Genomic DNA, 115,343 nt, shown 5'->3' with positions numbered 1-115,343 from the left:
AAAAGGCAGGTTACGCGCTCGTGCAACAAGCTCAAATCAGGCGGCGTGCCGTGGCGTAGCAAAAGAAAGAGGTGGCGGAATCACTCTCCGGGAACGACTGGCGAAGCCTTGGCTGGCTCAATGTCGAGCGATATTTCCTGCGCAAGGGTCTGGCCCCTGGCCAGCCGTCGCCCGAGCGCCTCGACAAAGCCCTCATACCGCTCCCGCCCCTTGGTCTGTGCCGCGGGCTGCGCCGTGTCGGGCAGCGGCGGCGTTGCCGTCAGCCAGAACCGCACGAACAAGGCCAATGCTTCATTTGAGATGGTGATATGACGCTCCAGCCGCTCGACGTGCCGGGTCAGCCGGTCAAGGCGACGGCCGAGCGCCGCCTCCATCCGCTCCGAATTATCCGGCGACAGGAATGAGGCCAGCGCAGTTTCGACGATGAGCGCCTGCGGCACCCGCTTGCGGCAGGCGTGGTCAGCGAGCTTGCCCGCCAGGTCAGGAGGCAGGCGAAACGTATGTTTAGTCCGCATTATCTCACCCTAGAGCTCGAGGCCATCGTCTGGATCCATTGCGGCCTGGCGTGCGAGGCTGGAGACGTTCATGCGCAGCACACGCGCTCGTATGGCGTCACCGTCGCCCTCATCTTCCGTGAAGTCGAACTCCGGTGGAGGCTTCAAGGCCTCTGGCGCGATATTCTCATGCTCGGGAAGCTCCGGCTCGCGGCGAATGCCGGAATTTGCGGTAGATTGCCGAGCACCCGACAAGCTTACCGGCTCGGCAACATCTGAATTCGGCGGAGCTGGCAGCCGGCTCCAATCGTCTGTCGCTGCCCTACCGTCGCGGTCGAGGGAGCTTGAGTTTGGCGGTGGTAGCACGCGCTCGGTCAAACGTGGATCCTCAAAATATCTCGCCTTCTTGGCGCGGATCGGTGGCACGCCGGAAACCAGCACCAGTTCGTCCTCGGGCGGAAGCTGCATCACCTCGCCGGGCGTGAGCAATGGCCGCGCGGTCTCCTGTCGCGAAACCATGAGATGGCCGAGCCACGGGCTAAGCCTGTGACCGGCATAGTTCTTCATCGCCCTTAATTCCGTGGCAGTCCCAAGCGCATCCGAAACCCGCCTGGCCGTACGCTCGTCATTGGTCGCAAAGGAAACGCGCACATGACAATTATCGAGGATCGCGTTATTCGGCCCGTATGCTCTTTCGATCTGATTGAGCGACTGCGCAATAAGGAAGCTCTTGAGCCCATAGCCCGCCATGAAGGCGAGCGCCGACTCGAAGAAATCAAGCCTTCCCAGCGCCGGAAACTCGTCGAGCATGAGCAGCAATCGATGCCGGCGGCCCTTGGCCTGGAGTTCCTCGGTGAGACGACGACCGATCTGGTTGAGGATCAACCGCACCAGCGGCTTGGTGCGGCTGATGTCGGACGGAGGTACAACGAGATAGAGTGTCGTCGGCCGATCGTCTTCAACGAGCTCGCGGATGCACCAATCACAGCGGCGCGTCACCTCGGCAACAACAGGGTCGCGGTAAAGGCCGAGGAAAGACATCGCGGTCGAAAGCACGCCGGACCGTTCGTTCTCGCTCTTGTTCAATAGCTCTCTCGCTGCGGACGCGATCACTGGATGGGTCCCGGCTTCACCGAGATGCCGCGTGGTCATCATCGTGCGGAGCGTCGTTTCGATTGGCCGTTTCGGATCGGACAGCAAACTCGCAACACCGGCGAGCGTCTTGTCCTGCTCCGCATAGAGGACGTGAAGGATGGCTCCGACCAGTAGCGCGTGGCTGGTCTTCTCCCAGTGGTTACGTCGCTCCAATGATCCTTCGGGATCGACCAACACGTCGGCCACGTTTTGCACGTCACGAACTTCCCACTCCCCTCGCCTCACTTCCAAGAGAGGGTTGTAAGCTGCACTCTTTGAGTTGGTTGGATCAAACAACAGCACCCGGCCGTGCCGGGCCCGAAAGCTGGACGTCAGGGACCAGTTTTCACCCTTGATGTCATGGACGATGCAACTTCCCGGCCAGGTTAGAAGCGTCGGGACAACAAGTCCAACGCCCTTTCCGGATCTGGTGGGGGCGAAGCACAGCACATGCTCAGGTCCGTCGTGCCGCAAATAAAGTCCCTCGAACCGCCCGAGGATTACGCCATCTGCCCCGGCAAGGCCGGCACTTCGAATCTCAAGCTGGTTGGCCCAACGTGCAGACCCGTACGTGGCCGCCGTCTCCGCCTCCCGAGCCCGCCACACCGACATCGCGAAAGCGACTATAATCGAGATGATCCCGCCGGACGCAGCGACGCATGCCCCTTCAACGAACACTTCAGGTGCGTAGGCATCGTAGGCATACCACCACCAGAAGAAGGCGGGAGGCAGATAGATGGGAACGCCCGGTGCGAGCTCAAACCAGGGGTGTCCGAGTTGCGGCTGATAGCCGAGACGCCAGGCCGTCCATTGCGTCGCGGCCCACATCGTGATGAGCACGACGGTCAAGACGCAGGCGATCTGGCCCCAAAGTATTCTGGTTGCGGACATGGCATAGAATATCGAGCGCCTCCGCAATCCGCAGACAAGCCCTCTTGCAGGCTGCGAGTATTTTCGGATATCCGATCGAACAGATTGGTGCGGCAAACCAGAAGCCAGCCACGATCTGAAGCCCAACGTTGAAGGCAAACGCTGTTTGGTAAGCGACCTCTGGGTAGTGCCCATCTATGGGAGCCCAGAGCTGAACCACTAACCCCGTGATATACTGCACGACAAACGCGCTACCGATGTGGAAGACGTTCAGCGCTGCATTCGCTCTACCCGCCAGCTCCTTAGGGAAATACTCAGCCAGGATCGCGTAACTGAGGACAGTTCCGGCACCGACGGCCGCTACGACGATCCACGGGACATATGACGGGAGCGGCCATCGCAGGATCAATGCTAACTGAGCCGCGATGAACATCGTGGCGACAAGGCCCAACAGTGTCCGCAGTCCGGTCCCACGTCGGCGCGCCCGATCGACCGCAATGCCCCACAGAAGCCCGCCCAAACTCAATGCGACTGCCATGATGAGCAAATGCCAGAGTAGTCCCGAGCGGTCGAGACGCTCGACATCGCTGAGCCATGGCGCCGCCCACAATCCTTGCAACGCCCAGGCCGTCCCGATGCAGGCGGCTGAAAGCGGAGCCAGGCGCCAGAAGCGTGGGTCGGCATAAACCATCCTTAGACTATTTTGTCCGCCTGCCACCGATATAGGTGCTGGCACCTCTGGGACAGCAAGATAAATGATAAGAGCGCATCCGGCCGAGACAATCGCGAGCAGCGCAAACAATGCTCGCCAACCCGCGGAAACCAGCAAGAACTCCACAGGCAGAGTTGCCGTCAGCGCGCCCAAGCCCCCCAACATGATCATCATGCCGTTGAGCAGTGGGATACGTTCGCTGGGAAACCAGAGCGCGAGGGCTTTCAAGCCGGCCGTCAATGACGCGGCGACACCAAGACCGATCAGCGCTCGACCGCCGAGGAGCAGCCAAAAATTATCCGAGACGGCAAATAGCGCCGCTCCCAGAACTGCGGCAATCATCACGGCACTTTGGATCCGCCCCGGACCATATCGGTCCAACAAGATGCCGATCGGAATCTGGGCAGCCGCGAAAGTCAGGTAGTAGACCGACGTCAGCAGACCAAGATCGCCAGCGCTGAGGTCAAATTCGGAGGTCAAAGAGCCGGCGACCGTTGCATTGATAGTCCGGAACAGAAAGGAGAGATAGTAAGCGGCAACGAACGGCAGGAACACCCGCAGAATCAGGCGCCAGTTTTCTGTCAAGTCGCCGGCACGTCGGCGTCGAGTCGCATGGCTGGGCGGTCGAGACCGTAGTTGCTGTTCGACCGATCCTTGGTGAGCAACTGCCTGCCTTGCAACCGGTCTAGTGCAGAGGCAGTCCTGCCTTCCCTGGAAAGTTGAACAAGCTGCCGCCCTCCCGGACGGCAGTGGAGTGCTCTAATTCGATGCCAACCGTGCTTGATGTGCGGAAATCTGGCTCATGGGCTGAGGAGCACTTTTTCGACGTTCCCTCGCACGGCCCACGCGAATGAGCCTCGCGTTTCGGTGTGCTGAGCCGATCCATCGTCTCCTGCATGAGCGACGTTCCTAGCTGAACGCGTCGCCCGACCTGCGCGGCAAATTCGTCGAAACGCTCGGACCCAAGTAGGCAGGCAGCGTGTTGGTCCGCTGCGGGAAGCACTGGTGTTACGGCGAGATGGAAGCGCGCCTGAAGAGCTACCGTCTCATTAACGATTCTAAGACCGCGATCGAGCTCTTCAAGTTGGCGGCTCATAAGGGAAAGGCGACGGTCTACCGAGATGTTGTCGGTTTCATCATCCGAACCGAGGAACTGAGCAAGGGCAGCCTCAACGAGCGCTGACTTAGTGGCGCCGGGACGCTTGGCAGCTGCCGATAGCCGCGCGGCCATCTGCTCGGAGAGGTAGACGCCAATTCTGGGCTTCATCGTTGGACCTTCGAACGTTGCTTCGTGCAGTGCGGCTCTGAAGCAGACCCGACGCGCTGAACGTTCGCCATCAAAGGGGCTGCTCGCGTCCCAGAGCAATCGCTCAGTCGCAATCGTCGTGTGTTCGGATAGATTAGCGTACAAAAGCCGATCGAGATTGCATGGTATCTGACCGGCAGCGCGAAGTGCGATTGCGTTCAACCGATTTCACATCAAGCGCCTCGTCCGCTGGCGCGGAAGTGCCGGGCGGCGCGCCAATCAGATTCCGAGGCCAATTTTCCTTCCAAAGCTCCAGGTCACCCCGCCTCCGCGTGCCGCGACGCCGGATACTTGTCGATCGAGATGCTGCTCCAATGCTGGCCGCCAGGGCACGAGTTGGAATCCGAGCCCGTCGTCAACCATGGCAAACCGGCCTGACGCCAGCGTTACGCGCTGACGATAGACGCCCGCAATGCGTTCGCCTTCCGACGAGGGTTGGTGGAGCAACCCCGTCTCGGCCGCGAGCCTCGCCACCGTCGCATCGAGCTCCCGCTGCCGTAGCGTATTGAGAAGATCGCGGGCAAAGATGGCCCTTGACCCCTGACGCCGCGCAAGGCCTTCGCCCGCGAGATAGTCAACCCGACGCTCCATGGCTTCGCGGACTTCGGCTCCGTAACCACTGCTCGCCACGATCGAATCACGCGCGAGTAATTGCCGGTCAATCCAGGTCGCTCCCGGTGCCGTAACCTGGGCTTCGACGTCTAGATCCGACCTCGTGGCGAGCGAAAGCCGCTTGCGCCCTTGCGCATCGTCGTAAGACCGCGCCTCCACGATCGCGCCGGGCGCGCCATCGCCGGTCATTTCAATATCGGTGAACCTGATGTGATGCGTTCGTCCATCGATCCCCTCGACGATCGCATAGGCCGAGCCTTTCAGTTCGTCATGCAGTCCGCGCTCGACCAGGCGGCCGAGCACGGGATCTGTCGGTTCCTCCCCGTGCAAAGCAAAATTGGAGATATTCGGTTCGCGGCCACGAGCGGTCATCGCCCGATGCATGGTCTTGATGACATCGCCGCGAATCGAGAGATCGCGCAGCCTGTCCTCGATACCAGGCTTCAGCGTCCAGCAGCCGGGTGCAATCTGCTCGGCAAGACCGAGAAGTTCGAGCCTAGCGGCCCGCCCGACCATCAGGCGGCGAAGCCTCAAGTCTTCGCCTGACGCATTTGGCCGAAGGTCCGCCACGCCGGCGCCCTCGTCGGCGGCGACACGCAGTGCCTGATCGAGGCTGGTCCAGCGTTCGGCCTCAACCTCCCTTTCCAGGGCGGACTGGATGTCCCGCTCGCTGCGCGGCCCAAGCTCAAGCGTGACACGCTCGGCCGCGCGATCCCGAAACCCGCGGGAGATGTAATTCCGGCTGATGACCAGATCCTGGCCGTCCTCCGCACGGCCGCGGATCAGGACATGAATATGCGGATTATCGGTGTTCCAGTGGTCGACCGCAATCCAGTCCAGTTTGGTTCCGAGATCTCGCGCGACGTCAGTCATCAGCTCGCGGGTGAAGGTGCGGAGGTCGCCGAGCTCGGCGGCATCCTCCGGAGAAATAATAAATCGAAAATGATGCCGGTCGTCCTCGCAGCGTTCGGCAAAGCCGCGTTCATCCGCCGCATCCGACCTCGCGTCGAACATCCGGGCGTCCGCGCCGTCCTGCGTCACGCCCTCCCGCTTCAGATAGGCGATATGTTTTGGCATAGTTGCCGAGCGAAAGCGGGTACCGTGGTGACGGACCACGCGCGCCTTCATTACTACACGCCGCGAGGTCGAGCGGAGCGACAGTGAGAGCGCGGCACGCCGGCCTCGTCCAAAGTGCGACCGGCTCGCTCCGCCTTTACCGCGCCCAAAACCGTCGCCGACATGCCCGGCTCTCTTGGCCGCCCGCATCACCTGGCCGACAAAGCTCTTCGGACGCGAGGAGCTACGTCCGCGGTCGCGAATGCGACCAGGGCGAACACGAAGGTCGTTGTCGCGCTGGCTCACGATGGCTTCACCGTAAACTTGCGCTGGCCGACGGCCCTAGCTGCGTTGATTTCCTTGACGATTTGGAATGGAGCGACGGCTTGATCATTCTCACTGCCTCTTAAAACCTCAACTCCACCAACCACATGCGCCCGACCGAAGGCGGCGCTTTTCCCTTGCCGTCCCTGGCTCGTATGATCGTGCTCCCTTCTCCTCACACTCCCCCGTGCGAAAAGTCCCGACAGCACGCGACTGAATACGACTCCACCAATTTGCCGACAGCCGACTCTTGCCGACTTGCTTGCGACTTGGTCAAGTGGTCGACTTCGACGGCCACGCGATGCCGCGGCCCTGCCAGCTCTGGCCGGGAAGGAGGAATGCGGCTGTACCCGATGGGTTAGAGGCGCGGCTATTTGAGAGCGTGAGCAACACACGGTTAATTCTCTCCATCCGTCCAGATCCGCAGCGCGCGGGCGATGATTGCAGAGGACGGGATGGGTCCGAAGTAGCGGCCGTCCAGCGAATCCGACGATTGCCAATTCATGAGGAAGACGTCATCTCGCGCGACCACGCGGCAGCCCTGCCAGATCGGGAGCGGACGGCCACGCCTGTCGCGATCGCGCGCCTCGCCAAGTCCAATTCCATCGACGGTAATGGTGAGGCCATTCCTGCAAACCGTTTGCCCGGGGAGTGCGAGGATGCGCTTCAGCATTGGCACGCCGCGCGGCAGATAGCTGCCCTCAGCAAGGAACGTAGCAAGCGGCTCCGGCGGCAAGACTGCAACCAGTTCGGTGACAAACAGCGTGTCGACGGGCTGCAGGCGATAGAGCCCAAGCGGGGCACTCTCTGAGGCATTCCAGACGTACAGGGCAACAGGCTTCGCGCAGATCACCGAGGTCAGCAAGGCGACCGATCCGCACATCGCCAGGAGCGTCGTCATCCAGTACTTCATGGCGCGATCTTCCGGCGTTGAAGCCAGATCTGATGCCGCGACCGTGTGTAGGACCTCGGCGCCTCTCCGACGGACAGGCGGTTGTGTGCGTGGTGCCAGTAGTCAGGCGCTGCGTCGGCGGCATTGATGCCGAGCGCCTCGACGGCGTCAATCAATTGCAGCACCCGCTCGACTTTCGGCCAACCGGAGAGCCGCAGCAAAATATCGCCGCCTGGGCGTACATAGGGCACGGTCGCGCAGCGCTGGCCCGGCGTAACGGCACGCAAGATATCGATCTTTGAAACGACGGTTCCGTAGTCGCTGGACGTCCAGCGCACGAAGGCAAAGATGCTGCCCGGTGCAAATGAGACGACACGACGTCGTCGGTCCAGTATCTGTTCGGCCGCCACCCGGCCGAACCGAATCCAGTTCTCGATCCGCTTCTCAAGCCACAGCAGTTCAACATGCGTGAGGTCGCTCATGCAGTTCCTCCGTCGTCATGAAGGATTTCGATCGTGATCAAGTCGCCATGCCCGATGGCAATGCATATTCCGCGTCGAAAGGGTGCGATCTTGGAATTGTCGCGCTGGCCGGACGCAATCGATGATGCATTTGCTCTGCCGAATCGAAGCACAGACAGGGTGCGTCTTGCGCCCAACTCCGCCGACTGCAGCAATTCCCTTGGAGCGCTAAACCACTGCGAAGCACGATCTTCGCCTAACTCAGCAGCGGTCCAATTCCGGGGTCGCGAACCGTCTTTGCTGCAGCGATGGCCGGTCCGTGGCCCTTGGTGTGAGTTCACGAACGCCCGCTGTCGTTTTTCCTTGAATCCGATTCTGGGCGGCGCTGGATTTTCGAGTCTTTGCACGACTTTCTGCATGGTGTGATTTCCCTTGAATCATTGACTGGCTCCTTAAATCGTGGACTGGCTGCAGCGGCTGGGCGTAGACTCACCTCGCACGATGGTGAGTCGGAGGGATCGATGAGACGCATCCCGCTCAGTCGGCGTTCGCACATCACAGGCTTTCGGCCGATCGATGGAGAGGCGGTCGAGCACGAGAGTGCGCTCGAACGGGATTTCGTGCTGCTGGCGAACTTTCTCGACGCCGGCGCCGTGATTGCCTCGCAGCCGATCACAATCGAGTTCCAGGATGGCGCGCGGCTGCGCCGATACACACCGGATTTCCTCGTGATCTGGAGCGACGGACGCACAGAACTGGTCGAGGTAAAATACCGCGTCGATCTACGTGCCCAATGGGTGCGGCTGCGGCCGGGCTTTGTTGCAGCGCGGGCGAGAGCGAGGGAGAACGGCGGGCGTTTCCGCATCGCGACCGAACGCGGCATCCGGGGACCGTTGCTCGACAATGCCAGACGGCTGCTACCGCTACGCAAAGCACCGCTCGATCCGGCAATATCCGAACGCGCTTTGGGAGCAGCGCGAACACTTTGCGAACCGACTTTCGAGCGCATCGTCGATGCGATGTCCTGCGACCGCGCGATGGCGCTGGGTGTGGTTTGGCGGCTCATCGCGCGGGGCGCTTTCAAAGTCGACCTCGCCGCGCCGATACACCCCAATTCTCCGGTGGGATTGGCATGAGCCCCGCGGCTGACACACCCGATCTTGCGGACGTACCCGTTGCTGATTGGCATAAGGCGCGTCGTCGCTTTGAGGTGATCAGTGTTCTGGCGAAGGCGCCGGAGCGGACGCGAGGCGATGCCGAGGCGGCTGCCGAGGCGCTTGGCTGCAGTGCCACGGTCGTTTATCGGCTGCTGTCGCGCTATCTTGCCGATCCGCGCGTGACGAGCCTCCTGCCCGGGCGCCGCGGACGGCGGCAAGGCCAGCTTTTGCTGGCTGCAGAGGTCGATGAGGTGGTGCAGGCCACGATCGACGAGTTCTATCTGACCCGGCAACGACCGCGCGTCAGCGATCTGGTGACCGAGGTGCAACGGCGCTGCCGGACGCTGGGACTGCCGAAGCCAAGTCGCAAGGCAATCAACTTGCGGATTGGACAACGTGCGTCGGTCGAGGCGTTGGCAAAGCGATCCGGCCGCAAGGCCGCACGTGATCGCTTCGGACCAGCGACGGGTTCTCTGACGGCGCCTTGGCCACTCGCACTTGTTCAGATCGACCACACGCTGGTGGACGTGATCGCGGTCGACAGTGTCACACGACAGCCGATCCAGCGGCCGTGGTTGACCATTGCAATCGATGTCCATTCGCGCTGTGTCGCGGGATTCCATTTGGCGCTCGAACCGCCATCCGCCACGTCGGTCGCGCTGTGTATCGCCCATGCCGTTCTGCCGAAGGCCGGCTGGCTGATGGCGCGTGGTGTCGCCGGTGATTGGCCGGTCCAGGGATTGATCGAGCGGTTGCACCTCGACAACGCCAAGGAGTTCCATTCCGAGGCGCTGAAGCGCGGCTGCGAGCAGTACGGGATCGCCGTCGACTATCGTCCGGTGAGGACGCCGCACTATGGCGGCCATATCGAGCGGCTGATCGGGACGATGATGGGCAAGGTTCATCTCTTGCCCGGCACCACTTTCTCGGATGTTCGTGCCAAGGGGGATTGGAAGCCCGAAGACACGGCGGCATTGACGCTTGATGAGATCGAACGCTGGCTCGCCCACGCGATCGTCGGCGTTTATCACCACGATCTGCATCGCGGGATCGGCACGACGCCGGTCGCGGCTTGGGAGCGCGGAATCCTGGGCGATGGACAGGTCTCGGGGCGGGGCATGCCAACCGCAATCGACGATCCGCGCCGCTTCCTGATCGACTTTCTGCCGATGGAGCGGCGGCTTGTCCGCCGCGAAGGCGTGTTCCTGCATTCGATCGGCTATTGGGCCGATGTGCTGCGCACCTGGATCGGCGAGCGAGAGTGGATGATCGTTCGGTACGATCCACGCGATCTTAGCCGGGTCCATCTGCTCGCACCCGACGGACGCTACTATGATCTCAGCTATCGAGATCTGCGTCGGCCGGCGATCAGCCTGTGGGAGCATCGACTGGCGCTGATGCGGTTGCGGGACGAAGGCCGTGCCGAGATCAACGAGGACGCTATCTTCACAGCAATTGACGCAATGCGCGGTATTGCGGAGCGCGCTAGCGCGGAGACCAAGACTGCGCGTCGTCAACGAGAGCGGCGGCTTCGCCTTGATGGCGTGGTGACAGAACGGCGTCCAGCCGCCAGTGCGGTTGAATCCGCTCCAACGATCGAACCCCTGCCGGCCGATCAGCGGTTGTTCAAGAACGTGGAGGAATGGACATGAGCAATCCCTCCTACCCGCATCTGCTGCCGCAGATTCGCGCGCTCGCCGATGCGCCTGGCGAGATTCGCATCCAGCGCATCCGCGCAGATCGGTGGATCGGCTATGCACGGGCGGAAGCCGCCCTGGCGGCGATGGACGATCTTCTGACGTTCCCGAAGCGCACCCGTATGCCGAACTTGCTGCTGGTCGGCCCTAGCAACAACGGCAAGACCATGATCGTCGAGAAGTTCAAGCGCGCGCATTTGCGCGATACCGTCGATGCCTCGGAGGGTGCTATCTCGGTGCCCGTCTTAAAGGTCCAGATGCCGCCGGCGCCGGACGAGCGGCTGTTCTTTGCTGCCGTGCTGGAAGCGCTAGGCGCACCCGATCGCAACCATGATCGGCTGGCGGTCAAGCAGGATATGGCGATGCGTATACTGCGCGCGACGGATGTGCGGCTGCTCGTCATCGACGAGGTCCACAACATCCTGTCGGGCTCGCGGGCGCAACAACGTCGCTTCCTCAACCTGCTGCGCTGGCTCGGCAACGAGCTGCAAATTCCGCTGGTAGCCGTCGGAACCGCGGAGGCGTTGCGCGCAATCCAGAGCGATGACCAGCTTGCCAACCGGTTCACGCCGTTCGGCTTGCCGCCATGGCGGTACGACGCGGAGTATCTGCGGCTCCTCAACACGCTGGAGGCGATGCTGCCGCTGCGCGAACGGTCGGGCATGGAAGAACCAGCCTTCGCGCAAAAGCTGCTAAGCGCTGCGGAGGGCATCCTCGGAGAGGTGGTCAGCCTGGTCACGACTGCCGCGGTGGCGGCCGTTGCCGCCGGCGAAGAGCGCATCCTCATCGAAAGAATTGACGACATCGGTTTCATTCCTCCCACGGAGCGCCGACGTGTCGCCGGCTGAGATTTACGAAGTCGAGTTTCTCGATGCGGAGATAGTCAGCGCACCGCGGTCGCTGCCGGCACGGGTTGCACCGATACCGGACGAAGCGCTGGCGTCCTGGTTGCTTCGGTTCACCGAACCGTTCGGTGTCTCGCCGGAAGCCTTGTTGCTTGGTGATGGTGAGATCGGCTTGACGAGGCACCCGGATTGGTGGCGCAAGCCCGATCCCCTCGTCGTCGCGGCGCTTGTGCACGGCACGGGGGTGTCGGGAGAGCTGATCCGTTCGCTCAGTTTCAACGATTGGACTGATGACGGGCACGACGACGCCGTGCCGGAACGGTTTAGCCGTCAGCGCTTCACGGCTGAACGGCCGTTGCACCAAACGGGCCGCATCGGGGTCTGTCCCGATTGCTTTGCCGAAGACGAGGCTCCCTATGTCCGGCGTACATGGACACTCGGATGGCTGGCCGCATGTCCAAGACACGGCACGCTGTTGGTGCGAGCCTGTCCCCAATGTGGAGCAAAGCTGCGCCTGCCGGCATTGTCGTGTGGTGAGCACTTTGCACCGGATCGCTGTCGGCGCTGCGCACATCGGTTGACCCACACGGCGACCTTGCTCGCACCGGAGCCGGTCTTGCGGTTTCAGCGGCGTATGATCGAAAGCCGACCAGCCGGTGTCGTGGATTTGCCGGAGATCGGCAAAATCGGCTGGCCTGTGGCCACGGCTCTGTTCGACGCATTGCTGGGCGCCGTGTGGATCGACACCAAGCAGGCTGCCCGCGACGTGCTCTTTGCACGGATCGCTCGCGATCTGGGCACAGCGCCGTTGGGAGAACCGGCCGACAGCTATCAGAGTCTGGCGATCTTGGCATGGATGTTCGAGGCGTGGCCGGCACGAACGCAAGCCGCACTTGCAATGTTGCACGCCGTGCGCCCGCGCCGGCAGATGCTGCGCTGGCCCAATCTTGATCCAGCGACACGCTATAAGGTCGGGGCGTTGTTCCTGACGGCTTGGCCGGATGAGCGGAAGGACGGCGAACGCGGTTGGTGGCGTGCCTGGATCGATAACTTGCCCCAGACAGGCGAAGAGCTGCGCGCGCAAGCGATCCGTGAGCGGCTGCCACATCGTCGCGCCCGACTCATGGCGATCGCAGATGTACGCGAGGGTCTGTCCGTCGAGGCCGCCGCCGAAGTCGCCGACGTTCGCCCGCGAACTCTGTATCGATGGATCAAACGCGGCGCGCGGGGCGGACTCGAAGCTGCGCTCGAACGACCGAGTGGACAGCTTTCCGGGTTGCAGGCCGCTCAGTTGGCCGAGTGGATCGCTGCCGCCTCGCCCGATGAACCGCGCTGGCGGGTAAACCGTGTGCAGAACGAAGCACTGCGGCGCTTCAGGGCCGAGATCACGATCTATGTCGCGGATCGGCTGTTGCGCATGCACGGTCCATGGAGACGTCGCAGGATTCTTTTGAGAAGGAGGCTCACCGTTGCGCCGGTCTACGATTAAAGGGACACCAGTCCACGATTTAAGGAGCCGGTCACTCATTTTCGGCCCCCAGTCCACACATTTGGGGAAACCGATACCCGCTTACCAACAGGCCGGAAAACGCTCGACCTCGTTAGAAGGAATCCGAAGGATTCCAGGTTAGTAAAGTTACGGCCGCGGCAAGTCGTTGAGTGCCAAGACGTTTCATCCAATTTTGGTCCCCGATAACACGAGGATCGGGTCCCCGTTGGCACGTCGGTTGTCGTCCCCAATAGCACGAACTGATTCACAGGTTTTCCCCCGGGCTAGCATTCAGACCGCGCTTGCGCAGACGCGCCGCAATGGGATCGGCGGCAATCGGCGTAAAGGCCAGACGCTCGCCGCCGCGCAAGCCGCGCTCAATGACGAGTTGGTAGCCCGGCAATGTCTGACGGCGGACGATCTCGCGCAGGTCATAGGCAAAATGTTTGAGCGGCGAGAGGCTGCCGGATTTGGCGTGGAGATGAACAAAGTCGAAGCTCCAGCCACCCTTCTGGCTACCGCCGTGCTTTCGAACAACGCGATAAAGCCAGCGTTCGAGGCCACCCGTCAGGTCGAAATACGCCCGGTCGATGGTGAGCACGAGCGCGTCATCGAGCACACCAGTATAGAACCAGTCCGGCAGGATCAGCTCCAATCCGCGGGGCCGGCCGTGCACGTCGGCTGTCTCTTTCCATTCATTGATCCAGGAGAATCGGTGCCGCCGCCGATCGGTCGATTGACGGATCGACGTCATGACAGTGGTAGATTGCAGCCGGTCGAGTGCGGCCTTCAGACGATCGTAGTCCCGAACGCTGGTGCCGCGACCAACGAAGGTCAGAATCTCATACGGCGTTGCCGCCATCAGGCGGGAGGTCTTCAATCCGCCGTCGCGGGCCTCGACAATCTGCGACGCCGCCCAGATCAAGACGTCGGCGTCCCAGATCGTAGCCATGCCATGCTCGGGCACGGCTTCAACGCGAATGGCAATCTTTCCGGCGCGGAAGTCGATGGGAACGACTCGCCTGGATTTGGCGAGGGAGAAGAACGGATAGGCCATCAAATCCTGCGCATCGCGTGGCGCTAGAGCGCCAGACAGCGCACGGAAGAGACTTAACCGTTCCCGTTCAGAGATGGGTCTGCGGCGCATCGAGATAGTCCCCCAGCGACGCTCAACGACGCGGCCGCCCGGCATACGGTATGGGCGTGTGCCGTTTAGCCGGCAGCACGGTGCCTGCGCCGGGGTCAGAGGTCGAAGTCTTGGCGCCGCGATCGGCCCAGGCTTTCAGGTCTTCCAGCGCATAGACGACGCGTCCCCCGAGCTTCCGATAGGCGGGACCCGTGCCGTAGGTTCGGTGCTTTTCCAGGGTCCGCCCGGACAGACTGAGAAATCGAGCAGCTTCTGGCGTCCGCAGATATCGCTGCGGCAAACCGGCGTTCGGATCGGGCATTTGTGTGGCTCCGTGATCGTTTCGAGCGCGACCGCGTTGGGTCGTGCGTTGACGGTCACGATGGCGGAGTGGAAAGGCTTGGGGGGATGCCGAAGATGCTGGGGCGATTTTCGGCACCCCTTGCCCTATTCCTTGCGAGATGGTGGACGAAGCAAGGCGCGATAGCCGCCACGCATCAAGGCTAAGCCGGCCTGCACCAGGCGGATAGTGCGGCTGCGCAACTCGTGGGTCTTCCAGGCGCTTTCTGGGATGCGTTTTCGGCCGAACAGCACCTCGGCGATAACGCGATACGAGGCGCCATCGATGTGACCGTCGAGCGCTCGCAGCGCCAAGGCCAACCGTTCGCGCCGCTGTGCCGAAAGCTGATGGAGGGGAAGTCCTGACGGACGACCGTTGATGGCGCGCCACAGCCGATGTGAGGCATGCGCGCGGATCTCAAAATCCGCATCGAGCGGCAATTCGGCTGCATAAGAGATACCCAGCTGCGGAGCCTCTTTCAGCCAGAGGCGATGTTGCGCTCCCTGAATGCGCAACACGGCGTGCCAGCCGTCCGGTGCCTGTCGAATGCTGCCCGATGCAAGGTCCGCGCGCGGTAGGGTCGCGCCGATGGCTTGCGAGGCGGACGCGCTGCGCACGACCCGGACCACCGTCGGCAAGGCGTCGGGCGCCCAGAAGATCGTCTGTTCATAGAAGGACCCCTGCGGGTCATGGGCGAAAGCAGACGCCCCATCTCCTCCGGAATTCGGACGTCACCTGCCCGCCTTTCGGTCGAGCGTTCCGGTAAGCCATTCGATAATTCGTACTCCGCCGAAGTGACTCCCAAGCGAAATCGGCCATCTCCCCTGATTTAATGGCGTTCTGATATGTCTTCGGTGAGCGCCAGTCGATGTCAGACACTGCTCTGATCCCCTGCCGTACAACGATGGCCTATCTCTATGGATCCTGGAGTTGTTGGGAAGTCGGCAATTGTGCATTACGTGATGCCTACAGGCGATCACGCCGTCGGCGGCAGAATTCTGTTCTAATTAAGAATCGCGAACGATAGTTTTCTTCGCTATTTCGTCGTACCGCCGCGAAGTAAGTGGCGGTAGCCGTGGTCTGCCATCCATCTTGCTCGTGCCAAGTGACTGTCAAATGCGTTGCGGGCGCGCGCCGGCTCGCGATCGGGATCGATGTGCAGCACGATTCGAGTCACTTCTTTCCAGTCGGCACCAGCGGCTTCGGCATCAAGAAGCCGCCAATAGGTCACCAAACGCTGTTCGTCATAGTTCGTCAGCACCGCCTCATTCGGCGCCACGTCCGCAACATCTGGATCTAACGCCGGCTGTTTCATGTAAGCCTACGCGCGGACTTCGTCGACTGCATTCCACACGAACTTACCGCAATAGTAAGGCTATAGCCAGTGGTTTGATGGCCTACTAAATGGCTGCTTTGGCGCATGAAAGCTCGTGCGCTTGTGGCTTGGAATGTGCGCCGGATCCGCGTGGATCGCGGCATTCCGCAAGAGCAATTGGCGTACGATGCCGGGATTGACCGCTCATATATGAGTGGTCTTGAGCGGCAATCGGAGAACCCGACAATTGATCTTCTCGATCGAATCGCCGGTACGCTGGATGTTCATTTATCCGAGTTGTTCGTTCAGCCCCCCAAGGGAGCAACGACGCCCAAGCCTTTGCCTAAAGGTCGCAAGCCGGCGCGCCCACGTCGCAAGAAGAAATAGCACTGCTCACACGAGGGGTCGGTCACGTCGGTAACATTTTTTGCGTGATGAAGAATTCTTTGAGAATCGCGCAAGGCCCCAAAACGGAATGATGAGCCTCGGTCAGCGCGGATCTAATTGACGCCTTTGGCGAGCCATCTTGCTCGGTCGAAGAAAAGCCCCGCCCGAGCAACTCGGGCGGGGCTTGGCGGATGTGAGGCTCACTCGCCGTTCTTCCGCGGCCGCGACCAAAGCAGAGTGTAGCCTTCCCCGCTCTCGTCATCGAACAAGTTCGCGTAGATCGGTGCGTTGAACGAGGGATCGTCGAGCTTGAGCGATAGGTAGTCGCGGCCTTCTTCGGAGCGCTTGGACCAGGCGGCCCCGATCTCGGCCCGGCCCACAAAGACGCGGTGGCTGGGGGCGTTCTCGTTAGAGGAGCGGTTCTGCTCAGCGACGATGCGGACACCCTTTGCTTGCAGACTGAGGGTGATGATTTCGCCGTTGAAATCGTTGCCGACCTTCTTGAAAGAACCGATGTTAGCCATGTCACTTCTCCTATTTGTGTTTCGAGCCCGCGACCACCGCGGCCTCGATGGCGATCGACAGGCCGAGGACGATCGGCGACGCACCCGCTTGCGGGCCGGAGCGAAGCGGAGGACGCCGTCGTAAAGACTTTCTTGCCTCGCGAGGAATGGGCGTAGCCCAGGGGAAGAAAGTCTTGAGCGACGGCGTTGCGGCTCAGACGATCGAGGCGCAGCCGGTCTTCGGCCAGATCAAGCCATCAAAGAGGCCACGTGCGTCCGCGGGCTGAACCACGAATTCGGGAGAAAACTTGGCCAATCTCGGTTTGATTGCGCAAGAAGTCGGAATGTTTCGGCGTAGAGAAAGAAACGTCGTGCAGGAAACGGCGGGATAGTCAGCCGACGAACAGCCGCGACTACCGAAGGCGAATCACCATTGCATCTATGTGGGCCGGTAAGAGGTGGCGCAGCCTGCTGTAAGCTCCGTACAGGCGCCACGACCATTTTTCGCTCGAGCTCGACGACCTTTCCTTCAAACGCGCCGATTTGAGCCAACCTGATCGAGGAGCAGGTGGTGAGGACTATCCGTCGCGCGTAGCGGCCGAAAGAACGGCCCGAGGCGCGCTCCGCGCGACCCTGCCCCACTCGAATGGACGGGGCTCCGCGAGGACAGCCAACCGTGTCCACGCCGTACCGCCGATAAAAACCGCGCCGAGGCAAGCGAAGACCTCACGCCAGGCCAGCGATGGCATCCCGAGTTGCGACATCGCGAAGACCACGTGATAGCCGGCAATCGCGGCCGGAACAGCGAAGGCGGCCGCTATTGCTGCACGCAAGATCGTAAACCGCGTCATCGCGAACGCGGTTCGACCGGCTGCGAGTGCCATCACGGCGGCAGCAATTCCAACGAGCGGCGCACCGAGGATACCGGCGCCACTGTGGTGAGCCATCAGGCCTGCGCTCACGGCGACAAAAAGCGGCAGTGCGTATACCGCCAGCGTGAAGATCAGCCAGCAGAACAAGCCGATGCCGACGGTGTTGAGGACAAGTCCAAGGGCGAGCATGGTGGTGGCTCCGTGCATAGATGTGACGGTCGCGCCTTCCACCACCACCGCGGCGCGGTTTTGGGCATAGAGTCGAAACTTGGCGGAGTTGCGGCTCTGCAACTCCACCTTGGTGGTTCGGAAGGCGGCAAGACGGCGCTCACGTGCCGCCGCCAAATTTCCAAACAGGAATGCCGAGGCGTCTCGCCTTGTCGGCAAGGTTGTCTTGGATACCCGTACCCGGGAAATGCATGACGCCGATCGGCAGCAATTCGAGCATGGCGTCGTTGCGCTTGAACGGCGCCGCCTTGGCGTGCTTGGTCCAGTCCGGCTTGAAGGCGATTTGTGGCACCTTCCTTGTGGTCGCCCATTTGGAGGCGATCAGTTCGGCACCCTTTGGCGAGCCGCCATGGATCAAGACCATGTCGGGATGCTTGGCATGAGCCTTATCGAGACGATCCCAGATCAGGTTGTGATCGTTGAAGTCGAGGCCGCCAGTGAGTGCGATCTTGGGCCCAGGTGGCAACAAGACCTCGGTCTCGGCTCGGCGCTTGGCTGCGATGAAATCCCGGGAGTCGATCATTGCCGCCGTGAGCGTGCGATGGTTGACAAGCGAACCCGAGCGGGGGCGCCAGGGCGAACCGGTGTGGAGCTCAAAGTGCTCGATGGCCTGATCGCGGAACAGCTCCAGGCAGTTACGACGCTCGATCAGTGTGATGCCTTCGGCTGTCAGGCGCTCAAGTCCGACCGATCGTACTTCGGAACCATTCTGCTCGCGCTGGCTCTTGCGTTGGGCCTGCTCGTTGTCATCGAGATGGCGATCAATTCGGTCTGCGGCACGATGGAAGAGGCTAACGGTTGACCAGAGCAGATCCTCGAGGTCGGGTTCAAGCCGCGTGTCGCTCAAGGTGGCAACTAGAGCGTCGAAGATGTCGGCGACTGCGCCGGCGATCATCTTGCCCTCGGGTAGCGGTCTCGGATCTGGCTCATCGTGGAATGGGCGGTAGCCGAAGAGCTGCAATTCGCTGAGGACGTGGTCGGTTGGAGAGGCGGCTTGCGGCGGTTCGATGTCGTCATGGTCGGTCATGGAAGAGGTCCTTTGCCGGATCGGCCGCGCCCATCGCGGCCTTCGTGGCGATCACTCAGGCGGCGGGAGGAGCGGGCCAGAACCCGAAAGCGAAGCGGAGGGCCGAAGCGCCAGCGGAGGATGGCGAAGGCCGGCTATTTTGCTTCGCGATGCAAAGGCCCGAAGGGCCGGCGGAAAATAGCCGGACGCAGCCATTGGCGGCCCGGGCCGCTTGCCGTCCGATCGCCCTCTAGAAGGCCGAGGTCGCGCCTCTCCGGGCATTGGACCGCCACGACCGAGCTGTCGGCGGTGAGGCAAGCCAAACGCGCCTATGCGACAGCGGTCGACAAGAGCAGGAAGCGGAAGACATCCTCTGGTACGAGCTGCATCCGCAACGCCGCGCGGAGGGCATCGAGGCCGAAGATGTGCAAATCTTCGTTAAAGTCACCAAGGCGGGGTGACAACGTGATCGCTTCGATGCCGGCGGCTTCTGCGCGCTGCGTCAGGATTGCCCGGACTGCATCTCCAGCAGCATCGGCGTCGCAGGCGATATAGAGCCGGCGCAAACTCGACGACAGCAGCATGGCCGATAGGTGATTGGCTGAAAGCGCTGATGCCATCGGCAAGGTGGGAAGCACACAGCGTAGCGATAGCATGGTCTCGATGCCCTCGCCCGCGACAAGCACGTCGTCGTCAGCCACGCCGAAGCGAACCGCATTGCCGAGCAGGTCGCCCATGGCGCGTCGCGGCGTATCGATCGGAGCCTTGCCGAGCCGAACCCGATCAAAGCCGTCCGGATCGAGCCAGGTGCGTTGCACGCCGGTGATCCCGCCATCGAGGTCGGTAACGGCAGCGATCATTGCCGGCCAGGTCTCGGTCGGCAAATGCTCGTCAGGCCGGTAGTAGCAGCGCGGATGGAAGCGCAAGCTGCCACCATGATACACGTGGGCTATTCCTCGCCGCTGCAAATAAGTCTCAACAACGGTGCCCTCAATCGGACCTGAGATCGCAAACAGCCGTCTTGCCGCCTGTTGTGAACCGGCCGCTACCGAACGGCGAGCCGGTGAGACGCGTTCCGGTTCAGCGCGGGGCAGCTTGAGAAAGCGTCTTGCCTCCTCGGCGACGGCGCGGAAGTCAGGAAGACCAAGGCTTTCCCTGACGATATCGAGGAGATCGCCATGCTCGCCGGTCGCGGCGTCGGTCCACTTGCCGGCGAGCCCCTTCGGCGAATCCTGGAGCCGCACGAACATGGAGCGGCCCGGCGTATTGTGCACGTCGCCAACTAGCCAGTACCGCCCCTGGCGCTTGCCATTCGAGAGGTAGTGACGGCACACCGCTTCGGCCTCGCGCGCGAGGCGGTGCGCCAGCTCGGAGGCGTCGCGGGCCATCACGCCGCCTCCCGTTCGACGATGCGTCCGATTGGATAGTGGTCGAGCACCTTCGCCAGGATTTCGATGCCATCAGCGTCAGTCGGCACAAACATACGTAGCTTCCAGGAGATGATCTCCCCGAACAGGCCGTAAGCGCGCAGCCGGTCGCGCATTGAGTCGTTGAATCCGGACAGTTCGATGCGGTATGCGCCCATGACCCGGACGCGGCGAAGCTGGAGGCCTTCGGCGAGGTCGAGGACGGTTCGGCCCTCCATCAGCGCGGCAAAGGCGGTGTCGGTCGCGAGCTTGGGCGCGTCGGCGGCAAGGACATTCGCGACCCAGGCGGCCGAGACCTTGCGGCCGATGACGCGCTCGCCAGCTTCCGTCTGCAGCCGATAGACCCGCGTCGACTCGTTCGGCAGCCGCTTCCAGATCGGCAGCAACAAGCCCGCCACGATGTGGATCGTGCTTTCGGTGAACTCGGGGACCTCGGCAAGCTCGGCCAGCCAAGCCGCGGTGAAACGATCACAGTCGGCGTCAACCCAGTGGCTTTCCGCCATCATGTCCAAGGAGACGCTGTGCTGCTCCATCGGTCGGATCAGGCGGACGCGCCGCTCGATCTCGCCGTCATCCAGCATGAAGCTCGGGGCTGGGACCTGCACGGCGGCTCGTCCCGAGCGCTCATTGATCAACAGGACGGCCCGACGACCGGAAAGACGACCGAGAGCATCATCCAGCCCCACGGGATGGTTGCGCTCTCGCTGGGTAATAGTGAGAAGCCGTGTCTCGGCGTCGGTGCCTGGGTGAACATAGATAGTCCGCCGGTCGGTGACGACAAAACTCTCGGCGCGGAGGGTTTCCAATCCGACGTCATAGGTGCCTGACGCGACGGCACCCTCGATGCGAGCGGACAATAACTGCTCGAAGACGGTGAACAGGATATTCTGCAGGTCGATGGTGAGGGCGAGCAGCCTGTTCAGGAAGGTCGTAATCGGTGGAAGCTCGTCCTTTAGCCCGTTGGCATCCTTGAGCTTCAAACCGGTTGCATCCTCAAACCTTTCGATGGAGCAGCCCTCGACCTTGCCTCGGGCCAACAGGATATAGAGCTGGCGCAACGCATCGCGGCCGTACTGGCTTTCCAGATTGTCCTCGGGCCGGAACAGACCCTGCCCTCCGGTCTGGCGCTGACCTCGCGTGATGGCGCCTAACGTGTCCAGCCGGCGCGCGATCGTGGAGAGGAAGCGCTTCTCTGCCTTGACGTCCGTCGCTATCGGCCGGAACAGCGGCGGTTGGGCCTGGTTGGTCCGGTTCGTGCGGCCGAGGCCCTGAATCGCGGCGTCGGCCTTCCAGCCGGGTTCCAGCAGATAATGGACCCGCAAGCGGCGATTCCGCGCCGATAACTCGGCATGGTAGCTCCTGCCCGTGCCCCCCGCGTCGGAGAACACGAGGATACGCTTGGCATCATCCATGAACGCCGCGGTCTCGGCGAGATTCGCAGATGCAGCACGGTTCTCAACGATGAGGCGCTGGCGCTTGCGGATCACGCGGCGCGAGCGGCCCGTGACCTCGGCAACCATGTCAGTGCCAAATCGCTGCACGATCTGGTCGAGGGCGCCTGGCACCGGCGACAATGACGCAAGCTTGTCGATGAGGCGGTCGCGGCGTGCGACGGCCTCCCGGCTTTCGACCGCCTGGCCGTCTCGATAGACGGGCCGGGAGCAGAGATTGCCTTCCGAGCCAGTGAAGGGCTCGTAGAGCTGAACCGGAAAGGAATGGGCGAGGTAGTCGAGGACATATTCGCGAGGGGTGATGTCGACCTGGACGTCACCCCACTCCTCGGTCGGGATCTCGGCAAGCCGGCGCTCCATCAGCGCTTCACCGGTCGAGACGATCTGGATGACGGCGGCGTGTCCAGCGTCAAGATCGCGCTCGACCGAGCGGATCAGCGATGGCGTCTTCATCGAGGTCAGGAGGTGGCCGAAGAAGCGCTGCTTGGCGCTTTCGAAGGTAGATCGGGCCGCGGACTTTGCCTGTCCATTCAGCGTGCCCGTCTCGCCCGTGATGTTGGCGGCCCGCATCGCCGCCTCGAGGTTATTATGGATGATGCTGAACGCGCCGGCATAGGCATCGTAGATGCGGATCTGCTCGGGCGTGAGCCGGTGCTCGACGAGCTCGTATTCGACACCCTCATAGGACAGCGAGCGCGCGGCATAGAGACCGAGCGCCTTGAGGTCGCGCGCCAGCACTTCCATCGCTGCGACCCCGCCCTCCTCGATCGCCTCGACGAACTCGGCCCGGGTCGCAAAGGGAAAATCATCACCGCCCCAGAATCCCAGCCGCTGGGCATAGGCGAGATTCTGGACCGTGGTGGCGCCGGTCGCGGAGACATAGACCACGCGGGCGTTCGGCAAGGCGTGCTGGAGTCTGAGGCCCGCGCGCCCCTGCTGAGAGGCCGCCTGGTCACCGCGCTCGCCCTTGCCGCCAACCGCGTTTTGCATGGCGTGGCTCTCGTCGAAGACGATCACTCCGTCGAAATCGGAGCCCAACCATTCGACGATCTGCCGCACGCGCGAAAGCTTCTCGCCGCGCTCATCGGTGCGCAGCGTGGCGTAGGTGGTAAATAGGATGCCTTCCGTGAGCCGGATTGGCGTGCCCTGCCGGAAACGGGAAAGCGGCGTGACGAGGAGTCGCTCCATGCCAAGCGAAGACCAATCGCGTTGTGCATCCTCAATCAGCTTGTCGGACTTGCTGACCCAGACCGCGCGACGACGGCCCTTGAGCCAGTTGTCGAGCAGGATGCCGGCGACCTGGCGGCCCTTCCCCGCGCCAGTGCCATCGCCCAAGAACCAGCCCCGGCGAAAGCGAACGGCGTTTTTCGCGTCGTCGCGCGCGGCCGCTACGACGTCAAAAGTCGCATCGACCGTCCAGGTGCCTGCGAGAAACGCGGAATGCGCCTCGCCGGCGTAGATGATGCTCTCGAGTTGGGCATCCGATAGGACGCCATCCGACACGACGTTGGCCGGCAGGAGCGGCCGATAGGACGGCTTCGGCGGTACGACGGAAGCCATCGCGGCGGACTGCACGAGCTTGGTGGGATGCGGTTGTGCACCCGGAATGCGGATCGATTGAAGTGTGTAGGTCTCATAAAGAGTATCGGTAATGCTGCTGCCATCCGTAGGCGTCCAATCCACCGGCTCGTAGGCGACTTCGGTCGCCACGGGATCGGTTGGCAGCACTGCACCAGCCGGCTGGCGCTGAGCGACGCAGGCACGGACTGTTCGAGGCGTTGCAGGGCTGGCAATTGCCGGCACCACGCCAGCCGCTGTGCCAGCCATTGGACGACGCGGCGGCACGTGCTGTTGGACCCAGCCGAGCAAAGTCGGGAGGTCGGGCGCAATGCCCGGGGATTCCGGGAACGAGGCGATGTCGCCAACCGGGACTCGATCGATAACGGTCAGACGGGTGTCAACGTTGGTGCCGTGCTTGGCATAGACAGCGCCGTCAATTGCCGCCGAGAATGCGACACGGCCATATTCTTGCAGCCGCTTGAACGAGTCGGTCCATGCGGGATTCTCAGGCGCGAGATTCGCGCCTGTTATGGTGACCAGCCGTCCCCCTTCGGGAAGTCGAGCCAGGGCGGATCCGATGTGCCGTAGTGCCGCCTCTCGGATCTGACGATCGACATAGACCGCGGCCGAGAACGGCGGGTTCATCAGTACGACGCTCGGCACGATGCCGGTATCGAGGTGGTCGTTGATGTGAGCGGCGTCAAACTGCGTCCTGGGAACGGCAGGAAAGAGCTGCGCAAGAATGCCGGCGCGGCTCTCGGCGAACTCGTTAAGGACAAGAGAGGCGCCATCAAGCTCGGCCAGGATGGCGAGAAGGCCGGTGCCAGCGGAAGGTTCAAGAACGACGTCTGCAGGCGTGATCGCGGCCGCTCGGCTGGCGACAAATGCCAGCCCGACCGGTGTCGAGAATTGCTGGAGGGTGGCACTTTCCTCGGATCGCCGTGTCTGTGTTGGAAGGAGGGCCGTGATCCTCCTCAGCATCGGCAGCATGGCGGCTGGCGACGCCGCCTTGGCGCGCATGGCGGCGCCATACCGTCTTAGAAACAGGACGGTCGCTGCCTCGCAGGCGTCGTAGGCTGTCTTCCAATTCCAGGCGCCGGTTGCATCGGAGGCGCCGAAGGCAGCCTCCATGGCGCCGCGCAGGACAGCGGCATCGATCCGACGGCTGCGCTCGAGATCGGTCAAAAGCTGCCGCGCAGCCCTAACGACAGCAGAAGCGACAACAGCGGTGGCACGCATCGAGAGCGGCGCGGCCGCGGCGCCGCCGGCGAGAGATTCGGTCATGGCAGGATTTCTCGGGAGAGCAGGAATGGGCTGAACCGCCCGGCGCTCTCCTTTAAGACCGCGGCGATTCAAACCCTTCCCGGCCCGCCTCTACCTCTCAGCCGTCGCCAATAAAAAGGGGACCGGCGCTCTGCACCGATCCCCAAAACTGCTGGACAGCCGCAGCCATCCAGCTCTGTGATGTCACTCGGCCGCGTCGAGCTGTTGCGGATCATCGTCGCCGGCCTTGTCCCCTTCCTCCTCGTCGGCAAGGAAATCGGGCAATGTGCCCGCTTCGCCCGCCGCTTCCGCTGGCGATGCGGTGGAGTCGAGCAGACGTATCGGCTCCGGCAACCAGCCCGAACCATCGAGAAGGCGCTCGGCTTCCTTGGCCATGTCGGCCTTCTTCAGGTGGTCGATCAGTTGCGCGGAAGACTCGCCTCTTGCCTCCCGAACTGCCTCCAGAATGCGGGGCTTGGTGACCCGGCCGAGATAGTTGTCGACGGTCGGTCTCCAGCCAGCCTGGACCATGTCGAGACCGACCGCGCGGGCCAGCACATCGGCCTGGTCGAGCCGCGTGCGGACGCCATGGGCGGAGACGCGGCCCTGATTGTAGCGGTTAGCCGGCTCATAGAGGGCGTTGACCGCAAATGACGCACAGTGAGCGAACAGGGAGGCCTGTGCGGCGCCGTCGAGAGCTGTGAGTGCATCCCACAGATTTTTCTCGCTCTTCGGCAGGCGTGCTTTCCAGGATTCATGCCGCGCCTCAACCGCCTTCGCGGACGCGCTTTCCCTCAGCCCAGGAGCTTGAGCGGGAAAGGTCGGCGTGTGCAGTCCGATCTCAAGACAGCTTCCGGACGACGCGAACCGGTAAAAGGCCGTCAGCACGAAGTTGTGCAACACCGCCTGGAACGCGATCGCAGGATTTTCTGCCAGCGCATCCCGCAACGCCAGCGTACGATGCGCCGTCAGCTCTGTGATAAGCCGATCCGGCAGAGGTTTGGCCGCGTCTTCATCATCTTCGTCGGAATCAGTATCGCCACTTGCAACGGCGATTACAGTGCGCTGGACGCAAGCACCTGCCTCCTGCCCTTCGATCGACGACGGATCGGCACCTTGCCCGACATCAGGATCGGTTGCCGGCACGTCATCCTCTGCCCGGACGTAACCCCGGTCCACGGAAAGGCGTCCCTCGGAATCGATGCTGATGAAGGCGCCAGCTCGAGCAATCTCGACCGGATCGTAAAGCACCGGCCGGCCCTCGAACGCAGTCAGTGCCGACTCGATTTCGCCGAGACGCTGATCGACCTCATCGGGCAATTCGTCGGCATCCTGGTAATCGGCTTCAAGCTTGGCCTGCTCGGCGTTGAGGGCGTCGATGGTGGCTTGCTCTTCGGTGGTGAGGTCGGCAGGCTTGCCGTCCAGTTTATGCAAGCCAGTCGCGTGACCGTAGGGAAAATCTACTGCGACCGAAATCCATTTCCAGCCCTCCTTGGCGATCGTTTCGGCCTCGACTTTGAGCTTTTCCGTGACGAGACGATCAAGCAGCGGCACATCCTGCAACCATCCGCCATCGCCGTGCGCGAATAGATCTCGCATCACGGCGCCGCCGGCCTGTTCGTAGACATCCAGTCCGATGAACTGGGCGCGACGGTCGGAAGCGCGCACGGTGTTCTCCGTCAGCATCCTCCGGATCTGGTATGGCTCGTCGTTGCCGGATCTATTGGCGTTGTCCCAGACCTGCTCTTGGCGCGCCTGGTCGGCCGTGACCGAGAAGGCCATCAACTGTTCGAGTGTCATACCATCGTCGGCATAGACGTCGTGCAACTTCGGCGACACTGACGCCAGACGAAGACGCTGCTTGACGATCGCCGGCAAGATGAAGTGCCGCGCGGCGATATCCTCTTCGCTCATGCCGCCGTCATGTAGCAGCTTGAACGCGCGGAACTGATCGAGCGGATGCAGTCCGACCCGCTCGTCATTTTCGGCGAGGGAATCGTCCTCAGCGATGCCGCCATCCCGGATAACGCAGGGGACAGGTTGCGTCTTCGCCATACGCTTCTGCTTGACCAGCAGTTCGAGCGCGCGGTAGCGGCGTCCGCCGGCGGGCACCTCGAACATACCGGTCTCCTGGCCGTCGGCATCGACCACCGCACGAACGCTCAGGCTTTGTAGCAGCGTGCGCTGAGCGATGCTTTCTGCCATTTGCTCGATCGAGACGCCGGCCTTCACGCGGCGGACGTTGGACTGGCTCAGCACCAGCCTATTGAAGGGAATATCCCGGGAGGGACTGAGTTTGATTTTCTGAACGCTTGCCATGTCGGATTCTCCACCATGGGCGGCCGAAAGACTCTCTCCCGACCTCCTACCCGTCACAGACAAGCCGGCGCACCTCTCACTCTCTGACGCGCAGCACCGACTGAGGACCGATATGGGCACAGCGTGCGGATCCGTCATGCAGCTTCCTCGCTGCCCCCAACGACGGAATCGATCGCGGGCGGCAGAAAGCCGAGCAGGAAATCGGCGGCCTTCGATGCCGCGCTCGCCGCACGGACGACGGCGCGATTATCCTCGCGCAGCACCTCCAGCCAGGAACCGATGTAGTCAGCGTGGCGCACGGTCGGCACGATACCGAGCGAGGCGCAAACGAAGGCACCTGCCATTTCGGCGACCAGCTCTTCGCGCGCGTATGATTTTGAGCCGAACGAACCGGAGTGGTCGCGGTTGAGGCGGGATGCCTGGCCGGTCCAATGACCGAGCTCATGGAAAGCGGTTCGGTGCCAGTTGATCGGCTCGAAATAGGCAGCCGGCGGCGGCACCTGTACGAAATCGCCCGTCGTGCTGTAGTAGGCGCGCGCACCGCCGATCCGGAAATCCGCGCCGGTCGCCGCGATCAACGCCTCGGCTCGCGGCTCAATCTGGCCTGGTGGCGGCGGCACCACCAAAGCAGAGACATCCCCCGGCAAGCCATCGCATTGATCCGTGTTAAAGACGGTAAAGCGCTTGAGAAACGGGATGGCACCCGGCTCCTCGCCGGCCTCCGCGGCGCGCCGACGTTCGTCATCCGGGGTGAAGCGATCGGCAAAGACGACGGTCGTTCCCCGCTCGCCCTTTCTGACATGGCCGCCGAGCCCGAGTGCCTGACGGAAAGTAAGCCAGCTCTGTCCGGAAAAGCCGTGCTCGATAACGGCACCCCATAGGATCAGAACGTTAATTCCAGAATATCCGCGCTGCGTCGACGCGTTGCGCGGCATCGCGAGCGGCGCCTTGATCGCCGCCGTCCCCCAGGGCTGAACCCACGGAATACGGCCGGCCTCCAACTCGGCTATGATCTTGTCGGTGATTTCGGTGTAAAGGCTCGCGCGGTCGTTGCCGGCACGAACTCGGGCGGTATGTCCAGACATCGCGGTTCTCCGCGACGGGCGCCGGAGGCCTCTCCCCCGATCTTCAACCCGTCGCGTCGAACCCGGCCCGCGCTCTCACTCTCCATGGCGGTGACGGGGACACGGACTGCGCATTCGCCGTAAATGGAGGCCTCCCCTGGCTTGAGATCAGGTGCGCGCGCTGCAAGATGCCGAGCGATGTCAACCTCGCGGCGATGAAGCATCCGCCGACCTTCGTGCACGATCTCGCCAGCCGGCTGCGCAGCCGCAAATGCGCCAAGGCGGGCCGACGCCCCGCGACGACCCCAATACAATTGGCTTGGCAGCCCGCGAACCGAAGACGGAGCACACCGTTAGCACGCGCGGAGTACGACTGGTCAACGACGTCCCCTCGACGCCGAAGTGCAGCGGAGGCAAGAGAGAAGGCAGCCGACGAAGGGGCAGTGATAGCGACGCGGGCATGAAATGCCCGCGGGCACCGAGGCGACTGCAGTCGCGAGACCGGTTAAGAAGGCACCCGCGTTCGGGGCAGTGATAGCGGCGCCGGCATGCAATGCCGGCGGCCCCTAACGCGAGAGCCTCCGGCGAGCGACACCGTATCGCGCAAGGGATCGACGCCGGACGGCCGAGACGCGTCAGCGGCTCGGTTCACGAGAGCCCGGTCCGCGGCTAGCGGATGCGCACAAGCAGAAACCGCTTAGACTTAAGTCAGAAGGTAGATTTCCTCGCGTGCATTCGTCTGCGCGTCATAGATCCTGATCTGAAGCATGGGAAAACGTTTCTTCAGTTCTTCTCCACCTGCCCTGGCCCCATCTTTAGTAGCAAATTCGGCTTTGAGTCGTCCGTCCACTTCAAGCGCGTAACCAGAGGCCGGCAGTTCACGGGTGGCTGCAACCATTTTGTTCCTTTTGTGCCGTGAGGTGGTTGAGATTGATGGGTTAGCGTGAGTCGCCCAAACCACGCCAGAGCCACCTGCGCGACTGTGGGGATAGGCGACTGTGGGAATAGGCCATCGTTTCGTTGTGGATTGATCCCCGCACTGGAGTTCATCAAGGATGGGCATTTGTCGTCCGAACAGTCGGAGGGCTTTCCGCTTGCGCGGATGCAGGCTTGATAGAGCCACGGCTCGACGTAGCTGCCCTCCCAGATTCCGCTGCCGGCGTGCTCGGCGTCGCGCTGAGCGCCATCATATCCGCCCTTTGGAGTATTGGGGCCAATCCACCGCCAGGCCCTTGCGCACAAGCCATTCGCCGAGATTGGTGCCGCCAACCGAACAGATCGCAACTGACCGTGCATATGGGTCGGAGCTAACGGGCGAGCAGTTAACCGGACGCCGGGCAATGAATGCGTCGAGGTCGTTTGCCGCCTGCGCCCCACATCGATATTGCGAACTGTCTTCGCCGCGGCATAGCTGGCTGCTCTCCGGCGCATCGACACCCCAGAGCCGAATGCGCCTTCCATGAATCTCCAGTGTGTCGCCATCAACGACACTGGCTTGACCAGCAAAATCATCGGCCCGCGCGCCGCCTGACAGCAGAAGAAGCATCAATACCAATATCTAGCCGATCGGCAGCGGGCTTCCGCAACTTCTGAAAATCCGAAATCCCAATTGACCGGTCAGGCAAATCAGTGTTCTATGGGGCACCTGGGATCTTTCCAGGGAGAATGTAATGTCCGACCAGTGTTCCGAGCTCGTCCAGATTTCGAAGCTCAATGGCGATTTTAAGAGAAACTACGGCAAGGTATTGGGCGCAATTCTCTATCTGCGCTCCGTCAGTGCCGCCCGCGGACGTTCATGGTTTTGGGCCCGCTTGATTTCCTTCGCTTGTTCGGTCGCGTTGGCTTGGCTGGCGCGGCATGGCTGGACGATGTGAATCTCGCTTTGATGTTCCGAATAAGTTCGTTCACCGTGTCTACGCGAACGGCCTTGTAGCGGGCCAAAGCCCCATCTGAAAGCGTTAGATAAGGCTTCGCAGTGTCTGCTGCGGGCAACAGGACATAGTCTTGAACCACCTTGTTGGACTCCTTCAGCCGCAAGAAAACACACAGCTTGGTTCGTTCCTTTCTCAGGTGGGCTCTCCACAGAGCAACATGATTTGGGGTTCTCTGCGCCATTCGCCGGACCACCTGAAACGAGATGATCTTGCTGCTTCCGTGCCGCGCAAGCCCTGCACCATCGTCGGTGAGATTCAACCGAATTCCGAGATCGGTCCTCAGCGCCTCTGCAACCTGCCCTGCGAGATTTGACAGAACCTCGGACCAATGGTCTCGCACGTCAAACCATTCGCAATTACGGGATCCTTGATAACCGATGAGCGCGTAGGCTTGTCGTAGTGAGCCAAAATGCTTGATGTAGCATGCGACAGAAGGGAGGCCGGGCGCGTTTTTGATGATTCGGGTCGTGAGTTTCCCCTTGCGACCGAGCGTCAGACGAAGCCTGCGCAGCATCTGGTCTTCCGGGATCGAGATGTACCGCTCAGCCATGATCTTCTGAGCGCGCTCAAAGAGGTCATGGTCGATCGCCGGCGACACCACTCCTGGGCTCCGAATCCACAAATGATCAGGATTGTTTACCTGCGTTTGTCCGAGACGGCGGGACGTTCGGTTGTAAACGAGATTGCCGATATAGTTCTCGTTTCTGAGAATAGAATGAACCATGATATAGGTCCAAGGTCGCCCATGGTGATTGGCGATGTTCCCGCGATTGAGTTGCCGTGCGATTTCGACGTCGGTCTTACGCTTGATAACGAACTGCTGGAATATCCATCTGACGACCGCAATCTCTTCGTCAGACCCGAGCCGAAGCCGCACGCGGTCCGTTTTCAGGGCCTTGTACTCGCCCTTCCTAAGCCTACCTTTCGAGCGTTGCTCCTCATCGATCATCTCCCTGCCGAGCCCGAACGTGAGCGAGCCACCAACGCGATAGCCAAGACCCGCGATGCGGCAGTGGCCGGCGTGCACCTTGACGCCAAGCTCGCGGCTGAACTCGGCCGCCATGACACGCTTGATGTTCTTTAAAATGCTCGACAGAAGGCTTCCGTCGTTTTCGAATTGTTCAGCGCAATAGGCGACCTTGACGCCGCTTCGCCTGCAGACAAACTCATAATGCGCGCTTTCATCGACATCCTGGAAGCGTCCCCATCGGCTGACGTCATAGACCAGAATGTGCTCAAAGTCCGTGTTTCCTGATTGAACATCCTTGATGAGTTCGGCAAGGGCCGGCCGCCGGTTGATTCTCACTCCGCTGCGCCCTTCGTCGACATAAGTCCGAACGATGGTAAGGTTTCGTTGCTGCGCGTATGCCGCGATAGCGGCCGCCTGGTTCTGGGTCGAATAGCGCTGAAGATCGGTGGACATTCGAACATATTGCGCCGCGCGAAGAGCCTTCTGGGCTTTTGCCAGTTGCGTATTGCGGCGGACGACGAGCGCATTGACCATGGACTTACCTCGATCACACGGCTCGCGGGTAATCCAATCCTCGAACCGGCTTCAGTGCAAGGGCCGCCGGTTCACGCTGGCAGGGCCGTAGGCATTGTAAATCCCGCCAAGTTGGCCGCTTCTGCCGCGCGGCAAGGGCGAACGAGCCCGAACGATAAACACTTGAAGTGGACCGCTGACCTTCGCTCGTGCGTGCCGCTACAGAAACTAACCCCGCGCGCGCCGCAGCGCGGCTTCCAATCGCTCCTTCTCCTTATCCCAGCGGGCTTTTTCGGCTTGCGATCTCTTCGCGATAGCCTCGGCCTCGGCCTGGATGGCGGCGGCCCGCTTCGCGTGCTCCTGCTCGGCCTTGTCCAACGCAGCCTGCGCCTTGTTGATGGCCTGCTGCCGGCGTTCACGGTCCTTCTGCCTGGCGGCCTCTTCGCTCGCCCGTTCAAGCTCGCGGCTCCTCCGTTCCCGTTCGTAGTCGAAAGCGGCCTTTCGTTGCGCAAGCTTGTCGACAGGCCGAGAGGAGGGCTTCTTCGCCTTTGGGCCTTTCGACTTGCGGGCGGCTTTCGTTGGTCCGCCGCCGCCAAGATTGCTGGGCAGTTCAGCATGCTCGCTGAAAGGTCGGTCGGATCCGACCGGGCGCCTGAGAACGACGCCGGGCTTTGCCATGGTAGCGGCGATGACGTCCGGATCGTGGCTCTCCTTCGCCGCGCCCTGGTGGAAGAGATTGCTGTCTGCGCCCCACGCCTCCAGAGCCGCCTTCATAGATGGCGCGGCGATTGCCTGATCGAAGAAGCCCAGCGAGGTCTGATAGGTCTTGAGTTTTCTGGCCATCGGTCTGATGCGCCCTCCGCGAATCGATCGTGCTCGCGCCACGGCGCCTACGGAACACGACGCGGGCTCGAAGCGTTCCCTAATCCTTGAAGGACGTCCTTGCATTTCGCAACGCGCTCTTAAGGATTGGCCTCGAATGAGCCGGACGTCGACCCTGCCCAAGCGCCTGCAGCCGATGCTCGCTACGCTCACCGATGCGCCGTTCGACGACCCCGGCTGGGTTTTCGAGGATAAGTACGACGGCTTCCGGATGATCGCGGAAATCCGACGGGGCAAGGTTGCCCTCTACAGCCGCAACGGCAAGATCATCAGCCGCAGCTATATCGGGGTCGCCAAAGCGCTGGAGGGCGTGAGGGGCGACGCCGTGATCGACGGCGAGCTCGTCGCGATCGGAAAGGACGGCGTCTCACATTTCCAGCTGCTTCAAAACGCGCTGCGCCATGAAGCGAAGCTGCTGTATTGCGCCTTCGATCTCATGTTCGAGAACACAGTGGACTTGCGCAAGCAGCCTCTCCTCAAGCGCAAGAAGCGGCTCAAGGCAATTCTGCCGCGCGACAAGCTGATTGCCTTCAGTCCTCACCGCAAAGGGGATGGTATAAAATTCTTCGCCGAGGCCGAGCGGAAGGGTCTGGAAGGCCTCATAGCGAAGCGCGCCGACAGCGCGTATACGTCCGGAAGCCGGACCCCGGATTGGCTGAAGATCAAGACGGCAAAGCGACAGGAAGTGGTGATCGCGGGCTTCACGGCACCCAGGCGCAGCAGGCCGTTCTTCGGTGCCCTGGTCCTCGCCGTGCGGGAAGACGATGCATGGCGTTACATCGGACATGTAGGCACTGGCTTCAGCCACAAGGTCCTGGAAGACCTGCATGCCAAGCTGGTGAAGCTGACGGTCTCTAAATCGCCCTTTTGTGCCAAAGTGAAGGACGAGGCCGCCACGACCTGGGTCAGGCCGTCGTTGGTGGCAGAGGTCAAATTCGCGGAGTGGACGAGCAAGGGCGAACTGCGCCAGCCCGTCTACCTCGGGCTCCGGTCCGACAAGCGGGCGAAGGATGTCGTGCGCGAGCGAGGACGTCCGCGCAAATAGAGCTTCCCTTCGGCGCATTGCCTCATCCGCTGTGAATTCCCTGCGCGGTAGTGCGCTCAGTCGCCTCCAAGGTCGTGGATTTCCGGTCGCATGCCTTCAGACGTGACTTCGAGCGTCGCAAAGGTGATCGGAAGCTTGAAGCGTCGCGGTCCCGCGCTTCCGGGATTCAGGTAGAGAACGCCACCGACCGTGTCGATCTTCGGCACGTGGGAATGCCCGGAGACGATGACGTCGATGCCGGCGCCGGGATCGACCTGCAGCGCCTTCAGGTCGTGCAGAACGTAGATCGACTTTCCCGCCAGGCGCACGAGTTTCGTGCCGGGATATTGGTGGGCCCACTCGCCGGTGTCCACGTTTCCACGGATGGCCGTGACGGGCGCGATCTGGCGAAGCGCGTCGACGATCTCGGGGCGCCCGATGTCGCCGGCATGGATGATGTGATTGACACCTGCCAGGCCTCGTTTCGCCTCGGGCCTCAACAGGCCATGCGTGTCCGAAATGATTCCAATCCTGAACGTCATTTCCCGACGCTCTCAACCGCGGTCGCCAACAGACGATCGAGAAGCTCTACCTGAGCGGACAGCATCTTGGTCCGCGCGAACTCGATATCGAACCATTCCGCGCGGTCGACTTCGGGAAAGCTCTGCCGTCGACCGCTTCGTGGCGGCCATTCGATCTCGAAGGTATTGCTGGTCAGCGCCGCCGGGTCAAAATTGCCTTCTCCGGAGAATGCGATGACGCGCTTCCCTCCTCGCTGTCGGACCTCCCCCAGCGGCTGGAGTGGACCAATCGAAGCGCTCGGGCCGAGTTCCTCGGCAAACTCACGCCGCGCGACCTGCTCCGGAGCATCCGCGGCATCGATTTCGCCCTTGGGAATGGACCAGGCGCCATTATCCTTCTTGCGCCAGAACGGACCGCCGGGATGAACGAGCAGAACCTCGAGCCCGCGAGCGCCGTTGCGGTAGGCGAGAATGCCCGCGCTCAACATCGATCTCCTGGAAGCCTTTTTCAGCGCAGCCATATCGCTCCCTGCCGCGGACACGAAGTAATGGCCGTCTGGCGTTACTGGATGCCGAACGACACGCTAGGCTGACTTCCGCTGCGGTCTGGCCGCTGGTTTCTTCGCGGCTTCCTTGGCCGGTTTCTTGCCAGCGATCGGCATCAGCATTTCCTTCTGCCCGGCCGCCGCCTTGCGCGCCTTCTTGGCTGGCTTCTTCGGCGCCTCTGTCGCTGCCGCCGCGTCTCGTCCGATGCTCTTGCGCAGCGCGTCCATCAGGTCGACCACGTTCTCACCGCGGGGACGCGCTTTCGCGGTAATGGATTTGCCGGCGCGCTTCTGGTTGATGAGATCGATGAGGGCGGTTTCGTACTGGTCTTCGAACTTGTCCGGCTCGAAATGGCCCGCCTTCTGAGTGACAATGTGCCTGGCGAGATCAAGCATGTCCTTGGTGACTTTGACATCCTGGATGTCGTCGAAATATTCGTCCGCAGAACGCACCTCGTAAGGATAACGCAGCAGCGTCCCCATCAGGCCCTTGTCCATGGGCTCGAGGGCGATGATGTGCTCACGGTTGGTCAGCACCACCCGTCCGATGGCGACCTTGTTCATCTCACGGATGGTTTCGCGGACGACCGCGAAAGCGTCGTGGCCGACCTTTCCGTCCGGCACCAGGTAGTAGGGACGGATCAGATACCTCGGGTCGATCTCGCTACGGTCGACGAACTCGTCGATCTCGATGGTTCGCGTCGATTCCAGCGCAACGTTCTCGAGCTCTTCCTTCGTCACCTCGATGAAGGTGTCGGTGTCGACCTTGTAGCCCTTGACGATGTCCTCGTTGGCGACCTCCTCGCCGGTGTCAGCATCCACCTTGGCATATTTGATGCGGTGGCCGGTCTTCCGGTTGAGCTGGTTGAAGGAGACCTTTTCGGATTCCGACGTGGCCGGATAGAGCGCTACCGGACAGGTGACGAGGGAAAGACGCAGGAAGCCTTTCCAGTTAGCGCGGGGGGCCATGACGGGGGAACTCCGATACTGATGCTGGATTCAAGACGAATGGCCCGGCTTGGTTCCGACATCGCGACCTTTCCAATAGGAGGATTTTTTCACGGAGCGGGCTCGATCGGACTCGACTTATGTTCTCTTTATGTTCTAATTCGGAATGACTGACCGACCCGCGAGCTGGCGCATGCCGACCCCGAAGCAGATGGAAAAACTCGCCGCTGAAGCCGTCCGCAGGCGGGGCCCCTCCGGTGCGGCTCCAGATGCGCCCCTTCCGGCCGAATACTGGGAATCGGTCCTCAAAGACCCTCGCGCCGGCGCGACCGGGGCCGAGAAGCGGCAGCGACGTCTTTCGGAAATCCAGCGTCACGTGCTGCGGGTCTCATGCCGTCGCTGCGAGCGAACCGTGGAAATCCAGACCGCCGATGCAGTCCGATTGTATGGCGGCAACGCGGTCTGGAAGGACGTCGCGCAGCGACTGCTCGACAACACCTGCCAGCAGCGCACCGGAAGACACGAAGAAGACGGGTGCTGGCCGGGATTTGACATGACCTAGCCTGCCCCCCGTGTTTGGTCTGCGCTTGGATGTCCGGATGGCGCCAAAACACCACCCCACGCCGCTGTCAGGCGGTGACCGAAAGGCACTGACGAAGGAATTGGGGAAAGCACGCGCGATGTCCAGCATATTGGCTGCGCAATCAGCAGAGATGCGAGCCAAGGGCGCTGCGCTGATCCAGCAGGCCGACAGGCTGCTCTGTGAAAGCTGGAACGAGCGGATGTGGAGCGACGGCGAGCCGATCGATCCTTCGCCAACAATTGACCAGGCTATCAACGGCGGCTTTCCCTGGCTGGAAATCCAGTGTTCACGGTGCAAGACCCCGAACGATGTCGATTTGGCAGCCCTCAAGCATCCGCCGACCACTTTCGTGCACGATCTTGCAAGCCGTCTGCGCTGCCGCAAGTGCGCCAAGGCCGGGCGGCGCCCGTCCGCGACCTTGCTCCAACTTGGTTGGCAGCCGCGTCACCCTCGAGGGGAGGTCTAGGTTGCGATCACAGCAGGAATCATTGACCGTCGTTTATTCCAACCATGAACGGACGCCCCAGGTGCAGACGGCAACCGCCTACCTCGAAACCCTCAATCCCGAGCAACGGCGGGCCGTGGAGCACGGCGCCGCGGGAGGATTGGCGGCACCGCCGCTGCTGGTCATCGCCGGCGCGGGCTCCGGAAAGACCAACACCCTCGCCCATCGGGTCGCCCATCTGATCGTTCAGGGCGCCGATCCGCGCCGGATCCTGCTGATGACGTTTTCCCGTCGCGCCGCCTCCGAGATGACCAAGCGGGTCGAAAGGATCGCGCGCAAGGTGTTGGGCGACAACGCCGGTGTCATGACCGACGCGCTGAGCTGGGCCGGAACCTACCACGGCATCGGCGCCCGGCTGCTGCGCGACTATGCCGAACAGATCGGCCTCGACCCCGCCTTCACGATTCACGATCGCGAAGACTCTGCCGACCTCATGAACCTGGTCCGGCATGAAAAGGGATTCTCCAGGACGGAAAGCCGCTTCCCGACCAAAGGCACCTGCCTTTCGATCTATTCGCGCTGCGTCAATGCCGAGATGCCGATCGAGCAGGTAATCGGAATGTCGTATCCATGGTGCGCCGGATGGGCGGCGGAGCTGAAGGAACTGTTCGCGGCCTACGTCGAAGCCAAACAGAAGCAGAACGTTCTCGATTACGACGACCTCCTGCTCTATTGGGCACAGATGGCCGGCGACGCCACCCTCGCCGACGACATCGGCTGCCGCTTCGATCACGTCCTTGTCGACGAGTATCAGGATACGAACCGTCTGCAGTCCTCGATCCTCCTGGCGCTCAAGCCCGGAGGCCGAGGCCTGACGGTCGTCGGTGACGACGCCCAATCGATCTACTCGTTCCGCGCCGCAACCGTGCGCAACATCCTCGACTTTCCTGACCAGTTCTCGCCGCCTGCGAACATCATCACGCTCGACCGCAATTATCGCTCGACGCAAACGATTCTTGCCGCCGCCAACGGCGTCATCGGTCTTGCCAAGGAACGCTTCACCAAGAATCTCTGGACTGAACGTACGTCCGGAGCCAAGCCGCAACTGGTCACCGTCCGCGACGAGGCCGACCAGGCGCGCTTCATCGTCGAACGCATCCTGGAGAACCGCGAATCCGGCACGCGCCTCAAAGAGCAGGCGGTTCTGTTCCGGACATCCAGCCACAGCGGCCCGCTTGAAATCGAGCTCACGCGCCGGAACATCCCGTTCGTAAAATTCGGCGGACTGAAGTTTCTCGACGCCGCCCACATCAAGGACATGCTGGCATTGCTGCGGTTCGTCGAGAATCCGCGCGACCGCGTCGCCGGCTTCCGTCTGCTGCATCTGTTGCCCGGCATCGGTTCCGCGACCGCGCAACGCGTGCTCGACCGCATGGCGGAGGCCGCCGACCCCATCGCGGCGCTCGCGGGCATACCGACGCCTCCGCGTGCCGGTGAGGACTGGAGCGGCTTCGTCGAGACCTTAAGCAATCTCCGGTATTCGGAATGGCCCGTCGATCTGGAGCGCGCACGCCTCTGGTACGAACCGCATCTCGACCGCATCCATGAAGACGCTGACACGCGGCGGGCTGACTTGCTCCAGCTCGAGCAGATCGCTTCCGGATATCCTTCCCGCGAGCGCTTCCTGACCGAGCTCACGCTGGATCCGCCCGACGCGACCAGCGACCAGGCCGGCGTGCCGCTCCTCGACGAGGACTATCTGATCCTGTCGACGATCCACTCCGCCAAAGGCCAGGAGTGGAAGTCGGTCTATCTGCTCAACGTCGTCGACGGCTGCATGCCGTCCGATCTCGGTGCCGGTACCTCGGCCGAGATCGAGGAGGAACGTCGCCTGCTCTATGTCGCCATGACCCGCGCAAAGGACAACCTCCATCTGGTGGTGCCGCAGCGGTTCTTCGTCCACGGCCAGCACGCGCAGGGCGATCGCCACCTCTATGCCTCCAGGACGCGCTTCATTCCCGAAAAGCTGCTGGGTCTGTTCGAGCGGACTTCCTGGCCGATTGTGCCTGCCGGTACCGCGGCGCGCCCCGCCGGCCAAGGACCCAAAGTCGATATAGGCGCCCGCATGCGGGGAATGTGGCGGTAGCCGGGAGATACCGAAATGAGATTACTCGCCGCAATGATCGCCGCATTTGTTTGTTCGCCAGCGATAGCGGCGGACTACCTGGGAAGGGTTCTAGCCGTGTCGGACGGCGACTCCTTCACCATGGAAGCCGATGGCGCCAAGGTACGCGTGAGGATCCGCGGAATCGACGCACCCGAACGCGGGCAAGCCGGGTACGGACAGGCCGCCGGCGCGTTGTCGAACATGATCGATGGCAAGACGGTCCATTGCCTGCAAGTGGGTGAAGGCACTGTCTGCGACGGGCAGTCCCGACCTACCAGTCGGGACCGCATCGTGGCGCAGTGCTTCCTCGAAAAAGTCGACATCGCCGGACAGATGATCCGGTCCGGCACCGCGTGCGACTGGGCCAAATTCTCCGGCGGCAGGTACAAGATCAGCGACACCACCTGCTCGCGCAAATAGGATTCGATGCCGTTGAAGGGCCATTCGTGCGGCCGTCAAAACAGACGAGACCCCCGTGTGTAATCTCTACTATGCCGACCTCTGGATTATGCCGACCATTAGCTCAGAGCGGGCTCGGGCGGCGGCGATCGCTGCGATGGAGTCGGCATAATCCGATTGATGGCTACCGCGTATAGCCTCCCTCTTGCCAATCGAAGGGAGGCTTTGATGTTGATTGATCTGTCACGAGTTAGGATTTCGGGTCCGCTTTCGGCATTCGCGACCGGGTTTGCCGACCACCTGACACGACAAGGCTATAGCCCACAGCAGGCCCGCTTTCATTTGTTGCTGCTAAATCAGCTGAGCAATTGGCTTGTGAGCGAGGGGCTCGGTGTAGGGGAACTATGCGCAAAGGAAGTAGAGCGGTTTCAGCGCAGCCGTCATGAAGCTGGTTACAGTTTTCTTCGCTCTATCAGAGCGATGCAGCCGATCCTCGGTTACCTGCGCGGTCTTGGGACCGCACCTGCGGCTTTGTTGCCGCCGGCCAGCGGAGTGCTTGAAGCGGCCCTGGCGCGATACCGAGGTTACTTGATACTTGAACGTGGCATCAAGGATGCGTCAGCGTCCAGGTATGTTGAACTGATGCGTCCCTTCCTTCAAACCAGGGTCTTGCCGGACGGCCTTGCTCTGGACCTTCGAAGCCTGACAGCGGCTGATGTCATTTCTTTTGTAGTGACAAAGTGCTCCCGCCTCAGCCCTGGGACGGCCGGGCTGACGGTGACGGCCCTTCGATCACTACTCGGTTTTCTTTACGTCGACGGCGCTATCGATCGGTCGCTGGTGTCTGCGGTGCCGACCGTTCCCGGTCGGCGATTAACCGGATTGCCGAAGGGATTGGCCTCTGACCAGGTGCAGCGCCTTCTGGCGTCCTGCGACGCCAGCACCCGAAGTGGCTGTCGTGACTTCGCGGTCCTGACCATGCTTGTTCGCCTGGGCCTGCGGGCAGGCGAAGTCGCCAAACTGCAACTTGAGCACATCGATTGGCGAGCCGGCGAGATCGTGATTGCTCACAGCAAGGGCAATCGCACCGAACGATTGCCTTTGCCCGCGGATGTCGGCGAAGCAATTGCGGCTTACTTGCGTCACGGCCGTCCCGCAAGCACGCAAGGCCGCACAGTGTTTGCACGGATCACAGCTCCGCACCATGCTCTCACCACTGGCGCGGTAACGCAGATTGTTCGCCACGCTAGCGAACGGTGCGGCATTGAACCGATCCATGCTCACCGGCTGCGTCACACCGCGGCGACTCTGATGCTACGCGGCGGTGCATCGCTGCCCGAGATCGGACAACTCCTGCGCCACCGCAACGCTATTACGACATCGATTTACGCCAAGGTCGATCGCGATGCTCTGCGGTCGATCGCCCGCCCTTGGCCGGGAGACATCGCATGAACGCTCTCCGCAAAGCTCTCGCTGACTATTTTGCGGTTCGCCGCGCCCTCGGCTTTAAGCTCTATCGAGCCGAGAAACTACTCGGTCAGTTTCTCACCTTCGTCGAGGATCGTGGCGAAGACCATCTGACAACCGAGGCGGCGCTCGCTTGGGCGACACTCCCTAAGCGCGGTCGAACCTGGGCGTTTGCCCGGCTTTCCGTTGTTCGCCGCTTCGCTAAACACCTGCGCGGGATCGACCCCGCGACCGAGGTGCCCCCGACACACTTGCTGGTGCAGCAAAAAGGCCGGGCCACCCCCTACCTATATTCGGAGTCGGATATCGCGGCCCTCATCGCCGCAGCCGGGACGCTGCGGGCACCGCACCGAGTGGCGACATTTCGGACATTGATCGCTTTGCTTGCAGTGACCGGCATGCGGGTTGGGGAAGCGATCGGCCTCGACCGCGACGATTTTGACTCCGTCATTGGACTACTCACCATTCGGAACGCAAAGTTCGGCAAGTCTCGCCAATTGCCGCTGCATCCGAGCACCGTGGCTGCACTGGTTGATTATCTGCGTCGAGACGACCGTCCGAAAAACTCGTCGAATACGCCGGCACTGCTGGTCACTACGGTTGGCACCAGGTTCCGCTACATGGGCGTCCAGCCCGTCTTTCGTCAAATTGTGGATGTCGCCGGCCTCAAGCCGCGCTCTGCCTCATGCCGTCCGAGGCTGCATGACCTGCGGCACGGATTTGCCGTCAATACCATCCTTGACGGATATCGAGATGGCAGGGAGCCGGGGAACCGGATCGCGTTGCTGTCGACCTACCTCGGCCACGTCGATCCCGTCAGCACATACTGGTATATCTCAGCTGCGCCGGAGTTGCTGACGCTGGTTGGTGATCGTTTGGAGCGGCACCTCGGAGGTGCCGCATGACCGCACTTGCCCCAACCCTGCAAGCGTTCTTCACGGAACGCCTCATCTGCCAGCGCCAAGCTAGTCCCCATACACTTGCGGCCTACCGGGACACGCTGCGGCTGCTGCTGGTCTTCGCGTCCGCGAGGAAAGACGTCGAACCATCGAAGCTAGACATCGACGATCTTGATGCGCCGCTCATCGGCGCCTTCCTCGACCATCTTGAGAAGCAGCGGGAGAATAGTGCGCGCACTCGCAACGCTCGACTTGCCGCCGTCCGTTCGCTGTTCCGGTACGCAGCGTTTCGACATCCCGAGCATGCCGCCATAATCGAACGCGTGCTTGCCATTCCACGCAAGCGTTTCGACCGGAGGCTCGTCACTTTCCTGATCGAACCAGAACTCGATGCGCTGTTCCGCGCACCCAACCGCTCGACCTGGACCGGGCGGCGCGACCATACCCTGCTTACGCTCGCGGCCCAAACGGGCCTGCGTGCGTCAGAATTGATCGGCCTTCGCATCAGCGATGTTCATCTCGGCACTGGCGCGCATGTCAGTTGCATGGGGAAAGGACGGAAGTTGCGGATCACACCGATTACGTCGGGCATGGTCGCCCTCCTGCGTGTTTGGCTCGCTGAGCGCGCTGGTCAACCGGCGGAGCCACTTTTCGTCACCCAGTCGGGGACGTCACTCAGCCGTGACGCCGTCGAACATCGGCTCGCCAAATACGTTCAGATCGCCACCCGCGCCTGTCCGTCGTTGGGACAGAAAACCATCAGCATGCATGTGTTGCGTCACAGCGCCGCGATGCGACTGCTGCGGGCGGGAGTTGAGACTTCGGTGATAGCACTTTGGCTCGGCCATGAGCAGGTCGAAACCACCCACATCTACCTACACGCTGATATGGGAATCAAGGAACGCGCACTGGCCGCTACAGCTCCAGCGGTAGCTACTGCCGGTCGTTTTCGACCGAATGATAAGCTTCTCGCATTTCTGGAGGCACTGTGATTATGCCGACTCCAAAGCAGCGATCGCCGCCGCCTGAGGCCGTCCTGAGCCAACGGTCGGCATAATCGGCCCCCTCCCTGCCCCCTGCCGAAAATGAATTGGCTTCAAGCTTAGCAGTCGCCGGGCAGGCTCACTTCGCCGAGCGGCGAACAGACCTTGTTTGTCCATTTGCCTGTTCCAAATCGCAGCGATGCACCACCCCGTCGGAGACAGCGTGCTGGTGCTCGAATCACTGTGATGCGATTTCCTCTTGACTTAGAGCGCGCTCGAACCCCTAGCTTCCGTTGCGTCGTTGATCGAGAAGGGTGCTCATGAAGATTGGTGAACTGGCGAAACGCTCGGGACTGACAGCACATACGATTCGTTACTATGAGCGGATCGGGCTGCTGCCCTATGCTGACCGCAACCAATCGCGCCATCGGGATTACGACGCATCGATCCTGACCTGGATCGAGTTTCTCGGCCGTCTGAAGACGACCGGGATGCCGATCCGGGACATGCTGCGCTACGCAGCACTGCGGGAGCGCGGCGTCGGCACTGAGGCTGAGCGTCGCGAGCTTCTGGAGCGCCACCGTGCGGCCGTCCGTGCCCACGCTGCCGAACTGCAAGCGTGCCTTCTCGTTCTCGACACCAAGATTGCTGGCTACGCCGGCACGAGAACAAGGAGCAAAAATCATGACGCAGTCCACGAAAGCACAGGCTCAACCCGCATGCGCACCCCCCGCACCGGTCTTCTCGCCGCAAGAAAGCCGGCTCGAGCGCGGGCGGCGAGCACTAGATGAGATTGACGGCAAGGCTGGGCATAACGTCATCACGGCGCTGGCGGACATCGCGCCCGATTTCGCGCGCTATGTGATCGAGTTCCCCTTCGGCGATATCTATTCCCGCCCCGGCCTCGATCTGCGGGCCCGTGAGATCGCGACCATTGCCGCGTTAACCGCGCTCGGCAATGCCAGCCCTCAGCTCAAGGTTCACATCGAGGCTGGCCTGAACGTCGGCCTGAGCCGTGAAGAGATCACCGAGGTCATCATGCAGATGGCCGTCTATGCCGGCTTCCCGGCCGCGCTCAACGGCCTGTTCGCAGCCAAGGAAATATTCGCCCTCCGCGCCACGCCCAGCGGGGAGACAACCGGCTCTTGATCGCCAACCGGCGCACAAACAGATTCTTGCTGTGACGGGCGATGGCAAAGCCCGGCCACTCTCGCCCCGGCGACAAGCTGCTCGCATTCCTCGAGGCGCTCTGATTATGCCGACATGCCGCGCCGAGATTGCGCCCCTGTCCTCGGGAATGCGCATCGGCGCGGCATAATACGGAGATCGGCATAATAGAGATTATGCCGACGTCGGCATAATCTCTATTCGATCACCACCAACCAGGCCGCCATCATCGCGCTGTTTCGGGTGAACAACCGGTATGTCGGCAATCTGGCGTCGATGCCCGGCGTGTTTCCCGATTACAAGGCACCGATCGTGCGTAATGGAACCGGGGGCCGCGAACTCGCCACGGCGCGGTGGGGCATGCCATCGTCATCAATGGCGTTGATGGACGCCACCAAAAAACGAGCCGAAAAGCTGCAAGCCAAGGGCAAGCCGGTCGACTTCAAGGAATTGCTTAGAATGGAGCCGGACGGCGGCGCGACCAACATCCGCAATGTAAAGAGCAAACACTGGACCCGCTGGCTCGGCGTCGAGAACCGTTGCGTGGTGCCGTTCAACTCATTCAGCGAGTTCAACAAGGTCGAAGGCGGCGATATCTGGTTCGCACTCGATGAGACCCGCCCCCTTGCCTGCTTCGCCGGCATCTGGACCAACTGCACGTCCGTCCGGAAGGTCAAGGAAGGCGAGACCAACAACGACCTCTTCGCATTCCTCACGACAGAGCCGAATGCCGAGGTCGGCGCCATCCACCCCAAGGCGATGCCTGTGATCCTGACGACTCAGAGCGAGGTCGAGACCTGGATGACAGCCCCTCCGGACGAGGTCTTGAAGCTGCAACGGCCGCTTTCGGACGGGTTGCTCAAAATCGTCGCCCGCGGCGTAAAGGAAGATCCGGCCGGGCAGACAACATGACCGTCGAGGACGATGACGACCAGGCAGTTCCCCCGGGCCGCCAACGCAAGATCATCCACGTCGACATGGACGCCTTCTACGCATCCGTCGAGCAACGGGACAATCCGGATCTCCGCGGCAAGCCGGTCGCAGTCGGTGGATCGCAGGAGCGGGGCGTCGTAGCGGCCGCGAGTTACGAAGCCCGAAAGTTCGGCGTGCGGTCGGCCATGCCCTCGGTAACCGCCAAGCGGCAGTGTCCAGATCTGATCTTTGTGAAGCCGCGCTTCGAAGTCTACAAGGCGGTCTCCCAGCAGATCCGCGATATCTTCGCTGAGCACACGCCGATCATCGAGCCGCTGTCGCTGGACGAGGCCTATCTGGACGTCACGGAAAATCTGCAAAGCATTCCATTGGCGCGAGACGTGGCGTTGGCGATCCGTGCGAAGATCAAGGAAGTAACCGGCCTCAACGCTTCGGCCGGCATCTCCTACAACAAGTTTCTGGCCAAGCTCGCCTCCGATCACCGCAAGCCGAACGGCCAGTACGTCATCACGCCGGAGATAGGGCCGGCATTTGTCGAGACGCTTCCGGTCAGCAAGTTTCACGGCATCGGGCCGGCGACCAGCGCCAAGATGAATTCCCTCGGTCTCCACACCGGTCTCGACATGCGCAACCAGTCGCTCGACTTCATGCAGGCCAACTTCGGCAAAGCCGGCGAGTACTACTATTGGATATCGAGAGGCGTCGACAACCGCGAGGTTCGCGCCAACCGTGTCCGGAAATCCATGGGCGCAGAAAACACATTTCCCACCGATCTCACTGAGTTTCACGCCATGGTCGCCGAGATGCAGCCGCTGATCGACAAGGTTTGGCGGCACTGCGAAGACAAGGGCACGCGGGGCCGCACAGTCACTTTGAAGGTCAAGTTCAACGACCTCGAGATCATCACGCGCAGCAAATCCGTACCCATCGCGGTCTCGAGCCGCAGCGAATTGGAACGTTTGTCTGTCGGTCTTCTGCAGAGCGAGGTGCCGGTCCCGAAGTCAGTTCGGCTTCTGGGGATCTCGCTGTCCGCGTTGAACGGCGAATTCCAGACCGAGCCGCAACTCGGTCTGCCGATCTGACGGTACGACGGGCAGACCACGTCTTCTACACGTCGGTTGAACAGCGGGCCAATCACCGGGGCAAACTGGTCACAGTTGACGAAGCCGCCCCGAGTTCTGCAGGTCCCGGTATTGGCGCTCAGTATGTCGACGACGCGGAAAAACAAGCGCTGCCGATGTAATCGCGCTACGTCACTTGATTTTCAAGTCGATTGATGAGCTCGATCTGTCTCGACAGTATCTTCGATCGGGCGGCTTGCAGGTCGAACCACTCAGCGCGATCGATTTCCGGAAAGGGCCGTAGACGGCCACTCCTAGGCGGCCACTCTAACTCAAAGGTATTACTGGAACGGTGACGACGTGTCGAAATCGGTTTCTCCGCAGAAGGCGATCACGCGCTTTCCGCCACGTTGACGAATCTCTCCCTAGGCTTGCAAGTGACCAATCGAGGCTGTCGGCCCGAGCTCTTCGGTAAACTCGCGACGGGCGGTCTGCTCGGCATCCTCAGATGTGCTGATCTCGCCTTTCGGAATCGACCAGGCGCCATCGTCCTTGTTGCGCCAATAGGGTCCGCCGGGATGAACAAGCAACACCTCGAGGCCTTGTCCGATTCGACGATAGGACAGTATGCCGGCGGTTGAGGCTCCTGCGGCGGCTCGCTTGAGGGAACTCACGCTAATTCCTTCAGCCTTCGATCTTGGACGCGGAGGATTTACGCCGGCACGTCGCGCAACATGCTCATCTTCAATCCGTTCGTTGTCGACTGAACGTCGAGTTGCGGACTGCTCACCTACGATTGATCGTGCACGAGCGCCGAGAACATTGGTGTCTTAGGGTCGAGCTCTTCTTGCTCCAACATCTTTGCTCCTCCGCTACGAAGCCAGCATGCCAATTGTCCGATTTGCCCCGGGCGATTTGCCAGTTTTTCCAGCCCCTTACTTGACTGCAGCGGCGATCCAAAGGTCAGGGCGAGCTCGAGCTCCATTTGGTGCAATCGGATGGCCGTTTCGAAGGTGTCTTCGAGGTGCGCGGCAATCCGCAAACCTCCAGCGTCGATATCACCCCAGTGATACACGGGTGTATTCGGCGCCGTAAGACGCGCGGCTCGAACGAGGTGAGCCATACTCGAGAGAACATCGCGCGCCGGGAAGCCGTCGGTCAGAAGAGCGAGATAGTTTCCATCGATTTCCGTGCTGTATCGCCAAAAGCTGGTCGGATTCTCGATGGTGATGACGTAATCGACGGCGTGAGACAATGTCGCCTGTTGGACGGCTACCCAAGGCAGCCCGATAAAGACGTTCCCTGTGCCATCAATCTGTAGCGCACCGGAGAACAAACGAAGCGGACCCTTGACCTGCAAGAGGTGGGCTCGGCGTACGATTCCGCTTGCCTGCAAGACCTCGCGCGGCTCCTCGCCTGCCAAAGCGGGATCGCGACGCGTGAGTAGTTGTGCGACCCGTCCCTCCACTCGTTCTAGGGCTTTGCTGTCCTTCACGATTCGCCGAGAAAATGTCCGATGATCGATGTCCGCACCCGACAGATGTACGATGCCGTGCGTAAGGCGCAAGATCGTAATGACCGTGTCAACGTCCGTTGCCGAGAGGCCAAGGAAGCTCTTGTTGCTTTTCCAAGCAGTGATCGCTTCCTGCTCGATCTCTTGGAAGTACGGATCTGCAAGAATATCGGGGATAGCAGCCTGGATGACTTGATGCGCGCTGTCAGCAGTGGTTGTCGCGGGTGCTCTGACCAGAAATTTGTAAAGACTATCGGGGTCGACAAGACGAACGCGAGCAAACTCGCCGGTGAATCGCCCTATCCGCGCCTGCTCCAATGCGACACCGCCTGCTCGTTCCGCATCTTGTAGGATGCGGTGAAACTCGTCCTGCGCGGCGGGACCCCTGACCATCGTGTAATCGATCGGTTGGGTAATGTCGCGGGTACGTGGTCGCGGCCCTTCAAACCGGTCGAGCAGGAGGTTGAGCAACGCCTCGGCGGCGGACTGGCTATTCCGCTGCATGTCTCCGTTCCTCACGGACACGCTCTTCAAAGAAACTGCGCGGCTGATGCATCGGGTTCTCCTTGCGCAAAAGCATATGCGCGTCGTGATGGAAATGCTGAGGCGTTGCCTGAATGGCGCGACCAACCCGGATGATCGAAATCAATGTGTCAAAGGTTTCCTGATAGAGCGCCTGATGCGTTTTCGGCGCAGCCATAATGAGCTGCAGTCCCAAGCTGTGGTAGAACTGAATGATCTTGTAGATGTTGTCGGGATCGAGCTTTTCGAACGCCTCGTCCATCAGCAGAAGGGCTGATTGTGGAGGTGGGTCCCGACTGCCTCCGAGATGATTGAAGTACGCAGATTGAGCTGCGACGCCGAGGCAAATATAGAAAGGAACGAATTTCTGCCCGCCACTGGCTTTGCCACGGCGCTGCTCAAGATCGGATATCCTTCGGTAACTTTGTTCCGGATCGCAGATATCGATGCTGAAACGGAAATAGTTGCGGTAATCCGCCAATTCGTGCAAGCGGCGACGATGGTGCGCATCGTCATTGCTCTCGAGTGTCAACATGTCGATCAGCTCTTTGATCTTGACCTGATCGGGATCATTCGGATTCAACGTTGATTGCATCAGCTCGGTGGCTTTTGGCGCCACGATGTCGAGGCGATCAATCAAGTATCGGATCGTCTCCTTGTCCTGGTCACGCTCCTGACGGATTTGATAGACCTCTCCCATAAATACGCTGCCGCGAAGGGCCTTATTGAGATCGTCCTTGGTCCGATCGACCGCGTCGATATTGGCACGCAGACGGCTGAGGAAGTCGTGGACCATGGTCTCGACCAACGCGATCACTGCCTTGTCGACCTGAATCTTGAAATTGCGTAAGATCGTCTGGGTCAGCTCACGATGTCGCATGTCGATCCAATCATAAAGGATCGCCGTCTGCTCGGTTGCAACGAACTGAGTCCACTCAAAGCGTGGGTGCTGGTCGGGGTTGGCCAGCACATAGTCCTGAACCGTCGTTGTGAGCCTCGTCACCGCGGCTCGCTGGCTCGGCGCCTTGTCTTTACGAAGTGTCTCAAAACGATTACGTATGTGGGCGGGGTGTTCGCCTGTGGCCCGCTCTTTTAAATAGATTGCCCGTGCGCGCCGCACGAACCCTTCGAGGCCGACGGGCGGATTATGGTGGCGCCGGCGACGTTCGTATGGCGGGAACGCCTCCCGAGCCTTTGTAGCAGCTTTTTTCCGCTCCTCAGCATTGGCCTCCATCGCGCCTTTTCGCTGACCGATCTTGCCAATGAGTTCCTTTTCCTTCGTTTCTTCGTCGATTTGCTCTTGCTTGCAGGCGGCCAGCGCGGCCTCGATTTCGCGTTTTTCCTCCATCACGCCCTTGGGCAGTTTAGCTTCGAGATCGGTGATGAGGTCGGCTTGTCGCTTGTGTTCGAGATCGGCCGCTTCAATCGTCTTGAGCACGCGGATCGTGTTACCCTTGTTTGTGATCAGGGCGGCTTCGGCGCGCTTGATAGCCTCCAGTGCGGCGAACAGCCGAAGCTCGTTCTCTTTGGCAGCCTGCAAACGCGGCTCGAAGTCTCGATGCTGTTGGGTTAGCTGAGCGATTTGCTGGTCGCGCACTGACTGTCCAAGCCGCGGAATTTGCGGCAGTCTGCGATACTCGATACCCCGGCCATGGGCATATTTGCCATCGACCGAGGCCGCGAGATCGCCTTTGCGAATATCATTCGCCGAACGAGCGCGAATGATCCGGCCAAGCCGCACGTTGAGAAACGCCCGCGCATATGGATTTTCGGTGACCACGGCCTCAGCCAACGTGCCCTGCCGAACAGTTTGGTCCTGCGGCATTACGTTCTCGGATTGGATAAGTTTGGCTTTGGTTGCCTTATAGTTGCGGTCGAAATGCGGGTAGGCCTGATCCATGAAGTGAGGCTCGATGATGACGGCATCGACCCAGTCTCCCAGAATCGCTTCGATAATGCCGCGCCACTCCGTAAAGCCTGGAGCAATGTCGGCGACTTCCGTCAGGCTTTGCGCGGGCACGCGCATCTTCCTCATGTCGGCCAGGAAGTCCTGCGTGTCGGGATGCATGTCGGTGCCACCCGATCGCAGGTTGCTCAGCCGGCGATTGATGTCTTCGAATTCCTTCGCCAGGCTTGCTCTCGCCGCGCTCACATCCTGATACTGCTCGGCCAATGTGATTCGCGCTTCGGCGAGCGGTGGCACAGTTTCGACGATCGCTGTAATTCGGCGGGGCGCTTTTGGCCAAGTAGCGTCGAAGGTGTCGCCGATATCGGCGCTCGATCGTGATACAAAATCTGCTATGCTCGCATGGTTCTTGGGAAAAGCTCGACTCGTCGCTGCTTCGCGCAATGCGCTGAGGGCGTCAAAGATCGACTTTGCTTCGATGTTGGCCGCCCTCCGAATGGCGGCCTGACTATTCTGTTCAGCTTGGGCAGACTCAATCTGCTTATAGGCTGGCGTTCCATCGATCTGACCCTTTAGGGCCTCGAGCCGACGCCGTGTCTGCTCGATCACCTCAGCGAGCCTCGTCTGATAAGATTGCGTGCTCTCGAGTTGCTCCTCCATCTCGTCGATGTCTTTGCACTGCTTGGCTATCACGTCTCCATAGCGGTCGTACTCGGCACGCTCAGCCCCGTAGCTCCACATTCGGACGTTAAACTGATCGTCCATGACACGCTCGCATGCCGAGCGAATTGTTTCCACGGTTTTGATCTCGGCCTCGACACGCTCGATGGTCTTCTGCATGTCGCGCCAAGTGGTGTAGCGATCCTGGAAAGTCTGGATTTCGATCGGGATATCGTCGAGCAGGAACCGCTTGACGAAATCGGTGACACTGGTGATTTGGCCGATGTCAAAGGACAATGCTTGACGCATGGCCGCGCGTGCGCGGTCGGGGTCGAGCTGGGTGCCGCGGGCGTTCGCATTAATGATCGCGTAGAGATGGCGCAGGTAGGCGCGGTTGTTTTGCCGCTGAAAGGTCTGAACCGTGCGGGATTTGCGACGTTGTTCATCCAGAAAGCTCTGCCACCCCTTCTCCTCGAAGCCTTTGGGGCGGTCGTGAACGAAATCGGAAAATCGAAGAATTTCTCCGTCGACAATAAATAGGCCGAGAACATTCTCTTCGCTGAGAGAGGCCTTAGCCTCAAGGCAGACGCCCGCGGTGCAACGGCGGCTGCCGTCAGCGGCCTCGAACCCAAGCGCGATGTAAGTGAGGCAGGTATCGCGCTGATAGCCCTCTCCATCGTCAAGGAGGCCGAGACATGCCTCACGTACCGTTCGTGTGCTGCGCCCTCCCTCCGACACGCGGCTGTTGAGATCGAGGTACCGCTTGTTCATGCCCGTCATGACGATCTGGATCGCATCGAGCAGCACCGATTTGCCCGAACCGTTTCCTCCCAGGAAAACAGCGTTGCCCCGCTGGGCAATCGGGAAATCCTGCGCATACAGATAAAAGTTGACCGCAGCGATGTTGCGCAACACGAAGGCCGGAATCATGATGACGATGTCTCCGGCTCGGGTTCGGAGCCTTCATCTGCCCCGCCACTGTCACTCTCGACGGTTGCCGCTTCCGAGCGTGCTGGCTGCCCGGCCCACACCTCGATACGCGCCAAGAAGGAGCCGTCGACCACCTCGGTGATGGTGGGACGGATGATGACGTCAGCCGACACCTGTATAGAGTGTGTTTGATCGAACGTGACGAGGCCCTTTCGCTTGAACGTCGTGAGAATTGTCCGCAACTCGCCTGGCTTGAGAGCGCGAGATCCCATCGATGAGAAAACGGTCTGGATCTCATCTTCCTCGACAAGAATCTGCGCACTGGAATCGACAAAGTACCCCTTTTCGGCTCCCTCGTTGTAGAGCAGGCGCAGGCAGAGGAGAACGATTGTCTCCTGCGTCGGCACGCGCGCGTTATTGTAGGCGACGGGACTTACGTAGCCGGCGTAGCCCCAAGTGTCGTTGAAGATAAACTGGAACCCGAAGCCGGCGAAGACATCCTTGAAATAATCGAGGTTGGCGGCGATGCGGTCGAAGTGAGCAGCTCCGCCGAAATCGGCTCGAGCGACGAACTGCCGATGCAGGAGCCTGTTAGCGGTCTCAGTCAGTTGTTCGGCCGTGACGTTAGGATCCTGGGCAGCTTGCCGCGTCGCCCATCGCGAGTAGTAGGTCATGTTTTCCCCTCTCTGCGGCGCACCAATAGGCCGGGACCCGAGACAAAACGGTTCGGGTTTCGAGAGGAACTCTTGCGGATTTCAAATTCAGGATTGGCCGCGAGCGCACCCGCGCGCGCTTCGTAGAGTATTGCGATATCGCGAGCTGATTCGGGCTCAAAATGGTCGAGATCGAAGAACCCGCCATCGTCCGGTACTACTGTCCGCATGCGTTCAGCAACAGCATGACGGGTAACGTCCATGGCGGCGGCATAGGCGTCAACCATCTGTTCGCGCATGACATCGGCGGGATCGACCGCCTTCGGCTGGCGCGTCTGCGGTTCGACCGGCTCGCGCGCCTTCTTAGGTAGTGCCAGCGTAGCCGTCGAATATGGGACCGGAATTTCAACGAGCGGACTCACGCACTCAACGTTGCCGGCGCTCCACTGGGCAAATGCGAGACGAATAGCATCGCGAAGCCGTTCCTCACGAATGTTTCGTCCCGTCTCTTGATATCGAACGGTCGTCGCAATGCGGCGCTCAAGTTTGTGAGAGAAGCGGTCGATGACATCGAGTTTTTCTCCCAGATTCGCGAACACATCTCGGATACGCGTAAGATCCTGCGCGATCTGGACTTGAGCGGTCGCGACATCCGGGACCAACCGCTGATCGGCCAACGCCATGGCAGCGCGGGCGATCTGGCCCTCATCGTTTAGGAAACGCTCGGTATTGGTCTGGATGCTGCGTTGGAAGCGCATCGGATTGTAGGCCGATGCTTTTAGTGCGCGGTAATTCTCCAGCAGAAGCTTTTCAACGAAGCGCTCCATGAACTTGGTCAGCAGGTCTGCCAGGCCGTCGGATCGCATGAGGTCTTCCTCGATGCGGTGTAGCGACGTCAGGACGCCATCGATCGAGCGCCGCAGTTGCACCGTTTGGCGGCGTGCGCTGGCGATATTCATGACCTTTCCAGCGGGGTCCTGGTAGGCTGCGAGAATGCCGCTGTCGATCAGGCTGGCTTCAGCCGAGATATCGATCGTCAGCTCTTCCTTGAGAGTGATGAGGGCGGAGAGCAGCGCGTGAGCTTCGCGAGGCATGTAGACCTCGGTGGCCTTTCGGTTCGCCACCTCCATGATCCAGCCGTCATCGCGCAATCGGCCATAGACAATATGCTCGGCGGTCTCAGGAGAGGGATTGACCTCGTCGTCGTCCGCGATGGTTCGGAAGTCTGGATTGTCCAGGACTTGCCTGATGACCTGCAACACCTCGGCTCTCTTGGGCGCGAAAGCGAAGTCGTCGAAGAATTGCTCAAAGATGGATTCCAGGACCGCAACGTTGCGAACATGCGCCGACGACGACAGCATGCGAAACAAGGCATGAGGAATGACGTCAAGAAAGCTCATGTCGCCCTTTCGGCGGTCGGCGGGTTGATATAGGATAAGTTAGCACAAACAAAACAAACAGCCCCTAATGCCTCGCCCACAGAAATATACCGATTCCGAAATTATGGCTGCCGCGCAAGCGTTGATTGTAGAAGGCGGAGAAATCAATCCGATGCGTGTGCGCATGCGGTTGGGAGGAGGAAATGTCAGCCGGATCAAGGCCGTCGTCGCGAAGATGCCACGGCAGGAACCGCTCTCAGCTTCCCCTTCCGGGTTGCCGCAGACGCTGGTGCGTGAACTGCAACAAATGAGCTCCGAGGCTTCCCAACAGTTCCTTTCAGTGATCACCAGGTATTGGACGAGCACGCACGCGGAATCAGCCGGCCCGGCGCGGGAAGAGAATGCCGCCTTGCGCACGCAGATCGACGGTCTCGAAAGGGAGGCGCTTGCCTCATCCGAGAGGCTTGCCCGAGCCGAGAGGCAGCGCGACGAGATGGCCCGAGCTGTGAAGCAGCTCGGCAAAGAACGGGACGAACTCGCCCAGAACTTCGGGGGCCTGCAATCGGCGTTGCGCAATGCAGAAAGCGATTTCCGCGCCGCACAACGCCTGATCGACTCTTTTGAACGCAATCGACGCGAAGACCGGGACCAAATCCGAGACCTTCAGAAGCGGATCGAGGATTTGGTCGGCGAGATAGCGCTGCTGAGGGTGAAAGCGTCGGGCCAACTGCAAAAGGTCCGCCCGCGGAGCGCAAGCACTTCCAAATCTCGCGTCGGTCGAGCGACTTAGGCTGATCAGCAAATGGCGGACGATGAAAACATCACGAGTAAACCCCCGTGATGGCAGTCATGCCTGTCGCGCAGATCGAACAGGATTATTTTAAGCTCCTCAAGTTCACACCTGTGGCGATTCCGTCTCTCTCATTTGATGAAGCCGTCGCGGAAAAGATTCGCGCCGCCAGCCAGCGCTCGAAAATCCGCGAACTGCACGATCTTTCGGAAATCGCCCGTCCGCCCGCTTAACCGCAACCTCATAAGATCCTTGGCGGTGTTAAAGCTCTGGAACAGCGGCGGTCCCGGTCTCGACTACGCGCGCTTTTGCGAACGGGTGAAGGGAGGTGGCAACTACGACGTCGCGGATCTCACCAACCTCCTGCGCAAAGACCAGAAGCCCGATCTTGGGGGCATGATCCGGCGTGTCGTCGACGACTACCGCTTCCTGGCCGACCTATCCGCTGCCGAGAAACTACTCACTGCCGATGGCGCGCAGAAGAACCGGAACGAGGCCATAGCCCTCATTGCTGCACTCACGACGCTCTAAAAGAGAGTTAACGCCGCGGCCTGTCTGCAGGTTTCAGCGAAGCGATTCTAGAATCGGTGGTCACCGCTCACCCCTCAAATCGAATACAACAAGCCCAGCAGATCGCTGGAATTCACCAGTTGATTCGCCCTGGACTGTCCCGTTTTCACGAATTCTGTGAGAAGCTCCACACATTGTCCCGCCGCACTAGCGCTATCGTTGCTTAGCGACTAACGTACAATCAACAGTGGGGGGCATTAGCTTGGGGGCAGTCGAAGACATTCTAGAATGGTCAGCCACGAAGTTGTCTCCATGGCGCCAGGACGCGCTTCGTAGACTTGCGAGCGGCGGATCAATCGGCTCGCAGGATCACGATGACCTCCTCAATCTAATCAAGGACAGCGTCGGTTTTTCTCTTTCGCCCAAACCGGGCGCGGCCATCCCGCTCGGGAAAGCGCATCTGTCAACGGCCACTGCAGGCTCGCCTCTGCAGATCAAAACTATTCGTAACGTCGAGAACGTCAATCGACTTGTGCCATCGGCCGCACTTACGTTCGCAGCGAGCGGTTTGACTGTTATTTATGGGCGCAATGGAAGTGGAAAAAGCGGTTTCGTTCGGATATTTCGAACGGCCTGTCGCACGCGCTTCGATAACCCGGCCAAACTGAAGGTCTTGAGTGACGTATATGGCTCAAGCAGTGGACCACAGGCGGCCGAAATCGTCATCGAGACTGGCGGTAGCGAAGTCATAGTGCCCTGGAAGGCAGGCGGGCTTGCCTCGGAAGCGCTTCTACAGGTGGCGGTATTCGATAGCAGCGCCGCCCAGCTCTACGTGGATGGTGGCAACCAAATTCAGTTCCTGCCATTCGGCCTGGCGTTGCCGCACAAGCTGAACGAACTCTGCATCGCACTCAAGGGAAGACTAGACGGTGAGCGCAAGCCGATCACTGGACAGATCGGCCTCACCACAATCGCTTTCGAAATGGTGACGACGACGAAGGCGCAAGCCTTTTATTCGGGGTTGTCGGCTAAATCCACAGACACGCAGATCGACGAGGCAGCCAAATTCTCAGAAGGAGATCAAACTCGGCTTGACGAGTTGATACGCCTACTCTCGGCGACGACAGCATCGGCTGCCGACATGACTGCCCTCTCGACCTGGGTTCAAGGTTTGGCGCAAGACTGCGGCAGCCTGGTTGAAGCTTTAAGCGACGTGAAACTAGAGGAGCATCGCACGCTCAAGGAGCACGCCATCGAGGCGCGCAATGCGGCGGGCCTCGATGCAACCGCGCTTTTCTCAACCGAGCCACTTCCAGGCGTCGGCGGAGAGACATGGCGGCGTCTTTGGCTCGCTGCCCGTGACTACTCGATTATAGATGCGTATGCCGGCCGTGACTTTCCAGTCGTCAATACCACTGACAACGTTGAAAGCTGCGTTCTCTGTCACCAGCCCCTCAGCCCCGCTGCATCGGAGCGATTGGGACGTTTTCAGACTTTCGTTGGTGGCGCACTTGCGACGGCGGCGGATCAAGCCGAGGAGACGGTTTCCGCGACGCTCACTGTGGTTCCGAAGCTTGAAGCGTTTGCGTCCAAAGATTGGCCGGCCCGTTTGGAACAGATTCGAAAACGAAATGGCGAGCTTGCTGACGCGCTGTCTCTCTTCAAGCAGGGCGCGGAAGCAAGGCGTACGGCGACAATTGCCGCCCTACAGGGCACAGAGGCCGCGCCCTCAACCCTTTTACCTTTGGTTTCGCCTGCAACGACACTTGCGGAACTGGCGCAACTTCTATCTCAGGAAGCCGCGGCGCTTGCCAGCGCGGATGAGAATGCGCAGCGTGCAAAGTTAGCGGCAGAACGGGCAGAGCTTGCCGATCGAAAGATTCTCGCAGCTGGCCGCGACCGACTCATCAAGCGGCGTGATCTCCTCAAACAGGATGCGCTTTATGTCGCCGCACTCGCAGAGGTGCAAACGACAGGCATCACCAAGAAGGCGAACGATCTTGTCGACGTTCATCTTACAAAGATTGTAATCGATCGGTATGAAACCGAACGCAAGGCCCTAGACATTACGCATCTCAAAATCCGACTGGCTCGCAAGAGTGACCAAACCAAAGCCGCCTTCCAAACCACGCCTGGCACCACGCTGACGAAGTTGACTTCGGATATTCTGAGTGAAGGCGAGCAACGTGCGCTTGCTCTCGCGGCTTTCCTGACCGAGGTCGCCGTCACGGAGGGTACAGGACCTATCGTCATCGACGACCCTGTTTCATCCCTCGACCGTGACCGTGGACTGAAAGTCGCCGAGCGCATCGCGACTGAAGCTCAGACACGACAAGTTATTGTTTTCACACACGATTTGATCTTCTTCAACGATCTGTGCCGGGAAGCCGATGCTCTCGGAATCTTGCCGGAAACGATTGCCTTGTTTGCCGACGCCGCGAACGCCGGGAAGATCGACCCGGCGGGAGTCGTATGGAAGGGATTGAACGTCAATAAAAGACTTGCCCGTATCCGTAACGACTACGCTCCAGTCAAAAAACTTCATGCGACCAGCCCAACCGACTATGAAGTCGCAATCAAGAACCTCTATGGTCGCCTGCGGGATACTTACGAGCGTCTCGTAGAAGAGTGCATTTTTTGTGATGTTGTACGGCGGGGCGTAGACCGGATAGAGACACAAAAACTACGAATGGTCCACCTCTCGGATGTTCTTGCGATCCGATTCCATGAAGGCATGACCAAGGCAAACACGCACAGTCATGACAACCCGGCAGCCGATACCGTCACTGTGCCCGATCCAGCGGATTTTGAAAAAGACATTGCTTCGATCGAGAAGCTCGTTGCTGATCTTAAGGCGGAAAGTGCCATGGCCGAGGCTAAACGGCCCAGTATGAAGCCAAAATAGCTAGAGCTTTAACGTTGTCTTGCTGCGCGGTTTCCCCGATTCGAGCAAAGAGCGAACGCCGAAAGGGATTGCGTCCTTTTACTATCCCACGGCGCGTTCATTGCTGCTGGACCAAGTTGATGGCAGCGCGGTGGCAATACGGACCTCCGAGCGGCCCCCTCCGCGCTTTTCGACGCGGACCTGCACGGCGATTCGATCGATCATGGCAGCAACATGCGTGATAACACCGACCTTCTGACCTCGTCCTTGTAACGTTTCAAGGGCGTCTACAGCAATGTCTAACGTTTCAGCGTCGAGAGATCCAAAACCCTCGTCGATGAACAGCGTATCTACAAAGGACGTTCTCCCCTCAAGGCCGGACAATGCCAGGGCTAAAGACAATGAGACCAGGAATCGTTCACCTCCAGACAAGCTCCGGGTAGCGCGAATCTCATCACCCATGTCGCGGTCGACAACATGTAGCGCCAGATCGGAGGTCACCCCCCGCGCGAGCCGATATCGCGGACTGAATACCGCCAGTTGATCGTTTGCAAGTTGAACCAAGTGATCGAGCGTGATGCCCTGCACGAATCGCCTAAAGCGATCACCTCGCGCGGAGCCGATAGCTTCGTTGACCGCCTGCCAGATTGCCAAGTCGGTCGTCGCAGACTCGGTCTCCGCCGCCAGCGTCTCCGCAATCCGGCGCGCATCGTCGTCGCGGGACAACGTAGCGATCAACCCGCCGGTTGTCCGATTTTTCTCCGCAATCTCCTCAACCAATGCACTCACGTTGGCAGAGATGGCATTGACATCAATTGCTTCATCAAATCCCTCCAGAGCGTCAGTCAAATCTTGTTGCCGCGTGACAATAGCGACGTCCGCGTCAAGGATGGCGCGGTTGATTGCCTCAATTCGCTTCTTGAGCGCGGCCTTCTCTACCGGGTCCCCGGCAAGGAGTTGTTCGACATCGTCGATCGAGCGGCCGGCCTGAATGCAGGCTGCTCGGAAAGCAGTCTGACACGCGAGCATCTGTTGCTGAGCCAATTCGGAGGCGGCATCGGCTTCTTCATGGCGGGTGCGAGCGGCACCGTAATTCTTTGCTGCGTCGGCCTTCGCGGCGCTGGCAGTCGCCAACTCATCACGAGCGGTCTGTCGCGATGCCTGAAACCGGTTCCTATGGGTCGCAGTATCTTCTCCGTCAAGCAGCGCGGCTCGGGCGGTTTTCTTCTCAGAGGCTATGATCCGACGCTGGTCGGCCCTTGCACCGGCCTCCGCTAATGCTATCTTTGCATGGCCGACCGAAACGCCTGCCGCTGCAAGATCCGGATCGAGCTTTCGTAGCTGGTGATCGAGTTCTTGAAGCGTCCTTCGTAACACACTATAGGCTGCGGCCGCCGCCGCAAGTCGCACTGCAGTGCCGTGTGGATCACGGTCAATATCGTCCAACGCCAGATTCGCGGCGACGAGGAAAGGCGTAATTTCCCGGTCGATTGAACTGAGACGCTCGTCGAGTTCGCGACGACGGACGGATTGCCCCTTGAGCGTTAGTTCGGTGGTATGAAGCTGTCTGCGCCGCTGATCAAGCCCTTGCCCGATGGATTCGAGCTTCACCCCTATAGCGTCATATTCGCGCTGCAGAGCGTTCGTGGTTGCGCGCAAACTTCGCGCTTCTGTAAGCACAGCGGTGACGGCCACGCGCTGCCTTCTCGTTAAAAGAGCCAACGCAGAAAGCGTCGACGCGCCTGAATTATCTGGAGCAGCCGGGAGTACGGCGCTAATACATGCCACTTTGGCGAGAGCGCGCAAACGGGCAATCTGGGTCGCAAACAGCTCCTCAATTGCAGCAAGCTCATCGTGCGCCTGGCCGACAACACGAACAGCCTCTGATTGCCGGCCTTGAGCTGCCGCCAAGGCCCGAGTCGCATGGCGAAGACGCAATCCAATCAGTTCCAGCGCTGTGTCGAGCTCCTTGCGACGGCGACGGACTGCCTCGACCAACTCATTAACTGCACTAGGGTGACCAAGATGGGGATGTTCCGTGCTTCCGCAGACCGGACAAGCCGAGCCGGGAATCAATACGCTGCGAAGATGCACGGCCTCCTTGGAGACCGTTTCGTCGGCTAGATCGGCAAGAGGTGCAACTTCGACACGGGCCGCGCTGTCCCGGACGCGGTCGATCTCTGCAGCCTGGATTTGCTCCTGCGCAGCGGCAATTTGCTGCGCTGCCGCAACATGGTCAGCTTCACCACGGGCAACACCGCTGACAGCATCAGCATAACGTTCGCAGAGGGACGTCGCCTCACTCAGGGCCTCGAGAAGCTGGCCAAAATACCCATCACGGTCGCTCAGAGCATCCTCGTCGATGAGCGCAAGGCGGGCTTGCTGATCTCCCAGTCGCTCGGCAAGCGAATCCCGCTCTTTGCGACCGGCCGCTAACTGCTCAGACAAAGCAGTTATTTCCTCGGCCAAGGGGGCGATGGTTGTTTGAGCTTCAGCGGCCAGCGTGGCAGCAGTGATGCGATCCTGCGCTAATAGCGCCCGCTTTTCCAAGAGAGACGTTGCGTCGTCAAGGCGATCAGCGAGGAGCTGTCCTCGCGCATGAGACGCGAGTTGTTCCGTGGCGTCATGGTGGGCAACCGTCGCGCTTGCAAAACTATTTTCAAGCTCCGCAAGACCGCACTCTTGCCCACGGAGCACGGCTTCCGCTTGCACCTGAATACGTCCAGCATCGGCGAGTTCGGTCTGCGCTGCAGCAACTTCAGCGTCTAGTTTCTCCGCTTCGCTCCAGACGCCACCAAAGCGGGCTACTGCGCTTTCAGCCGCTTCATCGTTTGCGGCTGCCTCGACAAACCGAACATCAGCAGCGTCATCTATAATCTTCGCAGCCCCAGAGAGGTCGAGCAATTGAGCGGCGCGCGCCCTGCTCTCTTCCGCTAGCCGTTTCGCTCTGGCGTACTCAATGGATGGAGCACGCAGCGGTTCGATGGCATCGAGCTCGGTGACGCGTCGGAAGTCGGCATCCGCGCTCTCGCGGTCACCGGCGGCCTTAACGGCCGCCGCTCGGGCATTGCCGAGATTGGCGCGAGTGATATCCACCCTCTTGGCGTGTTCCAATTGCTTGGTGTATCGATCGCGCTCGCTAGTTTTTTCGGCGATGAGATCAGTGAGTCGGCTCAGCTCGGCAAGGAGTTGAGCTCGGTTCTCATCTGCAAGCACGCCGACATCAGCGCGCCGACGGTCGAGATCGGCAACCTGCCTTGCCCGAAACTCGGTACCCTCATGTACTCGCATGGATATGACCGCGTAGATTTCGGTGCCAGTGATCTTCTCGAGCAATTCTGCGCGATCACTCTCGGCAGCCAACAGGAAGGCATCAAACTCGCCTTGAGCGAGAAGTACCGTCCGCCGAAACTGGTCGAAGGTCAGATCTGTCTTTAACTGGACTGCGTCGCGCACCTGGGTCTTGCCCGTGGCGACGGCGCTCCCATCGTCAAGGCGGTGCAGCGTACGTTCCTCGGCCTGCAGCCGGCCGATTGCACGTCCGCGAGCACGCTTAGCCTCCCATCTAATTCGATAGGCTTGACGATCCTGGCCGACGAAGTCCACCTCCGCATAGCCGCTGCTGGCGCCGCGGCGGAGAATTGCACGACTATCACTGACTGAGATTTCTTCGCCGCTCGCATCGGGAACATTTTCTCGCCGGACGACAGAAACGCGAGGATATTCACCGTAAAGGGCGAGGCATAGAGCGTCGAGAATCGTAGATTTTCCAGCGCCGGTGTCTCCCGTGATCGCGAAGAGGCCAGACCCAGCCAATGGTTCTGCAGCAAGATCGATCTCGAAAGGTGTTGCAAGGCTGGCGAGATTTGCGCCCCGAATAGCCAGAATACGCATGGCTCAGGCCTCTGCCCGCACGCGGTGAAACACATCTAGATGGGCTGCATCGGGTGCAGCCCCAAATTGACGTTCAAAAGCGAGCTTAAAGAGCTCCTCTGGATCACGCTCCGATAGCCGGACGAATGGATCGCTTATAGCGATGCTGGGTATATTATTTGGCAGAGCAGCGACGCGCACATCGACAATGCGAACGGGAAAGCCCTCGGCGATGCGGTCGATCTCTTCTCGAAATCCGGGGGGCAACCCTTCGCGCATCAGATGCAGTTGAATAAAGGGCTGATTGTCGATTAGCGCATCCGGCGGAAGATCGAGCGCCGTCAGGTGATCACCAAGTTCCGACAATTGCAATTGGCCGGCTTTCGGTAGACGAAGATACGGCACCGGATGGATAATGGAAATGTGCTCGGTCGTGACTGAGGCGCCGTCCACGGTCGCCAATGTCACCCCGTGATTGTACGATTGCTCCGTGGCAGACAGCGGAATAAGCGAACCCGAATAGCGGACCACATGTCGACCGACCGTCTGGGGCCGGTGGAGATGACCCAGCGCAACATAAGACGCCTCCGAGGGGAAAACGTCATGGGGAACCGCATGTTGTCCGCCAATCAAAATCCGTCGCTCGGCACCTTCAGATTCGATGCCGCCTGCGACATGCAGATGGCCGGTTAGGACGAAAGGCAGTCCATTGATCTGATAGCCTAGCGTCTCATGGAGTTCAGCATAGAGAGAGCGCACACCCGCTATCACCGGTGATCCCCCATCACTGTCGAGCCGTGTCAGGTTAGGCAAACAGGCAGCGGTGGGATAGGAGACCGCAATGACGTGGAGCGCGATAGACCCTGTTGCGTCTGTAATGGGCACCAGATGACGTAAGCTGTCGATACGCCCGTCACGACGGTGTACGTTACCGACGACACGGATATTGAACGCCTCAAGGAGAGGACGAGGAGCCTCAAGTCGCCCTGCGGCATCATGATTTCCGGCAACTATGATCGTTGTCATTTGCGGTCGAGCGCGACTAAAGCGAACTAGCGTGTCGTAAAATAGCTGCTGAGATTCGCCGGATGGGTTCTGACTGTCGAATACATCCCCAGCCACAATCAAGGCATCCACCTCGCGCTCGATCAATATCTCGCGGATACGCTCAAACACCCTCCGATGTTCGTATTCGCGCGAGAATCCGCGCATGGTTTGCCCGATGTGCCAATCGCCCGTATGTAAGATGCGAACCATCTGTCATTTATCCCCAACCAACCGAAAGATCGGCCCCAATTGCCTAAGCCATCAAGTCATCCTTGATACGGTCAGCAGCCTCGATGTTGGCCCGCAGTCGGCTGAGGAAACCATCGAACCCGCAGAACCGATCAAAGCTGATCTTCGTCAATTTATTGAACACGCAGCGAAAGATGACACGATCGACCCAACATCATTCGACGTTCCATTCTCGCGGGACGACGGGATAAAGATACTCCGCACGGCCTGCGGACTTACTTGAGCGGGTAAACTGCCGGAGCACCGGCGCTGTTGGCACATTCGATCGCGATTCGCCAAGCTGAGCCTTTTGCCAATCATGCGCGCAGGCTCCGGCTTGGACGCGGAATTCTGATAATCTCGCCTACCAGGCCCCCCGCGTGCTCGACTTAAGATCGAATATTATTCGATTTTCCTAGGGATTAGCCTGTGAATATGCTCGAATTGGGCGAGCAATCCACTTATAGTCGCGTCAAAAGAGTATGTGGGGCATTTGTTGTGGGGCGGTCCGGCCGGAAGAGCCAGCTCGCTCTACGACATAGTACAATCGGAATTCTTCTCCGTATCCATTTGATCCTTCGTGTAGATATCCGACGCCTCCCATAGACGAAGTAGCTCTCGATCGGACCCGCGGTGCTCTCGAGCACGTCAGATGTCGGGCGAGCGTGAGTTGCCGGGGATTTCTAAGGGCGAACCATGCTGGAGCGGATCCAATCAGAGAACGCGGTGAGCGGAACCGTAAGAATTGCCTGTACCACGGCCGATAACGTCAACGTCGCCTTCTACCAAAATGCGGTGCCGATCATCCGGGACCTCGCGGTCGAAAACGCGCTAGGCAGCGACCTAACTGGAATCTCGGTCCATCTCACCTCAGAACCGCCGTTTCTCACGCCCGGGGTCTGGCGGATCGAACGCATCGCGGACCAAGCCGTCCACCATATCCGCAGTCTCGATCTGAAGCTTGATCCTGCCTTTCTCGCCGGCATCAACGCCTCACGGCGCGGCGAACTCCGCATCCGGGTCGAAGCGGCGGGGACCGTGCTCGCCGAGGAAGCCGTCGAAATCAATCTGCTCCCGCCCTCGCACTGGGGTGGCGTCAGCTCGGCGCCGGAACTGCTGGCGGCCTTCGTCAGGCCGACCGATCCCAGCGTCGACGTCGTCCTGCGCGAAGCCTCCGACAAGCTGGCCGCCGTCGGTCGCGACGAGGCCATGGACGGCTACCGCAAGGGCACCAAGGCCCGCGCCTGGGAGATCGCCGACGCAATCTGGGCGGCGCTGGTGTCGCATTCGATCGCCTACGTATTGCCGCCCAAGAGCTTCGAGCGTTCGGGCCAGATGGTCCGCGGCCCCAGCGATATCCTTTCACGCAAGGTCGGCACCTGCCTCGATCTCACGCTGCTGTACGCGTCCTGCCTCGAACAAGCGGGCCTCAACCCGGTTGTTGCGCTCACCGACGGCCATGCGTTTGTCGGCATCTGGCTGGTGGATGAGGATTTCTCCGGGCTCGTCGTCGACGACCCCCAGATATTGCGCAAGCGCGTGCAGCTGGAAGAAATGGTTGTGGTCGAGACGACCCTGCTGACGGGTGCACACCCGGCGCGCTTCAAGCAGGCGGTCGAAGCGGCCAAGAAACTGATTGCCGAAGACGCCGCCTCGCCGTTCGAACTCGCCATCGACGTGCGCCGTGCGCGAAGTGCTAAAATCCGTCCTCTGGACCTGTCGAGCTCGGCCGAACCGGCAATCCGGCCCGTCACCGACACTGCGACCATCGCGCAGGAAGCCGGTGAAGTCCCACATTTCGAAGAGGATCTCGACAAGCGTCGCGAGCCGACAACCGAGAAGAATCTCGACAGGCTCGAGATCTGGAAGCGCAACCTTCTCGACCTCTCGCTGAAGAACCGATTGCTCAATTTCAAGGATTCGAAATCGACCATCGCAATCGAGTGCCCCGATTGCGCGATGCTCGAGGACAGACTCTCCGATGGCGACCGCTTCAAGCTGCTCGGCAAGACCACCGTGCTCGACGGCAGCGACGGACGCGACACGACACTGCTCGCCGACCGGCAGAACGAGGACGCGCGCAAGGATTTCATTCTCGACGCGATGAAACGGGGCGACCTGCACACGCACATCGCCGACACCGAATTGGAGGGCCGTCTCACCGATCTCTATCGGGCTTCGCGGCTCGCTTTCGAAGAAGGCGGCGCAAACATCCTCTATCTATGTCTCGGCTTTCTGAAATGGACGCCTCAGGACGGTGCCGGACCCTACCGGGCGCCGCTGATCCTCGTACCCGTACAGCTCGAACGCAAGAGCGTCCGCTCCGGCTTCCGTCTTGCACTTCACGAGGATGAAGCACGTTTCAATCCCACGCTTTTGCAGATGCTGAAGCAGGATTTCGATCTGTCGATGCCGGAATTCGACGGCGAACTTCCGCAGGACGCCTCCGACATCCACGTCGCCGGGATCTGGAAGACCGTCCGCCGCCACATCAAGAGCATTAAGGGCTGGGAAGTCACTGAGCAGGTCACGCTCGCGACGCTGTCCTTCACCAAGTACCTGATGTGGAAGGATCTCGTCGACCGCACAGATTTGCTCAAGCGCAATCCCGTCGTGCGCCACCTGATCGATACCCCGACCCACAGCTACGATGGGTCCGGGGCGGGCTTCATCGATGCGCGAACTATCGACGAGATCGTCGACCCGGTCGAACTGTTCGCGCCGCTCTCGGCCGACTCCTCGCAGATCGCTGCCGTCGTCGCCGCCCAGCGCGGCGCGGACTATGTACTGTTCGGACCGCCCGGCACCGGCAAGAGTCAGACTATCGCCAACGCCATCACCAACTGCCTTGCACACCAGAAGACGGTGCTGTTCGTCTCGCAGAAGACCGCGGCGCTCGAAGTCGTCAGGCAGCGGATGCAGGCCATCGGGCTCGGCAACTACTGTCTCGAGGTACACTCGACCAAGGCTCAGAAGTCGAGTGTGCTGGAGCAACTCGCGACCGCCTGGCGTGAGCGCAATCTCGTCACTGAAGAGCATTGGTCGACGGCCGCCGATGACCTGAAGAAGAAGCGCGACCAGTTGAACAGGCTGGTCTCGGCGCTGCACCGAAGGCGCGCGAACGGCATGACGGCCTACGAAGCTTTCGGACGTGTGGTCGCGGATCGTGACCGCCTCGCCGACATCGAACTTACATGGCCGGCCGGAACGGTGCATTCGCCGGAGCAGCTCGCCAGGATGCGCGAGAGCTGCATGGACATACGCACCGCGCTGGAAGCGGTCGGCGACCCGTCCGTCCATCCCTTGCAGGGTATAGAGCAAACCCACTGGACTCCAGCATGGGCGCAATCTTTGCAGCTGGCGGTCGATCGCCTGCAGGCGTCGCTGCAGCAAATGAAAGAGGCGGCGGACGCTCTCGTCACCTCCCTCGGACTGAACGAGGTCGCAGATGACAGCGTGTTGCCGCAGCTCATCAAGCTCGTCGCGCTGATGCTGAACCCGAACGCTGCAGATGGCGTGCTGCTACTCACCGAGGAGGCTCCGCAGCATATTCGCGTGCTGACCGCCTTGGCTGGCGCGATCGGGCGCATCCGCGACAAGGCCTCCGAACTGGCAGCCGATTATGATCTCAAAGCGGCGCGGCTCGACCTGTCGACCCTGCAGCGGGAATGGACCGAAGCCTGCGCGTCCAACGTGCTGGTACGCAGTGGCCGCAAGAAGAAGGTACGACTTCATCTGCAGCCCTACTGCTCGGACGATGTGCCCGACGACATCGGACGCGACCTCATCGTTTTGCAAGACCTTTGCGATCTGCTTCGCGGGCTGGAAGCCCTCAGGCCACATTTCCGCGGTATCGAACGATTGTGGCGCGGGCTGGAGAGCGACCCGGCGCGCATCCAGGCCCTGATCAAATGGGCCCAGGACCTGCAAAGTGCGGTTGACGCCTTCCAGATCGACGACGTGCCACCAGAACGGATCACCGCCCACGTCACCGCCCTCCTCACGCAGGACATCTCGCGCTTCCGTGCAGGCGGCCAGGTACGCAGGGCGTTTGACACCATGCACCAGGCTTTCCCAGCTATGCATCAGGCGGCGAAGGATGTTGGCACGTGCGTAGGCCTCGATCACCCTGAAGAGATCATCCAACTGGAGCCCGGCTGGATCAACGGGTTGCAGGAACGGACGGCCCGGTGGAAGGCCAACATCATCAAGGCTCCGCAATGGGCCACATGGCGGGCGGCTGCGAAAACGGCCCGAGCTGCCGGACTTTCACCGCTCGTGGATGCCGTTGAAGATGGCCGCTTTGCGCGCGACGAGCTCGCCGGTGCGTTCGACTACGCCTATGCGCGTTGGGTTGCAGAAACCATCGTGAACGAGGACGATGTGCTGAGCGGGTTCCTTGCAGAGAGGCACGAGGCCGTGATCGAGGCTTTTGTCGCCGCCGACAAGAAGGTCTGTGAACTCGCCAGGCAGATCGTCAAGGCGCGGATCGGTGCCTCCGTGCCGACACAGACCAGTTTCGGCAAGGATCCGGAATGGGGAACGCTGGCTCGGGAGATCAACAAGAAAGCTCGGCACATGCCGCTTCGCCAGCTCTTTGGGCGGATCCCGAACGTGATGACGCAGCTTGCGCCCTGTATCATGATGAGCCCGCTGTCGATCGCGCAATACCTGCCGGCTGAGGCCAAACCGTTTGACGTCGTTATCTTCGACGAGGCTTCGCAAATCCCCGTCTGGGACGCCATCGGGGCCATCGCTCGCGGCAGCCAAGTGATCGTCGTAGGCGATCCGGAACAGCTTCCGCCGACTAGCGTCGGGCAGCGCGGCGTCGACGACGAAGAAGATGACGGTTCGACGGTGCAGAGCCAGCAAAGCATCCTCGACGAATGTCTCGCCTCTAACATCCCGAGCATGCGACTGTCGTGGCACTACCGCAGCCGCCATGAGAGCCTGATTGCGTTTTCGAACGCGAAATATTACCGCGGCGAACTGATGACCTTCCCGTCGCCGGTGACCCGTGACACCGCGGTTCGCTATGTCCACGTCGAGGGCGGCATCTACGAACGCGGCGGCGCCAAGGTAAACCGCAAGGAAGCCGAAGCGGTCGTCGCCGAGGTTGTCCGACGCCTGAAGACATCGACCAAATCGATCGGCGTCGTCACCTTCAACGGCGACCAGCAGCGCCTGATCGAGAACATGCTCGACCAGGCGCGACGAAGCGATCCCGCACTGGAGCCCCATTTCGACAAACACCAGACGCGCGAGCCAATTCTCGTCAAGAACATCGAGAACGTTCAGGGCGACGAGCGCGACGTCATCATCTTTTCGGTGGCCGTCGGCCCCGATAAGACAGGCCGCATTACGGCGCAGATCTCCTCGCTCAACGGCGAGGGCGGTCACCGCCGGCTCAATGTTGCGATCACCCGTGCGCGCAGCGAGCTATTGGTGTTCGCGACACTCCGTCCCGAGCAGATCGACCTCGGGCGCACCAGTGCCAAGGGGGTGGTGGACTTCAAGCACTTCCTGGAATTCGCCGAGCACGGCGCGCGCGCCATCGCCGAGGCTTTCTCGCCGACCGGTCGCGGAACGGAATCGCCTTTTGAGGATGCAGTAATGGACGCGCTGCAAAAACGCGGGTGGGAAGTTCATCCACAGGTAGGCGTTTCGTTCTTCCGGATCGACCTCGGCGTCGTGCATCCGGATTTTCCTGGCCGCTATCTCGCCGGCGTCGAGTGCGACGGTGCCACTTATCACCGCTCGGCTACTGCGCGCGATCGCGACCGCCTGCGCGAGATGGTTTTGACCGACCTCGGCTGGCGCATCCGGCGCATCTGGAGCACCGAGTGGTGGATGGACGGCTCGTCGGCTGCGGAAAAGATCCATACGCGCCTGACAGCCGATCTCGAAACGGACCGCGCATCGCGACCATCGGCCACCTCCCCGGAAGAGGCCATCGACACTGGTGCACTGTCGGCCATGGAGGAGATCTCGGTCAGCGCTCAAGATGGGTCGAAAACGGTCGTACTTTCTGACGAGGAGGCGAACTCGGCTCCTCCCATCGAGCACGATTCGCAACACTCGCAGCCGCTTCCCCCTGCTCCCGCAAACGACAGCGAGCCTGACGAGGAGCCAAGGATCTACGCGCGCGGACCGACGTCGGCTGCAGCGGACCCTGCCGCGATGCCGAGCACCTACACGAGGGCTGACCCCAGCACCGTCGCGGCCCCCGACCGAGAGCGCTTCTACGACGTTGCCTACCGCGGCAATGTCCGCAACATGATTGACCATGTAGTCGAAATCGAAGGACCGATCTATTTCGACGTTTTAATCGACCGCATCGCGCGCGCCCACGGCTTCCAACGTTCGGGCGAAACGGTGCAACGGATCATCCGGGCAGCGCTTGGGCAAGGCCGTTTCCCCACAACCCGGGACGGCGATCGGGAGATCGTCTGGCCTCAAAACGCAGCGCCCGGAACCAAGTCGCCCTACCGTGGCGGTAGCGGCCGCGAGCACGGTGACGTGCCGTTGCCCGAATTAGCAGGCCTTGCCGATGTCCTTCGTGCAGAGGGCCTTGAGGAGAATGAAGATCTGATCCGCGGCATGCAGGAGCACTTCGGACTGGGACGACTTGCGATCTCCACACGCCAGCGCTTCGAAGCGGCCATCATATCAGCCTCAGGTACCGCATCGGCATGAAGACGATCAGGCGACACTCATTTTGCGGAACCAGCGCAGCGTGCCGGAACGGACGATGACGTACAAAGCCCCCCTGATCATCGGGAGCTTTTGAATTCGGGGCACCAGGCCCAAGTGTGAGACTCTCTGAGTGGGACTTCCAAATTGGATGCGGGCCTCGGTGAGGACGCGGTACGGCACTCACTCCGCCATACCGCGGCTACTTGGCAAATGCAGGAAGGCGCCGACTTGTGCGAAGCTGTTGGATAGCTCGGCTTGACCGTCGAGCGGCATCAGCAAAACTACGACAGGGTTCAGGTCGCTATAGGCGCTCTAAATTTCGGCTGCAGACCAACCGCACCAGTTTCGCACCAGAAACGACCTTGCCGAGTCACAACGAACGCGATCGGATACAGACGAAACCGCAGCAAAATCAACGAAGCTGATCGATATCCTGCCGCTCATAACGGTCTGGTTGAAGGTTCGAGTCCTGCCGCACTACCCAGGGAATCGGTAGATCGACGATTTCAGATTATCACACCAGAACCCCCTCCTCGTCCTGCAAGAATTCGGGAATGGGTCGCCTAGCGGAGTGAACTCGCAGTCGGTCTCTGCCACAAGGATAGGGAGACATTCAGATATCGAACATTTATGGAACACGCCGACTGACTGATAAGCGTTGTGTAATTTGCTTATCAGTTGGCAACCCGGAGACTGGAGGCATCGGATGGCAAGCATCTCCTTTTAGCTAGTGATTTATGGCTGGCAAATGACATAACCGGCAGCCCCAACTTCTGCGCAGGCCGAGAAGAAAGACGTCAGCAACCAATAGAGCTGAACAAAGTGCGCAGTCGGACGCTTGCCGCTCTTGATATCGGCGAATGCGTTTTCGACAACTTTCTTGCTTAACGACGACGTAACAATTGAGACGCGCTTGAACACTTCTGGTGAATTGCGCAGCCTCACGAGATGCTTTTCAATATCTGATCTCGGGCCGCCGCGTATAACACGCGCGATAGCAGTTACTTTGTTACTATTCTTGTAAGGCTCTTTCTCCCAGCTGTCGAATTTGGTGTCGATCGCAGCTTTGGGAAGAGCGAGACGGCCGAGATTCTTTTCAGCTTGGCTCACACTGATATGGAAGGCGCCAGCGCCTAACGATAGTTTGCCGTGCTTTGCGTGATAGAACGTTATCGTGGGTGGAGCGCCCTTGGTATTCATGCCGATAAAATCGGCCCATTCGTCGCCGAGGTCGTCGCAGATCAATATATCGTCTGCGGCAGCGATCGTGCTTTGCACTTGACCGAAGACCGAACCCGCGGCGAACTTCGTTTGGTTCGCGCGAAAGCGTCCCTTCTCGCTTGAAACCTTCTTCAAGCTATCCTCGGGAAGGAGATGGCCAAGAAACAGTGCGCCACCATCGCGCATCACGTTGTCTTGGAAAAGCTCGCCGTTCACATAGGCGATATTGATGTCGTCAAAGAGGATAAGGAAAAGATTCTCGCGGTCGAGATACATCTTCAGCGCTGTTTGCTGATCGCCGTCGGCCCCCTGATCGGCAGGCGCGACGTAAATCCCATCGGTTTTGGGCAGGGCAAGGGTCGATAGGCCGATGCGAGTTTTGCCCCATCTTAGCGAACCAAGCTCGGCCGCGCCCGGGCCGTCAAGGATCCGAAGGGCGTCGCGCGCTCCCTCGACCACGAACTCCTGATCAAGCGCCTCCAAAATCTCGTTGGCTTCCCGGACCGTCAGTTCGCGGAATTTTCCCGACCGCTCCTTGTCGAACAGCTTGATGAGCGGTGGCTCCGACAATAGTCGATCCCTTATCTCCGCCACATCGATTGCCAGATTTGTTGGATTGGTAGCGGTTGGTAGCGACGCCAGGTCTACCAGACGCGCAAAGTTTGCGATGAAAGGTGCAACGTCGCCGGCATCACGTGCAAGCTCAGTCATGACTTCAATCGACCAATCGACCGCGGCTTTGTAGCCGGCTCGGTCTGAGTTCTGCGCGATGCGGCCGGTGTTAGGCGTCGCCGTCAGCCGTGTGCTTCCACGTCGAACACGGTATCGCTGGCTGATATAGCGGCTAGCGCTTGCCATCGGCATCGCATTTTCCAGATCATCGGCTTCCAGGGTCTTGCTGCGCAGCGCTTGCCGTGAGGTTGTCATCAGACGCAATCGCATGGATTCAAATTTGGCGCCGGCCGTTGCAACGGCCCGTTCTACGTTGCCGGCTTTTATTCGGCCTAACCACTCGCCCTTGAACAGTGCCGGAACTTCCAATGCGGATTTGTGGATGGCAACAACGTCGCCATGTTCGACGACGAGCATGAAGCCATGAACGCGGTCGGATATGCCGGCTTCTTCGGCAAGGAACACGGTTTGGCGGTCATAGGGAAAGCAAATAGCCGAGTACTTCTTGCCCTTATGGACCTTGCGTACAACTCGGAATAAAGGCTTTCCCGCGTTCTTTACGGTGGCGGGAAGCGCGTCAAATAAGCTCTCGATGGCGGCGTCGTTGAGAGGTTTCGAGCGCAAAAAGAATTGCGCGGACCAGTTAATCACCAGCTGTTCGATCATGGTTGATCCCCCGGGCCATTCTATCGGCGCGCGAGGGGTAATCTAGGAAAAATCCTACGTTGCGGCCACCATAGATGCGTGGCCCGGGTTGCGGTGCGGGATCCGCTCGGCATTCATACGCCGGGCAACTCTCTGAGTTTGTTGAATGCTCGTGCGATGGCCGCCCACAAGCGGGTGGTCCACGGCCGGCGTTTCGCGTCAACGGTCGCGTGGCGAGCAATCTGATTGCGCATGACTGATGATGCCATGGCGGCAGAGAAAGCCGGCAACCATTGCACCTCGCCAGCGGTGATAAAATAATGCGCCTTGCATGGCGCATCGCAGACGGCGATCGACGGTTTGACGGTGGCCATGCCGCGTTCAGACGAGACATGATGACTGTCTGGCACGAGCAACATGACCCGGTGTCCGCACCCGCATGCGCACAGGAGAGCGGCAACCTCGAACTCCGGGCTGTGATACACGACGCCTTCACTGAGCTGCTTGGGTATGCGCTCGACAGCCTGATAGGTGAAGGTCACTCCGACCGTCCTTTCGAATCGATCTCAAGCAATGCGGTATCGAAGACGTAGCTCGTAGCATCGTCCAGGCGATCAAGAAGCAGAAAATGCTGCTTGAACCTGATGACGGCCATTATAGCGTTGAAGGCGTTGAGCTCGGTGATCTGAGGCTGTTTGCGGTATTCGTCATCCTTGGCATTCTCAGTTGGCAAATAAGCTGAGTGGACATTGGTTTCGAATGCCTTGCGATCGGTGCCAGTGATGCGAACGAAGCCGCTGAGGCCGACCGTAGATCGATTGAGGCCCATGCCGCAATCGACATAGGGTATGCCTTTTGCGCTCAGCCAATCGACGATGAGCAGGCGGGCCGGCCCGTCATCGACCGAGACAAAGACGAAATCAAATTCGGCTAGGCGCTCGATATTCTCCGAGGTGATGCGTTCGGGTATCGGATCGATCCCGGCGTGCCAATGACCATATTGCCGCGCCAAGGCGTCGACCTTCAGCCCCTTGATGGCGCCGGGGATGAAGCCCGGCACCCGAAAGATCGTATGAACATGCACTTTATCGTCGTCGAACAGCGCAATCCGCTCCAGATGAGTTCGCGCGATGAAATCGAGGATGTAGGCGCCGGTGCCGCCGAGCCCGATGATGGCGGCTTTCTTACCGCGCAGCAGAGCCGAGATGTCGTTGATGTGGTATCGCGCGGACATGGTGTCGGGAAAACGAAGGGGGCTGCCTTGCGCCGCCGCCTTGACCGCGATGCCGCGCAGCGGCGTGGCATCCGGGAACGCGGCAAGGGCCGGTCCGGTTATCGTGTCGAGATAGGTCTGCGTCTTCTCCTCAAACGAAAGGTAGTCGCGGGCGACGCCGTCTTCATTCAGCAGCTTGAATGAAAACGAGCAATCGGTAATGAGGTCCGGCGCGACCGTCACGCGGTCCGGGCCGCCGCCAAGACGCAGCTGGCGCTTGGCGCCGTCATGCGGCCGGCTGCCTCGCCACCACGCTTGGTGGTGCTTCGGCTTGTCGATGACGGCGTCAAGCAGATCGACCGGACACGCCCAGTCGCCGTGCTGAAGCGCGGCGTCCTGGTCGAGGTACGGCAGGCCGTAGATGACGAGATACCCGCCGACGAAATCGACATGGTAACCGAGTTCGTCGAGGTCTTTGATGAACGGGTTATGACTCGCCAGTTCCGGCAACCCTAAAGCGCATGCCATCTTTCACTTTTACCTTCTCGGTTGGAGCCAAGGTGCCGCTCGGGTTCTCCGCGGGGCCGTGCGAATACTTGATCAGGTACTCATTGGAGGGCTTGCCGCCGTCGCCGAGGTAGAGTTCGACCACCTGGGCGTACGAGATGTGCTTCTTCTCGACGTCATGTTCGTCCGTGTTGACGAAGATCGAGAACGCCTTCTGGCTGTAGAAGTGCTCGTCCTCCTTCAGATACACGCGGGCATCGTCGCGCGGCACCAGCTTGTCTTCCTCATCGTCGCTGACCTCACGGTAGAGCTTCTCGTGTTTGGGCACCTTGCCCAATTCGTAGAGAGCCTCGCCCGTGGTGGGATTCGGCGACTTGTAGGCCTCCCGGTTGATATGGATGCGCACCAGGTGCGCGGCGACATCGACAGACATTTCAACACCTTCCCGCCTTAGTGGCGCTTGCGTTAGGCCCTACCGGGTGACATAGTGGTGTCCGACCAGACAACAGTCGGGCTTCAAAAAACACCCTCTCTGGTCTTAGCGGCCAAAAAGGGCGTGTTGTCTGTACAGACAACATATGGGGTAACGGACAAACTTTGTCAAGGAGGTCGGATGCCGGAGACGGCGCTAGGAGTTTGGCTCAAGGGCCTAAGGGATCGCCGGGACCTAAGTTTGAGGGATGTCGCCGACGCCAGCGAGGTCGACCACGCCTACATTTATCGCTTGGAGACCGGCGCTAAAGAGGCGCCCTCCGAGGAGGTCGTTAACAAGCTCATTATAGCCCTCACGCCCCCGAGGCGGGACGCGGATATCCTCCGCTTTCTGGCCGATCATGCAGATGTTGACGTGAAGCTGATCGAATTTGTGCGCGCGGACCCCAGCGTGACCTTCGACCAATTTCGCATGCTCACAACCGTCGTGAACCGTGGCGCACGGCCCAACTACGCGACGTCCCTCGAACGCATCCGCCAGATTATGGGATAGGACCATGATGGACGAACTCACGATCGTACTGAAGGCGCGGGAGTTCGTCGGCCGCTGCGGCCCGTCGGCTCTTCCGGTCTCTGTCGAGAGTTACGCGGCCGAGATCGACGGCGTCATCAAGATCAAGGAGCTCGAAGAGAAAGAGGATGCTTGGTCCTTTTACGACACCGATGGCAAGTTCCACATCTGCGTGAACTGCGCGCATAATTCGCGGCGCCAAAGATTCAGCGTCTGCCATGAAGTAGCTCATGTGGCGCTGGGAATCGGCGCCGATCATGCCGGTCCGAGTTGGAGTTATTCCCGCCGGCCGCCGGGCGAGGTTGCTTGCGACGTGTTCGCGGCCGAGCTGTTGCTTCCCTACAAACTCTTTAAGCCCCGCGTTGACACGGCGGAGATGGGGTTCGCGTCAATCAACGCCTTGGCCGACGAATTCGAGGCGTCGCTCATCTCCACCGGTTCACGGTTCGCTACGTTCTCTCGCGAATTATGCGCCTTTGTTCTCTCCGAAGAGGGCAAGGTCCGCTATAGCGCTCGATCGGCCCAGTTCAGGGAGGCCAAGGCCTGGATCCAGCCGGGATCGCCGCTACCCGTAGACTCCTACAGCGCACGCGTTCGCGCCGGGGAAAGGTTGTCGAGCCCTGAAGAAGCAGAACCCGGGCAGTGGTTCGAGAATTGGGAGCGGGATGGATCGCTCTACGAGGACACAATCCATTTGAGCCATTGGGACCAGACGCTGACGCTTCTCTGGTTTGGCGATGAAGAGCTTCCGCCGCCTCCACCGGAGCGAAAGCGGTGGGAAGAGGAAACGCAGGGCCTGCGCGAGCTTGATGGCGTTCTGCCTTGGCCGGGCCGCAGCAAAAAACGAAGATAGTGAAGTCGGTCTGCCGAATTAAGTCGTGCAGCAATCTGCCCATGCCTGAAGCTAATTCCCCTTAGCCCCGGCGCATCGCACCGAAATGACGCGAGTCAAACGGACTTCGACGGAGTGATAAGCTTTGCTCGAAACCTTATCGGTCAGCGAACTGACTCGGACCAAGTCCGCCGACTGACCTGTGCTACATGACCGCGCCAAATGCGTCATCAGGCACGGCGCCTATCGCGCCATTCATCCCTGTCCCGAGTAGATCAAATTCCTCTCCCGGTTGCATCTTGCCACGAACACCCTATTCTGATGCAGAATCTCGGGGGCTTCCATGGGCGCTGACTACTTGAAGGATTACAGGACCTATCCGGGGATGGTCCGCTGGTTCAATCCCATCTTACTCCTCAAGCTGTTGAACAACGTGGTCACGTCAGCAATGTTTGGCCAGTACGCCGACCGTCGCCTCATGATCGCCGCGCTCGATACAGTCCCGCCTGAAAAGCATTTGGAACGTGCGACGGCCTTCGTCGATGAATTTAGTCCTGAAGGGACCGGGCCCGTATGGTTCGACTTCGTGGCCGACCTCGGCGATGGTTTCGACAGCACCTTCGCGGTCGCATGTCTGCTTGCCCGCAAGGAATGTGAAGTCGAGGGGAAGAAACTACCACGCGGTCAGATGCTCATCATGGGCGGCGACGAAGTCTATCCGCTGGCTAACGCGCAGACCTACCGCAACCAGCTGTTCCAACCTTATCGGTGGGCCTTCCCAGACCCCGACCGGAAAGACCCCAACGGGGTACCGTTGTTTGCCATTCCGGGCAACCACGACTGGTATGATGGCCTGGTGCAGTTCCTCGCGTACTTCACGCCGACGCGCCCCACCCACTTCGGCGGTTGGCGCACCCATCAGAAGCGAAGTTATTTTGCGATCCAGCTTACAAAGACCTGGTGGCTTTGGGCGATGGACATTCAACTCGCCGAAGACATGGACCAGCCGCAGGCCGACTACTTCGAGATGATTGCGCGGTCGAACGAGCTGCTGCGCGGCTCGCGTATCATTCTCTGCACAGCGGAGCCCGGCTGGCTTTATACCGACACCAACACCAACTCCTGGGAAATCGTCGATTACGCCCTCCGCATCATCAAGAGAGCCGACAAGCAGTTGACCATCCCGCTTCTTTTGTCCGGCGATACACACCACTACAGCCGCTACCAAGCAGTGGATGGCACGCAATTCGTGACCTCAGGCGGCGGTGGCGCATTCCTCCATCCGACCCATCAACTCGAAAAGTATGTCAGCGTTCGCTGGAACAGTCGAAAAGTGAGGCTGACCCTCGCCGACAAAGCGACGGAGGTTCAGGACACCGAGCAAGCCACAGCAATCAAGCAACCTGAGGTGCCGCCAGCGCAGGGCTCAACGGCCAAACAGGCGCCGACCGCCACCGAGCCCGCCGTGTATCCCTCTATCAGAGTTAGCCAGGACCTTCTTTGGCAGAACATCTGGTTTGCTTTCAAGAACTGGGATTTCTCGATACTAATGGGGCTGGTCTACTTCGCCGTCGGCGTTCTGATCGGCCTGCGGGACGAGATAGACGCGTACATCGCAGTCGCCCTGATCATCGGCAGCGGAATCATCGCTTATACGACCGATCAGGAGAAGGTTTCGCTCGGGGAGATCTTTCGAACGTGGCGAATCCGCCGAATCAGACCTGACGAGTTCGACGCCTTGGCGACCGAGAAGCTCTGGCTTCAATTCCAGAAAGCCATGATCGTCATCGGGACAAGCCTTGTCCACATCACCGCCCACGTCGTCACGGCGATCCTCGCGGCACGCTGGTTTACAGCCTGCAACGCCGAGCATTTCACGCTTGCGGGTGAATGGTACAGCGTCTGGACGTGGGTGAGCCTCCTCCTCCTCGAAATGGGGGCTGTCGGTTTCCTGTTCGGAAGTACCTATTTCGGCCTCAACATGCTTCTTACGTGCCGCTGGCTGCGCATGAACCGCAACGATGCCTTCAGCGCGCTGCGCATCGGCCGATACAACAATTTCCTACGCTTGCGGATTGAAGGCGACGAGGTCCAGGTTCACGCAATCGGCCTGGAGAATGTGCCGCAGCGCGACGACTGGAACGACAATCAAAAATATGAGATTGGCAATCCGGACGAGCCGCGGTGGGTGCCTTCGAAGCCACTCGCTCCGCACCTCATCGAAACATTCACAGTGTCTGGGAAATCCGGTCCCGCTTAAACCGGCTCACGTGGGGGTTCGGGGGACAGAAAGCTGCAGCCCATCTCGCCGGAGGTCACTACAGTTGGCCTTGCGTGGATGCATAAAGACAGCAAGGGCTTCAACGTCCTGCTGACTGCGATGCCCGTAAGCCGCACGGTCGTGGCTCGCGAACCGCGCGCCCCCGATCACAATTGAGTCATTACATCGCGGCCAACCCCGCCGACTTTACGCTGCGACTTTCCTCCTGTCGCTTCCACGGCGCTTCCACGAACGACATTTCGGGCCAAAATCCGGACAGCAAAAAGCCCTTGAAAACGATGCGTTCTCAAGGGCTTAAAACTTGGTTGCGGGGATAGGATTTGAACCTATGACCTTCAGGTTATGAGCTTGACGAACCAGTGATCGCAGGTACTTTTGTTGGTATCGCCAGAAAAGTCGCTGATATTCCTCTTTATTCACAAAAGGATAAGCTGTTCTTTCAATGCCGGCCAGGGACAGATCGCGGCAATGAAAGCGGAAGAGAATTCCAGCAGCTGGTTCTCGATAAGTGCGACCGGAATCGAATCGCCGACGCCCGCGGGAATCGAATTTCAATGCCCGGCGGCGATCGCCCACCGTCCGAACCGCGAACTGGTAACCGCACCAGTTTCGCACCAGAAACGACCTCACCGAAACGCAACAAACGCTATCGAACGAAGACGAAAACGCAGCAAAATCAACGAAGCCGATCGGTATTCTGCCGCTCATAACGGCCTGGTTGCTGGTTCGAGTCCTGCCGCACATATCGGGAAATCGCCCGCGCTAGATTTTTGACTAGTCTCCTTCACCCTGCGGCTCTGAAGGCGCCATTACTTCGTACGCTTGAACGTCGCGTGATAGCTCGCCACTAGGTGGGCTTCTTTTCTGCTCAGCCTTCCAGGGTGTTCTTTTAGTCAACCGCCAACTGCGGCTGCCCAGCTGAAGTCATAATGAGCGCTCAACAACTTCATCGCGACAACCGCGACGAGAACGCAGATGATTTGCAACAACGTTCTGGTCGAGAACACTCTGTTGAAGAGCGTCATGATGCCGCCTTCTAGCGCTGGTGACCGAGCCGGATTCCAAGCTTGAGCGCCTTTTGGCGGAGTGAGCCTTCGGAGCGCTTTGTGAGCTTCGCAATTTTTGCAACCGGAGTCTTCGCTTTCGAATGAGCGCGCAGCTCCTTCACGTCAGCCTTTGTGTATTCGCGACGCACAGGTTTCTTCTTCGTAGCCGTCTTCTTTGCCTTCTTCGCCACTTTTAGCTCCTCGATTCGAGAGTGGGCGTACTAGCACAGCCGCATTGAGGCGCAACTCTCCATCAGTTGGCTCTAATATGCTGGTCCGATGTGTGTGCCTCTCTCAGCAGATGCGGCCGATAGGGGCGAAGAAATTGGGAAGCGAGAACCTTTCCTTTCATTCGCTTTGGTATCCAATTGTGCCACGCATTTTTGACAACCATTTTGCTTCGGCACGGCCAATTGCATCATGTGGGGGATGATCACGTTTTCCGATGCGCTCTTTAACGGCGGCTGTACAAGCTACGCAAAGGAGGCGCGTGAGGTTGTCGCCAGGTCGAGGACAAGGGCGACGCGACTAGCCACGCCGTTGTGGCCCGCAAACGATAAGGGGCTTAAGTGATGAACGAGTTCGGGCAGAAGGGAAAGGTACCGCTCTCGGAACGGCTGTCGGTGTCACCAGAGGAGGCAAGCGCCCTCACCGGGATCGGGCTGACCTCCATTCGCGAGGCGATCAGCAGCGGTGATCTCAAGGCCAAGAAGCACGGGAGGCGTACGATCATCCTGCCAGACGATTTGAGAGTATGGCTCAAAACGCTGCCGGACGCCCGCAAGTCGATTGAAGTAAGCCCCGCTTAACGTCTTCCGAATGACGTACTGGCGCGTTGGCGAACTTACCGTTCTTCGACATCGAAGACGAACATCTTGTGAAGTGCGATCTTTGGGTTGGCCGCTTGAACTGGCCGACTGGTTCTATGTCAGTTCAAGCTGGCTTTGGATTGCCGCTTTTTTACCAAATAGGAGCGGCGATGCGCCGCCTTATTCCTTGGCGCCCCATCCCGCCATTACCGTCTTGTAGCAAGTCCGTGTCGATCATTTTGGCCTTGGGCGAGTGGGTCGCTTTCCGAGCGATTGCACTGCTTCAACGAAGCCGGGCATGAACTCGATCACGTTCAGCCCTTTATTGAGCCCAGCCGTCCATCGATGGGCTTGTGGAGCACTTTGGCAGTGTCGCATGGCCGCAGCACACGGTGCACATTCCGCTGGTCGCGATGACCGCCGACAAGGGGGCAGCGGTCACCGGCAGCGCGAGTGGCGAGGTCTCCGACACGTTCGCGTTTACGATTTGGTTGCACAAGGAAGCGGTGATCCGCGCCCTTTCAGTCGAGCTGGACCAGTGCGACTATGCGAATGCGCTGACGCAGCAACAGCGTGAGGTCCGCTTGAGCGAGATTGGGCGTGACCGGCTGCGCGCCGAGCGGGAGGAAGCCGCGCTGGTCTGGCACGCGCAGGCGCAAGGCGATGCCATCGAGCACCGGTCCGACGAGCGACACGCCGGCGTCGAGCACGTCGTTGTCATCACACGATAGGGGACAGGCGTCAGGCGTCAGGGGCAAGGCCGTAGGAACGCCGTACAGCGCGCCGGAAGCGCGGGGCTAAGGACGACGAGGGCCAGCCGTCGCCAGCGCACAGGCGGTCACGCGCGTCGCAGGGACGCGGCGCAAAAGCGGTAAGTAACCGGACCAAGCAAAATGAAGAAAGCCCTTTAACAATGGGCACTTCTTCGATTGCGTCACGGACAAAGCATTCGTGACGGGTTGCATCGTTGAAAATCAACGACTTAGACGCGCGAAAAAATCGGTAATAAATCGGTAAGCGATCGGAGGGGCAAAGTCACTAAACCCCTATTTTTATAGGGTTTCAACGTATCCCGTCACGGATCATGTATCCGGCGCCACGGATCGTATGCAGCAAGGGCCGCTCAAAGCCCTTGTCGATCTTGGAGCGCAGCCTCGAAATATGCACATCGATCACGTTTGTCTGCGGATCGAAATGATAATCCCAGACGTTTTCCAGAAGCATGGTGCGCGTCACCACCTGGCCCGCGTGCTTCATCAAATATTCGAGCAGCCGGAATTCGCGCGGCTGCAGCGTCAATTCATCCTTGCCGCGCGCGACCCGATGCGAGAGACGGTCGAGCTCGAGATCGCCGACGCGGTAGGTGGTCTCTTCGGCCGGACCGACGTTGCGGCGCGACAGCACTTCGACGCGCGCCTGCAGTTCGGCGAATGAATAGGGTTTTGGCAGGTAGTCGTCGCCGCCGGCGCGCAGGCCCTTGATGCGGTCGTCGACCTGGCCAAGCGCGGAGAGGATCAGGACCGGCGTGCGGTTGCCCTTGTCGCGCAGCGCGCCGATCACGGACAGGCCGTCGCGCTTGGGCAGCATGCGATCCACTACGAGCACATCGTAATCGCCGCCGTCGGCCATCGACAGGCCCTCCTCGCCATCGCTGGCGAGATCGGCGACATGGCCGACTTCGCGGAACGCCTTGACCAGATAGTCGGCGGACTCGCGATCGTCTTCGATGATCAGCAGGCGCATTTGGGAGGCAGTTGCGGTCACGGGAATGGGCTTTCTCTCACCATGGCGCGGTCGCCCTGCACATGCAAGGCGACCGGCTAACCTCAAAAGAATGGGATGACTTTTCTTCGAAAAATCATCCCATTCTATCTTTTTGTCCGAGCATGAACTTTTCGGAAAATCGGTCTCCGCTTTTCCGGATCATGCTCCCAAGTGGAAAAAGCGGGCGGTGAAGCTGGGGGACCTCACCGCCCTTAGGCCCTTCCGACGGAGGGGGGCGTATTCCGCAAGAAGGTTGCCTGAGGGAGCGAGTTTTGGACCCGCTCCCCGGAAGGAGACGTCGGCGGGGGCGACGAATGCCGGCGAAACCCTCCATCTGATATCTAGTCCTCGTTTAGCCCTTCGCCAGCGGCACCGCGACAAAGCGCGACGAACCGCCGCTCTTCACGCGCATGAGAACGCTGTTCTTGTTCTCGGTGCGGGCGGCGTCGATCGCCTCGCGCACCTCGCCGGCACTGGCGACGCTCTTGCCGGCAACCTCAAGAATGACGTCGCCTTCCTTGAAGCCGCGTTCGGCCGCCGCGCTCTTCGGGTCGACCTCGGTGACCACGACGCCTTCCCTGCCGGCGCCGGCCACGCTGTTGGCGGGGGCAACCGTCAGGCCGAGTTTCGGCACGCCGGTTCCCTTGGTGGCGCCACCCTTGTCTTCCTTATCGGTGTCGGCCTTGGCCTCGATCGTGTTCGGCAACTGGCCGAGCGTGAGGTTGATGACCTTGTCCTGGCCCTTCTGCAGCACGTTGAGCTTGACCGCATTGCCCGGCGCGAGACCGCCGATGGTGCGGGCGAGTTCCTTGGCGTCCTTGACCGGCTCGCCATTGACGGCGGTGATGACGTCACCGGACTGGATACCGGCCTTCGCTGCCGGGCCATTGGCCTGCGGTTCCGCCACCAGCGCGCCTTCCGCCTTCTTCATGCCGAGGCTGTCGGCAATGTCAGACGTCACCGGCTGGATCTGGACGCCGATCCAGCCACGGCTGACCGAGCCCTTGTCCTTGAGCTGGGCGATCACGCTCTTGACCGTCGAAGCGGGGATCGAGAACGCGATGCCGACGCTGCCGCCGGACGGCGAATAGATCGCGGTGTTGACGCCCATCACTTCGCCATTGGTGTCGAACGCCGGACCGCCGGAGTTGCCCTTGTTCACGGGCGCGTCGATCTGAATGAAGTCGTCGTACGGGCCGTTGCCGATGTCGCGGCCGGAGGCCGAAACGATGCCGGCGGTCACGGTTCCACCGAGGCCGAACGGGTTACCGACGGCGAGCACCCAGTCGCCGATCCGCGGCTTGCTATCGGAGAGCTTGGCGAACGGGAAATCCTTGCGGCCCTCGACCTTGATCAGCGCGAGATCGGTGCGCGGATCGGTGCCGATCACCTTCGCGGTGTAGGTCTTGCCGTCGTCCATCGTGATCTCGACCTTGTCGGCGCCGTCGACCACATGGTTGTTGGTCACGGCAAAGCCGTCAGGCGAGATGAAGAAGCCGGAACCCTGGCCGGTCACCGGGCCACGGCCGCCACGCGGTCCGCCGCGCAGGCCCGGAGGCAGACCATCCGGACCGCCGAAGCGACGGAAGAAGCGCTCCATCGGCGACCCCGGCTGGAACGGCGAGTCCTCGTCCTTGTTGGCGCTGTCGTCACCCTTCGTGGTCTTCTCGGCGATATTGATCTTGACCGAAATCACCGACGGCTTCACGCGCTCGACAATGTCGGCGAAACCGATCGGCCGCTCGACCTTGCGGACTTCGGTGTTGACCTGCGCGTGCGCCGCGCTGGTGAAGACATCGACGGGGCCCTGCTGCGGCGAGAAGCCATAGACGGCGGCGCCGAGGCCGGCGACGACGGAAGCCATCAGCGCGAATTTGCGCGCGGAGAACAGCGAACGGCGCGGCGCGCCGTTGGACGGTAGCAAGGAAAGATCGACGGGACGTTCGGTCATGTTTCTAAAATCTCCAGAGCCTGATTTCGACGGTGCGGGGGCTGGGCACCTGACAGGACGGAAGATGGGGTTCGTCGCCTTACCGCGCGCTGGCTAGGGAATTAAACTTTTGTAATGCGCAGGCTTATGGCTGCGGCAGAATAACGCAGGCAATCAATGGCTTAGCAAAGGCTCAAGTCGCGTTCTTGGCGCCTAAACGCCCCTCTCTGGCCGGGAAAAACGCCATCGGCTCGCACGGACCGGAACGGGAAGAAGCGGCGCGTGGAAACGCGGCCATCACATCGCGTTCCGCCCGGCCCCCTCAGCTCTTCTTCATCTTCAGCCTGCCCATGAAATCCCGCTTGCCCAGCGGCACGCCATTGGTGCGCAGGATGTCGTAGGCGGTGGTGGCGTGGAAATAGAAATTGGGCAGCGAGAACGACATCAGAAAACCCTCCGCCGTGAACGGCAATTTGTGCTCGCCGAGATGAAAGACGACATCGCGGCCGCCGAGCGCATTGACGGCCTCCGGCGTCCACGCCGACAGCGCTTCCTGGGTTTGCGCGATCAGCCCCTGCAATCCGGCATAGTCGTACGGCGTCTTGAACGAGGGCGGACGAAATTCTCCGCTCTGCACGGCCTCGATGGCGCCGCGGGAATGCTGGGCGACGGAGATGATCTGGAAACGCAACGGCAGCATGTCCGGCGCCAGCCGCGCCTCGACCATGGTTTCCGGATCGATGTTCTGTTCGCGAAAATAGACCAGGCCGCGCTCGAGGAAACCGCCGACCGCGCCAAGCGTCTGCAGATAATTCGCGACAGTGGCGTCGTAGAGTGAAAAGGCCATGTTCGTTTCCCCTGAGCGTTACTTATAAGATGTCATATCGGAAACTGGCGCCCTTGCAATCGGCGGACATTAGCGTTTCCGGACGAAATTGGTGCCGGTGTTCGGGTGCTGGAAAACGCGTCAATGCCAAAGATGGAACTCGGTTCTGATGCAATCAGAACCGAGCAGGTTCAAAGCTTCCACCCTCCGGCAGAACCGATATCGGCTAGCGCCTTCGCGGCGGTTCGCCGCCGGAGCCAAAGATGAACGCCATTACGCCGCGCGCACCGTGTTCAGGAAGTTGCCGACCTCCAATTTGAGGCGGTTGCTTTCGAGGGAAAGCGATTGCGCCGACCCAAGCACCTGCGATGAAGCCGTCCCCGTTTCATTGGCGCCACGCTGCACGTCGGAGATATTCGAGGCCACCTGAGTCGTGCCCTGCGCCGCCTGCTGGACGTTGCGGGAAATCTCCTGGGTGGCCGCTCCCTGCTCCTCGACCGCGGATGCAATGGCCGCCGAGATTTCCGAGATGCGGCCGATAGTGCCGCTGATTTCTCTGATTGCCGCCACGGAATCTTGCGTCGCCGTCTGGATGTCTGCAACTTGGTGACTGATCTCGCTGGTCGCTTTCGCGGTTTGCTCGGCGAGCGCCTTGACCTCGGACGCCACCACGGCAAAGCCGCGTCCCGCTTCTCCGGCCCGCGCCGCTTCGATGGTTGCGTTCAAGGCCAGCAGATTGGTCTGGCCTGCAATGGTATTGATCAACTCGACGACATCGCCAATGCGTGTCGCAGCCTGAGACAACGCATAAACGCGATCGTTCGTCTTTTGGGCCTGATCCACGGCGTCGCCGGCAATCCTGGCGGATTCCTGCACCTGTCGGCTGATCTCGCCAACCGAGGCGGCCATCTCTTCGCTGGCGGACGCCACGGACTGAACGTTTGCCGATGCTTCCTCCGAAGCGGCGGCAACCACGGTCGAAAGCTCCTGGGTATGCTCTGCAGTCCTGGTCAGCGTATTGGCCGCAGCTTCCAGCTCGGTCGACGACGACGACACCGTCTCGATGATCTCGCCGACGGCGCTCTCGAACTGGTCGGCGAGCCTGTACATGTCAGCCTTGCGTTGCTCGGCGGTTCGCTTTTCCATTTCCGCCTGTTCGGAACGCAGCCGGTCGGCCTCGATCATATTGTCCTTGAAGACCTGCACGGCGCCCGCCATTTGGCCAATCTCATCGGTGCGCTCAATTCCTGCGACCTTCACCGAGGTGTCACCGGCTGCGAGCCTTCGCATCGTTGCAGTGATCACGCCAATCGGCGTGGCGATCGAACGCGCAGTGAAGACTGCAATCATCGCGCCAGCGAACAGCCCCACCCCAAGCAGCGCCCACAGGACCACCGTCAGGAACGATATGCTCGACTGTACCGCAAACGCCTCTTCGGTGAGCATCTTCTTCTGGTTGGTCTTGATGCCTCCGGAACGCGTGCCATCGGCCCCCTTCGGTCCATCAAGCAGATCCAGAATCTTAAGCGCGCGCGGTGCCGCTTCTGTAATGAGAATTGCGACCGGTACATTCCAATGTGCGGACTCCCGGATACCGAACATCTTTTCGACAAGCGGGACAAACTCGCCTTGCGCCTTGTTGATCCGCTCGAACGACGCCGATTGGGTGGCGGTCAGCAACGCTTTCTGACTGCTCAAGGTGGCAAAGCCGTTCTGGAAGTTTTCCCAAGGCTTGACGAACTTCTCCTTGTCGCTCTTGTCACCCGACAAGAGATATGTACGAAGCTGAGCCGAGGCCGCGGCGAAATTGCCACGCGTGTCAGCCATCGCCTTGAGCAATTTCTTGCGCTCGGATGTCGCTTCCAGGGAGGCCTCTTCGTTGATCATGTTGGTGATCTCCGAAAATACCGCCTCGGCGCGAGGACCAGCTTCGGTCAATAATATCTTGGTAGCAGGTAGCGCATCGGGAGTGAAGGCGATCGTCTCGGCCTTTTCCTGGGCAGCGCGAAACTCCGCGAGCAATCCCTTGGTCTCGGCCCACTTCTTTCTGTTCTCGGGATTGGTAAAACGCTCAGCATGCCTGTCGAAGGCGGCCACGGTGGTTTCCAGTTCCTTCCACATCGCCGCGCGATCGAGTTTGCCCTGTGGGTTACCCGTCAACAAGTAGCCACGCAGCGTCGACAGCGTGGAATAGAGGTTGCCGACCATCTCGGTGCTTTCGAGTGCCACCGGCGTGCGCAGGTTCACCATACGCTCGACGATCGTGGAGACTCCACCGACGGCAACAACCGTGTATCCGACAGCCATCGCGATGATGGCGCAGACCGCCGCAAAGCCAGCGATGAGCCGGCCGCGAATCCATAGTCCTGAAATGAAGGGCATAATAAATTCTCCAAAATTCATGTTCAAACCGGTCACTGACGAAGCCGGAAATCACTCGTTCAATATCCGCGGGGAGCGGATTCTGTTGTCCCCTGTTGCGCTCTCCGGGCATGTCAGCGTGTAGGACGTATCGTTAACGAAAATAATTAGAATGACGTTACGCAAAATTATCCCAATGCTGCATGCATGCCGCAAAAAAAGCCGCTCAGGCGCCACCGCAAATACAAAAATCGTAGCCAGGCGAGCAAAACTTCACGTGCAATCACAAACTTCGCGACAGCGCCGGGCGAGGTTCTAAAAATGCGGGCCGACGCAGGCACGCGTGCCCACGCAAACCTGCTGCAATTATCGCGGCCGGACGCCGGGTTTGCCGATTCGCGGAAACAGCAGTTCGACCCCCGCATCTAAAAGTGCCTTGCGAAATGCTTCCAGCGATTCGTCGGAGACTGGCAGAGCGCCGTCATATTCCTCAAGCCGCCGCACCACGCCCGGCGACACTGCCGCCCGATCCGCAAGCTGCCTGACGGACCAGTTCAGAATTCCCCTCGCCGCGCGCATTTGCGCGCCGGTGAGTCTCGGTGGCGCAGCAGAGAAATCCAGCAGCTTCTGGTCATGTATGTCGGTGGACGTCCCCATCCACTCTTGAATACTTCCCTCCGGGGTCAGGACCGGAACGGCACTGCATCTGAACCACCGGTATGCACCATCGGGCTGCAGCAGACGATGCTCGACCTTGTACGGCCGTCCGGCTTCGACCGAGACCGACCAGTTCCCGAGGGCGGTATCCCGCTCTTCTTCGTGCAGTAGATCCACCCAACCATGCCCATAAAACAGCAGCGGCCCGCTCAGTCCCCTTGTTTTCCAATTCTGCAACGAGGTGATGCGCCCGTCGGAGTTGGCGGTCCACACGAGACCATCGATCGCCCGGATCAGCGCGTCGTAACGTTCGACGCCGGCCCTGAGCGGCTGCAACGATTCGTAATTCCTGGTGATGTCGAGCGTAACGCCCAATATTTTGGCGGGCTCGCCCACTTCGTTGAGCAATATCTCGGCCTGGTCGTGCACCCAGCGCAGCCGGCCATTTGGCTTGACGACGCGAAATTCACGATCGAGCGGCAAGCCGTCGCGCAGCATGTCACCGACGTCGCGCCGCAAGGGGCGATCGTCTGGATGGACTCTCCGATTGAACTCATCAATCGACGGAGCAACCGTGCCGGGATTCAGTCCCAGCAACTCGTGGAAGCCGCGGGACCAGTGCATCTGTCTCGTAGAAACATTATAATTCCAAATCCCCGCCGCAAGTTTCTCTTCGAGAAATCGAAACGTATCAGGTGCTCCGAGGTTACCCTCGAATTGAATCAATTTGAAATATCCTCTGCAACCATCCCAATCAGTATCAAGATAGCACAATCTACCGAGTCTCGAACCCGTATTTCTACTGGTGATTGAATATCTGTGGACCGCAAGTTTTTGGGCCTTACTCGTTTCGGGTCTCTATTCGACCAGGAGAAGCTCTTGCCGCACCTTAAACCGGCTTATCTGGCGAGGACTCGGCCGCGAGCAGGCGCTCCAGCCTCGCCTGTTCCTCTTCCGTCAAATGCAGGAGCGAGGGATCGGTCGGGCTGCCGGAATTATTCGAGCGGCGGCGGCTGTAGAGCCAGAGCGCCAGACCGCCTCCGATCAACGCGAGCGGCGGCAGCAGCCACAGCAGCAGCGTGTGCGGCGTGAAGCGCGGCTTCAGCAGCACGAACTCGCCGTAGCGCGCCACCAGGAAATCGATCACCTGGCTGTCGCTCTCACCGGTCGCGATCCGCTCGCGCACCAGGAGCCGCAGGTCGCGCGCCAACGGCGCATCGGAATCGTCGATCGACTGGTTCTGGCACACCATGCAGCGCAGCTCGCGCGACAGGTCGCGCGCCCGCGCCTCTTTCGCCGGGTCGGCCATGATCTCGTCGGGCTGCACCGCGTAGGCGGCCGGGCACCCGGCCATCAAGGCGACGACAAATACGCTGGCGAGAAGCTTCCTCAACGGCTCACTCCGCCGGCTGCAGCGCACGGGCAGCCTTGGTAGGCTTCTTGGCAGGCTTCGGCGCGCCGACGCGCAGCCGCCGGTCCGAGAGCGACAGCAGGCCGCCGAACGCCATCAGCACCGGTCCCCACCAGATCAAGAGCACCAGCGGCTTGTGATAGATGCGTACCGCGATGGCGCCCTCGGCATTGGTTTCGCCGAGCGAAACGTAAAGCTGGCTGGCGCCGCGGGTCAGCAACGCGGCCTCGGTGGTCGACGATCCCCGCGTGGTGAAGTTGCGCTTCGAGGGCGCCATCACGCGCAACTCCTCGCCGTCGAGCGTGACCGTGAACTGGGCGATCATTTCGCGAAAATTCGGCCCCTGCCGCTGCGTGACGCCGTCGAGCTTCAACTGATAGCCGGCGACGCTTGCGACATCGTTCGGCTTCATCGAGCCGATATATTCGCTGTTCCAGGTGGTCTCGCAGACGATCCCGATCAGGGCGATGCCGACGCCGGCATGGGCGAACGCGGTACCCCAGGTTGCCCGCGGCAGTCCGCGCGCGCGGGCCATGGCGGTCGCCAGGGGCGCACGGAACAGCGCCGTGCGCTCGGCAAGGTCGCTCAGCGCGCCCGCGATGACAAAGACTGCAAGCCCGATCGCGAGCGGTGCGAACGTGGCACCGCCCCAGGTCCACGCCCACAACACCGCGATGGCGATCAGCGCCGCAATGCCGGCTGCCATCAGCCGCTGCGCCGCGCCGGCCAGATCGCCGCGCTTCCATGCCAATAGCGGCGCGAACGGCATCGCGGCCATCAGCGGCACGAACAAGGGACCGAAGGTGAGATTGAAGAACGGCGCGCCGACCGAAATCTTGTCGCCGGTCACAACCTCCAGCGCCAGCGGATACAGCGTTCCGATGAAGACGGTGGCGCAGGCCGTAGTGAGAAACAGGTTATTGAGTACCAGCGCGCCCTCGCGCGAGATCGGCGCGAACAGTCCGCCCTGCTTCAGCGCCGACGCCCGCCAGGCGTACAGCAACAGGCTGCCGCCGATAAAGATGCAGAGGATCAGCAAGATGAACACGCCACGCGCCGGATCGGTCGCGAACGCATGCACCGAGGTCAAGACGCCCGAGCGCACCAGGAAGGTGCCGAGCAGCGACAGCGAGAAGGTCAGGATCGACAGCAGGATGGTCCAGACCTTCAGCGCGTTGCGCTTTTCCATCACGACGGCGGAATGCAGCAGCGCGGTGCCGGCGAGCCAGGGCATCAGGGAAGCATTCTCGACCGGATCCCAGAACCACCAGCCGCCCCAGCCGAGTTCGTAATAGGCCCAGTACGACCCCATCGCGATGCCGAGTGTGAGGAAGATCCACGCCACCAGCGTCCACGGCCGCACCCAGCGCGCCCAGGCGGCATCGATGCGGCCTTCGATCAGCGCGGCGACCGCGAAGGAAAACGAGATCGAGAACCCGACATAGCCGAGATAGAGCATCGGCGGATGCACGGCGAGCCCGATGTCCTGCAGCACCGGGTTGAGATCGCGGCCCTCGATCGGGGGACTCGCGATGCGCAGGAACGGATTCGATGTGACCAGTATGAACAGATAGAACGCGGCGGCGATCCAGCCCTGTACCGCCAGCACATGGGCGCGCAGCGACAGCGGCAAATTGTTGCCGAAGGCGGCGACCAGGCCGCCGAACAGCGCCAAGATCGACACCCACAGCAGCATCGATCCTTCGTGATTGCCCCACACGCCGGTGATCTTGTAGAGCAGCGGCTTCATCGAGTGCGAATTCTCGAACACGTTGACGACGGAAAAATCCGAGACGACGTGCAGCATCACCAGCGCCGTGAACGAGGCCGCCACGAACAGCAATTGCGCGAGCGCGGTGGAGCGCGCGACATTCATCAGGGCATGATCGCCCCAGCGCGCGCCGAGCAACGGCACGGTGGACTGGATCAGCGCCAGTCCGAGCGCCAGCACCAGCGCGTAATGCCCGGCTTCCGCGATCATTTCGAAGCCCCCTGGACCGGCACGGCCGCGGCCGCAGCGCCGGGCTTGGCGCCGTAATCGTCCTTCCAGTGCCCCTGCTTCTTCAGGGCGTCGGCGACATCCTTGGGCATATAGGTCTCGTCATGCTTGGCGAGCACGGTATCGGCCCTGAAGACACCGGAGGCGTCCAGCGCGCCTTCGGTGACGACGCCCTGCCCTTCACGGAACAGGTCCGGCAAAATTCCCTTGTAGGCGACCGGCACCGTGGCGCTGCCATCGGCGACGCTGAAATTGACGGCAAGATTGTCGCCGCGCACCAGCGATCCCGGCTGCACCAGGCCGCCGAGGCGGAACCGCTTGCCGGCCGGGATCTGCTTCTCGGCTGCCATCGTCGGCGTGGAAAAGAACACGATGGAATCACGCATCGCGTTCAAGACCAGCGCCGCGGCAATGGCGAGCACCGCGAGCGAACCGCCGATCATGGTCAAACGCCGTTGCTTGCGCGTCATAGCTTCCCTCTGTCCTCGCCTTGGGGTTCCGGCATCATGCCTTACCCACCAAGCCCGAGATTCTTCACGCCCTCATTGAGCTGGCGCAAGCGCTCGGTATCGTTGGCGACCGCCTGCCGCGCCTCCGTCAGCGCGCTCGCCGCCTTGTCGCGTTCTCCCATCACCATATAGGCCCGCAACAGCCGCAACCATCCCTCGACATCGTCGCCGTTCTGCTTCAGCCGGGTCGCGAGCCGATCGACCATGCCGCGGATCATGGCGCCGCGGTCGGCCTCGTTCATGTCCTTGGCCGCGGCCATCGCATCGCTGGAAAGCGCCGGCGCCGTGGGATCGCCGACCCTCGCCAGCGCCGCCTCGATCAGCGAACGCCATGGCGCGTCGGCCGACGCCTTGGCGAGCATGCCGCGCCAGATCGCGGCGGCATCGGCCTGGCGGCCATCCTGTTCGGCGGCGAGCCCGAGGAAATAATTGGCCTTGGGCTCTTCGGCGCTTTGCGCCACCGCGCGTTCGAATTCCGCCTTGGCCTCCGCCGTAACGACGCCGCCCGCCGCGCCCGCAAGGGCTTCGCCGAGATCAGAGCGGCGCTCCGCGCCGTCACCGGCATAGGTGATGGCGTTGCGGTAGGCCCGGACCGCATCCTCGTAACGGCCGAGACGCGCCAGCACCGGCGCCAGCACGGTCCAGCCGCGGCCGTCTGCCGGATTTTTTTCGAGATGCGCCTCGACCTGCGCCACCATGTTGTCGAGCGGCTGGTTGGCATCCGCCGTGCGCGTGCGCGAGGCCAGCGGAAAATCGCCGAGCCACGGCGATCCGAACGCGAGGTAGAACGTCACCGCCGCGATCGGCAACCCTACCAGCGCCACGATCGCGGAAGCGCGGCGCAAACTGAGGTTCGACCGCGCCGGCAGGTCGCGCTGGCCGTCCGCGGCGGCGAGCAGGCGGCGGCCGATTTCGACACGCGCGGCTTCGGCCTCGGACACGCCGATCAGACCCGCAGCGACGTCGCGATCGATCTCGGCAAGCTGATCCCTGTAGACCACAGCCTCACTGCCGCCGGCCTGCGCGGAAGCGCCGCGGCTTAGCGGCCAGAGCACGGCAAAGATCGCCGCGACCGTCATCAGCGCGAACACAAACCACAACGTCATCAAGCGGTTCCCGGGCGGAACGGCGCTTTTAGAATGAGAATAAGCGCCGCCGATGCGCCGCTTTACACCACTGGCGGCAAGCCCGGCAATTGACAATTGCGGCAGAAAAACCGGGCGAATCGAAAGGCCGCCGGTCCGGCCTGCTCACGGCGGGCCGCCCCCCCCCGGGAATGGCGGATCGCTTGCGTTGCGTCGGAACCGGCAAAAGACCCCACCCCGTTAGCATTTGCACCAATACGTAGGTGATGCTACAAAATGAGGCTAAGGCGTTAATTCCCCCCTCAGAGGCAACCCGATGCAACCTTGGAATGCACTTCGACGCGAGTTTCGCCGCGCCGCTCCGCTTCTTTCACTTCCGCCGTTGCTGCTGTTCTTTCCCGCCTCTGCCAATGACGCCACGGAACGGACGGCGGCCGCGGCCGCGCTGCTGCCCCGGGATCTTAGCCCCTGGGGCATGTTCATGCAGGCCGACATCGTCGTCAAAGCGGTGATGGTCGGTCTGATATTTGCGACCGCAGTGACCTGGACGGTATGGCTCTCGAAGAGCATCGAGCTGATGAGGGTACGGCGCAACGCCCGCATCGCCTTGCGCGAACTCGCCAATGCCCGAGGCGTGGATGAAGCCGTGCGGCAGGTTCCTGAAGGCGCGGTTGCCCAATTGCTCGAGGGCGCCATGACCGAACTCAGGTTGAGTACCGACCGAATGGACAAGGAGGGGATCAAGGTGAGGATCACCTCCCGGCTGCAGCAGATCGAGGCGGCGGCAAGCAGGCGCGTCGCCCTCGGCACCGGCGTGCTTGCGACCATCGGATCGACCGGCCCCTTTGTCGGACTGTTCGGTACGGTCTGGGGGATCATGAACAGCTTTATCGGCATCTCGAAGTCGCAAACCACCAACCTCGCCGTGGTTGCGCCCGGCATAGCCGAGGCGTTGCTGGCGACGGCGCTGGGACTGGTGGCTGCGATCCCCGCGGTCGTGATCTACAATCTGTTCGCGCGCCAGATCGCCTCCTACCGGGCGCTGCTCGGAGACAGCTCCGCGGAAATCACGCGGCTGGTCGGGCGCGACCTCGACTGCGGCACCATGCTCGTGCGGCGCCATCTGGCAGCAGCGGAGTAGCAGCCATGGCCGCCAGTCTGAACCAGGGTAATGGCGATCTCGCCGAGGTCCATGAGATCAATGTGACGCCGTTCATCGACGTCATTCTCGTTCTGCTCATCATCTTCATGGTCGCAGCCCCGCTTGCGACCGTTGATATCGCCGTCGATCTTCCGGCCTCGAACGCACAGCCGCAGCCGCGGCCGGACAAGCCGGTCTACCTGACCGTGAAGCCGGACCTGTCGCTCTCCGTCGGCAACGAAACCGTGGGCCGCGGCGCGCTGCCCGGCGTGCTCGATGCGAGCACCAGCGGCCAGAAGGATACCCGTATTTTCCTGCGCGCCGACAAGCTCGTCCCGTATGGCGAGGTGATGCAGGTCATGAACATGCTGCGCACCGCCGGCTACCTGAAGGTCGCCCTGGTCGGAATGGAGCAAGCCTCACCGCTATGATCGAGCTTGCGGCCGAAGATCGTTCCGACCTGCGGCGATGGATGTTCAGCAGCCTCGCCGTGCTGAGCGTCTATGCCGGATTGACCGCGACGCTCGCCACCTGGCGCCATGCCGACGACATCGCGGCGGCCGAACCATCAGGCGCAGTCGTAGTCGATCTGGCGCCGCTGCCGGCAGCCCCCTCGACCACGCCGACCGACATCGCACCCGGTCCGGAACAGGTGATGTCGGAAGCGCAGCCGGTGGCAAAGCCGGACGAGACGCCGCCCGATGAAACGCCCGAGCTGCCGCCCGCTCCCGATCCCGACGCAGCGGTGACGCTGCAGGCCAAGCCGCATCCGGACGTGACGCCGCAGCAGCAGGCCGCGGCCGCCACGACCTCAGCCCCGTCTGCAATCGCCGATCGGATCGCGCCGGCAGCCGTGGCACCTACCCAGGGTGTGCCGAATGACAAAAATTTGGAGGCCGTGGTGACATGGCGAACCCAGGTCCTCGCCCTGGTTGAAAAGAACAAGCGATATCCGGAGGCCGCGCGGTCGCGGCGCGAGCAAGGGACGGCGCAGGTGTCGTTTACGCTTGATCGCAAGGGGATGGTGATCAACGCCCGCGTGACTCAAAGTTCGGGCTCCAACGCCCTTGACGAGGAATCCATTGCGCTCCTCAAGCGCGCGCAGCCCTTCCCCGCGCCGCCCGCAACATTTCCCGGCGAATTCGTGGTCGTGCGGCAGCCGATCCGCTTCACCGTCAAATAGAGCAGACGACAGACGCTACCCCACTGGTGGTCTGGTCGCGGCGTATCGCTTCGACGGTTAGTCGACGATGATGCTGCCGCCGAACTTGTAGTTCACTCCGATCCTGACCCCGTCGCTGGTCACCCGCGTGTTGGCATCGAATGCAACCGCTGTATCGGCAGCCGTAGACGGCGTCGAACGCACCGAACCGAAATCCATGTGAAGATATTCGAGCTTTCCGGTCCAGTTGCCCGTCAGCCGCGTCTCCAAACCGGCGCCCACGGCCCAGCCGAAGCGATACAGGTGCCGATCCAGGGACGCCGTCGTCGCGACACCCGCATTATCGAAACCCGCGACGGAAGTTGACGTCGTGATCTTGCCGAACGGTACGCCCGCGGTGGCGTAGGCAAGCAGGTCCGGCGTCACGAGCGTTCCGACGCGACCGCGAACCGAGGCAACCCAGCCCAGACGATAATCCAGGCTTGCCGTTACGCTAGCGTCAAGCGGAGCGAGCGCCGGGTTGCAGATATTGCCGGGACAGATGGTGGCGCTGCGTCCGCGCTGATCGCGGTAATCAAAATCTCCCTCGATGCCCGCCAGAATTCTGCCCGACGTCCAGTTATAGCCGGACTGAACGCCAAAGCTCGCGGTGTTGTCGGTAGCCGACAGGCGGGCTCCGGAAAGCGATGCAGCGGTTGCCGCGTCGTTGAACGCGGCGTTGGTAACCCCCTCGCCCCTCAGATATCCGACATTACCGCCGGCATAGATGCCCGCCCAATTCCAGGCCGCCTCGGCCGCGGGGCTCTTGAAGAAGCCGTTGGCAGCCGGCCGCTTCGCACCGATCCAGGTGCCGGGCGGTCCACTCGGCCGGTCGACGCCGTATTTGACGTTGAGAAATAGCTTGAAGCCGCGTCCGGGCTGCAGAATCTCGTCCTTGTGGAATTGAACGGAGTTGCGAATGTTGGCGTTGAGCAGATTGTCGCCAACCAGACCGGTCGCGACCTCGACTGCCCCCCACGGCGAATCCTTCCAGAACTTCCGGTGTTCGACCTGCACCTTGACCAGATCGTATCCGGGCGTCGTGGTGTCGAACTGCGGAATGTCATTCTGCGCAAATGCATGCAGCCAGCCTGCTCGCACGAACCACTTGTCGTTGCGCCAGTAGACGCCGCCGCCGAGACGCATCGGAGGAATGCGCGGCACGTTGCTGCCGTCGGTGAACGTCGCCCGCACGACATCATACTGGCCATCGATGCCGAGCGTGCCGTCGGCGAGCCGCGTGGCGTCCCATTGCCAGGCCAGTTCGCCGCCGCGGAAGGTTGCGTCGCGCTGATCGTAATTCACCTGGATGTAGTCGGTGCCGGCCCCGCATGTAGCAAACGTTTCCTGGCAAAAGATACCAGTGGCGCGCGAGAAAATGAACTTGTCGTACGCGGTGTAGTAGGCGTTCGCGGCGAACCTGAAATCACCATCCGTGCGCTTCAGGCCGATTTCCGCCGTCTGCGCCGTTTCAATTCCGAGGTTCGCGTTGCCGATCTTGAACGTCTTCTCCGAACCATCGGGCCCTTGCGCGAACAGTTCGAGGGCGCGCGGCGCACGCTCGACACGCTGCAGCGTCAGGCTCGCGACCAGCGAGGATGGAAGATCCTTGATGATGCCGAAGCTGATGCTCTTCGGCATGAAGTCGAGCTTGGCCGCGACGCTGCCCGGTTCATTCGGCGGCGGGAGAAAATTCGGCGGGAAAGTGAACGCCGTTCCCGCAACATTGACCCCCTCGATGCGTCCAGCCAACTGCGTGCGCAGCGTATCCGTATGCCTGACTTCATTGAGGAAGTACGCCGCCGCCGTCCTTGTTTGGGCCGGAAGCAAGATCGCCTGGCCCGCGGTATCCAGTTGCTGGTAGGCGCCCTGCGCGCCGACAATGCTGGTCAGCGGACCCAACGGCGTGGCGAACGGCGCCAACTCGAACTCGAGCTTGCCCTCGGTCTGCTTGTTCTTGAAGGTGGCCGTAATCTCCTGGAATCCGGCCGTGCCGAGCACCGTCTCGTCGTGGCGGTACTCCGAATATCCGGTCCAGTACCTGACGGCCGCCAGTGCGCTCGCGTCCGGACGATACTCGCCTTTGGAGCTGATCTTGGTTTGCTCGAGGTCGTTGTGCTGACGGGCAGCCGCGGTCGCAATACCGGGGACGTAATAGTCGCTGGTGAAGCGCGAGACGGCGATGCCGGCATAACCGCCGTCGAAAAGCCAGGAGCCGCCGACCGCCGCGCCCGCACTCTGCGAGGCCGAATTCGGCTGCTTGCCGTTGAAGGCTGGCGCAGGGACTGGCGGAACGAGATAGGGGTAGCTCGGGACGCCGTAATCGCCGGAGGATCGCCCGTAGATGTCGGCGTGAACGGCGGCGTTGCGGCCGCCTGCATCCAGCAAGAGCCCGCTCTCCCATCCCCTGTTGACGCTGGTCACGCCCGACCTCAGTTCCGCGGCCACTCCCCCGAGCGGCGCGGCGGTCGGAATCCGGTTGTTGTTGACGTCGACGACGCCGCCGACGGCTTGCGAGCCGAAGCGGAGCGCGCCCGGTCCACGAACGATGTCGACCTTCTGAATGGCGAGAGGGTCGATCGGCACCGCGTGGTCCTGCGCGATGTCAGACACATCGACCGCGCCGACGCCGTTCTCCTGGATGCGGACCTTCGCGTCGGTCAAACCGCGCAGGACGGGGCGCGAGGATTCCGTGGCCAAGCCTGCGGAAGTAGCACCCGGCATATTGGTGAACAGGCTGCCGAATCCGCCGTTGCTGCTGCCGGACTGAACTTGTCCGCTTCCGATCGTCGATAGCGGAGCGAATGGTGGATTGAAAGGCGATGCCGGCGCGGTCACCGGCGCAGGATTTGGCAGCGGCGCCGCGACGGTCGTTGAAGGCCGACCGGGCTGGTTGCCCGCGGCCCGCCGCGCTGGCTTGGGCTGGCGTCCCTCCACGGTCACTTGCGGCATATCGATTTCCGCCGGCGCGTTCGACGTGCTTGTCGGTCCGGCCGCGGTGGCCGGCGCCGTTTGCGACGGAGCTGAGCCTGGCGGGGCTTGCCCTGCTGCCGGGGCCGGTGCGGGAGCCGGCGGTTCGGCAGGAGGAGCCGCCTGAGGCGCCGTTGGCGTCGGCGTTGGTGCTGGTGCTTGCGGAAACGCCGCAACGTGGCTCAGGCAAATCATGGCCAGTGCCGACGTGCCCATAAGGGCCATCCTGGTCGCGCGCATATTCCTCCCCAATCGATCGCGCCACAGGAATACCGCCATGATAAGCCGCGACACCAAAACGTAGGTAAGGCTACACATTAATGCTCCACCGTTAGCTGTCAAGGCGCAGCGGCTGGGCCTCGCCCGGCCGGCGTTGGTCTGTTGCAGATCAGTGACAGGGCGCTAAACTTGCAATGTGCTCGGCAGCGCGCCATGGTCCGCCCGTCTCGATGGATTCGCCTGAAAGGTGCAGAGTTGCGCAAGCCCTCGACAGATCGGGCCAAACCGATGCAGCCGCTGCCGACCGAACAGACGCAGGCGCGCCGCTTCGGAAAGGCACGGACGGCGCGATCAACCGCGGTTCTGGAAGATTATGTCGAACTCATCTCCGACCTGCTCGGAACGACCGGCGAGGCACGCCCTACCGACATTGCGCGCAGGCTGGGCGTGTCGCACCCGACGGCGATCGACACCATTGCGCGGTTGAAGCGCGAAGATCTGGTGACGGCCCGCCCCTATCGCGGGGTATTCCTCACCGAAAAGGGCGAGAGTCTCGCCAAGCGCGTCCGCGCCCGTCACCGTCTGGTGGTGGATGTCCTGCTGGCGCTAGGTGTTCCGCAGGAGGCCGCAGAGGCCGACGCCGAGGGCATCGAACATCATGTTTCCGATGTATCCCTCAAGGCCTTCGCCGAATTCCTTCGCGAGGCCAAGGATCGACGCAAGGCATGAAGCGATAGGATCGAAACGGGGCTCTAGCTCGCCCTGGTCGTCTTGCGCTCGCCGGTCACGGCATTTTCGGCCGCCCTGCTCATCAGCGACGCATAGTCATGGCCGAACAGGATTTCGCAGAAGCGGATCGCCGCCTGGGCCTGCATCTGGCGGTAGGCGCGCGCCTTGGTGTCGCCGCCACGCAGCGCCTGCACCAGGCTCTCGGTGGATCGCTCGACGTAATGCTGCAGGTCGGAATAGGTCCGCAAGGTCACCTCGTTGATGGCGAGTTCGCTGGCATAGGTGCGGCACACCGCCACGAAGTCGATCAGGGCGACGATCTCATCGACCTCCGAGGCGTCGATCTTGGGCGCGGAGGCGATATCCTTGTCGGCGCGCTGGCGCAGGATGCGGCGGACCCGGCCGGGAACGCTCTCGATCTCCGACTGCAGCGAATTGGAAATTTCGGCGCGGATCGAGGTGAGCTGGCGGCCCCACGCGGAATCGTTGCGCAGATCAAGCTCGGTGCGTAGCCCGCGCACGCCATCGTGCAGGATTTTCAATTGCTCGCCGACATTGTCGAAATGGCTGCGCCTGATGTCCGTGCGCAGGCAGGCCGTGAGGAACGAGAGATCGTGCAGCGCGATCGTGACGGCGATGCCGTAGGGCGTGGCGGCCACGCGGATCTCGTCATCGGACGCCGCCATCTTGATCGCGAGACGGATGATCTGCCACGGCTGCGCCAGCCGCTGCATGATCAGCGACAGCGCGAACGGCAGCAATTGCGGCGTCTGCAACGAGGGAACGTTGAGCGCCGCACCTACCGACGCAATCTGGGCTTCGGAAAATACCCGCATCTGGCCAGGCATCCGGCTGCCGAGCGTATCCAGCGTCTCGCGCGCCCGCAGCACGCCTCCGATCGACAACAAGTCCTCGACGACATTGGGCGGGCCGATACGGGCGAGCGCCCGCTGCCTGTCGTCGCCCGCGACCGGCGTGGCGATCTTGATGATCGCGTCGGCTGCGGCGAGCTGGAACTTGCGGGTTGCACCTTCGAGGCCGGCGTTGCTGCCGCTCTGCCTGATCTCGGCGAGCGCGGTTTCGAATGCGCGCGCAGCATCGGGCGCCCCGTCGCGGTCCAGCCATTGCCAGACCGGCAGCAGCGATGCACGCCGGACCTGCCCGGCCCTGACGGGAAAATTGCTCTCGACGAGAAAAGGCTCGAGCGGACCATACAGCAGGCGCGCCGGATCGTCGGTCCGCGGACGCGCCTCGTCGTCTTCCTCGGTTCCGCGCACGACCTTGCGGAGCTGCTCGAGCACGAAATTGGCGACGGCGATGTCCTCGCCGCGCTCAATGGCGCGCTCGAACTCCCGCATCAGCAGCGCCTGCGATTGGGGCGGGAGCTGGGCGAGATAGTCCCTCAGCCGCTCGGTCGATGTCTGACTCATTCGCCTGGTGTGGATATGCGTGTGTCATGTGGACGGCAAAGCGCGCCCGCCGCCAATCTTAGAAGGGTGCGCGTTAAGAAGTCGTTAGGAATAGCGAAATCCACACCGGGCATTGCCGGATACCGCCCCATCAACCCCAGGTAATCGGCCGCGCGAGGCGTTCAGACCCCCGGCAGCACCAGTTCCGCCCGCAACCCGCCGATCGGGGCATCACCCAGGACCAGGCTGCCGCCATAGAGGGCGGCGAGATCGACCACGATCGAAAGCCCGAGCCCGGACCCCGGCTTGGACTCGTCCAGCCGCTGGCCGCGCCGGGACACCTGCGCGCGCTCGGCGGCGGACAATCCGCGGCCATCGTCATCGACAATGATCCGGAGCCGCGGCCCGGCACGGGGCTCTGGCGGCGGCTCTACCCTGACCTCGACGAAGACCTGCGAGGCCGCCCATTTGCAGGCATTGTCGACCAGATTACCGGCCATCTCCTCGAGGTCCTGACGCTCGCCGCGGAACTTGGCCAAGGGATCAGCCTTCGCCGCGATCGTGATGCCGCGATCCCAATGGATCTTTTCCATGGTCCGCCGCAGCGCCTCGATGGCGGGCGCGACCTCGGTGACGGTGCCGACGATGGTGACGCGCGCGGCGATACGCGCCCGTTCCAGATGATGCGCCACTTGATCCCGCATCACATCGGCCTGCTCCAAGACCTTGCTGGCAAAGGGATCTACCGCGTGGGCGGAAGCCTCGTTGACGATGACCGAGAGCGGCGTCTTGATGGCGTGGGCGAGATTGCCGACATGGGTACGCGCGCGCTCGACGATCTCGCGGTTGGCGTCGATCAGCGCGTTGGTCTCGCGCGCCAGAGGCGCGATCTCGACGGGAAACTCACCTTCCAGCCGTTCGGCGCGGCCGGAGCGGATGTCGGCGATCGATTCCGAAATGCGCTTGAGCGGCGCCAGCCCGAAGCGGACCTGGAAGATCGTGGTCAGGAGCAGCACGATACCGAGCGCTGCGAAGGTGCCGCCGAGATAATAGTCGAAGGCGCGGATTTCGTCGAAAATCTCGGATGCGTCGCCGGCCACGCTGACCAGGAATTTGCCGTCGGCGCCGAGGTCGACGGGCCGCTCGACGACCCGCAGACTCTGGCCCTCGGGGCCGTCGACGTAACCAAGACGGATGCCGGCGGGGGTCAGCTCCGCGCCGATCTCCTCGAGCTTCGGCAGCTTCTTGTCCCACAGCGAACGCGACGCCCGCGTCTCGGCCTTCTCGTCGGTACGGACGATCTGCCAGTACCAGCCGGACAGCGGCAATTCGAACAGCGGCTCACCGAGCGACTGGAACTGGTGGTCGGGCGGCTCGTCCGGGGTTGCAACTTCGGCGATCAGGGTGCGGAGGTAGAGGTTGAGGCGGCGGTCGAAGGCGCGCTCGGTCGCGTTCCGATAGACCGACGACAGGATCACGCCTGTTATGACCAGGATCACGACCACCCACGCGGTCGCCGACAGGAACAACCGCGTGGCGAGCGAACTTCCGCGCATCAGAGCAAGATCCCGAAAAGCGTATCCCCAGGCTCCAATCCTGCGGATGGAGACTGGCCTTCGGATAAGATCATGCTCGAATAAAAGAGCAAGGCTCATCAGTTGCCGGGCGACGGCGGCGTCAGCAGATAGCCGAGCCCGCGCACGGTCTGGATGATGTCGACGTCGAGCTTCTTGCGGATGCGGCCGACGAACACTTCGATGGTGTTGGAGTCGCGATCGAAGTCCTGATCGTAGAGATGCTCGACCAGTTCGGTGCGCGACACCACACGCCCGGTGTGATGCATCAGGTAGGCCAGCAGGCGATATTCGTGCGAGGTCATCTTGATCGGATTGCCGGAGACGCTGACCCGGCCGGTGCGCGTATCCAGCGACACCGGACCGCAGGTCAGTTCCGACTGGGCGTGACCGGTGGAGCGGCGCAACAGAGCGCGAATTCGCGCCAGCACTTCTTCGAGGTGGAACGGCTTGGCGACATAGTCGTCGGCGCCGGCGTCAAACCCCTGCACCTTGTCGCTCCAGCGGTCGCGCGCGGTGAGGATCAGGACCGGCATCGCGCGGCCGCCGCGGCGCCACGCCTCCAGGACCGAGATGCCGTCCATCTTGGGCAGCCCGATGTCGAGCACGACGGCGTCATAAGGTTCGCTGTCACCGAGGAAATGCCCCTCCTCACCGTCGAACGCGCGATCGACCACATAACCGGCATCCGTCAAAGCCGTCGTAAGCTGACGGTTGAGATCCGGATCGTCCTCAACAACGAGCAGGCGCAAGCTGGCCTCCAAAAATGAGCCCTACGATATCAGGTCTCAAGATGAGGCTAAACGGCGTGAACGGGCCATGAACGAGGGGCATGGGCAATGTTACTTTTTCGTCATGAGGCATTCCGCGGCCGGACATCGCCGCAAGCGAACGCCTAGCATGGCCAATCGACTGCCCCAAGAGGCCCCATCAGGTCGCTTGCGTCGACCACTTCCGAAAAGGCGGGACGCTTCCCGTCCGCAAGCGGGGGCAAGGCCGATCGCCTCGCCCGGTCAGTCGCTCACGTGCGGAAGAATACGAACCAGATGATGCCCAGGATCAGAATCGCGAGCCCGGTCGAAACCGTCAGGAGCGCGAGCACCGACGGGCCAGGTTCGGCCTGGCGCGCCTCGGTCGGGGTTTCGACGATCTGGCCATGTCGCTGCGTTGCCATGGGGACCTCTTCGAGTAAGTGCCTGTAATGCCAGCGAATGCTTCGACACCGCCGGTTAAAGCAACGCATGATCGGAAGTGATGTTCCGGCCCTTCGGGCTGTGCCACACGATCGCAGCGTCCAAAACGTCGCAGTGCGGCGTCAGGCCGGACAGTTAACGCCGTTACAAGATTCCCTCCCCCAGCATGTTTGAGACGGGATCATCCGATGGTATTCTTGCCGGTCGTCTGTTGCGTTTTTTCGGAGTAGCCCATGGCCCCCCGCGCCAATTGGAAGGGTTTTCTACGCCTCTCGCTCGTGACCTGTCCGGTCGCCCTGTATCCGGCGACGTCGGACACCGAGAAGGTTTCCTTCAACCAGATCAACCGCAAGACCGGGCACCGGATCAAATACGCCAAGGTCGACGCCGAGACCGGCGAGGAAGTCGCCAACGACGACATCATGAAGGGCTACAAGATCGACACCGACACCTATATCGAAGTGTCGAAGGACGAGCTCGACGACATCGCGCTGGAATCGACTCGCACCATCGAGATCGACGAATTCGTCCCCAGATCCGATATCGACGGCCGCTACCTGATCCGGCCCTATTATCTCGTGCCGGACGGCAAGGTCGGCCACGACGCATTCGCGGTGATCCGCGAGACCATCCGCAGCATGAACAAGGTCGCGATCGGACGCGTGGTGCTGACCAACCGCGAGCACATCATCGCGCTGGAGCCGCTCGACAAGGGGCTGATGGGAACGCTGCTGCGCTACCCCTACGAGGTGCGCAGCGAGACGGAATATTTCGACGATATCCAGGACGTGAAGATCACCAAGGATATGCTTGATCTGGCAAGGCATATCGTCGAGCAGAAGTCCGGATCGTTCGAGCCCGAGCAGTTCGAGGACCGCTACGAGCAAGCGCTGATTGACCTGATCAACCAGAAGCGCAACGGGCTAAGCACCAAGGCAAAGGCCGCACCGAAGACCGGCGGCAATGTTATCAATTTGATGGACGCGCTCAAGCGCAGCCTCGCCAGCGAAAAAGAAGCCGCCCCTGCCAGGGCCCAGGAGAAGTCCAAGGGCAAGAAGCCGAAGAAGGCTGCCGCCGGCCAGCGCGAGATGCTGCTGCCGATCAGCGGCGGCGGCAAACGCGCCGCCAAGGAGACGGCCAAGGAAACGGTTAAGGAAGCGCCGAAGAAGGCAGTGAAGCCGGTGCGATCAGCCGCCCGCACCAAGAAGGCCGGATGATTGGGCAAGGAGCGCGATAGCATCTAGCGCGCGATGCCGTGGTCGACCCCGTTCGATGACCCGATACCGCTTCACGGCGGCCGCAGGCTTGCGACGCTGCAGCAGGCCGCCGACTATGTCATGGCATTGCCGGAAAAGGTGCAGCACGAGGTGCGCTGGCAGGTCGCGGTTGAGAATCTGATCAATGCGGCAGAGACCGGCGGCGGCTGGCTGATGTTCGCGCGGATCGCGATGATGCGGGCGCTCAATGCGGAGGGGAAGAAAGGCTAGCCCGGCTTCAATCGCCGCCCCCGTCGGCGGTGGCCCGAGCAGCGGCTCCTGCATGGGTGCGGGCCGCCGAACCCCGGCTACTTGATCGAGGTGCTGACGTCGGTGAATTTCCCGCTGAGCACGGTGCCGATGCCGCTGACGACGGTGACGATCACGATGCTGATGCCGGCCGCAATGAGGCAATATTCGATGGCGGTAGCACCGCATTCATCGTCGACAAATTGTGCCAGTAATCGACGCATAGACAAACTCCTGTCGACGCTCTCCGGATTTCTCCCGCGCCATAATCGTTAAACTCTAAGCGGGGAAGGGTTGAAGAGGCCTTGACGAACAGCATGAACGATCGATTAAGGCGGACAAAGAATCCACCCGCACCGGAATCATACGGTACGGAAAATTTACCATCGATTGCGCATCGCCCGTCCATCGTCGCCCGATCGGCGTCTTGCGGCGTGAGGCACATGACAGCGCAGAAGCGCGAAGCGGGAAGGAATTACATCGGACTCCTGCACGAGGAGACCGAGGAGCAGCGTATCGCCGACATATCGGCGGCCGCAAAGCACCGTATCATGGACCACATCCTCGGCCTGATGGCCGCGATGCTCAGCCGCCGCGGCGAAGCGAGGTAGTATCCCGCCCCGCCGCAGCGTTGAACGAGGGACCGGGCACAACGGCCCGGTCCGGAAGTCGTTCTCAGAAGTTACGCTGGGCGCGGAGCTGAAGCAGGACCGTGTTCTGATCCTTGAACTCGTACAGCGCGTTCGGCTTCGGAGCGGTCGCCGTAAACACCGAGCTACCCGACATCTTCTGGTCGAGATGGAACCACTGGACTTCGCCCGAGAACGTCAGGTTCTTGACCGGGGTCCAGCGGGTAACGACGCCGAGCTGAGAGACGTTGAAGTCGGGATTGCAGCTGTAGGTACCGACACCCGCCACACCGGTCTGGCCGGCGTGGCTGGCCGCGAATGCGGCGCAATAGGCGCCCTTGGCAGAGGTGGTTCCCGCACCCAACAGATTGTCGTCCGCTCCGCCGTCATACCGGACAGAAGAGTAGCTACCGAACAGGCTGGTCGACCAGTACGGATTCCAGTTGTGATTGAACGCACCGCGGACGCCCCAGGCCGTCGTCAGGACGATGCCGCCGGTACCGGCTGCGCCGGGCATATAGACGCCGTCGGTGGTCGCGCCGAAGCCGACGCTCTGGTAGCCGAAGCCGCTGCCGCCGAACATCGCAAAGTTCGGCGAGCCGCCGCTGGTGGCGATCACGTTCTTGGTTGTGCCCTTGGCATAGGATACGTCGATCTTGATGTCGTCGCCTGCGCCGGTTGGCAGGTTCTTGATGTTCAACGCCGCCATCACCGAGCCGCCCCACTTGGATTCGGGGTGACCGCTGATTTCGGAAAGCGAGTTCGGTACGGCGCCCGCGCCCAGCGTGTTGTACGAAGCATTGACCTCATGCGCGGCCGCCGAGAGCTGGAACAGACCCCAGGCCTGATCGACCCGGATCCTGCCGACGATGTCGGGCGTATGCACGCCGGCATAGGCGTTCGATCCCGTTCCGTTGACGCCGATCGCCGAGGGGATGCCCAGATTGTAGACGGCGGTGCGGTTCCAAACCTGCGGATCGTCGAGACCGATCGAGGCCGATACACCATTGCCGAACTCGGCGGTGTACTGGATGTTGTTGACGCCGGTGTCGGTGTTGTTGCCGCCGAGCAGGCTCGAGTTGATGTTGCCCGGGAAACCGTTCCAGGGCGTCGAATAGGCCGAGGAAGACTTACCGAAGGTGAAGCCGGCGAACTGGATGAAAAGGTATTCGACCGCGACGTAGCCGCCGCCTGCGGTGTTCAGCAGGTTCGAATTGACGCCAGCCGCCGTGAGAACCGACGGATTGACGGTGCCGCCGCCGATATTGTTGAACTGGAAGTCGCCCTGGCCGAAGGTGCGGACCACGCCGTATTCGGTGGCGGTACGGGTATCGACCGTCAGCGCCATACGGGAGCGGGCGACGTAGTTATCCATATAGCGGTTCCGCTGACCGAGATCGCCGTTCCAGGCCGGTGCGCCGTGGGTGCCGCCGCCGAACGTGACGTCCGCGCGCAGGTAACCGCCAAGCTTGATGCAGGTGTCGGTGCCCGGGATGTAGAAGAAGCCGGCGCCGTAAAGCGAACAGATCCTCACATATTCGACTGCCTTGGCCTTGACCGGAAGGTCGGCCGCCTGTGCCCCGCTCAGGGCCATCAAGCCTGCCGCCGAGCTGAGAATGAGTGTTCGCGCCGTAATCATTTAAGTCTCCTGTCCTGCGATTCATGCAGTTGCATGTGGAACAGATAATCCAAAAATCCTTACCGCGAATGACAAGGATGTGATGCCGCTCCACTTGGATCGCGGCTGTGATGTTTTCGCAACGCGACAGCGCCGACCACGGCTGACGCGGATATTTTCACTCAGACAAGCGACGCTTACCGCAACAATATTCTCCCCTTGTTGACCGTCGATCCCGGCCAAAGGTTACAAAACGCATATCTGCACTTCCGCGCGCACGCGCCGCCCTCGCTTTACCGGGTCGGAAAATCCTGTTCCTACTGTTGCAAATCGGCCGAACCAAATCGGCCTGCATCAGGGGAGAGACCGTCATGAAGCTCGGCGCCGCCATTGCGGAAATCATGAAGCGGGAGGGAATCGAAATCCTCTGCGGCTATCCGGTCAATCATCTCATCGAATATGCCGCCAATGTCGACATCCGCCCCGTGATGGTGCGCCAGGAACGCATCGGCGTTCACATGGCGGACGCGATCTCGCGCGTCACCTCGGGCCAATCGATCGGCGCGTTCTGCATGCAGCATGGGCCCGGCGCCGAGAACGCGATGGGCGGCGTGGCGCAATGTTACGGCGAATCGGTGCCCGTACTGGTGCTGCCGATGGGCTATGCGCGCCGGCTCGCCAATATCGACCCGAACTTCAACTCCAGCCAGGCGATGAAGACGTTCTCGAAATCGTCCGAGCCGATCAACATCGCCACTGAGGTCTGCAACATTTTCCGGCGCGCGTTCACCAAACTGAAGAACGGCCGCGGCGGGCCGGTGATCGTCGAAATCCCGGCCGACATGTGGAACGAGGAAGTGCCGGAACCGCTGAACTACACGCCGGTGCTGCGCACCCGCTACGGCGCGGATCCCGTGCATGTGAAGGAAGCGGCCGCCCTGCTCGTCGCAGCGAAGCGCCCGGTGATCTATGCCGGCCAGGGCGTGCACTACGCCAAAGCCTGGCCGCAGCTCAGACGGCTGGCCGAGCGCCTCGCCATCCCGGTCACGACCAGCCTCGGCGGCAAATCGTCCTTTCCGGAAACTCATCCGCTGTCGCTGGGGTCGGGCGGCCTCGCCGTGCCGCGCGCGGTGCCGAAATTCCTGGGCGACGCCGACGTGATCTTCGGCATCGGCTGCTCATTTACCGAGACGTCATTCGGCATCGCCATGCCGAAGGGCAAGACCATCATCCATTCGACGCTCGACCCCAACCATCTCAACAAGGATGTTGAGGCCAAAATCGGCCTGGTCGGTGACGCCGGGCTCGTGCTCGACGCGCTATTGGAAGAGATCGGCAAGACCGTCACGGCGGATCGCGACGCGGCGGCCGTCGCGGCCGAGATAGCGGCCTCCCACAAGGAGTGGCTGGCGAAATGGATGCCGAAGCTGACGCATAATGACGCGCCGCTGAATCCCTACCGCGTGCTGTGGGATCTCCAGCGCACCGTCGACATCAACAACACCATCATCACCCACGATGCCGGCAGCCCGCGCGACCAGCTCTCGCCATTCTGGAAATCGGTCGAACCGCTCTCTTATATCGGCTGGGGCAAGACTACGCAGCTCGGCTACGGCCTTGGGCTTGCGATGGGCGCCAAGCTGGCAAGGCCCGACAAGCTCTGCATCAATGTCTGGGGCGATGCCGCGATCGGCTTCACCGGCATGGATTTCGAAACCGCGGTGCGCGAGCGCATCCCGATCATGTCGATCCTGTTGAACAATTTTTCCATGGCGATCGAATTGAAGGTGATGCCGATCTCGACCGAGAAATACCGCTCGACCGACATTTCCGGCGACTACGCGGCGATGGCACGCGCCTTCGGTGGCTACGGCGAGCGGGTGACCAAGCCGGAAGACATCATCCCTGCCATCCAGCGCGGTATCCAGAAAACCAGGGAAGGCGTCCCGGTGCTGCTGGAGTTCATCACCAGCAAGGAGACCGAGGTGTCGCGGCCGGGGACCTGAGGAGCGACGCAACCGCACTCGCCGATGCGCGCGTCACTACCGGGCTTCGGCGGTGCACCGGAAGGCCCGGACACAAAACCGCGAAAACAACCCCATGCAAAGTAGTCGTCCGTGAAGAATCCGGATTTCAGCTTGAGATGAGTTGAGGTCGGAGGATGAGCTGAGCGAGAATTTGGCACAACAAGAGCCTGAGCCAGCAGATCAGGCGGCGGAAGTTGTAGCCAACGGCGGCGAGGACGGGAGGACGTTGCGTGTGAACACGGTTGACACTTACGCTGACGGAGTCACGCCGACTGCGAGGGAAGCCGCGAACGCAGCACGCATTCGCTCGCAAACGCCAGGTGACCACTTGCTGCTGGTCCCGAAAACAAACCGGTAAAAAATAGATGCCCAAAAACCAATTATCTTTCTTTGCCACAAAGGCGGACTTGGAGTCGTTGCTGAAATCTGTGGAGTCTGAACGCGCGCTTCAATTTGTGCCTGCAGGTCTTTTTGACTCGTCCAGAATCGAGCCCCGCCAGTCTTTGCTTGATGTCGCGAACTTAGATGGCCTCGCAGTTGATCATACCAATCACCAACCGCGTTATCTCATTTCCGATTTAGGAATCCCCATCGAAGTGCGACCGGTGGCGCAACGTACTGGTGAAATCAAATATGCCGTGGATCAACTGGCTAATCCGAAGACGGTAGCGCTTCAGCCTGGTGGAGCATTCGGCGAATCTTGCTTAATCGCCGGACAAATGGGCACCGCTTCGGACGAGGCAAGTTCGTTGGAGCTGTTTCAGTCTTTCAGCAAAAGAATCTGGCATCAGTTCGCCAAAGTGAAATCGTTCTACGTTGGCAAGGAGGCTGGCGAGTTGTTGGATAAGGGGTGGAGACTCACGACAAATGCGAAATCACCGGCCACCTATGATCTGAAGCGGGATTGAATCTAATTTAAGCGCCTCGTAATTTTCAAAGGCTTCGTACCTAACGGGGCGGACCAAAGGCCCGGAGGCGACGGTAACGCCCTACTCCGCCATCTCCGCCGGCGTAGACGGGCCGGCCAGCGGTCGCTCCTCCATGAGGATGATGCACAGCGCGGCGCAGGCCAGCAGCGCGGTCGCGGCACCGAACACGTAGTGAAACGCGGTGATCATGTCGGCGACCGGAATCGCATTCGCCGGTCCCCGGTGTTCGCCGAGCGAGATGCCCGCGCCCAGCGCCATCAGCAGGATCGCACTGAAGGCGGCGACCATGAATGACGACATCAGCGAACGGAAGAAATTCATCGCACCCGTCACGGTGCCGATCTGCGCGCGCGCCACCGAGTTCTGCAGCGAGACCACGCTGACCGGGAATGTCGTGCCGAGCCCGAGCGCGAACAGCGACAGCACGACCAGCAAGCCCCACAACGGCAGCGTCGTCACGGTCAGCACCGCACCGAAGATCGTCGCCGCGGACGTGCCGGCGATAGCGACGCGCTTGTAGTGTTTGGCGCGCGCCATGGTCCGTCCGGCGATCGCCGCACCGCAGGTGGAAACCGCGGCGAGCGGGATCAGCGCAAGCCCCGCTTCGCTCGCGGTCAAATGATAGACCACCTCGTAATACAGCGGCAGGTGCACGGTGAGTGCGGTGATGGCACCCAGCGCGCAGCCACCGGCCGCCATCGCGTAAGGCACCACTGTTCCACTCAGCAGCGGCAGCGGCAGAAACGGCTCCTCGGCATTGCGCGCGTGCCAGATGAAGCCGAACGCCAGCGCGACAGCCGCGCCGATCATCGCCATGATCGCCGGCGACAACCAGGCATACCGGTTGCCGCCCCAGCTCAGCACCAGCATCACGACGACCGCGGACGCCATCAGCAGCACGCCGCCGAGCCAGTCGACCTTGCGCCGGCGGTGGAACACGGGGATCTTGCCCATCTTGGGCAGCAGCAGAAACAGCGCGCCGACCGCGAGCGGCACGTTGATCCAGAAGATCATCGACCAGTGCAGATGCTCGGCGAACACGCCGCCGAGCACGGGACCCATCAAGCCTGCCGCCATCCAGACACCGCTGAAATAGGCCTGATACCTGCCGCGCTCGCGCGGTGAGACCACATCGGAGATCACGGTCTGCACGACCGGCATGATGCCGCCGCCGCCGAGCCCCTGCAGGCCGCGCGCAACGATCAATACCGGCATGTTCGGCGCGACCGCGCAGAGGATCGAGCCGACCGTGAACAGGACAAGCGAAACGGTAATCATGACGCGGCGGCCGTAGATGTCGCTCAGCGTGCCGAACACCGGCGCGACCGCGGTCGAGGCCAACAGATAGGCCGTGATGACCCAGGACAGGTTGCTGACGTCGTTGAACTGGCGGCCGATGGTTGGCAGCGCCGTCGCCACGATGGTCTGGTCGAGCGCGGCCAGGAACATCGTCAGCAACAGGCTCATCAGGATGGTGCGAACCTCGTCGGGGCTCAGCGGCGCAGGCGGCGCAATCGGCGGCGCATCGCTGACATCGATGACCTCGGTCGTGATGCGCGAGAGCTCTTTGCCGATATCGTCAGGCAACGTCGTCTGGTCGGCAGGTTCACGGCCCTGCCGCTGGTGCTTGTTCATGTCGGACGTAATGTTGTTCTGCGCGGCAAAAGTCGCCGAGATGGAATCGCCATATCGCACGCACCTTAGAGGTCAAAATCCTCTTGCGGCAGGCGCCTGCACGCATGGGTGCATCCCGCGGGGGTATCATCGCGTTTCCGTGAGCGACATTTGGAGCCTCGCCGGCGCTTTCGGCGCCATCTTGTGGCGGCTTCAGGAAACCACCCCCGTAAATCTCCGGCCGGCCAGCCTAGAGCTTCACCGGCGTGAGCAGATTAATCAGGTGCGGCTTGCTCTCGTCGACGATGGAGAGCTTCGCCGCCATTTTTGGGTTGTTCTTGAAGAATGCGACCAGGCCGTGCTTCTCGGGAGACCAATCCTCCCGCACCTGCTTCTTGGATGCCGGATTTTTCTTCTTCCGGGCCTTCTCCTGCGCCTGCTTCTCTTCCCACTCCGCCTTCCGCCCCACGTCGATCTCCGCAACCGGATAGGTCAGATGAATCGTGTAGCCGGCGTCGGCGCCTCGCGCATCCAGCAGCATTTGCAGCGTGGCGCGTTCCGGGTTGCCGTGCTCGCCATCGCCTGAGAAAACGTAATGATCGGCCGGCACGCGCTTGAAGAAGATGGTCTCCATATTGTTGTCGCTGCCGTGGTGCGGGACCTTCAACAGGTCGACATGCTTCTGGCCGTCCTTTTCCAGCAGTCCGGCCAGTTCCATTCCTTCCAGGATCTTGTCGCCACGGGCGTCGCCCGTCAGCAGCATGCTCTTGCCGCCAAGTTCGGCGAGGACGACGATGCTGGACAGGTTGGGAACGGATTCATCGGAAAATGCCGCTAGTGCAGCTTCGGGCGATTTCTTTTTCTTCTCCTTTTGAGCACGCAGCCATTCGTCATGCTGTTCCTGCAACGCCAAGAGCTGCTCCTGCATCGGACCGACTACCGTTACCTTCAGGTCGCCGAGCGTCACCGGCTTCGCGGCCTTGGCCGCAAGGATGAGCTTGCCCTTGAATTTGTGGTTGGGTTTCCATCCCAGCGCCTTGGCATCGTCACGCAACGTGCGGCCCTGCGGGATGCTGGACAGCACCTCGACGGTTTGATGCATGTTCTCGTCTTCGATCTCTGCCTCATCCGCGAGCATCTGTTTGCCGAAGCTGGCCAGCACACTCCCGGAATCGATGCCCGCCTCGCCTTGCGCGGCCGTCTCCGCGACTGATGCGGTGCCGAACCCCGCCACCAGTTCATCGGGCTTGGTCTTGAGCAGATCGTCGAAACTGTTGTGCCACAGGCTGGTCACGTCGAGCCGTACATCCGGGCTCTTGGTGCGCTGCTCCTTGGTGAGGTCGAGAATTCCCTTGATATGGTCGTCGTCGACATGGCTCACCATGACGACGTCGACCGGGAGAGGCTCCTGTTCGTCCAGCTCGCGCGTTTCGTGGATCTTCTGCAGCCGCGGTTTGAGAAATGGCCCGTAAACATTCGAAGGACCGCCATCGATCAGGATCAGATGCGGGTCCTGCTCCGATCCGAAGTGCAGCATCAGGCAATCGCCCTTGCGCGCCCGCAATACATCCAGACTGAAGAACATTTCCCGCCTCCCTAGATGGATTGAAAGGCACGCAGGACGTCCAGCATGCCGTGGCCCTGGAAACTTCGCTCGCGGCCGAGGTCGGTCGCGCTTTCGCAAAGGATTCGTTTGACCCGGCGCGGCTGGCCGATCAGTTCCTCGTAGCGCGCCAGCAGCATCGCGGCGGCACCGCTGACGTGCGGCGCCGCCATGCTGGTACCGGACTCAGGTCCCCATTCCCTGTGTTCGCCGCCGGTGATGCACGACTGCACCCGCTCTCCCGGAGCCACCAGATCCGGCTTGAGGCGGCCGTCGCCGGTCGGACCGCGGCTGGAGAAGAAACTCACGCCATAGGTATGCGGCCAGTTTCCGTGCGTGGACCCGACCGTGATGACGCTCTCGCCATTTCCCGGATCGGTAATGCTGAACGCGGCATAGCTTTCGAAAACGCCGCCATCCCTCGTTTCGAATTTCTGGAAGCCGCGATTGCCCGCGGCGGCGACCACCACGACCCCGCTCTCCACCAGCCGCTCGCATTCATTGCACACCGGCGTGCGCCCGCAGGCATAGTTGCGGACGTTATGTGGAATGGACAGGCTGAGGTTGGCGCCGTGAATGGTGATGTAACTGTGCCGCTCATTCACGTAACGAATGTATTGCAACGCTGCGATGACCGCGAATTCGGTATCCTCGAGAGTTTGTCCGAGCACGCGAAAATCGTACAGCCGGATGTCGGGACACATGCCATCGGCATGGTCGAACTTCTTTTCGTCGACGTTCTTTCCGTTGGCGCCGATGATTCCCGCAACATGCGTGCCATGCGGGCTCGACGGCGGTGGCGGGTTCTTGAGCGTGATCAGCTTTTCAACCGCCCCCCAGTTGATCGGACGTTTTTCCCTGGCATCCGCGGCGATGATGGCCAGACAGGCGGATGCGTCGACTTGATCGATGCCCGCAGCATCAGCAATCTCCTTGAGCTCCGCCGGGTCAACATCGGATTCGTCGCTGCTGACGATCTCGCGAATTCGTGTGAAGTCGAAGGTCTTCCTGACGCGCGATCTGCCCGACTTGTCCCGATCGACGAAGGCCTCATGCTTGTCGTCGATGCCGGAATCGAGCACCGCCCAGACGATCTTCTTGCAATTCACCTTGAACAGCGAGTGCGCGGCATCGGCCTTGACGGCCGGAACGGACCGATCGAGCGCTGCCGAGGCGACACGGTTCAGCGAGATCTGGAAGATGTAGCCTTCGACGTCCGCATCGACAGTGTCGACCTTGTCGGCACGCGCCAGCGACATCAATTGCTGGGCATTGGCCTGAACCACCGGATAGGCCGCGAGAATGCCGTCTATGATCTCCGGAACAAACGGCTGATATTTATCGAAGGCCTCCTGGAATTTCAGCGGCAAGAGCGGTGGCAGCGGCGGAAGCTTGTGGCTTCCCGGAGCTTGCGGTGGGCGCTGAAAACTCTGCGGACGCTTCAGCTTGCTGACCCAATAGATCAATCCGGCCAGCGCAATATAACGCTCGAGTGACGAGAAGTTTTCCGACTGCTGGACGGTGCCCTGCTTGCGGGCATCGCGCCTGAGCAACTTCTCCAGCCTTTCCTTGTTCTGGCCTACGGCCACTATCCGGTCGGCGACTTGTGGCTGATGCCACCACTGCGTCAATGGAACGAGGATGCAGAGCACTTCATCGAAATACAGCCTGACTCCCACCAGTCCCTGCAAATAGGCAATCTTCGGCCTTTCCTTGTCCCGAGGCGCGGGTTTTGGATTGGTTTCCGCTTCGCGCTCCGCCGCTCTCAGCTCCAGGCCTTTCGGAATGATACTGGCGACAGCCGCTGCCGTGGCCGTTCGGTGCGGCGTAATCAACACGTCCCGAACATTGCCGGGATCGAGGGCATAATCAGTCCATACGTCGCCCAGCAGCGGAGAATCCTGCAGCACGCGGCGGTCATCGACGGGCCCAAGCAGGATGTGTTCCACCAGTTCGGCGGGAATCGAGAACTGCTCCGGCCTGCCGTTCTCAGCCGGCGCATCCTCCGGTTCCGGGACCGCCGGTACGGCTTCGTCCGCCGATGGCGATTTCCCACGTCGCCGCGTCGGGCGCTTGCCTGCCTTTGCCACGTTCGCCCCCTCGCCTTTGCCTCAGACCCCGGATTGAGGATATGGAAAGACCGGCTTCGGCTTCAGTTCCGAGTCCAGATGCTTGCGCAGCGCCGCATCGCAGACCGCGTAGCCCCAGTTGATCAACCTCTCCTGCGTCCTCCCGTCGAGCCGTTTCAGGCGCGTCGGCAGTTCGGCAAGCTGCGTCGTGCGGTCCAGCGGACAGTTGAGCGCATCGGACAGTTGGTAATCCGCGATGTCGGTGCGGATGCCCCAGTAGGCGCCCTTGCGTGCTCCTGAAGTGAAGGAGTCGATGACCTGGCGCCTGCGCAGCGAACGCACCTGGTTGTCGATCAGGTTCAGAACCCGGTAGGAATGCCGCGGCCAGTCCGTCTCCGGCTCTTCCTCTTCCTGGGTTTTGCCGCCGGCGTCACTTACCAGAACCGTCTGGTGCCGCTTCCATGCGGTCTCGAGGCCGAGGTTGTCGTAGACGCCCCCGTCGCTCAGAACGACGCGGGTGGTGAACGGCGGCCGTTGCAGATCGAGGCCCGTACCCGGTTCGAAGTCGCTGTCCCTTAAGCGCAGTTCGAACGGGGAAAGCACCGGTGGAAACGCGGACGAAGCGGCAACCGCCTGCGCCAGGGGAATTTTGGGATTCCTGACCTGACCGACGCGGTAGTCGCGCATATAGGGCTTCATGAAACGCCAGAGCGCGCCGGATTGCACGTTGGTCGCGTTGATCACGAAGCGCGGCTCGTCGGGCATGTCCTGCAGCGTCTTGCCGTGGAACAGGTGCTCGTCATACGCCTTGGCGATGCGGTCGCCGACGCTGCCCGGCAACAGCGCGCCCAGGATGACGGATTCCGCGTCGATCGTGACGCCGGCGAAGGCGCGAAGCGGCTCGACGAATTCGGGAATGAAATGGCTCCTGACGCTATCGGGTCCGAAGCTGAAATTGCGCCAGGCCAGCGCCAACTGGCCGGCCGTGATCGAGCCGCCCGAAACGCTCGATATCCGCTTGATGTTCTTCAGCAGCCCCGTCTCGTAGAGGCGCCAAAGCACGCCGATATGAAACACCATGGCGCGATATCCTCCGCCGGAAAGACACAGCGCGGAGGTCGGCTCGGGCGGTCTGTTGTCGTCGTCCGTCGGTATCGGCTGAACCGGTCCAGTATTCATGGGGCACCTCAAAAATTGAGG

At 61.2% G+C, this 115,343-nt stretch carries 95 protein-coding genes and 2 pseudogenes; 38 read left to right on the top strand and 59 right to left on the bottom strand.

The features are described 5' to 3' along the window. Window positions 1-80 precede the first annotated feature (80 nt). From IVB05_RS16820 to IVB05_RS16790, 7 genes are all read right to left on the bottom strand, one after another. A complete protein-coding gene (locus IVB05_RS16820; protein ID WP_247779096.1) occupies window positions 81-515 on the bottom strand; it encodes a CopG family transcriptional regulator in 435 nt (144 codons plus the stop codon). Window positions 516-524: 9 nt separating this feature from the next. Further along, entirely contained in the window at window positions 525-2,468 is a 1,944-nt protein-coding gene (locus IVB05_RS16815) for a conjugal transfer protein TraG (protein WP_247786729.1), read from the bottom strand. After that, window positions 2,386-3,795, bottom strand: coding sequence for an MFS transporter (locus IVB05_RS16810; protein WP_247785627.1), 1,410 nt, complete (start codon window positions 3,793-3,795; stop codon window positions 2,386-2,388). The genes IVB05_RS16815 and IVB05_RS16810 overlap by 83 nt, the downstream gene beginning before the upstream one ends. 100 nt (window positions 3,796-3,895) lie before the next feature. Beyond that, entirely contained in the window at window positions 3,896-4,477 is a 582-nt protein-coding gene (locus IVB05_RS16805) for a ribbon-helix-helix protein, CopG family (RefSeq protein WP_247785625.1), read from the bottom strand. Between the two features lie 258 nt (window positions 4,478-4,735). Then, window positions 4,736-6,490 (bottom strand): VirD2 family relaxase/mobilization nuclease, encoded by a 1,755-nt coding sequence (locus tag IVB05_RS16800; protein ID WP_247785624.1) that lies wholly within the window; start codon window positions 6,488-6,490, stop codon window positions 4,736-4,738. Window positions 6,491-6,905: 415 nt separating this feature from the next. Continuing rightward, window positions 6,906-7,421 carry a S26 family signal peptidase gene (locus IVB05_RS16795; protein WP_256473348.1) on the bottom strand — a complete coding sequence of 172 codons (516 nt, stop codon included), beginning with the start codon at window positions 7,419-7,421 and terminating at the stop codon, window positions 6,906-6,908. Further along, window positions 7,418-7,882, bottom strand: coding sequence for a DUF2840 domain-containing protein (locus IVB05_RS16790; protein WP_247779101.1), 465 nt, complete (start codon window positions 7,880-7,882; stop codon window positions 7,418-7,420). The genes IVB05_RS16795 and IVB05_RS16790 overlap by 4 nt, the downstream gene beginning before the upstream one ends. A 500-nt stretch (window positions 7,883-8,382) precedes the next feature. On the opposite strand from IVB05_RS16790, the gene IVB05_RS16785 reads away from it, so the two are divergent. The 4 genes from IVB05_RS16785 to IVB05_RS16770 are packed head-to-tail and all read left to right on the top strand — an operon-like array spanning window position 8,383 to window position 13,049. Then, complete coding sequence (locus tag IVB05_RS16785; RefSeq protein WP_247785623.1) at window positions 8,383-8,997, top strand: TnsA endonuclease N-terminal domain-containing protein; 615 nt, start codon at window positions 8,383-8,385, stop codon at window positions 8,995-8,997. Then, window positions 8,994-10,670, top strand: coding sequence for a Mu transposase C-terminal domain-containing protein (locus IVB05_RS16780; RefSeq protein WP_247785621.1), 1,677 nt, complete (start codon window positions 8,994-8,996; stop codon window positions 10,668-10,670). Before IVB05_RS16785 ends, IVB05_RS16780 begins: the two co-directional genes overlap by 4 nt. Beyond that, window positions 10,667-11,563, top strand: coding sequence for a TniB family NTP-binding protein (locus IVB05_RS16775; protein WP_247785619.1), 897 nt, complete (start codon window positions 10,667-10,669; stop codon window positions 11,561-11,563). The genes IVB05_RS16780 and IVB05_RS16775 overlap by 4 nt, the downstream gene beginning before the upstream one ends. Further along, window positions 11,550-13,049, top strand: coding sequence for a TniQ family protein (locus IVB05_RS16770; protein WP_247785617.1), 1,500 nt, complete (start codon window positions 11,550-11,552; stop codon window positions 13,047-13,049). The genes IVB05_RS16775 and IVB05_RS16770 overlap by 14 nt, the downstream gene beginning before the upstream one ends. Before the next feature lie 265 nt (window positions 13,050-13,314). On the opposite strand, the gene IVB05_RS16765 is transcribed toward IVB05_RS16770, so the two are convergent. The 5 genes from IVB05_RS16765 to IVB05_RS16745 all read right to left on the bottom strand — a co-directional run bounded on the left by IVB05_RS16765 (window position 13,315) and on the right by IVB05_RS16745 (window position 15,830). Next, window positions 13,315-14,196: a replication initiator protein A gene (locus tag IVB05_RS16765; RefSeq protein ID WP_247786725.1), complete on the bottom strand. Its 882-nt coding sequence runs from the start codon at window positions 14,194-14,196 to the stop codon at window positions 13,315-13,317. Window positions 14,197-14,218: 22 nt separating this feature from the next. Next, window positions 14,219-14,497: a helix-turn-helix domain-containing protein gene (locus IVB05_RS16760; RefSeq protein WP_247785615.1), complete on the bottom strand. Its 279-nt coding sequence runs from the start codon at window positions 14,495-14,497 to the stop codon at window positions 14,219-14,221. A gap of 125 nt (window positions 14,498-14,622) precedes the next feature. Further along, a complete protein-coding gene (locus tag IVB05_RS16755; RefSeq protein ID WP_247785613.1) occupies window positions 14,623-15,153 on the bottom strand; it encodes a DUF2285 domain-containing protein in 531 nt (176 codons plus the stop codon). A gap of 49 nt (window positions 15,154-15,202) precedes the next feature. After that, the gene (locus IVB05_RS16750) at window positions 15,203-15,334 is read right to left on the bottom strand and encodes a DUF6499 domain-containing protein (protein WP_247786723.1); all 132 of its coding nucleotides are present in this window, start codon (window positions 15,332-15,334) and stop codon (window positions 15,203-15,205) included. A 217-nt stretch (window positions 15,335-15,551) separates the two neighbouring features. Next, entirely contained in the window at window positions 15,552-15,830 is a 279-nt protein-coding gene (locus tag IVB05_RS16745) for a DUF2285 domain-containing protein (RefSeq protein ID WP_247785612.1), read from the bottom strand. A 105-nt stretch (window positions 15,831-15,935) separates the two neighbouring features. On the opposite strand from IVB05_RS16745, the gene IVB05_RS16740 reads away from it, so the two are divergent. Continuing rightward, entirely contained in the window at window positions 15,936-16,217 is a 282-nt protein-coding gene (locus tag IVB05_RS16740; RefSeq protein ID WP_108522730.1) for a helix-turn-helix transcriptional regulator, read from the top strand. 200 nt (window positions 16,218-16,417) lie between these two features. On the opposite strand, the gene IVB05_RS16735 is transcribed toward IVB05_RS16740, so the two are convergent. From IVB05_RS16735 to IVB05_RS16705, 7 genes are all read right to left on the bottom strand, one after another. Then, window positions 16,418-16,741 carry a DUF736 domain-containing protein gene (locus IVB05_RS16735; protein ID WP_247785611.1) on the bottom strand — a complete coding sequence of 108 codons (324 nt, stop codon included), beginning with the start codon at window positions 16,739-16,741 and terminating at the stop codon, window positions 16,418-16,420. A gap of 557 nt (window positions 16,742-17,298) precedes the next feature. After that, window positions 17,299-17,937: a hypothetical protein gene (locus IVB05_RS16730; protein WP_346771859.1), complete on the bottom strand. Its 639-nt coding sequence runs from the start codon at window positions 17,935-17,937 to the stop codon at window positions 17,299-17,301. Beyond that, window positions 17,921-18,847 (bottom strand): DUF2493 domain-containing protein, encoded by a 927-nt coding sequence (locus IVB05_RS16725; protein ID WP_247785609.1) that lies wholly within the window; start codon window positions 18,845-18,847, stop codon window positions 17,921-17,923. Before IVB05_RS16725 ends, IVB05_RS16730 begins: the two co-directional genes overlap by 17 nt. A gap of 308 nt (window positions 18,848-19,155) precedes the next feature. Beyond that, window positions 19,156-20,214 carry a toprim domain-containing protein gene (locus IVB05_RS16720; RefSeq protein ID WP_247785607.1) on the bottom strand — a complete coding sequence of 353 codons (1,059 nt, stop codon included), beginning with the start codon at window positions 20,212-20,214 and terminating at the stop codon, window positions 19,156-19,158. Beyond that, window positions 20,214-24,548, bottom strand: coding sequence for a strawberry notch-like NTP hydrolase domain-containing protein (locus IVB05_RS16715; protein WP_247785605.1), 4,335 nt, complete (start codon window positions 24,546-24,548; stop codon window positions 20,214-20,216). Before IVB05_RS16715 ends, IVB05_RS16720 begins: the two co-directional genes overlap by 1 nt. A gap of 183 nt (window positions 24,549-24,731) precedes the next feature. Next, complete coding sequence (locus IVB05_RS16710) at window positions 24,732-26,846, bottom strand: ParB/RepB/Spo0J family partition protein (RefSeq protein ID WP_247785604.1); 2,115 nt, start codon at window positions 26,844-26,846, stop codon at window positions 24,732-24,734. A 134-nt stretch (window positions 26,847-26,980) separates the two neighbouring features. Then, window positions 26,981-27,931: a zincin-like metallopeptidase domain-containing protein gene (locus tag IVB05_RS16705; protein WP_247785601.1), complete on the bottom strand. Its 951-nt coding sequence runs from the start codon at window positions 27,929-27,931 to the stop codon at window positions 26,981-26,983. 116 nt (window positions 27,932-28,047) lie between these two features. Between IVB05_RS16705 and IVB05_RS16700 the strand changes: the two are divergent. Next, a pseudogene (locus tag IVB05_RS16700) lies at window positions 28,048-28,251 on the top strand (hypothetical protein); the annotation flags it as partial. Between the two features lie 362 nt (window positions 28,252-28,613). On the opposite strand, the gene IVB05_RS16695 reads toward IVB05_RS16700, so the two are convergent. From IVB05_RS16695 to IVB05_RS16680, 4 genes are all read right to left on the bottom strand, one after another. Next, window positions 28,614-28,808, bottom strand: a complete 195-nt coding sequence (locus IVB05_RS16695) for a hypothetical protein (RefSeq protein WP_247785594.1) — start codon at window positions 28,806-28,808, stop codon at window positions 28,614-28,616. Window positions 28,809-29,096: 288 nt separating this feature from the next. Continuing rightward, the gene (locus IVB05_RS16690) at window positions 29,097-29,456 is read right to left on the bottom strand and encodes a thermonuclease family protein (protein ID WP_346771878.1); all 360 of its coding nucleotides are present in this window, start codon (window positions 29,454-29,456) and stop codon (window positions 29,097-29,099) included. Between the two features lie 227 nt (window positions 29,457-29,683). Then, complete coding sequence (locus IVB05_RS16685) at window positions 29,684-31,348, bottom strand: recombinase family protein (protein WP_247785592.1); 1,665 nt, start codon at window positions 31,346-31,348, stop codon at window positions 29,684-29,686. A gap of 207 nt (window positions 31,349-31,555) precedes the next feature. Further along, window positions 31,556-32,170 carry a cell envelope biogenesis protein TolA gene (locus tag IVB05_RS16680; protein WP_247785591.1) on the bottom strand — a complete coding sequence of 205 codons (615 nt, stop codon included), beginning with the start codon at window positions 32,168-32,170 and terminating at the stop codon, window positions 31,556-31,558. 136 nt (window positions 32,171-32,306) lie between these two features. Here IVB05_RS16680 and ligD point away from each other — a divergent pair, with 136 nt between their 5' ends. Then, window positions 32,307-33,254, top strand: a complete 948-nt coding sequence (gene ligD / locus IVB05_RS16675) for a non-homologous end-joining DNA ligase (protein WP_247786720.1) — start codon at window positions 32,307-32,309, stop codon at window positions 33,252-33,254. A 56-nt stretch (window positions 33,255-33,310) separates the two neighbouring features. On the opposite strand, the gene IVB05_RS16670 is transcribed toward ligD, so the two are convergent. The 3 genes from IVB05_RS16670 to IVB05_RS16660 form a co-directional block, all read right to left on the bottom strand. Continuing rightward, on the bottom strand, window positions 33,311-33,775 hold the full coding sequence (locus IVB05_RS16670) for a metallophosphoesterase family protein (protein WP_247785589.1): 465 nt from the start codon (window positions 33,773-33,775) through the stop codon (window positions 33,311-33,313). Beyond that, window positions 33,772-34,275 carry an NUDIX domain-containing protein gene (locus tag IVB05_RS16665; protein WP_247785588.1) on the bottom strand — a complete coding sequence of 168 codons (504 nt, stop codon included), beginning with the start codon at window positions 34,273-34,275 and terminating at the stop codon, window positions 33,772-33,774. The genes IVB05_RS16670 and IVB05_RS16665 overlap by 4 nt, the downstream gene beginning before the upstream one ends. Window positions 34,276-34,338: 63 nt before the next feature. Further along, entirely contained in the window at window positions 34,339-35,268 is a 930-nt protein-coding gene (locus tag IVB05_RS16660) for a Ku protein (protein WP_247785586.1), read from the bottom strand. A 145-nt stretch (window positions 35,269-35,413) separates the two neighbouring features. On the opposite strand from IVB05_RS16660, the gene IVB05_RS16655 reads away from it, so the two are divergent. The 11 genes from IVB05_RS16655 (at window position 35,414) to dinB (ending at window position 45,372) form a co-directional block, all read left to right on the top strand. Next, on the top strand, window positions 35,414-35,809 hold the full coding sequence (locus IVB05_RS16655) for a hypothetical protein (protein WP_247785583.1): 396 nt from the start codon (window positions 35,414-35,416) through the stop codon (window positions 35,807-35,809). 37 nt (window positions 35,810-35,846) lie between these two features. After that, on the top strand, window positions 35,847-36,296 hold the full coding sequence (locus tag IVB05_RS16650; RefSeq protein WP_247785581.1) for a hypothetical protein: 450 nt from the start codon (window positions 35,847-35,849) through the stop codon (window positions 36,294-36,296). Between the two features lie 61 nt (window positions 36,297-36,357). Then, complete coding sequence (locus tag IVB05_RS16645; RefSeq protein ID WP_247786718.1) at window positions 36,358-38,421, top strand: ATP-dependent helicase; 2,064 nt, start codon at window positions 36,358-36,360, stop codon at window positions 38,419-38,421. Window positions 38,422-38,517: 96 nt separating this feature from the next. Continuing rightward, window positions 38,518-38,862, top strand: a complete 345-nt coding sequence (locus IVB05_RS16640) for a thermonuclease family protein (RefSeq protein WP_247785579.1) — start codon at window positions 38,518-38,520, stop codon at window positions 38,860-38,862. Window positions 38,863-39,069: 207 nt separating this feature from the next. Next, entirely contained in the window at window positions 39,070-40,293 is a 1,224-nt protein-coding gene (locus IVB05_RS16635; RefSeq protein ID WP_247779139.1) for a site-specific integrase, read from the top strand. Next, complete coding sequence (locus tag IVB05_RS16630) at window positions 40,290-41,213, top strand: tyrosine-type recombinase/integrase (RefSeq protein WP_247779138.1); 924 nt, start codon at window positions 40,290-40,292, stop codon at window positions 41,211-41,213. Before IVB05_RS16635 ends, IVB05_RS16630 begins: the two co-directional genes overlap by 4 nt. Next, window positions 41,210-42,199, top strand: coding sequence for a tyrosine-type recombinase/integrase (locus IVB05_RS16625; protein WP_247779137.1), 990 nt, complete (start codon window positions 41,210-41,212; stop codon window positions 42,197-42,199). The genes IVB05_RS16630 and IVB05_RS16625 overlap by 4 nt, the downstream gene beginning before the upstream one ends. A 311-nt stretch (window positions 42,200-42,510) precedes the next feature. Continuing rightward, window positions 42,511-42,981, top strand: coding sequence for a MerR family transcriptional regulator (locus IVB05_RS16620; protein ID WP_247779136.1), 471 nt, complete (start codon window positions 42,511-42,513; stop codon window positions 42,979-42,981). Then, window positions 42,875-43,339 (top strand): carboxymuconolactone decarboxylase family protein, encoded by a 465-nt coding sequence (locus tag IVB05_RS16615; RefSeq protein ID WP_247779135.1) that lies wholly within the window; start codon window positions 42,875-42,877, stop codon window positions 43,337-43,339. The genes IVB05_RS16620 and IVB05_RS16615 overlap by 107 nt, the downstream gene beginning before the upstream one ends. Before the next feature lie 261 nt (window positions 43,340-43,600). Further along, window positions 43,601-44,269, top strand: coding sequence for an SOS response-associated peptidase family protein (locus IVB05_RS16610; RefSeq protein ID WP_247785577.1), 669 nt, complete (start codon window positions 43,601-43,603; stop codon window positions 44,267-44,269). Continuing rightward, window positions 44,266-45,372 carry a DNA polymerase IV gene (gene dinB, locus IVB05_RS16605; RefSeq protein ID WP_247785575.1) on the top strand — a complete coding sequence of 369 codons (1,107 nt, stop codon included), beginning with the start codon at window positions 44,266-44,268 and terminating at the stop codon, window positions 45,370-45,372. The genes IVB05_RS16610 and dinB overlap by 4 nt, the downstream gene beginning before the upstream one ends. 166 nt (window positions 45,373-45,538) lie before the next feature. Here dinB and IVB05_RS16600 read toward each other — a convergent pair. The 5 genes and pseudogenes from IVB05_RS16600 to IVB05_RS16580 all read right to left on the bottom strand — a co-directional run bounded on the left by IVB05_RS16600 (window position 45,539) and on the right by IVB05_RS16580 (window position 52,935). Then, window positions 45,539-46,025, bottom strand: a pseudogene (locus tag IVB05_RS16600) (NUDIX domain-containing protein). A 116-nt stretch (window positions 46,026-46,141) separates the two neighbouring features. Continuing rightward, window positions 46,142-47,368 carry a Wadjet anti-phage system protein JetD domain-containing protein gene (locus IVB05_RS16595; protein ID WP_247785570.1) on the bottom strand — a complete coding sequence of 409 codons (1,227 nt, stop codon included), beginning with the start codon at window positions 47,366-47,368 and terminating at the stop codon, window positions 46,142-46,144. Next, entirely contained in the window at window positions 47,355-50,882 is a 3,528-nt protein-coding gene (locus tag IVB05_RS16590) for an SbcC/MukB-like Walker B domain-containing protein (protein WP_247785568.1), read from the bottom strand. Before IVB05_RS16590 ends, IVB05_RS16595 begins: the two co-directional genes overlap by 14 nt. Next, a complete protein-coding gene (locus IVB05_RS16585; protein WP_247785565.1) occupies window positions 50,879-51,556 on the bottom strand; it encodes a DUF4194 domain-containing protein in 678 nt (225 codons plus the stop codon). Before IVB05_RS16585 ends, IVB05_RS16590 begins: the two co-directional genes overlap by 4 nt. Then, complete coding sequence (locus IVB05_RS16580) at window positions 51,553-52,935, bottom strand: Wadjet anti-phage system protein JetA family protein (protein WP_247785563.1); 1,383 nt, start codon at window positions 52,933-52,935, stop codon at window positions 51,553-51,555. Before IVB05_RS16580 ends, IVB05_RS16585 begins: the two co-directional genes overlap by 4 nt. Before the next feature lie 67 nt (window positions 52,936-53,002). Between IVB05_RS16580 and IVB05_RS16575 the strand changes: the two genes are divergently transcribed. The 4 genes from IVB05_RS16575 (at window position 53,003) to IVB05_RS16560 (ending at window position 57,119) form a co-directional block, all read left to right on the top strand. Further along, window positions 53,003-53,704 (top strand): DNA-binding protein, encoded by a 702-nt coding sequence (locus IVB05_RS16575; RefSeq protein ID WP_256473343.1) that lies wholly within the window; start codon window positions 53,003-53,005, stop codon window positions 53,702-53,704. A gap of 50 nt (window positions 53,705-53,754) precedes the next feature. Further along, window positions 53,755-53,937 (top strand): nucleotidyl transferase AbiEii/AbiGii toxin family protein, encoded by a 183-nt coding sequence (locus IVB05_RS16570; protein WP_247786716.1) that lies wholly within the window; start codon window positions 53,755-53,757, stop codon window positions 53,935-53,937. Window positions 53,938-53,962: 25 nt separating this feature from the next. Next, window positions 53,963-54,235 (top strand): hypothetical protein, encoded by a 273-nt coding sequence (locus tag IVB05_RS16565; protein WP_247785557.1) that lies wholly within the window; start codon window positions 53,963-53,965, stop codon window positions 54,233-54,235. Window positions 54,236-54,476: 241 nt separating this feature from the next. Beyond that, complete coding sequence (locus IVB05_RS16560) at window positions 54,477-57,119, top strand: AAA family ATPase (RefSeq protein ID WP_247785554.1); 2,643 nt, start codon at window positions 54,477-54,479, stop codon at window positions 57,117-57,119. Between the two features lie 81 nt (window positions 57,120-57,200). Here the strand turns inward: IVB05_RS16560 and IVB05_RS16555 are convergent, their stop codons facing one another. Next, window positions 57,201-60,992, bottom strand: a complete 3,792-nt coding sequence (locus tag IVB05_RS16555; protein WP_247785552.1) for an AAA family ATPase — start codon at window positions 60,990-60,992, stop codon at window positions 57,201-57,203. 3 nt (window positions 60,993-60,995) lie between these two features. Next, the gene (locus IVB05_RS16550; protein ID WP_247785549.1) at window positions 60,996-62,228 is read right to left on the bottom strand and encodes an exonuclease SbcCD subunit D; all 1,233 of its coding nucleotides are present in this window, start codon (window positions 62,226-62,228) and stop codon (window positions 60,996-60,998) included. A gap of 744 nt (window positions 62,229-62,972) precedes the next feature. Here IVB05_RS16550 and IVB05_RS16545 point away from each other — a divergent pair. Then, window positions 62,973-68,942: a DUF3320 domain-containing protein gene (locus IVB05_RS16545; protein WP_247785546.1), complete on the top strand. Its 5,970-nt coding sequence runs from the start codon at window positions 62,973-62,975 to the stop codon at window positions 68,940-68,942. A gap of 735 nt (window positions 68,943-69,677) precedes the next feature. Here IVB05_RS16545 and IVB05_RS16540 read toward each other — a convergent pair. The 4 genes from IVB05_RS16540 to IVB05_RS16525 form a co-directional block, all read right to left on the bottom strand. Then, entirely contained in the window at window positions 69,678-71,501 is a 1,824-nt protein-coding gene (locus IVB05_RS16540) for a hypothetical protein (RefSeq protein WP_247785543.1), read from the bottom strand. Between the two features lie 113 nt (window positions 71,502-71,614). Beyond that, complete coding sequence (locus IVB05_RS16535) at window positions 71,615-72,022, bottom strand: DUF6527 family protein (protein ID WP_247785542.1); 408 nt, start codon at window positions 72,020-72,022, stop codon at window positions 71,615-71,617. After that, window positions 72,019-73,221 carry a ThiF family adenylyltransferase gene (locus IVB05_RS16530; RefSeq protein ID WP_247785540.1) on the bottom strand — a complete coding sequence of 401 codons (1,203 nt, stop codon included), beginning with the start codon at window positions 73,219-73,221 and terminating at the stop codon, window positions 72,019-72,021. Before IVB05_RS16530 ends, IVB05_RS16535 begins: the two co-directional genes overlap by 4 nt. Continuing rightward, window positions 73,181-73,633 (bottom strand): multiubiquitin domain-containing protein, encoded by a 453-nt coding sequence (locus IVB05_RS16525; RefSeq protein WP_247785538.1) that lies wholly within the window; start codon window positions 73,631-73,633, stop codon window positions 73,181-73,183. The genes IVB05_RS16530 and IVB05_RS16525 overlap by 41 nt, the downstream gene beginning before the upstream one ends. A gap of 180 nt (window positions 73,634-73,813) precedes the next feature. On the opposite strand from IVB05_RS16525, the gene IVB05_RS16520 reads away from it, so the two are divergent. The 4 genes from IVB05_RS16520 to IVB05_RS16505 all read left to right on the top strand — a co-directional run bounded on the left by IVB05_RS16520 (window position 73,814) and on the right by IVB05_RS16505 (window position 78,090). Continuing rightward, on the top strand, window positions 73,814-74,185 hold the full coding sequence (locus IVB05_RS16520) for a helix-turn-helix transcriptional regulator (protein WP_247785535.1): 372 nt from the start codon (window positions 73,814-73,816) through the stop codon (window positions 74,183-74,185). A gap of 4 nt (window positions 74,186-74,189) precedes the next feature. Beyond that, window positions 74,190-75,056 carry an ImmA/IrrE family metallo-endopeptidase gene (locus IVB05_RS16515; RefSeq protein WP_247785532.1) on the top strand — a complete coding sequence of 289 codons (867 nt, stop codon included), beginning with the start codon at window positions 74,190-74,192 and terminating at the stop codon, window positions 75,054-75,056. Window positions 75,057-75,378: 322 nt separating this feature from the next. Then, window positions 75,379-77,295: a metallophosphoesterase gene (locus IVB05_RS16510; RefSeq protein ID WP_247785530.1), complete on the top strand. Its 1,917-nt coding sequence runs from the start codon at window positions 75,379-75,381 to the stop codon at window positions 77,293-77,295. Between the two features lie 399 nt (window positions 77,296-77,694). Continuing rightward, a complete protein-coding gene (locus IVB05_RS16505) occupies window positions 77,695-78,090 on the top strand; it encodes a hypothetical protein (RefSeq protein WP_247785514.1) in 396 nt (131 codons plus the stop codon). A 119-nt stretch (window positions 78,091-78,209) separates the two neighbouring features. On the opposite strand, the gene IVB05_RS43510 is transcribed toward IVB05_RS16505, so the two are convergent. Both IVB05_RS43510 and IVB05_RS16500 read right to left on the bottom strand, forming a co-directional pair. Further along, entirely contained in the window at window positions 78,210-78,341 is a 132-nt protein-coding gene (locus tag IVB05_RS43510; RefSeq protein ID WP_256473341.1) for a hypothetical protein, read from the bottom strand. A gap of 11 nt (window positions 78,342-78,352) precedes the next feature. Then, window positions 78,353-78,553, bottom strand: coding sequence for a hypothetical protein (locus IVB05_RS16500; RefSeq protein ID WP_057848204.1), 201 nt, complete (start codon window positions 78,551-78,553; stop codon window positions 78,353-78,355). Between the two features lie 381 nt (window positions 78,554-78,934). Here IVB05_RS16500 and IVB05_RS16495 point away from each other — a divergent pair, with 381 nt between their 5' ends. Both IVB05_RS16495 and IVB05_RS16490 read left to right on the top strand, forming a co-directional pair. After that, the gene (locus IVB05_RS16495; protein WP_247785511.1) at window positions 78,935-79,171 is read left to right on the top strand and encodes a helix-turn-helix domain-containing protein; all 237 of its coding nucleotides are present in this window, start codon (window positions 78,935-78,937) and stop codon (window positions 79,169-79,171) included. Window positions 79,172-79,563: 392 nt separating this feature from the next. Continuing rightward, the gene (locus tag IVB05_RS16490) at window positions 79,564-79,902 is read left to right on the top strand and encodes a hypothetical protein (RefSeq protein ID WP_247785508.1); all 339 of its coding nucleotides are present in this window, start codon (window positions 79,564-79,566) and stop codon (window positions 79,900-79,902) included. Window positions 79,903-80,233: 331 nt separating this feature from the next. On the opposite strand, the gene IVB05_RS16485 is transcribed toward IVB05_RS16490, so the two are convergent. The 9 genes from IVB05_RS16485 to ccmI all read right to left on the bottom strand — a co-directional run bounded on the left by IVB05_RS16485 (window position 80,234) and on the right by ccmI (window position 91,734). After that, window positions 80,234-80,914 (bottom strand): response regulator transcription factor, encoded by a 681-nt coding sequence (locus IVB05_RS16485; protein WP_247786714.1) that lies wholly within the window; start codon window positions 80,912-80,914, stop codon window positions 80,234-80,236. A gap of 373 nt (window positions 80,915-81,287) precedes the next feature. Further along, window positions 81,288-82,886, bottom strand: coding sequence for a Do family serine endopeptidase (locus IVB05_RS16480; protein ID WP_247785506.1), 1,599 nt, complete (start codon window positions 82,884-82,886; stop codon window positions 81,288-81,290). 301 nt (window positions 82,887-83,187) lie between these two features. Further along, the gene (locus IVB05_RS16475; protein ID WP_247785496.1) at window positions 83,188-83,712 is read right to left on the bottom strand and encodes a DUF1993 domain-containing protein; all 525 of its coding nucleotides are present in this window, start codon (window positions 83,710-83,712) and stop codon (window positions 83,188-83,190) included. A 252-nt stretch (window positions 83,713-83,964) separates the two neighbouring features. Continuing rightward, a complete protein-coding gene (locus tag IVB05_RS16470) occupies window positions 83,965-86,073 on the bottom strand; it encodes a methyl-accepting chemotaxis protein (RefSeq protein WP_247785494.1) in 2,109 nt (702 codons plus the stop codon). 345 nt (window positions 86,074-86,418) lie between these two features. Further along, a complete protein-coding gene (locus IVB05_RS16465; RefSeq protein ID WP_247785491.1) occupies window positions 86,419-87,435 on the bottom strand; it encodes a PAS domain-containing protein in 1,017 nt (338 codons plus the stop codon). Window positions 87,436-87,598: 163 nt separating this feature from the next. Then, window positions 87,599-88,102 (bottom strand): cytochrome c-type biogenesis protein, encoded by a 504-nt coding sequence (locus IVB05_RS16460; RefSeq protein ID WP_247785480.1) that lies wholly within the window; start codon window positions 88,100-88,102, stop codon window positions 87,599-87,601. Between the two features lie 4 nt (window positions 88,103-88,106). Then, window positions 88,107-90,101 carry a heme lyase CcmF/NrfE family subunit gene (locus IVB05_RS16455; RefSeq protein WP_247785477.1) on the bottom strand — a complete coding sequence of 665 codons (1,995 nt, stop codon included), beginning with the start codon at window positions 90,099-90,101 and terminating at the stop codon, window positions 88,107-88,109. Next, the gene (ccmE, locus tag IVB05_RS16450) at window positions 90,098-90,589 is read right to left on the bottom strand and encodes a cytochrome c maturation protein CcmE (RefSeq protein WP_247785476.1); all 492 of its coding nucleotides are present in this window, start codon (window positions 90,587-90,589) and stop codon (window positions 90,098-90,100) included. Before ccmE ends, IVB05_RS16455 begins: the two co-directional genes overlap by 4 nt. Before the next feature lie 41 nt (window positions 90,590-90,630). After that, complete coding sequence (gene ccmI / locus IVB05_RS16445) at window positions 90,631-91,734, bottom strand: c-type cytochrome biogenesis protein CcmI (RefSeq protein ID WP_247785474.1); 1,104 nt, start codon at window positions 91,732-91,734, stop codon at window positions 90,631-90,633. 295 nt (window positions 91,735-92,029) lie between these two features. Here ccmI and exbB point away from each other — a divergent pair, with 295 nt between their 5' ends. The 3 genes from exbB to IVB05_RS16430 are packed head-to-tail and all read left to right on the top strand — an operon-like array spanning window position 92,030 to window position 94,037. Then, a complete protein-coding gene (exbB, locus tag IVB05_RS16440) occupies window positions 92,030-92,854 on the top strand; it encodes a tonB-system energizer ExbB (RefSeq protein ID WP_247785465.1) in 825 nt (274 codons plus the stop codon). A gap of 5 nt (window positions 92,855-92,859) precedes the next feature. Continuing rightward, window positions 92,860-93,285 carry a TonB system transport protein ExbD gene (exbD, locus tag IVB05_RS16435; protein ID WP_247785462.1) on the top strand — a complete coding sequence of 142 codons (426 nt, stop codon included), beginning with the start codon at window positions 92,860-92,862 and terminating at the stop codon, window positions 93,283-93,285. Further along, complete coding sequence (locus tag IVB05_RS16430; protein WP_247785460.1) at window positions 93,282-94,037, top strand: energy transducer TonB; 756 nt, start codon at window positions 93,282-93,284, stop codon at window positions 94,035-94,037. The genes exbD and IVB05_RS16430 overlap by 4 nt, the downstream gene beginning before the upstream one ends. A 57-nt stretch (window positions 94,038-94,094) precedes the next feature. Here the strand turns inward: IVB05_RS16430 and IVB05_RS16425 are convergent, their stop codons facing one another. Beyond that, window positions 94,095-97,007: a TonB-dependent receptor gene (locus tag IVB05_RS16425; protein WP_247785458.1), complete on the bottom strand. Its 2,913-nt coding sequence runs from the start codon at window positions 97,005-97,007 to the stop codon at window positions 94,095-94,097. Between the two features lie 450 nt (window positions 97,008-97,457). Between IVB05_RS16425 and mntR the strand changes: the two genes are divergently transcribed. Further along, on the top strand, window positions 97,458-97,973 hold the full coding sequence (mntR, locus tag IVB05_RS16420; protein WP_256473334.1) for a manganese-binding transcriptional regulator MntR: 516 nt from the start codon (window positions 97,458-97,460) through the stop codon (window positions 97,971-97,973). A 23-nt stretch (window positions 97,974-97,996) separates the two neighbouring features. Here the strand turns inward: mntR and IVB05_RS16415 are convergent, their stop codons facing one another. The 4 genes from IVB05_RS16415 to IVB05_RS16400 all read right to left on the bottom strand — a co-directional run bounded on the left by IVB05_RS16415 (window position 97,997) and on the right by IVB05_RS16400 (window position 102,130). Beyond that, complete coding sequence (locus tag IVB05_RS16415; RefSeq protein WP_247785455.1) at window positions 97,997-99,403, bottom strand: hypothetical protein; 1,407 nt, start codon at window positions 99,401-99,403, stop codon at window positions 97,997-97,999. Window positions 99,404-99,564: 161 nt separating this feature from the next. After that, window positions 99,565-100,938: a sensor histidine kinase gene (locus IVB05_RS16410; protein ID WP_247785453.1), complete on the bottom strand. Its 1,374-nt coding sequence runs from the start codon at window positions 100,936-100,938 to the stop codon at window positions 99,565-99,567. 98 nt (window positions 100,939-101,036) lie between these two features. After that, a complete protein-coding gene (locus IVB05_RS16405; RefSeq protein WP_247785452.1) occupies window positions 101,037-101,708 on the bottom strand; it encodes a response regulator transcription factor in 672 nt (223 codons plus the stop codon). A gap of 269 nt (window positions 101,709-101,977) precedes the next feature. Next, complete coding sequence (locus IVB05_RS16400) at window positions 101,978-102,130, bottom strand: hypothetical protein (RefSeq protein WP_247785450.1); 153 nt, start codon at window positions 102,128-102,130, stop codon at window positions 101,978-101,980. A gap of 252 nt (window positions 102,131-102,382) precedes the next feature. Between IVB05_RS16400 and IVB05_RS16395 the strand changes: the two genes are divergently transcribed. After that, on the top strand, window positions 102,383-103,366 hold the full coding sequence (locus IVB05_RS16395) for a Ku protein (protein ID WP_247785448.1): 984 nt from the start codon (window positions 102,383-102,385) through the stop codon (window positions 103,364-103,366). Window positions 103,367-103,399: 33 nt separating this feature from the next. Then, window positions 103,400-103,636 carry a hypothetical protein gene (locus IVB05_RS16390; RefSeq protein ID WP_247785441.1) on the top strand — a complete coding sequence of 79 codons (237 nt, stop codon included), beginning with the start codon at window positions 103,400-103,402 and terminating at the stop codon, window positions 103,634-103,636. A 77-nt stretch (window positions 103,637-103,713) separates the two neighbouring features. Here IVB05_RS16390 and IVB05_RS16385 read toward each other — a convergent pair whose 3' ends face one another. Next, window positions 103,714-103,878 carry a Flp family type IVb pilin gene (locus tag IVB05_RS16385; RefSeq protein WP_247785440.1) on the bottom strand — a complete coding sequence of 55 codons (165 nt, stop codon included), beginning with the start codon at window positions 103,876-103,878 and terminating at the stop codon, window positions 103,714-103,716. A gap of 219 nt (window positions 103,879-104,097) precedes the next feature. Between IVB05_RS16385 and IVB05_RS16380 the strand changes: the two genes are divergently transcribed. Beyond that, complete coding sequence (locus IVB05_RS16380) at window positions 104,098-104,265, top strand: hypothetical protein (protein ID WP_247785438.1); 168 nt, start codon at window positions 104,098-104,100, stop codon at window positions 104,263-104,265. Window positions 104,266-104,329: 64 nt separating this feature from the next. Here IVB05_RS16380 and IVB05_RS16375 read toward each other — a convergent pair whose 3' ends face one another. Then, window positions 104,330-105,922 (bottom strand): porin, encoded by a 1,593-nt coding sequence (locus IVB05_RS16375; RefSeq protein ID WP_247785436.1) that lies wholly within the window; start codon window positions 105,920-105,922, stop codon window positions 104,330-104,332. Between the two features lie 350 nt (window positions 105,923-106,272). On the opposite strand from IVB05_RS16375, the gene IVB05_RS16370 reads away from it, so the two are divergent. Both IVB05_RS16370 and IVB05_RS16365 read left to right on the top strand, forming a co-directional pair. Next, window positions 106,273-107,907: a thiamine pyrophosphate-requiring protein gene (locus IVB05_RS16370; RefSeq protein WP_247785433.1), complete on the top strand. Its 1,635-nt coding sequence runs from the start codon at window positions 106,273-106,275 to the stop codon at window positions 107,905-107,907. Between the two features lie 386 nt (window positions 107,908-108,293). Then, entirely contained in the window at window positions 108,294-108,836 is a 543-nt protein-coding gene (locus tag IVB05_RS16365) for a hypothetical protein (RefSeq protein WP_247785431.1), read from the top strand. A gap of 81 nt (window positions 108,837-108,917) precedes the next feature. Here IVB05_RS16365 and IVB05_RS16360 read toward each other — a convergent pair whose 3' ends face one another. The 4 genes from IVB05_RS16360 to IVB05_RS16345 form a co-directional block, all read right to left on the bottom strand. Further along, window positions 108,918-110,492, bottom strand: a complete 1,575-nt coding sequence (locus tag IVB05_RS16360) for an MDR family MFS transporter (RefSeq protein WP_247786712.1) — start codon at window positions 110,490-110,492, stop codon at window positions 108,918-108,920. Window positions 110,493-110,721: 229 nt separating this feature from the next. Then, window positions 110,722-112,056, bottom strand: coding sequence for an MBL fold metallo-hydrolase (locus tag IVB05_RS16355; RefSeq protein WP_247785430.1), 1,335 nt, complete (start codon window positions 112,054-112,056; stop codon window positions 110,722-110,724). Window positions 112,057-112,067: 11 nt separating this feature from the next. Continuing rightward, window positions 112,068-114,164, bottom strand: coding sequence for a S8 family peptidase (locus IVB05_RS16350; RefSeq protein ID WP_247785426.1), 2,097 nt, complete (start codon window positions 114,162-114,164; stop codon window positions 112,068-112,070). A gap of 21 nt (window positions 114,165-114,185) precedes the next feature. Continuing rightward, complete coding sequence (locus IVB05_RS16345) at window positions 114,186-115,322, bottom strand: patatin-like phospholipase family protein (RefSeq protein ID WP_247785423.1); 1,137 nt, start codon at window positions 115,320-115,322, stop codon at window positions 114,186-114,188. Between the last annotated feature and the right edge of the window lie 21 nt (window positions 115,323-115,343).

The organism is Bradyrhizobium sp. 170, from assembly GCF_023101085.1.
Lineage (GTDB): Bacteria > Pseudomonadota > Alphaproteobacteria > Rhizobiales > Xanthobacteraceae > Bradyrhizobium.
The sequence above is the reverse complement of the archived record's forward strand: the minus strand, read 5'-3'. Positions and strand labels throughout refer to the sequence as shown.

What these genes read in the sequence shown, in the direction of transcription:
- IVB05_RS16820 (WP_247779096.1), bottom strand. Translation starts at nt 515, where the DNA reads ATGCGGACTAAACATACGTTTCGCCTGCCTCCTGACCTGGCGGGCAAG.
- IVB05_RS16805 (WP_247785625.1), bottom strand. Translation starts at nt 4,477, where the DNA reads ATGAAGCCCAGAATTGGCGTCTACCTCTCCGAGCAGATGGCCGCGCGG.
- IVB05_RS16795 (WP_256473348.1), bottom strand. Translation starts at nt 7,421, where the DNA reads ATGAAGTACTGGATGACGACGCTCCTGGCGATGTGCGGATCGGTCGCC.
- IVB05_RS16790 (WP_247779101.1), bottom strand. Translation starts at nt 7,882, where the DNA reads ATGAGCGACCTCACGCATGTTGAACTGCTGTGGCTTGAGAAGCGGATC.
- IVB05_RS16785 (WP_247785623.1), top strand. Translation starts at nt 8,383, where the DNA reads ATGAGACGCATCCCGCTCAGTCGGCGTTCGCACATCACAGGCTTTCGG.
- IVB05_RS16780 (WP_247785621.1), top strand. Translation starts at nt 8,994, where the DNA reads ATGAGCCCCGCGGCTGACACACCCGATCTTGCGGACGTACCCGTTGCT.
- IVB05_RS16775 (WP_247785619.1), top strand. Translation starts at nt 10,667, where the DNA reads ATGAGCAATCCCTCCTACCCGCATCTGCTGCCGCAGATTCGCGCGCTC.
- IVB05_RS16765 (WP_247786725.1), bottom strand. Translation starts at nt 14,196, where the DNA reads ATGCGCCGCAGACCCATCTCTGAACGGGAACGGTTAAGTCTCTTCCGT.
- IVB05_RS16760 (WP_247785615.1), bottom strand. Translation starts at nt 14,497, where the DNA reads ATGCCCGATCCGAACGCCGGTTTGCCGCAGCGATATCTGCGGACGCCA.
- IVB05_RS16750 (WP_247786723.1), bottom strand. Translation starts at nt 15,334, where the DNA reads ATGGCCGATTTCGCTTGGGAGTCACTTCGGCGGAGTACGAATTATCGA.
- IVB05_RS16745 (WP_247785612.1), bottom strand. Translation starts at nt 15,830, where the DNA reads ATGAAACAGCCGGCGTTAGATCCAGATGTTGCGGACGTGGCGCCGAAT.
- IVB05_RS16740 (WP_108522730.1), top strand. Translation starts at nt 15,936, where the DNA reads ATGAAAGCTCGTGCGCTTGTGGCTTGGAATGTGCGCCGGATCCGCGTG.
- IVB05_RS16735 (WP_247785611.1), bottom strand. Translation starts at nt 16,741, where the DNA reads ATGGCTAACATCGGTTCTTTCAAGAAGGTCGGCAACGATTTCAACGGC.
- IVB05_RS16725 (WP_247785609.1), bottom strand. Translation starts at nt 18,847, where the DNA reads ATGACCGACCATGACGACATCGAACCGCCGCAAGCCGCCTCTCCAACC.
- IVB05_RS16720 (WP_247785607.1), bottom strand. Translation starts at nt 20,214, where the DNA reads ATGGCCCGCGACGCCTCCGAGCTGGCGCACCGCCTCGCGCGCGAGGCC.
- IVB05_RS16715 (WP_247785605.1), bottom strand. Translation starts at nt 24,548, where the DNA reads ATGACCGAATCTCTCGCCGGCGGCGCCGCGGCCGCGCCGCTCTCGATG.
- IVB05_RS16710 (WP_247785604.1), bottom strand. Translation starts at nt 26,846, where the DNA reads ATGGCAAGCGTTCAGAAAATCAAACTCAGTCCCTCCCGGGATATTCCC.
- IVB05_RS16705 (WP_247785601.1), bottom strand. Translation starts at nt 27,931, where the DNA reads ATGTCTGGACATACCGCCCGAGTTCGTGCCGGCAACGACCGCGCGAGC.
- IVB05_RS16695 (WP_247785594.1), bottom strand. Translation starts at nt 28,808, where the DNA reads ATGGTTGCAGCCACCCGTGAACTGCCGGCCTCTGGTTACGCGCTTGAA.
- IVB05_RS16690 (WP_346771878.1), bottom strand. Translation starts at nt 29,456, where the DNA reads ATGCTTCTTCTGCTGTCAGGCGGCGCGCGGGCCGATGATTTTGCTGGT.
- IVB05_RS16685 (WP_247785592.1), bottom strand. Translation starts at nt 31,348, where the DNA reads ATGGTCAATGCGCTCGTCGTCCGCCGCAATACGCAACTGGCAAAAGCC.
- IVB05_RS16680 (WP_247785591.1), bottom strand. Translation starts at nt 32,170, where the DNA reads ATGGCCAGAAAACTCAAGACCTATCAGACCTCGCTGGGCTTCTTCGAT.
- ligD (WP_247786720.1), top strand. Translation starts at nt 32,307, where the DNA reads ATGAGCCGGACGTCGACCCTGCCCAAGCGCCTGCAGCCGATGCTCGCT.
- IVB05_RS16670 (WP_247785589.1), bottom strand. Translation starts at nt 33,775, where the DNA reads ATGACGTTCAGGATTGGAATCATTTCGGACACGCATGGCCTGTTGAGG.
- IVB05_RS16665 (WP_247785588.1), bottom strand. Translation starts at nt 34,275, where the DNA reads ATGGCTGCGCTGAAAAAGGCTTCCAGGAGATCGATGTTGAGCGCGGGC.
- IVB05_RS16660 (WP_247785586.1), bottom strand. Translation starts at nt 35,268, where the DNA reads ATGGCCCCCCGCGCTAACTGGAAAGGCTTCCTGCGTCTTTCCCTCGTC.
- IVB05_RS16655 (WP_247785583.1), top strand. Translation starts at nt 35,414, where the DNA reads ATGACTGACCGACCCGCGAGCTGGCGCATGCCGACCCCGAAGCAGATG.
- IVB05_RS16650 (WP_247785581.1), top strand. Translation starts at nt 35,847, where the DNA reads ATGGCGCCAAAACACCACCCCACGCCGCTGTCAGGCGGTGACCGAAAG.
- IVB05_RS16635 (WP_247779139.1), top strand. Translation starts at nt 39,070, where the DNA reads ATGTTGATTGATCTGTCACGAGTTAGGATTTCGGGTCCGCTTTCGGCA.
- IVB05_RS16630 (WP_247779138.1), top strand. Translation starts at nt 40,290, where the DNA reads ATGAACGCTCTCCGCAAAGCTCTCGCTGACTATTTTGCGGTTCGCCGC.
- IVB05_RS16625 (WP_247779137.1), top strand. Translation starts at nt 41,210, where the DNA reads ATGACCGCACTTGCCCCAACCCTGCAAGCGTTCTTCACGGAACGCCTC.
- IVB05_RS16620 (WP_247779136.1), top strand. Translation starts at nt 42,511, where the DNA reads ATGAAGATTGGTGAACTGGCGAAACGCTCGGGACTGACAGCACATACG.
- IVB05_RS16615 (WP_247779135.1), top strand. Translation starts at nt 42,875, where the DNA reads ATGACGCAGTCCACGAAAGCACAGGCTCAACCCGCATGCGCACCCCCC.
- dinB (WP_247785575.1), top strand. Translation starts at nt 44,266, where the DNA reads ATGACCGTCGAGGACGATGACGACCAGGCAGTTCCCCCGGGCCGCCAA.
- IVB05_RS16595 (WP_247785570.1), bottom strand. Translation starts at nt 47,368, where the DNA reads ATGCAGCGGAATAGCCAGTCCGCCGCCGAGGCGTTGCTCAACCTCCTG.
- IVB05_RS16590 (WP_247785568.1), bottom strand. Translation starts at nt 50,882, where the DNA reads ATGATTCCGGCCTTCGTGTTGCGCAACATCGCTGCGGTCAACTTTTAT.
- IVB05_RS16585 (WP_247785565.1), bottom strand. Translation starts at nt 51,556, where the DNA reads ATGACCTACTACTCGCGATGGGCGACGCGGCAAGCTGCCCAGGATCCT.
- IVB05_RS16580 (WP_247785563.1), bottom strand. Translation starts at nt 52,935, where the DNA reads ATGAGCTTTCTTGACGTCATTCCTCATGCCTTGTTTCGCATGCTGTCG.
- IVB05_RS16575 (WP_256473343.1), top strand. Translation starts at nt 53,003, where the DNA reads ATGCCTCGCCCACAGAAATATACCGATTCCGAAATTATGGCTGCCGCG.
- IVB05_RS16570 (WP_247786716.1), top strand. Translation starts at nt 53,755, where the DNA reads ATGGCAGTCATGCCTGTCGCGCAGATCGAACAGGATTATTTTAAGCTC.
- IVB05_RS16555 (WP_247785552.1), bottom strand. Translation starts at nt 60,992, where the DNA reads ATGCGTATTCTGGCTATTCGGGGCGCAAATCTCGCCAGCCTTGCAACA.
- IVB05_RS16550 (WP_247785549.1), bottom strand. Translation starts at nt 62,228, where the DNA reads ATGGTTCGCATCTTACATACGGGCGATTGGCACATCGGGCAAACCATG.
- IVB05_RS16540 (WP_247785543.1), bottom strand. Translation starts at nt 71,501, where the DNA reads ATGATCGAACAGCTGGTGATTAACTGGTCCGCGCAATTCTTTTTGCGC.
- IVB05_RS16530 (WP_247785540.1), bottom strand. Translation starts at nt 73,221, where the DNA reads ATGGCATGCGCTTTAGGGTTGCCGGAACTGGCGAGTCATAACCCGTTC.
- IVB05_RS16525 (WP_247785538.1), bottom strand. Translation starts at nt 73,633, where the DNA reads ATGTCTGTCGATGTCGCCGCGCACCTGGTGCGCATCCATATCAACCGG.
- IVB05_RS16520 (WP_247785535.1), top strand. Translation starts at nt 73,814, where the DNA reads ATGCCGGAGACGGCGCTAGGAGTTTGGCTCAAGGGCCTAAGGGATCGC.
- IVB05_RS16515 (WP_247785532.1), top strand. Translation starts at nt 74,190, where the DNA reads ATGATGGACGAACTCACGATCGTACTGAAGGCGCGGGAGTTCGTCGGC.
- IVB05_RS16510 (WP_247785530.1), top strand. Translation starts at nt 75,379, where the DNA reads ATGGGCGCTGACTACTTGAAGGATTACAGGACCTATCCGGGGATGGTC.
- IVB05_RS43510 (WP_256473341.1), bottom strand. Translation starts at nt 78,341, where the DNA reads ATGACGCTCTTCAACAGAGTGTTCTCGACCAGAACGTTGTTGCAAATC.
- IVB05_RS16495 (WP_247785511.1), top strand. Translation starts at nt 78,935, where the DNA reads ATGAACGAGTTCGGGCAGAAGGGAAAGGTACCGCTCTCGGAACGGCTG.
- IVB05_RS16485 (WP_247786714.1), bottom strand. Translation starts at nt 80,914, where the DNA reads ATGCGCCTGCTGATCATCGAAGACGATCGCGAGTCCGCCGACTATCTG.
- IVB05_RS16480 (WP_247785506.1), bottom strand. Translation starts at nt 82,886, where the DNA reads ATGACCGAACGTCCCGTCGATCTTTCCTTGCTACCGTCCAACGGCGCG.
- IVB05_RS16475 (WP_247785496.1), bottom strand. Translation starts at nt 83,712, where the DNA reads ATGGCCTTTTCACTCTACGACGCCACTGTCGCGAATTATCTGCAGACG.
- IVB05_RS16470 (WP_247785494.1), bottom strand. Translation starts at nt 86,073, where the DNA reads ATGCCCTTCATTTCAGGACTATGGATTCGCGGCCGGCTCATCGCTGGC.
- IVB05_RS16455 (WP_247785477.1), bottom strand. Translation starts at nt 90,101, where the DNA reads ATGATCGCGGAAGCCGGGCATTACGCGCTGGTGCTGGCGCTCGGACTG.
- ccmE (WP_247785476.1), bottom strand. Translation starts at nt 90,589, where the DNA reads ATGACGCGCAAGCAACGGCGTTTGACCATGATCGGCGGTTCGCTCGCG.
- ccmI (WP_247785474.1), bottom strand. Translation starts at nt 91,734, where the DNA reads ATGACGTTGTGGTTTGTGTTCGCGCTGATGACGGTCGCGGCGATCTTT.
- exbB (WP_247785465.1), top strand. Translation starts at nt 92,030, where the DNA reads ATGCAACCTTGGAATGCACTTCGACGCGAGTTTCGCCGCGCCGCTCCG.
- exbD (WP_247785462.1), top strand. Translation starts at nt 92,860, where the DNA reads ATGGCCGCCAGTCTGAACCAGGGTAATGGCGATCTCGCCGAGGTCCAT.
- IVB05_RS16430 (WP_247785460.1), top strand. Translation starts at nt 93,282, where the DNA reads ATGATCGAGCTTGCGGCCGAAGATCGTTCCGACCTGCGGCGATGGATG.
- IVB05_RS16425 (WP_247785458.1), bottom strand. Translation starts at nt 97,007, where the DNA reads ATGCCGCAAGTGACCGTGGAGGGACGCCAGCCCAAGCCAGCGCGGCGG.
- mntR (WP_256473334.1), top strand. Translation starts at nt 97,458, where the DNA reads ATGGTCCGCCCGTCTCGATGGATTCGCCTGAAAGGTGCAGAGTTGCGC.
- IVB05_RS16415 (WP_247785455.1), bottom strand. Translation starts at nt 99,403, where the DNA reads ATGAGTCAGACATCGACCGAGCGGCTGAGGGACTATCTCGCCCAGCTC.
- IVB05_RS16410 (WP_247785453.1), bottom strand. Translation starts at nt 100,938, where the DNA reads ATGCGCGGAAGTTCGCTCGCCACGCGGTTGTTCCTGTCGGCGACCGCG.
- IVB05_RS16400 (WP_247785450.1), bottom strand. Translation starts at nt 102,130, where the DNA reads ATGGCAACGCAGCGACATGGCCAGATCGTCGAAACCCCGACCGAGGCG.
- IVB05_RS16395 (WP_247785448.1), top strand. Translation starts at nt 102,383, where the DNA reads ATGGCCCCCCGCGCCAATTGGAAGGGTTTTCTACGCCTCTCGCTCGTG.
- IVB05_RS16390 (WP_247785441.1), top strand. Translation starts at nt 103,400, where the DNA reads ATGCCGTGGTCGACCCCGTTCGATGACCCGATACCGCTTCACGGCGGC.
- IVB05_RS16385 (WP_247785440.1), bottom strand. Translation starts at nt 103,878, where the DNA reads ATGCGTCGATTACTGGCACAATTTGTCGACGATGAATGCGGTGCTACC.
- IVB05_RS16380 (WP_247785438.1), top strand. Translation starts at nt 104,098, where the DNA reads ATGACAGCGCAGAAGCGCGAAGCGGGAAGGAATTACATCGGACTCCTG.
- IVB05_RS16375 (WP_247785436.1), bottom strand. Translation starts at nt 105,922, where the DNA reads ATGATTACGGCGCGAACACTCATTCTCAGCTCGGCGGCAGGCTTGATG.
- IVB05_RS16370 (WP_247785433.1), top strand. Translation starts at nt 106,273, where the DNA reads ATGAAGCTCGGCGCCGCCATTGCGGAAATCATGAAGCGGGAGGGAATC.
- IVB05_RS16365 (WP_247785431.1), top strand. Translation starts at nt 108,294, where the DNA reads ATGCCCAAAAACCAATTATCTTTCTTTGCCACAAAGGCGGACTTGGAG.
- IVB05_RS16360 (WP_247786712.1), bottom strand. Translation starts at nt 110,492, where the DNA reads ATGAACAAGCACCAGCGGCAGGGCCGTGAACCTGCCGACCAGACGACG.
- IVB05_RS16355 (WP_247785430.1), bottom strand. Translation starts at nt 112,056, where the DNA reads ATGTTCTTCAGTCTGGATGTATTGCGGGCGCGCAAGGGCGATTGCCTG.
- IVB05_RS16345 (WP_247785423.1), bottom strand. Translation starts at nt 115,322, where the DNA reads ATGAATACTGGACCGGTTCAGCCGATACCGACGGACGACGACAACAGA.